Origin of the sequence: Treponema sp. OMZ 840, from assembly GCF_050937815.1 — a bacterium.
Lineage (GTDB): Bacteria > Spirochaetota > Spirochaetia > Treponematales > Treponemataceae > Treponema_C.
In genome coordinates this window covers 1-115,343 of sequence record NZ_JACDIJ010000007.1, presented here as the reverse complement: position 1 = coordinate 115,343, position 115,343 = coordinate 1, and the positions used below count along the sequence as shown (strand labels likewise).

Annotated in this window: 104 protein-coding genes, 3 tRNA genes and 2 pseudogenes (1 of these 109 running past the window's edge); 46 read left to right on the top strand and 63 right to left on the bottom strand. The window is 44.4% G+C overall.

What is annotated here, in order from left to right; translation table 11 throughout:
• On the bottom strand, positions 1 to 498 hold part of the coding region annotated (groL, locus tag H0R92_RS10045) for a chaperonin GroEL (protein WP_432964049.1) (this coding region is incomplete at its 3' end). The annotated region extends 924 nt beyond the left edge of the window; 498 of 1,422 annotated nt are visible.
• 99 nt (positions 499 to 597) lie between these two features.
• On the opposite strand from groL, the gene rnhA reads away from it, so the two are divergent.
• The 3 genes from rnhA to H0R92_RS10030 all read left to right on the top strand — a co-directional run bounded on the left by rnhA (position 598) and on the right by H0R92_RS10030 (position 3,062).
• Positions 598 to 2,235, top strand: coding sequence for a ribonuclease HI (gene rnhA, locus H0R92_RS10040; RefSeq protein ID WP_432964047.1), 1,638 nt, complete (start codon positions 598 to 600; stop codon positions 2,233 to 2,235).
• A 100-nt stretch (positions 2,236 to 2,335) separates the two neighbouring features.
• Positions 2,336 to 2,647: a type II toxin-antitoxin system RelB/DinJ family antitoxin gene (locus tag H0R92_RS10035; RefSeq protein WP_432964044.1), complete on the top strand. Its 312-nt coding sequence runs from the start codon at positions 2,336 to 2,338 to the stop codon at positions 2,645 to 2,647.
• 1 nt (position 2,648) lies between these two features.
• Positions 2,649 to 3,062, top strand: coding sequence for a putative toxin-antitoxin system toxin component, PIN family (locus tag H0R92_RS10030; RefSeq protein WP_432964041.1), 414 nt, complete (start codon positions 2,649 to 2,651; stop codon positions 3,060 to 3,062).
• A gap of 4 nt (positions 3,063 to 3,066) precedes the next feature.
• On the opposite strand, the gene H0R92_RS10025 is transcribed toward H0R92_RS10030, so the two are convergent.
• The 7 genes from H0R92_RS10025 to rsxC all read right to left on the bottom strand — a co-directional run bounded on the left by H0R92_RS10025 (position 3,067) and on the right by rsxC (position 10,231).
• Positions 3,067 to 4,608 (bottom strand): DUF5312 family protein, encoded by a 1,542-nt coding sequence (locus H0R92_RS10025; protein WP_432964039.1) that lies wholly within the window; start codon positions 4,606 to 4,608, stop codon positions 3,067 to 3,069.
• 155 nt (positions 4,609 to 4,763) lie between these two features.
• The gene (locus H0R92_RS10020; protein WP_432964036.1) at positions 4,764 to 5,579 is read right to left on the bottom strand and encodes an RnfABCDGE type electron transport complex subunit B; all 816 of its coding nucleotides are present in this window, start codon (positions 5,577 to 5,579) and stop codon (positions 4,764 to 4,766) included.
• 10 nt (positions 5,580 to 5,589) lie between these two features.
• Positions 5,590 to 6,174 (bottom strand): electron transport complex protein RnfA, encoded by a 585-nt coding sequence (locus tag H0R92_RS10015; RefSeq protein ID WP_432964033.1) that lies wholly within the window; start codon positions 6,172 to 6,174, stop codon positions 5,590 to 5,592.
• On the bottom strand, positions 6,174 to 6,812 hold the full coding sequence (rsxE, locus tag H0R92_RS10010; RefSeq protein ID WP_432964030.1) for an electron transport complex subunit RsxE: 639 nt from the start codon (positions 6,810 to 6,812) through the stop codon (positions 6,174 to 6,176). The genes H0R92_RS10015 and rsxE overlap by 1 nt, the downstream gene beginning before the upstream one ends.
• Before the next feature lie 10 nt (positions 6,813 to 6,822).
• The gene (locus H0R92_RS10005; RefSeq protein WP_432964027.1) at positions 6,823 to 7,896 is read right to left on the bottom strand and encodes an FMN-binding protein; all 1,074 of its coding nucleotides are present in this window, start codon (positions 7,894 to 7,896) and stop codon (positions 6,823 to 6,825) included.
• Complete coding sequence (locus H0R92_RS10000) at positions 7,893 to 8,879, bottom strand: RnfABCDGE type electron transport complex subunit D (RefSeq protein ID WP_432964024.1); 987 nt, start codon at positions 8,877 to 8,879, stop codon at positions 7,893 to 7,895. Before H0R92_RS10000 ends, H0R92_RS10005 begins: the two co-directional genes overlap by 4 nt.
• Positions 8,879 to 10,231, bottom strand: a complete 1,353-nt coding sequence (gene rsxC, locus H0R92_RS09995) for an electron transport complex subunit RsxC (RefSeq protein ID WP_432964021.1) — start codon at positions 10,229 to 10,231, stop codon at positions 8,879 to 8,881. The genes H0R92_RS10000 and rsxC overlap by 1 nt, the downstream gene beginning before the upstream one ends.
• Before the next feature lie 109 nt (positions 10,232 to 10,340).
• On the opposite strand from rsxC, the gene H0R92_RS09990 reads away from it, so the two are divergent.
• Both H0R92_RS09990 and H0R92_RS09985 read left to right on the top strand, forming a co-directional pair.
• A complete protein-coding gene (locus tag H0R92_RS09990; RefSeq protein WP_432964018.1) occupies positions 10,341 to 11,405 on the top strand; it encodes a hypothetical protein in 1,065 nt (354 codons plus the stop codon).
• A complete protein-coding gene (locus H0R92_RS09985) occupies positions 11,398 to 14,523 on the top strand; it encodes a FlgD immunoglobulin-like domain containing protein (RefSeq protein WP_432964016.1) in 3,126 nt (1,041 codons plus the stop codon). The genes H0R92_RS09990 and H0R92_RS09985 overlap by 8 nt, the downstream gene beginning before the upstream one ends.
• 82 nt (positions 14,524 to 14,605) lie before the next feature.
• Here the strand turns inward: H0R92_RS09985 and H0R92_RS09980 are convergent, their stop codons facing one another.
• Positions 14,606 to 15,331, bottom strand: coding sequence for a glycogen-binding domain-containing protein (locus tag H0R92_RS09980; RefSeq protein WP_432964013.1), 726 nt, complete (start codon positions 15,329 to 15,331; stop codon positions 14,606 to 14,608).
• A gap of 187 nt (positions 15,332 to 15,518) precedes the next feature.
• On the opposite strand from H0R92_RS09980, the gene flcA reads away from it, so the two are divergent.
• Positions 15,519 to 18,719, top strand: coding sequence for a periplasmic flagellar collar protein FlcA (gene flcA / locus H0R92_RS09975; protein ID WP_432964010.1), 3,201 nt, complete (start codon positions 15,519 to 15,521; stop codon positions 18,717 to 18,719).
• 7 nt (positions 18,720 to 18,726) lie between these two features.
• A complete protein-coding gene (locus H0R92_RS09970; protein WP_432964007.1) occupies positions 18,727 to 19,356 on the top strand; it encodes a diacylglycerol/polyprenol kinase family protein in 630 nt (209 codons plus the stop codon).
• On the opposite strand, the gene H0R92_RS09965 is transcribed toward H0R92_RS09970, so the two are convergent.
• Positions 19,341 to 20,168 (bottom strand): hypothetical protein, encoded by an 828-nt coding sequence (locus tag H0R92_RS09965; RefSeq protein WP_432964004.1) that lies wholly within the window; start codon positions 20,166 to 20,168, stop codon positions 19,341 to 19,343. The two genes, H0R92_RS09970 and H0R92_RS09965, sit on opposite strands and share 16 nt — an antisense overlap.
• A 91-nt stretch (positions 20,169 to 20,259) precedes the next feature.
• Here H0R92_RS09965 and H0R92_RS09960 point away from each other — a divergent pair, with 91 nt between their 5' ends.
• Positions 20,260 to 20,964 carry a DUF2259 domain-containing protein gene (locus tag H0R92_RS09960; protein ID WP_432964001.1) on the top strand — a complete coding sequence of 235 codons (705 nt, stop codon included), beginning with the start codon at positions 20,260 to 20,262 and terminating at the stop codon, positions 20,962 to 20,964.
• Here H0R92_RS09960 and H0R92_RS09955 read toward each other — a convergent pair.
• Positions 20,956 to 21,423: a hypothetical protein gene (locus tag H0R92_RS09955; protein WP_432963998.1), complete on the bottom strand. Its 468-nt coding sequence runs from the start codon at positions 21,421 to 21,423 to the stop codon at positions 20,956 to 20,958. The genes H0R92_RS09960 and H0R92_RS09955 overlap by 9 nt on opposite strands.
• Positions 21,424 to 21,606: 183 nt before the next feature.
• On the opposite strand from H0R92_RS09955, the gene H0R92_RS09950 reads away from it, so the two are divergent.
• Positions 21,607 to 22,710 carry a hypothetical protein gene (locus H0R92_RS09950; RefSeq protein WP_432963995.1) on the top strand — a complete coding sequence of 368 codons (1,104 nt, stop codon included), beginning with the start codon at positions 21,607 to 21,609 and terminating at the stop codon, positions 22,708 to 22,710.
• A gap of 66 nt (positions 22,711 to 22,776) precedes the next feature.
• Here the strand turns inward: H0R92_RS09950 and H0R92_RS09945 are convergent, their stop codons facing one another.
• From H0R92_RS09945 to H0R92_RS09900, 10 genes are all read right to left on the bottom strand, one after another.
• Positions 22,777 to 23,955, bottom strand: coding sequence for an MFS transporter (locus tag H0R92_RS09945; RefSeq protein WP_432963992.1), 1,179 nt, complete (start codon positions 23,953 to 23,955; stop codon positions 22,777 to 22,779).
• A gap of 63 nt (positions 23,956 to 24,018) precedes the next feature.
• The gene (locus H0R92_RS09940; RefSeq protein ID WP_432963989.1) at positions 24,019 to 24,537 is read right to left on the bottom strand and encodes a ClbS/DfsB family four-helix bundle protein; all 519 of its coding nucleotides are present in this window, start codon (positions 24,535 to 24,537) and stop codon (positions 24,019 to 24,021) included.
• A 100-nt stretch (positions 24,538 to 24,637) separates the two neighbouring features.
• A complete protein-coding gene (locus H0R92_RS09935) occupies positions 24,638 to 25,546 on the bottom strand; it encodes a helix-turn-helix transcriptional regulator (RefSeq protein ID WP_432963986.1) in 909 nt (302 codons plus the stop codon).
• 17 nt (positions 25,547 to 25,563) lie between these two features.
• Positions 25,564 to 27,573, bottom strand: a complete 2,010-nt coding sequence (locus H0R92_RS09930; RefSeq protein WP_432963983.1) for a hypothetical protein — start codon at positions 27,571 to 27,573, stop codon at positions 25,564 to 25,566.
• Between the two features lie 70 nt (positions 27,574 to 27,643).
• Positions 27,644 to 28,510 (bottom strand): SPL family radical SAM protein, encoded by an 867-nt coding sequence (locus tag H0R92_RS09925; protein WP_432963981.1) that lies wholly within the window; start codon positions 28,508 to 28,510, stop codon positions 27,644 to 27,646.
• A gap of 130 nt (positions 28,511 to 28,640) precedes the next feature.
• Positions 28,641 to 29,723 (bottom strand): hypothetical protein, encoded by a 1,083-nt coding sequence (locus H0R92_RS09920; RefSeq protein WP_432963978.1) that lies wholly within the window; start codon positions 29,721 to 29,723, stop codon positions 28,641 to 28,643.
• A 31-nt stretch (positions 29,724 to 29,754) separates the two neighbouring features.
• The gene (locus H0R92_RS09915; protein ID WP_432963975.1) at positions 29,755 to 30,159 is read right to left on the bottom strand and encodes a hypothetical protein; all 405 of its coding nucleotides are present in this window, start codon (positions 30,157 to 30,159) and stop codon (positions 29,755 to 29,757) included.
• Between the two features lie 100 nt (positions 30,160 to 30,259).
• A complete protein-coding gene (locus tag H0R92_RS09910) occupies positions 30,260 to 30,475 on the bottom strand; it encodes a hypothetical protein (RefSeq protein ID WP_432963972.1) in 216 nt (71 codons plus the stop codon).
• A gap of 96 nt (positions 30,476 to 30,571) precedes the next feature.
• Positions 30,572 to 31,039 (bottom strand): hypothetical protein, encoded by a 468-nt coding sequence (locus H0R92_RS09905; RefSeq protein WP_432963969.1) that lies wholly within the window; start codon positions 31,037 to 31,039, stop codon positions 30,572 to 30,574.
• A gap of 102 nt (positions 31,040 to 31,141) precedes the next feature.
• On the bottom strand, positions 31,142 to 32,488 hold the full coding sequence (locus H0R92_RS09900; RefSeq protein ID WP_432963966.1) for an ATP-binding protein: 1,347 nt from the start codon (positions 32,486 to 32,488) through the stop codon (positions 31,142 to 31,144).
• Between the two features lie 299 nt (positions 32,489 to 32,787).
• Between H0R92_RS09900 and H0R92_RS09895 the strand changes: the two genes are divergently transcribed.
• On the top strand, positions 32,788 to 33,078 hold the full coding sequence (locus H0R92_RS09895; protein ID WP_432963963.1) for an acylphosphatase: 291 nt from the start codon (positions 32,788 to 32,790) through the stop codon (positions 33,076 to 33,078).
• A gap of 50 nt (positions 33,079 to 33,128) precedes the next feature.
• Here H0R92_RS09895 and H0R92_RS09890 read toward each other — a convergent pair whose 3' ends face one another.
• The 10 genes from H0R92_RS09890 to H0R92_RS09845 all read right to left on the bottom strand — a co-directional run bounded on the left by H0R92_RS09890 (position 33,129) and on the right by H0R92_RS09845 (position 41,612).
• Positions 33,129 to 33,920 (bottom strand): class I SAM-dependent methyltransferase, encoded by a 792-nt coding sequence (locus H0R92_RS09890; RefSeq protein WP_428770895.1) that lies wholly within the window; start codon positions 33,918 to 33,920, stop codon positions 33,129 to 33,131.
• Between the two features lie 292 nt (positions 33,921 to 34,212).
• Positions 34,213 to 35,109, bottom strand: a complete 897-nt coding sequence (locus H0R92_RS09885; RefSeq protein ID WP_432963960.1) for an AraC family transcriptional regulator — start codon at positions 35,107 to 35,109, stop codon at positions 34,213 to 34,215.
• 47 nt (positions 35,110 to 35,156) lie between these two features.
• Complete coding sequence (locus H0R92_RS09880) at positions 35,157 to 35,516, bottom strand: HepT-like ribonuclease domain-containing protein (protein WP_432963957.1); 360 nt, start codon at positions 35,514 to 35,516, stop codon at positions 35,157 to 35,159.
• Positions 35,509 to 35,979, bottom strand: coding sequence for a nucleotidyltransferase domain-containing protein (locus tag H0R92_RS09875; RefSeq protein ID WP_432963954.1), 471 nt, complete (start codon positions 35,977 to 35,979; stop codon positions 35,509 to 35,511). Before H0R92_RS09875 ends, H0R92_RS09880 begins: the two co-directional genes overlap by 8 nt.
• Positions 35,980 to 36,126: 147 nt before the next feature.
• Positions 36,127 to 36,744 (bottom strand): class I SAM-dependent methyltransferase, encoded by a 618-nt coding sequence (locus H0R92_RS09870; protein WP_432963951.1) that lies wholly within the window; start codon positions 36,742 to 36,744, stop codon positions 36,127 to 36,129.
• Between the two features lie 26 nt (positions 36,745 to 36,770).
• Positions 36,771 to 37,220 carry a GNAT family N-acetyltransferase gene (locus tag H0R92_RS09865; RefSeq protein WP_432963948.1) on the bottom strand — a complete coding sequence of 150 codons (450 nt, stop codon included), beginning with the start codon at positions 37,218 to 37,220 and terminating at the stop codon, positions 36,771 to 36,773.
• A 22-nt stretch (positions 37,221 to 37,242) separates the two neighbouring features.
• A complete protein-coding gene (locus H0R92_RS09860; RefSeq protein WP_432963945.1) occupies positions 37,243 to 39,090 on the bottom strand; it encodes a glycoside hydrolase family 2 protein in 1,848 nt (615 codons plus the stop codon).
• A gap of 24 nt (positions 39,091 to 39,114) precedes the next feature.
• Positions 39,115 to 40,431, bottom strand: a complete 1,317-nt coding sequence (locus H0R92_RS09855) for an MFS transporter (protein ID WP_432964052.1) — start codon at positions 40,429 to 40,431, stop codon at positions 39,115 to 39,117.
• Between the two features lie 336 nt (positions 40,432 to 40,767).
• Complete coding sequence (locus H0R92_RS09850; protein ID WP_432963942.1) at positions 40,768 to 41,115, bottom strand: DDE-type integrase/transposase/recombinase; 348 nt, start codon at positions 41,113 to 41,115, stop codon at positions 40,768 to 40,770.
• Between the two features lie 212 nt (positions 41,116 to 41,327).
• Positions 41,328 to 41,612: a transposase gene (locus H0R92_RS09845; protein WP_432963939.1), complete on the bottom strand. Its 285-nt coding sequence runs from the start codon at positions 41,610 to 41,612 to the stop codon at positions 41,328 to 41,330.
• 98 nt (positions 41,613 to 41,710) lie between these two features.
• Here H0R92_RS09845 and H0R92_RS09840 point away from each other — a divergent pair.
• Positions 41,711 to 41,971, top strand: a pseudogene (locus H0R92_RS09840) (PD-(D/E)XK nuclease family transposase); the annotation flags it as partial.
• Here H0R92_RS09840 and H0R92_RS09835 read toward each other — a convergent pair.
• Positions 41,861 to 42,220, bottom strand: a complete 360-nt coding sequence (locus H0R92_RS09835; protein ID WP_432964055.1) for a hypothetical protein — start codon at positions 42,218 to 42,220, stop codon at positions 41,861 to 41,863. The pseudogene H0R92_RS09840 and the gene H0R92_RS09835 sit on opposite strands and share 111 nt — an antisense overlap.
• A 31-nt stretch (positions 42,221 to 42,251) precedes the next feature.
• On the opposite strand from H0R92_RS09835, the pseudogene H0R92_RS09830 reads away from it, so the two are divergent.
• Positions 42,252 to 42,647 (top strand): annotated as a pseudogene (locus H0R92_RS09830) (hypothetical protein); the annotation flags it as partial.
• A gap of 296 nt (positions 42,648 to 42,943) precedes the next feature.
• Positions 42,944 to 43,801: an Rpn family recombination-promoting nuclease/putative transposase gene (locus tag H0R92_RS09825; RefSeq protein WP_432963936.1), complete on the top strand. Its 858-nt coding sequence runs from the start codon at positions 42,944 to 42,946 to the stop codon at positions 43,799 to 43,801.
• A 239-nt stretch (positions 43,802 to 44,040) separates the two neighbouring features.
• Here H0R92_RS09825 and H0R92_RS09820 read toward each other — a convergent pair whose 3' ends face one another.
• From H0R92_RS09820 to H0R92_RS09800, 5 genes are all read right to left on the bottom strand, one after another.
• Complete coding sequence (locus tag H0R92_RS09820) at positions 44,041 to 44,745, bottom strand: Bax inhibitor-1/YccA family protein (protein ID WP_432963933.1); 705 nt, start codon at positions 44,743 to 44,745, stop codon at positions 44,041 to 44,043.
• Positions 44,746 to 44,917: 172 nt separating this feature from the next.
• A complete protein-coding gene (locus H0R92_RS09815) occupies positions 44,918 to 45,523 on the bottom strand; it encodes a DUF4340 domain-containing protein (protein WP_428771049.1) in 606 nt (201 codons plus the stop codon).
• Positions 45,520 to 47,631, bottom strand: coding sequence for a Gldg family protein (locus H0R92_RS09810; RefSeq protein ID WP_432963930.1), 2,112 nt, complete (start codon positions 47,629 to 47,631; stop codon positions 45,520 to 45,522). The genes H0R92_RS09815 and H0R92_RS09810 overlap by 4 nt, the downstream gene beginning before the upstream one ends.
• On the bottom strand, positions 47,631 to 48,341 hold the full coding sequence (locus tag H0R92_RS09805; protein ID WP_432963927.1) for an ABC-2 transporter permease: 711 nt from the start codon (positions 48,339 to 48,341) through the stop codon (positions 47,631 to 47,633). The genes H0R92_RS09810 and H0R92_RS09805 overlap by 1 nt, the downstream gene beginning before the upstream one ends.
• Positions 48,338 to 49,297, bottom strand: a complete 960-nt coding sequence (locus tag H0R92_RS09800) for an ABC transporter ATP-binding protein (RefSeq protein WP_428771052.1) — start codon at positions 49,295 to 49,297, stop codon at positions 48,338 to 48,340. The genes H0R92_RS09805 and H0R92_RS09800 overlap by 4 nt, the downstream gene beginning before the upstream one ends.
• Before the next feature lie 241 nt (positions 49,298 to 49,538).
• On the opposite strand from H0R92_RS09800, the gene lon reads away from it, so the two are divergent.
• The 9 genes from lon (at position 49,539) to H0R92_RS09755 (ending at position 60,728) form a co-directional block, all read left to right on the top strand.
• Entirely contained in the window at positions 49,539 to 52,097 is a 2,559-nt protein-coding gene (gene lon, locus H0R92_RS09795; protein ID WP_432963923.1) for an endopeptidase La, read from the top strand.
• Positions 52,098 to 52,237: 140 nt separating this feature from the next.
• Positions 52,238 to 53,611, top strand: a complete 1,374-nt coding sequence (locus H0R92_RS09790; protein ID WP_432963920.1) for a citrate/2-methylcitrate synthase — start codon at positions 52,238 to 52,240, stop codon at positions 53,609 to 53,611.
• A gap of 82 nt (positions 53,612 to 53,693) precedes the next feature.
• The gene (locus H0R92_RS09785) at positions 53,694 to 54,059 is read left to right on the top strand and encodes a bactofilin family protein (protein ID WP_432963917.1); all 366 of its coding nucleotides are present in this window, start codon (positions 53,694 to 53,696) and stop codon (positions 54,057 to 54,059) included.
• A gap of 8 nt (positions 54,060 to 54,067) precedes the next feature.
• On the top strand, positions 54,068 to 54,784 hold the full coding sequence (locus H0R92_RS09780; protein WP_432963914.1) for a tetratricopeptide repeat protein: 717 nt from the start codon (positions 54,068 to 54,070) through the stop codon (positions 54,782 to 54,784).
• The gene (mtaB, locus tag H0R92_RS09775) at positions 54,781 to 56,325 is read left to right on the top strand and encodes a tRNA (N(6)-L-threonylcarbamoyladenosine(37)-C(2))-methylthiotransferase MtaB (RefSeq protein WP_432963911.1); all 1,545 of its coding nucleotides are present in this window, start codon (positions 54,781 to 54,783) and stop codon (positions 56,323 to 56,325) included. Before H0R92_RS09780 ends, mtaB begins: the two co-directional genes overlap by 4 nt.
• Positions 56,326 to 56,422: 97 nt before the next feature.
• Positions 56,423 to 57,223 (top strand): hypothetical protein, encoded by an 801-nt coding sequence (locus H0R92_RS09770; protein WP_432963908.1) that lies wholly within the window; start codon positions 56,423 to 56,425, stop codon positions 57,221 to 57,223.
• A 16-nt stretch (positions 57,224 to 57,239) separates the two neighbouring features.
• A complete protein-coding gene (locus tag H0R92_RS09765) occupies positions 57,240 to 58,415 on the top strand; it encodes a hypothetical protein (RefSeq protein WP_432963905.1) in 1,176 nt (391 codons plus the stop codon).
• Between the two features lie 76 nt (positions 58,416 to 58,491).
• Positions 58,492 to 58,564 (top strand) — tRNA-Lys (locus H0R92_RS09760).
• 139 nt (positions 58,565 to 58,703) lie between these two features.
• Positions 58,704 to 60,728, top strand: a complete 2,025-nt coding sequence (locus H0R92_RS09755) for a formylglycine-generating enzyme family protein (RefSeq protein WP_432963902.1) — start codon at positions 58,704 to 58,706, stop codon at positions 60,726 to 60,728.
• Between the two features lie 83 nt (positions 60,729 to 60,811).
• Here H0R92_RS09755 and H0R92_RS09750 read toward each other — a convergent pair whose 3' ends face one another.
• From H0R92_RS09750 to H0R92_RS09725, 6 genes are all read right to left on the bottom strand, one after another.
• Positions 60,812 to 61,852: a DUF2804 domain-containing protein gene (locus tag H0R92_RS09750; RefSeq protein WP_432963899.1), complete on the bottom strand. Its 1,041-nt coding sequence runs from the start codon at positions 61,850 to 61,852 to the stop codon at positions 60,812 to 60,814.
• A gap of 27 nt (positions 61,853 to 61,879) precedes the next feature.
• Positions 61,880 to 62,332, bottom strand: a complete 453-nt coding sequence (locus H0R92_RS09745) for a peroxiredoxin (protein WP_432963896.1) — start codon at positions 62,330 to 62,332, stop codon at positions 61,880 to 61,882.
• Positions 62,333 to 62,341: 9 nt separating this feature from the next.
• Entirely contained in the window at positions 62,342 to 63,232 is an 891-nt protein-coding gene (locus H0R92_RS09740) for a mechanosensitive ion channel family protein (protein ID WP_432963893.1), read from the bottom strand.
• A gap of 95 nt (positions 63,233 to 63,327) precedes the next feature.
• Positions 63,328 to 63,744 (bottom strand): DUF2871 domain-containing protein, encoded by a 417-nt coding sequence (locus H0R92_RS09735; RefSeq protein ID WP_432963890.1) that lies wholly within the window; start codon positions 63,742 to 63,744, stop codon positions 63,328 to 63,330.
• Positions 63,745 to 63,792: 48 nt separating this feature from the next.
• The gene (locus tag H0R92_RS09730; protein WP_432963887.1) at positions 63,793 to 64,482 is read right to left on the bottom strand and encodes a hypothetical protein; all 690 of its coding nucleotides are present in this window, start codon (positions 64,480 to 64,482) and stop codon (positions 63,793 to 63,795) included.
• 83 nt (positions 64,483 to 64,565) lie between these two features.
• Complete coding sequence (locus tag H0R92_RS09725; RefSeq protein WP_432963884.1) at positions 64,566 to 65,132, bottom strand: TetR/AcrR family transcriptional regulator; 567 nt, start codon at positions 65,130 to 65,132, stop codon at positions 64,566 to 64,568.
• 153 nt (positions 65,133 to 65,285) lie between these two features.
• Between H0R92_RS09725 and rpmB the strand changes: the two genes are divergently transcribed.
• A complete protein-coding gene (gene rpmB / locus H0R92_RS09720) occupies positions 65,286 to 65,477 on the top strand; it encodes a 50S ribosomal protein L28 (RefSeq protein ID WP_432963881.1) in 192 nt (63 codons plus the stop codon).
• Positions 65,478 to 65,576: 99 nt separating this feature from the next.
• On the opposite strand, the gene H0R92_RS09715 is transcribed toward rpmB, so the two are convergent.
• Complete coding sequence (locus H0R92_RS09715; protein ID WP_432963878.1) at positions 65,577 to 66,047, bottom strand: Fur family transcriptional regulator; 471 nt, start codon at positions 66,045 to 66,047, stop codon at positions 65,577 to 65,579.
• A 225-nt stretch (positions 66,048 to 66,272) separates the two neighbouring features.
• Here H0R92_RS09715 and H0R92_RS09710 point away from each other — a divergent pair, with 225 nt between their 5' ends.
• The gene (locus H0R92_RS09710) at positions 66,273 to 67,529 is read left to right on the top strand and encodes an OmpA family protein (protein WP_432963875.1); all 1,257 of its coding nucleotides are present in this window, start codon (positions 66,273 to 66,275) and stop codon (positions 67,527 to 67,529) included.
• Here H0R92_RS09710 and H0R92_RS09705 read toward each other — a convergent pair.
• The 10 genes from H0R92_RS09705 to H0R92_RS09660 form a co-directional block, all read right to left on the bottom strand.
• Positions 67,513 to 68,352, bottom strand: a complete 840-nt coding sequence (locus tag H0R92_RS09705) for an MBL fold metallo-hydrolase (RefSeq protein ID WP_432963872.1) — start codon at positions 68,350 to 68,352, stop codon at positions 67,513 to 67,515. The genes H0R92_RS09710 and H0R92_RS09705 overlap by 17 nt on opposite strands.
• A 27-nt stretch (positions 68,353 to 68,379) precedes the next feature.
• Positions 68,380 to 68,886 (bottom strand): deoxycytidylate deaminase, encoded by a 507-nt coding sequence (locus H0R92_RS09700; protein ID WP_432963869.1) that lies wholly within the window; start codon positions 68,884 to 68,886, stop codon positions 68,380 to 68,382.
• Positions 68,887 to 68,925: 39 nt separating this feature from the next.
• The gene (uvrB, locus tag H0R92_RS09695; RefSeq protein ID WP_432963866.1) at positions 68,926 to 70,914 is read right to left on the bottom strand and encodes an excinuclease ABC subunit UvrB; all 1,989 of its coding nucleotides are present in this window, start codon (positions 70,912 to 70,914) and stop codon (positions 68,926 to 68,928) included.
• Positions 70,914 to 72,188: a S1C family serine protease gene (locus tag H0R92_RS09690; protein ID WP_432963863.1), complete on the bottom strand. Its 1,275-nt coding sequence runs from the start codon at positions 72,186 to 72,188 to the stop codon at positions 70,914 to 70,916. The genes uvrB and H0R92_RS09690 overlap by 1 nt, the downstream gene beginning before the upstream one ends.
• A gap of 101 nt (positions 72,189 to 72,289) precedes the next feature.
• Positions 72,290 to 72,757 carry an arginine repressor gene (locus H0R92_RS09685; protein ID WP_432963860.1) on the bottom strand — a complete coding sequence of 156 codons (468 nt, stop codon included), beginning with the start codon at positions 72,755 to 72,757 and terminating at the stop codon, positions 72,290 to 72,292.
• Positions 72,758 to 72,823: 66 nt separating this feature from the next.
• On the bottom strand, positions 72,824 to 73,621 hold the full coding sequence (locus H0R92_RS09680; RefSeq protein ID WP_432963857.1) for an MBL fold metallo-hydrolase: 798 nt from the start codon (positions 73,619 to 73,621) through the stop codon (positions 72,824 to 72,826).
• Between the two features lies 1 nt (position 73,622).
• Positions 73,623 to 75,143 (bottom strand): tripartite tricarboxylate transporter permease, encoded by a 1,521-nt coding sequence (locus H0R92_RS09675; RefSeq protein ID WP_432963854.1) that lies wholly within the window; start codon positions 75,141 to 75,143, stop codon positions 73,623 to 73,625.
• 19 nt (positions 75,144 to 75,162) lie between these two features.
• Positions 75,163 to 75,888: a tripartite tricarboxylate transporter TctB family protein gene (locus H0R92_RS09670; protein WP_432963851.1), complete on the bottom strand. Its 726-nt coding sequence runs from the start codon at positions 75,886 to 75,888 to the stop codon at positions 75,163 to 75,165.
• 22 nt (positions 75,889 to 75,910) lie between these two features.
• Positions 75,911 to 76,894, bottom strand: coding sequence for a tripartite tricarboxylate transporter substrate binding protein (locus tag H0R92_RS09665; RefSeq protein ID WP_432963848.1), 984 nt, complete (start codon positions 76,892 to 76,894; stop codon positions 75,911 to 75,913).
• Positions 76,895 to 76,957: 63 nt separating this feature from the next.
• Positions 76,958 to 77,764, bottom strand: coding sequence for a hypothetical protein (locus tag H0R92_RS09660; protein WP_432963845.1), 807 nt, complete (start codon positions 77,762 to 77,764; stop codon positions 76,958 to 76,960).
• Positions 77,765 to 78,048: 284 nt separating this feature from the next.
• Here H0R92_RS09660 and H0R92_RS09655 point away from each other — a divergent pair, with 284 nt between their 5' ends.
• Positions 78,049 to 78,816: an IclR family transcriptional regulator gene (locus H0R92_RS09655; RefSeq protein ID WP_432963842.1), complete on the top strand. Its 768-nt coding sequence runs from the start codon at positions 78,049 to 78,051 to the stop codon at positions 78,814 to 78,816.
• A gap of 10 nt (positions 78,817 to 78,826) precedes the next feature.
• On the top strand, positions 78,827 to 79,852 hold the full coding sequence (locus H0R92_RS09650; protein ID WP_432963839.1) for a PfkB family carbohydrate kinase: 1,026 nt from the start codon (positions 78,827 to 78,829) through the stop codon (positions 79,850 to 79,852).
• 46 nt (positions 79,853 to 79,898) lie between these two features.
• On the opposite strand, the gene H0R92_RS09645 is transcribed toward H0R92_RS09650, so the two are convergent.
• The 3 genes from H0R92_RS09645 to H0R92_RS09635 all read right to left on the bottom strand — a co-directional run bounded on the left by H0R92_RS09645 (position 79,899) and on the right by H0R92_RS09635 (position 84,618).
• Positions 79,899 to 82,433 carry an endonuclease MutS2 gene (locus H0R92_RS09645; protein WP_432963836.1) on the bottom strand — a complete coding sequence of 845 codons (2,535 nt, stop codon included), beginning with the start codon at positions 82,431 to 82,433 and terminating at the stop codon, positions 79,899 to 79,901.
• 194 nt (positions 82,434 to 82,627) lie between these two features.
• The gene (gene rsgA / locus H0R92_RS09640) at positions 82,628 to 83,590 is read right to left on the bottom strand and encodes a ribosome small subunit-dependent GTPase A (RefSeq protein ID WP_432963833.1); all 963 of its coding nucleotides are present in this window, start codon (positions 83,588 to 83,590) and stop codon (positions 82,628 to 82,630) included.
• Positions 83,591 to 83,622: 32 nt separating this feature from the next.
• Positions 83,623 to 84,618 carry a hypothetical protein gene (locus tag H0R92_RS09635; protein ID WP_432963830.1) on the bottom strand — a complete coding sequence of 332 codons (996 nt, stop codon included), beginning with the start codon at positions 84,616 to 84,618 and terminating at the stop codon, positions 83,623 to 83,625.
• Between the two features lie 58 nt (positions 84,619 to 84,676).
• On the opposite strand from H0R92_RS09635, the gene H0R92_RS09630 reads away from it, so the two are divergent.
• Positions 84,677 to 84,747, top strand: a tRNA-Gln gene (locus H0R92_RS09630).
• A gap of 62 nt (positions 84,748 to 84,809) precedes the next feature.
• A tRNA-Glu gene (locus H0R92_RS09625) sits at positions 84,810 to 84,881 on the top strand.
• 40 nt (positions 84,882 to 84,921) lie between these two features.
• On the opposite strand, the gene H0R92_RS09620 is transcribed toward H0R92_RS09625, so the two are convergent.
• Positions 84,922 to 87,297, bottom strand: a complete 2,376-nt coding sequence (locus H0R92_RS09620; protein ID WP_432963827.1) for a heavy metal translocating P-type ATPase — start codon at positions 87,295 to 87,297, stop codon at positions 84,922 to 84,924.
• A gap of 221 nt (positions 87,298 to 87,518) precedes the next feature.
• Between H0R92_RS09620 and H0R92_RS09615 the strand changes: the two genes are divergently transcribed.
• The 3 genes from H0R92_RS09615 to H0R92_RS09605 are packed head-to-tail and all read left to right on the top strand — an operon-like array spanning position 87,519 to position 92,010.
• Positions 87,519 to 89,216, top strand: a complete 1,698-nt coding sequence (locus tag H0R92_RS09615; protein WP_432963824.1) for a DUF5312 family protein — start codon at positions 87,519 to 87,521, stop codon at positions 89,214 to 89,216.
• Entirely contained in the window at positions 89,213 to 90,103 is an 891-nt protein-coding gene (locus tag H0R92_RS09610; protein ID WP_432963821.1) for a polyphenol oxidase family protein, read from the top strand. The genes H0R92_RS09615 and H0R92_RS09610 overlap by 4 nt, the downstream gene beginning before the upstream one ends.
• Positions 90,100 to 92,010, top strand: a complete 1,911-nt coding sequence (locus H0R92_RS09605; protein WP_432963818.1) for a hypothetical protein — start codon at positions 90,100 to 90,102, stop codon at positions 92,008 to 92,010. The genes H0R92_RS09610 and H0R92_RS09605 overlap by 4 nt, the downstream gene beginning before the upstream one ends.
• 1 nt (position 92,011) lies before the next feature.
• Here H0R92_RS09605 and H0R92_RS09600 read toward each other — a convergent pair whose 3' ends face one another.
• Together H0R92_RS09600 and H0R92_RS09595 are read right to left on the bottom strand one after the other, a co-directional pair.
• The gene (locus H0R92_RS09600; protein WP_432963815.1) at positions 92,012 to 92,572 is read right to left on the bottom strand and encodes an MBL fold metallo-hydrolase; all 561 of its coding nucleotides are present in this window, start codon (positions 92,570 to 92,572) and stop codon (positions 92,012 to 92,014) included.
• Positions 92,569 to 93,222 (bottom strand): pentapeptide repeat-containing protein, encoded by a 654-nt coding sequence (locus tag H0R92_RS09595; RefSeq protein WP_432963813.1) that lies wholly within the window; start codon positions 93,220 to 93,222, stop codon positions 92,569 to 92,571. The genes H0R92_RS09600 and H0R92_RS09595 overlap by 4 nt, the downstream gene beginning before the upstream one ends.
• A gap of 51 nt (positions 93,223 to 93,273) precedes the next feature.
• Here H0R92_RS09595 and H0R92_RS09590 point away from each other — a divergent pair, with 51 nt between their 5' ends.
• From H0R92_RS09590 to H0R92_RS09580, 3 genes are read left to right on the top strand one after another with little or no spacing between them, the layout of a single operon-like run.
• Entirely contained in the window at positions 93,274 to 93,579 is a 306-nt protein-coding gene (locus tag H0R92_RS09590) for a hypothetical protein (RefSeq protein WP_432963811.1), read from the top strand.
• Positions 93,580 to 93,581: 2 nt separating this feature from the next.
• A complete protein-coding gene (murI, locus tag H0R92_RS09585) occupies positions 93,582 to 94,451 on the top strand; it encodes a glutamate racemase (protein ID WP_432963808.1) in 870 nt (289 codons plus the stop codon).
• Positions 94,448 to 96,112 carry an NAD(P)H-dependent oxidoreductase gene (locus tag H0R92_RS09580; protein WP_432963805.1) on the top strand — a complete coding sequence of 555 codons (1,665 nt, stop codon included), beginning with the start codon at positions 94,448 to 94,450 and terminating at the stop codon, positions 96,110 to 96,112. Before murI ends, H0R92_RS09580 begins: the two co-directional genes overlap by 4 nt.
• Positions 96,113 to 96,118: 6 nt before the next feature.
• Here H0R92_RS09580 and H0R92_RS09575 read toward each other — a convergent pair whose 3' ends face one another.
• Positions 96,119 to 96,649, bottom strand: a complete 531-nt coding sequence (locus H0R92_RS09575; RefSeq protein ID WP_432963802.1) for a methylated-DNA--[protein]-cysteine S-methyltransferase — start codon at positions 96,647 to 96,649, stop codon at positions 96,119 to 96,121.
• Positions 96,650 to 96,656: 7 nt separating this feature from the next.
• Complete coding sequence (locus H0R92_RS09570; RefSeq protein WP_432963799.1) at positions 96,657 to 97,865, bottom strand: NADP-dependent isocitrate dehydrogenase; 1,209 nt, start codon at positions 97,863 to 97,865, stop codon at positions 96,657 to 96,659.
• A gap of 102 nt (positions 97,866 to 97,967) precedes the next feature.
• Between H0R92_RS09570 and H0R92_RS09565 the strand changes: the two genes are divergently transcribed.
• The 11 genes from H0R92_RS09565 to H0R92_RS09515 all read left to right on the top strand — a co-directional run bounded on the left by H0R92_RS09565 (position 97,968) and on the right by H0R92_RS09515 (position 109,977).
• Positions 97,968 to 98,762 carry a threonine/serine exporter family protein gene (locus tag H0R92_RS09565; RefSeq protein ID WP_432963796.1) on the top strand — a complete coding sequence of 265 codons (795 nt, stop codon included), beginning with the start codon at positions 97,968 to 97,970 and terminating at the stop codon, positions 98,760 to 98,762.
• Complete coding sequence (locus H0R92_RS09560; RefSeq protein WP_432963793.1) at positions 98,759 to 99,223, top strand: threonine/serine exporter family protein; 465 nt, start codon at positions 98,759 to 98,761, stop codon at positions 99,221 to 99,223. Before H0R92_RS09565 ends, H0R92_RS09560 begins: the two co-directional genes overlap by 4 nt.
• A 142-nt stretch (positions 99,224 to 99,365) precedes the next feature.
• Positions 99,366 to 101,837, top strand: coding sequence for a bifunctional aspartate kinase/homoserine dehydrogenase I (gene thrA, locus H0R92_RS09555; protein ID WP_432963790.1), 2,472 nt, complete (start codon positions 99,366 to 99,368; stop codon positions 101,835 to 101,837).
• 32 nt (positions 101,838 to 101,869) lie between these two features.
• Complete coding sequence (aroF, locus tag H0R92_RS09550) at positions 101,870 to 103,927, top strand: 3-deoxy-7-phosphoheptulonate synthase (RefSeq protein ID WP_432963787.1); 2,058 nt, start codon at positions 101,870 to 101,872, stop codon at positions 103,925 to 103,927.
• A 41-nt stretch (positions 103,928 to 103,968) separates the two neighbouring features.
• Positions 103,969 to 104,472 carry an acetolactate synthase small subunit gene (gene ilvN, locus H0R92_RS09545; protein ID WP_432963784.1) on the top strand — a complete coding sequence of 168 codons (504 nt, stop codon included), beginning with the start codon at positions 103,969 to 103,971 and terminating at the stop codon, positions 104,470 to 104,472.
• Positions 104,469 to 106,088, top strand: a complete 1,620-nt coding sequence (cimA, locus tag H0R92_RS09540) for a citramalate synthase (protein WP_428768404.1) — start codon at positions 104,469 to 104,471, stop codon at positions 106,086 to 106,088. Before ilvN ends, cimA begins: the two co-directional genes overlap by 4 nt.
• Before the next feature lie 26 nt (positions 106,089 to 106,114).
• Entirely contained in the window at positions 106,115 to 107,206 is a 1,092-nt protein-coding gene (gene leuB / locus H0R92_RS09535) for a 3-isopropylmalate dehydrogenase (RefSeq protein ID WP_432963780.1), read from the top strand.
• 56 nt (positions 107,207 to 107,262) lie between these two features.
• Positions 107,263 to 107,835, top strand: a complete 573-nt coding sequence (locus H0R92_RS09530; RefSeq protein ID WP_432963777.1) for an L-2-amino-thiazoline-4-carboxylic acid hydrolase — start codon at positions 107,263 to 107,265, stop codon at positions 107,833 to 107,835.
• Positions 107,836 to 107,913: 78 nt separating this feature from the next.
• Complete coding sequence (locus H0R92_RS09525; RefSeq protein WP_432963774.1) at positions 107,914 to 109,026, top strand: ABC transporter ATP-binding protein; 1,113 nt, start codon at positions 107,914 to 107,916, stop codon at positions 109,024 to 109,026.
• Positions 109,027 to 109,177: 151 nt separating this feature from the next.
• Positions 109,178 to 109,372: a hypothetical protein gene (locus tag H0R92_RS09520; RefSeq protein ID WP_432963771.1), complete on the top strand. Its 195-nt coding sequence runs from the start codon at positions 109,178 to 109,180 to the stop codon at positions 109,370 to 109,372.
• A 224-nt stretch (positions 109,373 to 109,596) separates the two neighbouring features.
• Positions 109,597 to 109,977, top strand: a complete 381-nt coding sequence (locus H0R92_RS09515; protein ID WP_432963769.1) for a hypothetical protein — start codon at positions 109,597 to 109,599, stop codon at positions 109,975 to 109,977.
• A 12-nt stretch (positions 109,978 to 109,989) separates the two neighbouring features.
• Here H0R92_RS09515 and H0R92_RS09510 read toward each other — a convergent pair whose 3' ends face one another.
• Entirely contained in the window at positions 109,990 to 111,957 is a 1,968-nt protein-coding gene (locus H0R92_RS09510; RefSeq protein WP_432963766.1) for a ribonuclease catalytic domain-containing protein, read from the bottom strand.
• Positions 111,958 to 112,169: 212 nt separating this feature from the next.
• Between H0R92_RS09510 and H0R92_RS09505 the strand changes: the two genes are divergently transcribed.
• The coding region (locus tag H0R92_RS09505; RefSeq protein WP_432963763.1) for a sensor domain-containing phosphodiesterase at positions 112,170 to 115,343 on the top strand (3,174 nt) is incomplete at its 3' end.

Genomic DNA, 115,343 nt, shown 5'->3' with positions numbered 1-115,343 from the left:
TTGAATGGCATCGGCAAGGATTTTTCCGATTTCGGGGTCGTTGTTTGCCGAAACGGTTGCAACGTGTTCAACTTCTTCCGAGCCTTTAATTTCTTTTGAAGCTTTTTTGATTTCTTCAACGGCCAATACAACGGCTTTATCTATACCGCGTTTGATTTCGATGGGGGTAATGCCTGCGGCAACCGCTTTAAGGCCTTCGCGTACCATGGAGTAGGCGAGAACCGTTGCAGTGGTGGTTCCGTCTCCGGCAACGTCGTTGGTTTTTGAAGCGACTTCTTTTACCAGCTGGGCACCCATGTTTTCATAAGAATCTTCAAGTTCAATTTCTTTTGCTACCGAAACGCCGTCCTTTGTAATTGTCGGTGCGCCGAATTTTTTATCCAGCATAACCAAACGGCCTTTAGGACCGAGCGTTACTTTGACGGCACGCGAAATTTGCTCTACACCGGAAAGCATTTTTTTCCGAGCGTCATCATTAAACAGCAGTTGTTTAGCCATTTTGTCATCTCCTTATCTATTTGGCATAGGATTGAATTTGTGTTATACTGTAAAAGATACTGATTTTTTGCCGAAACGGCAAGGGAGTTTACGGATTTTATGAAAAAAATTAACTGGGGAATCATCGGTGCGGGAAATATTGCGTCTTCTTTTGTAAAGGCGCTTGCCGAAAATCCCGATGCGGTTTTATATGCCGTCGCTTCGCGCGATAAAGAACGTGCGGACTCTTTTGCCCGCTTGTACGGATTTTCTACAGCTTACGGCGGAAAATCTTTCGGCGGGATTTCCGCTTATGAAAAAATCTGTGCCGATAAAAAGGTCGATGCCGTCTATATCGCAACGCCTCATACCAATCATGCCGAATTATCGCTTATTGCTTTAAAAGCGGGAAAAGCCGTGTTATGCGAAAAGCCCGCCGCCGTAAATGCCGCTCAATTGCAAAGCGTACTCGAATATTCCGCCTCTCACAAAGTGTTTTATATGGAAGCTATGTGGATGAAATTCAATCCCGCCGTCCGCCGTGCCCTTGAAGCGATACGCGGCGGGGTGGTGGGGCGCTTGCTCGACATTCAAGCCGATTTTCGTATAAACGTTCCCTACGATATAAATCACCGCCTGTATAACCCCCTGATGGCAGGCGGCGCTCTTTTGGATACGGGCATCTATCCTGTAAGCTTTGCCATGCTTGCCGCGTCCTGCGCCGCCTCGACCGCACAAAAAGCTTCCGCAGCCGCCGTAAAAAAGCAAGATGATTTTTATGAAGGTTCCGTTTTGCCGCCGTCGCATATTCTTTCTTCCGTGCGCAAAGCGCTTTCCGGCGTAGATGTATGGAACGCCGTATTGGCCGAATGGAATTTGCCTTCGGGGCAGCTTACAGCCCGCCTTTGTTCCGGCAACGATATTGAAGGGCGAGGTTTTTGCAACGACGCCCTTTTATGCGGTACAAAGGGAAAAATTATTTTACGGGATTTTTGGCGCGCCCAAGCGGTTGAATATTATGACGAAAAAAACAATCTTATAAAAAAAGAACCTTATCCTTTTAAGGTAAACGGCTATGAATACGAAATAGAAGAAACGCACCGCTGTATTAAAAAGGGCTTATACGAAAGTCCGCTTCACACCCATGCACATACAATGACCGTGATAAAGATCCTGGACAGTTTGCGTTCGCAATGGAACTTGATATATCCGTGCGAAAGCGCCGCTCCCGAAGGCTCAAAAAAAGACTGTGCCGAAAACGGCAGTTTATTCGAATCGCCGGGAAAAAATGCACAAGAAAATATAAAAAAAGGCGGTATCGGCCTTTACAGCGACGGCGCCTGTTCGGGAAACCCCGGCCCGGGCGGCTGGGCTGCGGTTATTCTCTATGACGGAAAAATCATCACTTCTCAAGGCGGCGAAAAACAAACTACAAATAACCGCATGGAATTAAGCGGAGCTATCGGTGCCTTGGAAAAACTCTTTACCCTCCCCAAAGCAAAAACCGAAAAAATCGTTTTTTATATAGACAGTCAATATGTAAAAAACGGCATTACAAGCTGGATTCATACATGGAAACAAAACGGATGGAAAACTTCGGATAAAAAACCCGTAAAAAATAAAGATTTATGGGAAAAACTCGATTTGTATACTCAACAGTTTAAAATCGAGTGGCGCTGGGTAAAGGGACACGCCGGCGATACCTATAACGAACTGTGCGACCGCCTTGCGGTTGAAGAACGCGATAAAAGGGCTTAAAATAAAAACCGGCCGGAATCTTTCCGGGAGCTGTTTTATTGTACTTGCAAAAACGGGTTTTTTGCATTACAGTGTAAGTATAAGTTATTAGGAGGGATATATGGCCGGTACCTTAGTTCAAATTCGCGTTGATGAAAAACTTAAAGAAGATGCCGCCGCAGTTTACGAGCGGCTCGGACTGGATTTATCAACGGCTGTTCGTATTTTCTTTAAGCGTAGTGTTGCTGAAAACGGAATCCCCTTCAGTATGAAATTGGGAAAGACGGGACGGAATTCAATACGGCGGTATATTTCAAAGGAACTTGCAGCTGCAATGCAGTCAATGGCTCAAAGTGCTGCCGTAAACGGAATTTCAGACATGAGCCTTGAAGATATCACTGCGGAAATAGACGCCGCTCGTAAAGGTCAATAAAGTGGCTATTTATGCCGTCATTGATACCAATGTTCTTGTTTCCGCATTCTTAAAAGCCGATTCCATTCCCCGTATCCTTATTGATTATATGTATGCGGGTAAAATTATTCCGGTTTATAATGATGAAATTATCTCGGAATATACGGCTGTTTTACATCGTCCTAAATTTTGTTTTCCGGCAAAAGCCGTTACTATTGCGGTTAATAAAATAAAAGAAATCGGTTTGCATATAGATGCCGCAGTTGTTACGGAATCAATTCCCGACCCGAAAGACATTGTCTTTTATGCCGTTACAATGAATGCCGGAAAAGATGCTGCTGTTTATTTGGTTACCGGAAATATAAAGCACTTTCCTGCAAAACCTTTTGTTGTTACACCCCGCCAAATGGTGGATATATTGGAAGCTGCCGATTAAAAGCTTAACCCTCATTGCTTAAAAAGCATTTCATGAGGTTTACAAAAAGATAGATTTTTTTATAAATGTCCACACCCATTTCTTTAATCGGCTGCTCGGCAAAGTGAGTCAATTCCGTCCAGTTAATAATCAGTTCGGGTTCTTTGCGCTCGATATCTTCAAGAAGATTTTTTGTATTTTTGCCGATAACAATTAAATCGCGGGTGGCAATGGAGAGCATATTATATGCTTTTTCATTTATATCCTTTGTCAAGGATTTTAAAATATTTTTTGCTTCGGGATCGCGTTCCGCGCGCACAAGGTAGGTTTTTACCTTTGTTCCCAATTCTTGTTCGTCGCTTAAACTGTTGTCAAAATCCATTATTTGATTCGAAACGGCGAGCAATTGGTGATAAGCATCCGACATCGGAGAAGACAGGGCTGCCGATACCCATTGCCCCCGTACCAACACCAAATCTGCAAATTCGCGTATATAACGTTTTACATAGTCGAGCAAAAAGGATTTTAGATAATCCATAGGCGCACAATACATATAACCGCTTAAATTCCGTTTTTCAAACGCTTTGTTTCCCTCTTCCGAATAATTTTTAAGCTTGATTACGGAATTCGATCCGAAAATACTGTGAACTATTTCATCTATCTTTGAATTTTTACGATCCGCTTGTATTTTTTGCAAGGTTGTATCGACCGTTTTACGCATTTTATCGAGTTGATCGTCTATAATATGCTCATGATGTTCCGTTATAACGGTTTGATAACCCGGATCTTTTGAAATAAGCTGAATCGTCATTTCAAAAACGGCTTTATCACGATATTTACGGAGCAAATTCAACAATTTGTTCCATGTATTTATAGGTATAGGTTCTACATTCCGGTATTCTTTTAAAATAGCGAACACATCCGACCAGTCTTCTTCCAAGGGAAGTGCCCATGCAACAGTCGTAAAATCCTTTAAATCTTCAAGGATGTATTCGGCTCTAATCATTTCAAAATGCGGAACATACGAAAAATTTTGTTCTTGCATTCCCGAATCGAATTTTTTCAGTAAAAAATAATAGTCGAAGGTACAAAAAGCGATAAGCAGTGAAAGCTTTGTATAGATCATGTCTATTTTGGTTATTTTTTCGACGTCGAATCCGTTTAAATATGCGGCAAGTTCGCTTTTTACCTGTGCGGCCAATTCTTTAACCGGCATATTTTTTGCGCGTTCGAATATCGATTCTTCTTCCAAGCTTTCCGCAAGGTCTTTTTGGATATCGGACAAGTGATAATCGATTACCATGTGTTTAAAAGCATTCGGATTCACGGTATTTTTAAAAACCAGTTGTGCCGGCCCGATTACTTTATATACGTCAAAAAAGAATTTTGCCAACTGCGGCAAAGCTTCTCCCGAACTGTATTTATAAAATTTAACCTTTGTTTTACCGAGTTCTTTGTTTATATTTTTGAGAAAGCGAGCTTTTTGCGCTTCCGCATCGGAAGGAGTAAACAAATTGAGGAGCCTTTCCAACAGGCCCAATCCTTTTTGACGTGCTTTTTTTGCCATATATTAAATATGGATTAAAAGCCAAGCTCTGTCAAGTATGCATTACTGTAATCGGAAACCCGCTAACGGGCAGTCTTAAAAGCCGGCCGGTTTTAAGACTGCCTTTCGGAATCGGAGCACCTCTAAAAATCCGGTTTGATTTTTAGAGGTTTCCGTCAATTTTTAATTACGTCTTGGACCAGTTTTAATACCTTGGTCGGGCAGCCGCTGACGCACTGACCGCAAGAGGTACATTTTTCATAGTCTACAAGGGGGATGCCGTTTGTAACGACAATCGCCTTTTCGGGGCATAGTTTTTCGCACTTGCCGCATTTGATACAGGCGGCTTTACACTGCTTCATAAGGATTGCCTTGTTTGTGTTGCGGTTTGAACAAAGGGCAACGGCTCCCTTACGCTGTACGGGGACGGTCGATAAAATCGACTGAGGACAGGCTTTTACGCACATACCGCAGCCCGTGCATTTTTCGTAATCCACATGGGGAAGACCGTCTTCTTCGATATGAATGGCGTCGAATACGCACACCGCCGTACAATCGCCCAAACCGTAACAGCCGTATGAACACATTTTAGTGCCGTTAATGCCCACCGTTTTTGCGGCGGCACAGCTTTTTACGCCCGTGTATTCACCGCGGTTTGCGGCACAGCTCTTTGCTCCCTGACAAGCGCGTACTGCAACCGTTTTTTCGGCTGCGGCCGAAACGCCCATAATGTCGCCGACCGCCTTTGCCGTATCGGCACCGCCTGCGGCGCATCCGTTTACGGGAGCTTCTCCGCGGGCAACCGCTTCTGCAAAACCGTCACAGCCCGGATATCCGCAGGCGCCGCAGTTTGCACCGGGCAAGGCTTCGCGCACTTGCGCAACCTTTTCGTCTACGGGAACGTGAAATATTTTTTTAAAAAAACCCAATAAAAAGCCCAACAAAAGGGCGGTGCCGAATGAAACGGCTAAGGTATACAGTATAATTGTCATGTCGTCCGCCTTACTTTATAAGCCCTGCGAAACCGCCGAAAGCTAAGGACAAAAGTCCCGCCGTAACGAATAATACCGGAGTACCCTTCATAAAAGCGGGAACATCCGATGTTCTCATGCGTTCGCGCACACCGGCCATCAATACGAGGGCGATTAAAAAGCCCGCTGCCGAACCTGCGGCGTATACGAGGGACTGCAAAAAACCGTAGCCCTTTGCAATGGTGTTTAAAGTTACCGCAAGGATGGCACAGTTTGTCGTGATGAGGGCCAAATATACACCCATTGAACTGTACAGGGCGGGCGCCGATTTTTTTAAGTAAAATTCAACCAATTGAACGAGGGAGGCTATAACCAAAATAAAAATCAGGGTTTGCAAAAAGCCCAAGCCCAGCGGGTTCAAAAGATAGGTGTACAGGGGGTAGGTAACCGCCGTCGCCAAAACCATAACGAAGGATGTTGCCGCTCCCATACCGACTGCTTTTCCCGTATCGGAAGTCATACCGATAAAGGGACAAAGCGCCAAAAATTGAATAAATACGACATTGTCTATAAGCATTGATTTAAGGAAGATTTTTCCCAATTCCAAGTCGGCCATTATGCAGCTCCTTTTACGGCTTTTGCCGATTTTGCGGCTTTTATGCGTTCGGCGAGGGTACGGAATGCCCGCGTTACCGCGATAAACAGGGCGAATACGAAAAATCCGCCGGGCGCGGCTTTAAAAAAGCCGATTGTGTACTCTTTTGGGATAACCGGCATACCGAAAAAAGTTCCGGCACCGAAAAATTCGCGCACAATCGAAATGCCGACGAGTACCCATAAATAACCGAAGCCCATGCCGAGTGCGTCCAAAAAGGACTGCCCTACACCGCGTTTCGACGCAAAGGATTCCACGCGCCCCATAATAATACAGTTTACGACGATAAGCGGAATAAATACGCCCATCGATTCCGAAAGCGCGGGAAAATATGCCTGCATAATCAAATCGACAATCGTAACGAATGTTGCGATAACGATGATAAAAATCGGAATGCGGATTGAATCGGGAATCAATTTCCGAAATAAGCTGATAATGATTTCGCTCATAACCAATACAAAGGTCATGGCGGCTCCCATTCCCAAACCGTTGAATACGTTGACCGTAACGGCAAGGGAAGAACACAAGCCGATCATTAAAACCAGCAGGGGGTTCTCCTTTACAATACCGTTTGTCAATATTTTTAAGTGTGTGTTCATACGTTCTCCCTTAATTTCCGCCCTGTGCGCTTAAAGCCGCAGAGGCTTGCGCGGCGCCCGTTTTAACCATCTCGGTGATTGCAGCGGAGGTTATTGTAGCACCGCTTAAGGCGTCTATACCTTCGTTGACCGCAAAGGCGTCGTCCGCACTTTTACCGGTAAATTGTTCATAAAAATCTTTTTCCAAGGCGCGCTGTCCGATATTCGGCGTGTCGTTCAATTCGGTAATGCGGCATCCGATAATCGTGCGCTCGGTATTTACCGCGGTAAGAACGCTTGCCTGGGCCTGATTAAAGCTCTGTCCGCTTACCGATGCCATGGCTCCGATGATTTTTCCGCCGGATGAAACCGTCCATACCTTGTTTACGGTCATGCTTCCCGCCTGTGTTCCTGCGACTTCGGGCACTTCCGTATATACGGGTTTTTCCGCTCCTTCTTCAACGGGGAACAGTTCTGCAAGGGCGGTATCGAAGTCGAATACCGAGGGGGCCGCTTCCACAACGGGAGCACCGCCGGTTCCGGCTTGTCCTCCGTGATTTTTTGCCAAATAATCGCCTGCAGCCCAAACGGCATAGTTTATAATGTTTGCAACTCCCTTGGTGGTAATTGTTGCGCCGCTTAAACCGTCAAAATCGGTTCCGGCTTCAAGATTTTTTGAAGCGGGCAAGCCTTTAAATTGGTCGGTAAAAGCGGGTTCGGCCGCACGTTGGCCGAAGCCGGGCGTGTCCGTAAGGGTTAAAAACTGAATACCGGTTATCGTGCGGTTTAAATCCAAACCGATAAGCATAACCGCCTTGTCGTAGGTGGCACCTGCGGCTTCAATAACGGCACCGATAACCTTGCCGCCTTTTTGAGCCGTATGCAGCGCATTTACGGTTACGGCGCTTGCAGCATCTTTTTCAAAGTTCTGAGCGGGGACAAAGCTGTCGGCTTGTTCAAATACTATTTTCATTCCCGCGCCGGCCTTTGCCTGTTTTGCCGCTTCTATTGCCGGAGCGGTAAGATTATATACAAGAGCCAGAGAAACGCAGGCGACCGAGGCGTAGGCGGCCAGTACAAAGCCCAATTTTATAATTTGCTTCATTGTGCGCCTCCTTTATCGGCTTTATTTTTTTTACCGGCGAAAAGCTTGGGATGGCCGTATTTGCGCTCGGTCAGCTTATTTAAAAAGGGCGTTAAAGCGTTTGTAATAAGAATGCTGAACATAACGCCTTCGGGGTAGCCGCCGAACTGCCGGATTAAAAAGGTTATCAAACCGCAAAGCGCTCCGAATACCAAGCGTCCGTAAGATGTTACGGGAGCGGTCGTATAATCGGTTGCCATAAAAACCGCACCGAATAAGAGGCCGCCGGTTAAAACCGACGCGATAATATCCGTGCCCGCCAAAAATGAAGGCACTGCGGTAAACACAATCATTGCAAGAGGGGCTCTCCAATCGATAACCTTTGTTACCAGTAAAAAAACAGCGGCAAGCAAAATAAGGGCAGCCGAAGTTTCTCCGATACAGCCGGCACTGTTTCCCGTAAAATACTGCACATAATCGGCGGCGGAAAACGATGCACTTCCTTCTTTTATTTGCGAAAGAATCGTCGCCGAACTTACCGCATCCGTTGCAGGTTCTATCCAATGCGAACCCATAGCCGCCGGAAAGCTCGTAAACAAAAAGGCGCGTCCGACCAAAGCGGGATTGAATACATTGGAACCGATACCGCCGAAAAATTCTTTTGCAACGACAATCGCAAAAAAAGCGCCTAAAACGGTCATCCATACGGGAATGGCCGGCGGAAGGGTTAAGGCCAAAAGCAGTCCCGTTACGGCGGCCGATCCGTCTTTTATGCGGATGGGGCGTCTGAAAGCCAGTTGCGTTAAAACTTCAAACACAAGGCAGGACACAAGCGAAACGGCTATCGTCAACAAAGACGGAAGGCCGAAAAGAATAACGCCGTATACAGCCAAAGGCAATAAGGCGATTATAACAGCAAGCATAATGCTTGTCGTATCGCGGGCCGAACTTAAATGCGGGTTCGGCGAAATATAAATTTCATTTTTATCTAAAGCTGCCGCCATTACTTACCTCCCTGCGTGCTTTTTGCCGCTTGCTTTTCTTTTTCCGCCCGCAAAAGCTGTTTTCCGACCCGGAAACGCTGAACCAATTTTATGCGTGCAGGGCAAATCCACGCGCAAGTACCGCATTCGATACAGTCCGGAAGTCCGTAGCGCTTTGCTTCTTCCAAGTTGCCGGCTTGTAGAGCCTTTGACATCATAACGGGAACAAGGCGGCACGAGCATACTTGTACGCAGCGTCCGCAGTTAATGCAGGGTGTTTCTTCCGACAAGCAGGTTTCTTTTTCGGTAAGGAACAAGATACCGTTTGTATTTTTTTGAATGGGGAAGTCCGCACTTTGCATTGAAAAGCCCATCATAGGGCCGCCGAGTATAATTTTTTTCAATCCGGGCTTAAGATCGAATTGTTCGGGAATAAGATCTCCGACTAAAGTTCCTATGGGAACGATAATGTTTGCCGGCTTTGTGCATATACTGCCCGAAATTGTCAATCCTCTGTCTATAAGCGGTTTGCCTTCCCTAAAAGCTTCGGATATCGATTTTACCGTTCCTACATTATGGATAATGCAGCCGATATCGCAGGGAAGTCCTCCCGTAGGAATTTCACGGCCGACCGCCGCTTTTACAATGTTTTTTTCGCTTCCCTGCGGATACTTTGTTTTGCACAAAGATATACCGATTTTTTCGCTGTAACCCGCTTTCTCTATTGCTGTTTCAAGTATAGGCACAATGGAAGCTTTATTGCTTTCCAATACGATAATACCGGTTTGCGCTTGCGTAATGTGCATAATGATTGCCGTGCCGTCAATAACCTTGTCGGTATCTTCAATCATGGTGCGTAAGTCAATCGTAAGGTAGGGTTCGCATTCGGCCGCATTGATTAAAATGCAGTCAATTTTTTTTCCGGCGGGAGGATTGAGTTTTACATGTGTCGGAAAAGCTGCACCTCCCATACCGACGATACCGGCTTCCCGTATTCGTTCAAGAGCTTGTTCTTTTGAACAGGAAAAAGGGTCAAGGGGCGGCATAAAATCGGTTGTACCCGAATCGTCGCATGCGATAACAATACAGGGGCAATCGAAGTTGCCGGGAACCAAACGGTTTTCGATTTTTTTTACGACGCCGGAAACCGAAGCATGAACAGGAACCGACATATGAGCGTCGGATTCGGCAATTTTTTGTCCGCGTGCGACTGTGTCGCCGACGGATACGAGCGGGAGGTTAGGAGCGCCTCCCTGCGTCAGGGGTATACTGACGGTTTTTGTAGAAGGAAATGCCCGTTCTATAGGCAGATTTTCGGTCATTCCCTTGTGTTCGGGCGGATGTATTCCGCCTTTAAAGGTGTGCGTATTCATAAAGGCTATTGTATTATCTAATAAGTTTTCGGTCAATCATCGGCGGCACAGGGATTGGAAAAAAAAGGCATATATACTATATTATATTTAATATCAGGAGGCGTTTGCTATGATGTTCAAAAAAAATAAGGTGTTCACGCTCGGTGCAATGTTATTGATTTTACCGTTTGCAGCCGTTTTTGCGTATAATCCGCCGCCGGGCGGGGAATTGTTATACTCGTTTACTTCACCGTTTATGCTTTCCGCAGAGCTTTCAACGGCAGGCGGACCTTTGTTTCATGTTCACCCCGGACATACGGCCCTTAATCCGGCTTTGTCTGCCGGAGAACAGAGGGTTGTAGTAGACGCCGCATATACGGCTCTTATTGCTCCCGGTAGAAATAAAAACTACGGACAAGCTTTTAACCTCGGTGCTTTGGTTCCCAGCCGGTACGGTGTTTTTACCGGTGTCGCTCAGGGCGTTTTTGTTCCCTTTAACGATATGCTTTTAAAAAACTCTTTTACCCTGCGCGCATCTTATTCCAAAGATATAGCGGATTGGCTTTATATCGGAGCCGGATTGTATGGAGGCTTCGGGTCGGATTGGTCTTTGGGCGCCGATATAGGATTTCTCTATTTGCCTGAAAAGATAAAAGCTTTACCCTTTATCGGAAAACCCCGAATTGCCTTTGCTCTTACAGGTATGGGTAAAAACTATAAACCCGCTACCGTCGGTATAAACGGTTTATCCGAACACACGACTTCCTTTCCTTCGTTTTTTACGCCTCATATCGGTTTTGCAGGTAATTTGTTTGAAATAAAGAATTTCTCAGGCGGTTTTTCGATGGATGTATCCTTGCCCGCTTTCCAAAACTTTGTTTTTGATACGGGACTTCAGTTTTTGTTTGCCGAAACGGTACGGCTTTCTACCGGTTGGCAGTTCAATTTGCGTGAAACGATAGCCAAAACGGCTTCGTGGTATCCTTCCGTTTCGCTCAGCGTAAAATTCGGCTTTAGTGCAAAAGAAGCTTCTCTTTTAGGTAAAAAAGGCTGGCAGCAAAGCGAAATGATTGTTTCGGGCGCATACCGTCCGATGAAAAAAAATATCCATGCAGTTTCCGGCGGTGCGGCCCTGTACTTGGGATTAAAAGATACCGCCGCGCCTGAAATTATTTTATGGGGGAACAATGAATAAAATCAATAAAGCCGCCCGTTTTATCGGCGTTCTTATAGGTGCTTTTTGTACGTTCAATGCTGTCTTTGCCGCACAAACTTCCGCTTCGGAAAAGGGTACGGTATATATTTCTCCGAATAACGACGGCATACAGGACGAATTGATTATACCGCTTACGATAAACGAAAAACGGTATGTAAGCGAATGGAATTTTATTATAACCGACGAAAACGGTGCCGTCGTTAGAAAAATCGGAAACAAAGAACCGCGTCCGGAAAAACTTACGTTTAAAACCTTTTTTACTCAATTGTTTAAACCCAAACAGGGCGTGCTTATTCCCGATTCTCTTATTTGGAACGGTATTTTGGATTCCGGAGAAACCGCTGCGGACGGTACTTATTTTTATTACGTAACCGCGTCGGACGATAACGGAAATATAAGCAAAACCTCTTTGTATACCGTTATAGTCGATAATACCGAACCTCAAATCGAATTGACGCAGCCTTCCGAAGCGATGAAAACTTTCGGAGCGGGTAATAAGCCCGAAATTGCGATAAAACAAAGCGGTTCCGCCGAAGATCTATGGCAAGCCGAAATTATCGACAATACGGGAAAGCTTGTGCGTACTTTTTTGTGGAAAAATTCGGCTCCCGAAACCTGCATATGGGACGGTAAAAACAACGAGGGTGTCGCTGTGGGCGAGGGTGTCTATACGTATCGGATTTTTTCAACCGACCGCGCCGGAAACGTTTCGGATCCGGCACAGGTAACGAACATTATCTACGATGCCGTACCTCGTTCCGTAAATATGACTGTTGCCGGAAGTCCTTTTTCTCCGAACGGCGACGGGGTAAAAGACAGCGTTATGCTTTCTCTTTCAATGCCCAATTCGTCGGGCTTAGTAAATTGGTCGGTGCAAGTGTTTAATAAAAACGGTGCAGCTTTGCGTACTTTTTCGGGGAAAACCGTTCCGCCCGCTTCAATTGAATTTGACGGCAAAAGCAGCGGCGGCGACATTTTACTCGACGGAGATTACCAACTTTTGTTTTCCGCGCTTTTTAATAACGGACAGGAAACGCACATCGGCCGCAATATAACCGTGGACAATACGCCGCCTGCCGCTTCGGTACGCGCCGAAGGGCTTATATTCAGCCCTGACGGCGACGGCCGGCTCGATACTTTAAAATTTTCGCAAGAAGGTTCAAAAGAAAAAACATGGACAGCCGTTGTTGCGGATGAAGCCGGTAAAACCGTAAAAACCTGGACCTTCGGCGAAACGCCGCCTTCTTCGGTTGTGTGGGACGGTACCGCTTCCGACGGCAGCATAAAAGACGGTTTTTATACGTATACGCTGTTTGCAACCGACCTTGCGGGCAATACCGGACGCGCAAAAACGCCCGCTTTTGAATTGAATACGGGTACTACCGAAGTTATATTAGCCGTAAGCGCCGAAGCGTTCAGTCCGAACGGCGATAAGGTGCAGGATAACCTCACCTTTACGCCGCGTATTAAAACGGCCGCCGGAATCGCTTCGTATGAATTGAAAATTCTCGATGCGTCGGGAAATGCCGTCAAAACATTCAGCGAAAAACGAAACTTACCCGGTTCCATAAGCTGGAACGGCCTTGCCGACGACGGAAAAGCCTGTGCCGACGGCATGTATACCGCTTCGCTTCGGACGCTGTCCAAAAACGGAAGCGAAGCCGTGTTTACCACCCAAGCCTTTGCATTGGATACGGTTTATCCTGAAGTACAGCTGAGCGCCCCGTATACCCGCTTCAGTCCGAACGGCGACGGCCGAAAAGATACGCTCGACTTTACGGTAATTACGAGCAGCGAAAAATTATGGACAGCCCTTATAACCGATAAAAATAAGGCGGCCGTCCGCTCTTTCAGCTGGGAAGGCAATGCGCTTCCGTTCAGCTGGGACGGAAAAGACGAAGGCGGCAATACGGTTGCGGACGGTATGTATACTTTAACGCTTTCAAGTACGGATAAAGCCGGCAATAAGGGAAGCGCTTCCGTACAAGATATACAAGTGGATAACCGCGCGGTTAAATTATTTGTAACTGCCGAGCGCGACGGCTTTAGTCCGAACGGTGACGGTTTTGCCGATATGCAACAATTCAGTATTCGTACAACCCTTGCCGAAGGAATTGAATCATGGGCTTTTGCGATTAACAACGCGGCTTCCGGTGAAGAATTGTACCGCTGGGACGAAAAAGATCAGCAGAATTTGCCTTCGCTTATAAAATGGGACGGTAAAACCGTAAACGGCCGCATAGCCGAAGGAAATATGACAGGTACCCTTTCGGTACGGTATGTAAAGGGCGATACCGTCAGCGTTACAACCGCACCCTTTTTATGTTCGGTAACGCCGCCGCAGTTAAGCGTACGCACCGCACCCGAATATTTCAGCCCCGACAACGACGGTACCGACGACGATTTGTTTATCGCTTTAAAAGGAACAAGCATTGTACCCTTTACCGGTTGGAGTTTTGAAATTAAAGATCCGAACAACGGAAAAACCTTTTGGAGGACGTCGGGAAAATCGTCGATAACCGAACGCATTATTTGGGACGGACGAAGCAACGGCGGCGAATTGGTGCAATCGGCGGTGGATTATCCGTATACCTTTACGGTAACCGACAGCTTGGGCATGAGTTCTACTGCGGAGGGCATTATCTCGGTAGACGTTCTTGTAATACGTATCGGCGATGTGTTAAAAATGCAGGTTCCTTCAATCATCTTCCGCAGCGACAATGCCGATTTTGCGGGCAAAGATAAGGATCCCAAGCGCGGGCTCGATCAAAAAATTATAGATAACAATTACCGCGTATTAAAGCGTATTGCCCAAATCCTCGACAAATTCCGCGATTACAATGTAACGATTGAAGGTCATGCGAATAATATCAGCGGTACCGAAAAAGAAGAAACTTCAACCGAAAACGGAAACATTCCGCTTGTGCCGCTTTCGGAAGCGCGGGCACAAACCGTTAAAGAAATCCTTGTTTCGTACGGAATAGCTTCTTCGCGCTTAACGACAGTAGGACGCGGCGGCCGTATGCCTGTTGCCGCACATTCGGATAAAGACAACTGGTGGAAAAACCGCCGGGTTGAGTTTATTTTGAATAAGTGAGTTAAAAGCCGAATTAAAAGGGCGTCTAAAAACTTCGGTTTTGGACGCTCTTTTTTTGCGTTTTTATCGCAGGCGGAAACTTTTACTGTACGCGGAGAACCGAAGCGATGCGGCCGTCGGCGGTATATACTTTGCGGGGATTGGTTTCATCGGGGAAGGCGCTCATACCCTTATAAAAAGCGTAATAGTACTCGCCCTTCGGTAAAGGAAGTTCAAGCTGGTAAAAACCCGGACTTATTTCCTGTAATTCATAAATAAAAGAATCCCAGTTTGTAAAGGTGCCGCCCACGCGGATTTTTTGTCCGCTTTCACCTTCGTAAACAAAACGCACCTTTGTCGGCGAAAATGCTGCACTGCGCTTTTGTATCGGTTTATCTATTACAACTTTCGATACGTTTACATTGACGGTTTCGGCGAATTCACCGTTCGGGTTTAAAGGATCGGTTGTCCATAATCCGTCTATAACCAAACGGTATTTTATAATACGTATATCATGCGGAATTTTTAATACGTAAAAAAGAATATTTCCCTTATGTTCGGTTTGCGAGTTTGGTTTTACCAAACGTTTAAACGAATGGATATAGCGGTAATTTTCAAAATCGAAGGCGATCCCCGTGTGACGGGCGGAACCTTCGGCAGTAAATAAAATATAATCGTCTATAACAAGGGGAGCTTGCGGCATTTTTATATGGGCTATAATAGTATCTTGTACGGATTGATTTCCGCCGAATATATCGTTTTCAACGGCATATGCAGAGGATAAAAAAACAAAACAAAGATACAAGATAAATATATAAATGCGTTTCATGTAACTTTTATGAATATCGGCAGTTGATTCATAAAGGTTTATTATTTTACGATTAAATAAAGTAAAAATAAAGCCCGTAAAAGAAAAAGCCGATGATTATAAAAGTAAGATACGGGTGGGAAAATCGTTGATGTATCCGTCCGACTACTTGTTATTATTAAGTGTTGTGGGGTAAAATTAAAGAGCTATGCCCGGAATAGATCAACTGAAGCAATTTGACAGTGATATAACCCCTATAGGAAACGAGCCTGATATACGAAGAAAAAACGGCAGTACTATGCCCGAAGTGGCCATACCCGGTAATATTTCGGCCGCCGACGATTCTTATGATTTTGAATTCGGTTTGCCCGGGCAGGATGAACCGTCTGTAAATGCGACGGCTCCCGAAGTTGACGGCCAAACGGAAGAATCTTTTGAAGACTCCGCCGAAAGCAAAACACTGCCCGATGAACCGCTTATTCCTTCTATGGAAGACCTCGATCCCGATATTGCCGCGTTTTTAGCCGGTACGGCTTCGAGTCCTGCTCCTTTGGGAAAAACAAGCGATATCGCCGATATCGCCGATATCGCCGATATCGACGATATCGGCGAACAAAAACCGGACGAACCTCTTTTTCCTTCCGACGGTTCGCCGGCCTCTTTTGACGAAAGCGAACCCCTTACGGAAAAACGGGAGGACGTATCCTCCGATTTTTCGGATTCTCCTTTTAACGGTTTTGAAACCGGCGGCTTTGAAACGGAAACCGAAGCCCCGCAAACGGACGGTTCTTTAGACGGCCTTTTGGAAGCAATGCAGCAAAAAGATACCGTCGTTCGGGAAACGATGCAAAAAACCGATGCCGAAAAAGAAGATGCCGAGCATCCGGCCGACAGTTTTGCCGCTTTGACGCAAGACTTTGATTTGGATGCGCTTGATGATTTTGATAAAAAACCGGATGTATCGCCGGAAAGTAACGAAACCGATTCGGATTTTTCATCCGGTTTTTCGGACAGTCATGATGATTTTTCACATTCGGAAGAAGAGTTTAATCTAAATGCCGACTTATCCGACGAATTAAACGAAGGGTTTTCTCATGATCCCGATATGCCCGATATTGATCTTTCCGAAGCCGTAAAAGATTTTGATTTGGGTGCGGATTTTGATTTTTCTGAAGAAACGGAGGAAACGGAAGAATCGGACGACAGTATTCCTGCCGAGGAAACCGATCTTCCGGAACCCGTTCCCGAAGATGAAGGATTGTCTTTTAGTGCCGACGATACGAATTTTGATAATTTTGAAATACCCGGTTTTTCCGATACGGTAACGGCTCCGTCCGCAGGAAAAATCTATACCATAGTAAAAAAGAAAAGCGGTGAAGGTGAAGAAGATTTTGACAGAACGTATTTGAGTGATACCGAATATAAAACGTTTCGAAAAAATTTATATTCATATCCTTTAAATGTGCGTATTGCCGTTGAGCAGCTGGTTGTAAAAAACGAATTTACAGATGCGGCTGTCATGGAAGTTTTATTTAAAGTTATAAAAAAAGTATCTGCACGCCATTTGGCTTCTCATTTGGGAAAAATGCTTGATGTTTCCATCAGCGTACCTTTAAATTACGAAAGACGGACGGCGGAACAATATGAACTGTATAAAACGTCTTTGGAATACCAATTAAAAAACCGTATTATTCCCGGTGCCATAATTGCGCTTATTTTAGGCGGAATCTTCTATATATTCTCTTATTTCGGTTATACGTTTGTTTACCGGCCGTTAAAGGCGGAATCTTTATATAAAAGCGGTTACAATCTCATTGAGCAGGGCTTGTATTCTCAGTCGGAGTCCAATTTTAACGAAGCTTTGACTTATAAGGTCAAAAAGAAATGGTTTTTTAAATATGCGCGCGCTTATCGGGAAAAGCGTCAATATCAGCGTGCCGCGGTTATGTACGAACAGCTTATTAAACGTTTTAAATTCGACAAACAGGGCGGGCTTGAGTACGCTCATATGGAATTTGAAGATTTGGCGAATTACGAACGCGCTGCACAGATAGTCCGCCGCTTTATATTGGATTACCATATAAACGATAAAGACGCGATGATTCTTTTAGGCGATATTTATCTTGAATGGGCGGGGTCCCTTACATCCGAAGCTGAAAAAGCGGATAAATTCGAACAAGCCCGCCTTCAATATTCAACTTTGATGAGTCTTTACGGCAGCGACGACCTCTATTTATCCCGTATGCTCCGTTATTTTATCCGCACGGATAATTTGCGTCAAGTTTTGCCGCTTAAAGGATATTTTACGTCAACAAAAAAGATTTTACTGCAAAGCGAAGATTTGATAGAATTGGGCGGATATCTTTTGGAAAAACAATACGGTTATTTGCCTCCGTCCGACGAATATTTGCGCGGCTATATAGATAATGTAAAAAAAATACTTGAACAGGGAATAAAAGCCGACCCGTCGATTCCCGAAGGCCATTATAATTTAAGCAGATATTTTGTCCGCACCGGGAATTCGGAGCAGGCAAAGCTTGCTTTATCCAATGCTTTGTCTATGTTCGATGCAGCGCCGAAACAAAGTCATGCACGGACTTTAAAACACATCGATACCTTCCGGCTTTTAGGCGAACAATATGTTGCATCGCAAGAGTATTTGCTTGCGGAAAAACAATATGCCGAAGGTATAAGACTTTTTGAGCAAAAAAGAGAATATACGGGATTAACGAGCAACAAAGACGTCGGAAAACTCTACAGCGATATGGGCGACATCGATTACTTTATTTCCGGTGATATTCAAAATGCGTTCCGCAATTATAAATTGGCTATAGAAAACAATTACGATACGCCGTCTATACGATACCGTATCGGTTTTGTCCAATATACCGACGGTAATTATTCCGAAGCTTTGGGGTCGTTTATAAAAACAGCCTCCGAAGAAGCTTCAAACCGTAATTTACTTTTAGCTTTGGGCAATGTGCTTTCCATACGCAGGGATGAATCGGCGGCACGAGGGTATTATGAACGGCTTATACATATTTTGGATGCCGACCGCCGGCGTTTCGGAGTCGTTTTTCCGCAAGTACGTGAAGACCAGTATGCGCTTGTCGATTTATATTTAAAAGCTTCAAATAATTTAGGAGTAACCCTCGCGCGCCTTGCCGAACAAACGGGCAACAGTGCTTTACAAGCTCAAGCGATTGTGCAGTTTTCGGAATCCGTGCGTGCTTGGGATGCTTTAACGAGAAATCAAAAAACCATGGTTAGACTGGAAGGCAGCAATTTAGCCGCGCAAAATATAAAATATTTAACATATCCGCAGCGCATCTTTGAACCTTCAATTTATGCTTCCATTCCTTCGGTTTTATACGGCGAGGTCGGTCTAAAGCAGTATTCTTTGGAGTAATAAAAGTATGTCCAAATTTCACGATGGCCGGGAATCCGGTGTGCTTGTGCGAAGATACACGAACGATAAAATAAAGGAACTATTCAGAAAATCTATCCATCTTTGTTCCGCCCTTGTTCCGCCGCTGTTGGCCCGCGCGCGTATTCCCGTTTTATGCGCTTTGTGTGCGGTTTTGTTTTTTTATTGCGTTGCCGAGTTTTTACGGATGCGGGGATTTTCCGTTTTTCTCGTATCAAAAATAACCGAAGCGGCCGCGCGTAAACGCGATGAAAATCGATTCGTTTTAGGTCCCGTTTGTTTGGCACTCGGCATATTGATAACCGAAATTCTTTTTGATGCGAAAGCCGCCGCTGTCGGTATTTATGCGCTTGCCTTCGGCGACGGATTGGCAAGTCTTGCCGGAAAGATGTTCGGCATAACGGTTATTCCGCATACGGCGGGAAAAACCGTTATAGGAAGTCTTACGTGTTTTACCGCAATTTTTTTATCGTCGTGGGCGGTAAGCGGAAGTACTTTTGCAGCCCTTATTATTGCCGTGTGCGGTATGGCCATAGAATTGATTCCGCTTAAAGATTTTGACAATTTAATTATACCGATTGTATCGGCATTTATCGCACAGTTTTATTTCCACATATAATACTTATGCATATTTTTTAAAAAATGTACGGTTCCGGCAAAAAGCAGGGGGATTCCGACCGCAAGTATGACAAAGGTATTACAATGTAAAAGCGCTATATACCCGCCGCAGATAAGAAGAAAATCGACAGAGGCTCTTTTGTAATCAAGAGATTCTTTACTTTTGGGAGAAAAAAAGAGAATTAAAAAAGTGCACAGTATAAAAACGATGCGTATAATGCCGAATAAGTTTTTAAATCCGTAATTTATATGCATATAATTTTCAAAAACAGTTGTATTTAAAGGTATTGTTGTCGAAAAAATAAGTGCAATGATGATGATGATACCCAAATATTTATCGGAATCTCTGTTTTCTCCTCCGGCGGCAAGAACGCCTTGGGTAATAATTGAAAGCAATATTTCCATTTGCCCGAAAAAAGCCGCTTGTCCCAAAAATCTCAAAAAACCGGAGTATCCGGCCGTTATACCGAACAGAGGAATACACAATTTAAAAGATTCGGTTAATACTCCTATGAGAGCCGAACAAAAAAACAGCACTTCAAGACTTTGTGTTTTTTCAAAGTTAAAATAAACCGAAAAACTTACTGCCGGTACAAAAAAAGAAAAAATCAATAACGAAAAAAATGCCGCCGTATAATTCGGTGTAATAAGCAGTCGAAAAAACGATTGCCCCTGAGGAAGCGTAAATAATAAAGATATATGTTGAGGTTTTTTTATTATCAGCCATATTAAAACTGCGGTAAAAACGGCTGCACAAAGGCTGCTGGCAATTGAAAAAAATAAAAGCAGTTTATTTCGCGTATTCAGTGTCATAGGCTTAGCATATCGGGATAACAAATTTATGTAAAGCCGTTTATTTAAAAAACCGATATATAATATATATATTCTTGTTTGAGGGGATACTATGGCAAAACGGATAATAACAGCAGCTATACTTTTATGTTTGTGTGCGGTGCTTGTAGCCGGAGATGCTGCGGCTTTTGTCGATTTAGGCTTTTCAAAAGACGGCCGTACCTATATGTTTGCCCAACACGGAAGCATCGATAAAACGTGGCGGGGTTTTGCCGAAATCTACACTGTAGATATTGCGAAAAACGACTATATAGATGCAGGTTGTTTTAAAATATCCGCTTCGGCGCAAACAGAGTCTGTAAACGGAGCGGTGCTTTACGAACGGTTGTTTGAAAAAAATGCCGCTTATATAAAAACACAGTCGCCTGTTCCGGCGGATTTAACACATACGCTTTATATAAAAGAGCAGACAAAAACATCCGCCGAAGAAATCGTATTTACCGATTTTGAAGGTTCGACAAAGGAAAATCCGGTATCCTTCCATATAAAACTCATTCCGTGGTACGGCGGGAAAACGGCCTCGTCCAAATCGTCGTTTTTTATCAGTGTTGAACGCCGCGACAAAACGGGCAAAATTTTATCGAAACAAGTTGCCGGTACTCCCGATATAAAGCGTACCGGAGTTACCGATTATACGATAGAAAAAATCGTTCGTTCGCCCGACAATAAAAGTCTTATCTTTGTGGTAGAAAAGAAAACCGCGACCGCCGCCGGTATGTCCGTGCGCTATATGGTAGAAGCGCTGATTTTAAAGTGATGCACAGTGCCGCTCGGTCCCGATTTTTCTAAATAATTGAAACACTGCCGCGTTGTCTTCGGTTAAAGTTCTTATGTAGATTTTATCGTCGCAAAAATCGATTTCGTTCCATATGGCTTCCGTATACATATATTCTGCAGCGAGGCGGTATTCGGCCAAGCGCTTTTTTTCAGCTTCCGCGCTTTTGCACATAATGCATTCTTGCGGAACGGGAGCTTGCAAAAAAAAATAGCGGCCGGCAAGCAGTCCCGTACCGCTTTCCTGCGACTTGGCATTTGAAAGCGCATATCCTTCAAAACGGGGCTTGGTTAAAAAACGCGAACGGCGCGGGCTTAGATCATTGTTTTGTACGGCACAAGTATAACTATACAAAAAATCGGTTTTATCGAGCGGTAAACCGCTTTCCGTTGCATAACAGAGGTTTTTGTATAAGGTTAAGATTTTTACGGTGTATTTCATACTGCAACCTTAGCATCGATTTATACGGTAAACATGAGAAATATGGGCAAGATGTTTTCTGTTTGTTTCATTTGACTTCGATTATAGCGTAAAAAGCATTTTTTTTCAAATTTTTATCTTTTTTTACAAAAAAAGTGTGAAAAAAATACAATCCGCCCCTCTAATATAGCAGGAGGAACGCATATGAAAAATGTAAAGTATGTAAAGCTTTGTGCCTGTATAGTGCTTACTGCCTTGTCGCTTATATCCGCAGCGGCATCATGTAAACTTGAAAGCGGCGGATTTACTTTGTTGACGGGAGATTACAGCGCTCCCGTTTTGACGGATTTTACACTGACCGGAGAAAATGATGCGCTTATGAGATTTTCCAAACCCGTCGTTTTTTCCGCAGTTCAATGTACGCGTATCGGGCAAACGAATACGACCTTTTCGGTAAACACGGAAAGCGGCGAAGGCGGGACTTCTTATATTTTACATTTTATTGAGGCGGTTCCCGTAGGTTACGACTATCTTTTGGAAGGCAGGGTACAGGATGCCGGAGGAAGCTCTTTATGTTTTAGTTTGGATTTTTACGGCTATAACAGCCGCGTTCCCGCGACAATTTTTTCCGAAGTCGGCCCGGTTCACGCTGCGGCTCAGGATCCCAAAAAAGCAAAAGCGGAATTTGCGGAGCTGTACATTTTGGAAGACGGAAATATCGGCGGAATGATTATACAAAGCGCATATGACGGTGTTTTAACCGATTTTGTTTTACCTGCGGCCGAAGTTAAGGCGGGGTCTTATGTAAGTGTCCATATGCGATTGTTCGGAGAAAAGGCGGTAAGCGAAACGGGCGATAATTTTGCGCTTTCCACAACCGCTTATTCCTGTAACGTTTCCCGCGACATATGGGACAAAAAAGCGGACAGTGCAAAAACACGTTTGGGAGCGGACGATGTGCTTTTACTGCGGACACGCAGCGGAGGCGCGCTTGCAGACGCCCTTTTATACAGCCGTTCCGGTAAAACCGTCTGGACAAAACCCCTTATGAGCGAATATGCCGCCGATGCCTTTGAAAGCGGTATTTGGATAGAAGGAACGGAGCCGGAAAATGCGGTATGTTCCGACGGTATTACCGCAGTACGGACTTTAAGCCGCTTGAACGTAGCTGAACTTGCAGCTGCCTTTACATCAGGCGAAAAAGCGCCCTTTGCCGTAAGCGCTTCGGATTGGAAGGTTTTAAGCGGTAAAAACGGCGAAAAAGCCAGCCCCGGAAAGCCTAATGTTTTTGCGGGTAAAGTGCCGTAAGGTAAGCAATCTGCGGTACAATGCACGGGATTCACATAATTTGAACTTAAAATAAGCGGCACTATTTCAAACGCTTGTTTTAAATTTTCCGTTTGTCCGCTCAAAAAAAACGCTTAAAGCCAATACCGCTAAAAGAACGGGAACGCATAAAAAACTTTTTTCAAGACCGGCGGCATCTCCGATAATTCCCATAATAAACGGAACAAGGCCGAATCCTGCAATCCCTGCACATGCCGATAAAATAAAGGCTGCTGTGGAATCCAAATAGGACATCTTTGTTATACTGTAAGATTGTATGGACGGCCAAAAACAGGCAATGCTTATACCGGCTAAAAATAAAAGCGGGAAAAAGAATTTTTCACTGTGTATAAAGGGAATAATCGAAGCGATAATAACGCCGAATACCGCCGATAAGAAAATTGCTTTTCGCAGTTTATGCTGAGGTACAAATATACCGCTTGCAACGCGCATACCGAGCATACCGGCGGCAAAACAAGCGGTGCCGATTCCTCCCATCCGCGGCAGGGCGGCAAAATGGATCTGAATATAACTTGCGCTCCAAAAGGTAAAGGCGCCTTCGGCTCCTCCGGCCAAAAGCATCATAAAACAAAACACCCAAAAACGTTTTGAGCGCAGACAGTCAACATAGCGGCGAATAACCTTATCGGGGCTTAGTGTTCGGGTATGCACTTCGTATTTTCGAAGAGTCGCCAAAAAAATGGCGGCGGCAAGCGAAAAAAGCGATAAAAAACCCATAATAAGCCGCCACGATATGCTGCGTGTCAACAATTCACCCGAAATAAGGACGGTAGACAAGACGCCGACCGACCAAAACGCATTTGTTATGTTCAAGTATCTGCCCGAATCGTTCGGATGAGCGTCCTGTATAAGCGGGTTTGCCAATCCTTCCAAAATACCCGCCGAAGCGCCGAGAATAAGACTTGCGCCGAGGACGGCTATATAAGAAGGCGCAAAAGCATAGGCCGCATAACTGAAACTTAATGCAAACAAACCGCCGGAAAGCGAGCGCACCTTTCCGATTTTTGCGGCGATAAAACCGCCGAAAAACATGGATATAAAAAGTAAAAAGCTCCTTATTCCTTCAATGCCGCCGCTTGCCGATAGACTAAAGTTCAATTCTTTTGCCATGGATAAAAGGCATACGGGCGTTACGGTTGCACTGGTTGAATACACAAGACCGACCGTAATCACGGCATAGTCAAGAGGAGTAAATTGCAGTTTCATAATTTACTCAGCATAACGGAAGCATAAGAAAAAAACAAGAGAAGGTTTGTGTTTTGTGCTGTCCTACACAGCGTTTTTCCGATATGAGTTCAATGCTTTTTTTATTCCCTTAATTGCCCAATCATAGTGGCTCGATGTTGCGGATACACAGTAACTTCCGAGGGTGGTCGTTCCCGTCCATGTGAAAATTCCTTTTGAAAAAAGTTCTTCGTTCGAAAATGTTTCGATACGTTTTATAACTTCTTTGTGCGTCTTTTTCAGCATTTTTTCCGCGTCGGCATAGGGCGTGCTTTGGTGTTTTTTCCAAAACTCAATGTTCATTTCAGGATAGGTTTTCCAATTATAAGGGGCGGGCAAAAAGGCTGCCGCTTTCCCTTGTGTGTTTGACTGTATCCAATTCAACAAAAGGCAGTGCCATTCATAAAGATGAATCAGTACATCGCGTACATTTTTATCGCGTTCGTTCGGCTCAATGTCCGCTTTACGTTCGGCTTCGCTCATGCCGGCAAGCAGGTTCCGCAGTTTTTCAAACTGAGCGTTTGCGGCTTCAATTAAATCGTTTTTTGTTGCAGGTCTGGACATAGTTTACTCCTTTTTTTCGGCATTCGCGTCGGAATACCTTTTGTCGGTATCATTATAACACGGAAACCTGTCAGGGAGTGTCAGGTTTGAGAGGAAAAAATTAACCCTCTCTATGCTTTTTCATAATCTTTTCCGCAAGGCGGGCGATTTCTTTTTTTAAGCTTTCCGGTTTAAGGATTTCCACTTCAGTGCCGAGCGACAGGATAAAACCGTAAAGCCACGAATCAAGGGGGAGAGCCGCCTTTAGGGTATATGATCCGTCGGCATTTTTTGTGATAAGTTCCGGCGGGAATTCATCGTAAAGCCTGTAGGCGGTTTTAGCGGTACATTGTAATGTGATGGCGGTAAGGGACGGAACTGCGGTATCCGCTTTATTGTCGCTGATTTTGTCGAGTAATTCCGCACGGTTAAATGTCGTTAAAGTGTGCGTAGCGGAAAGTATCCGGGTTAATCTGAAAAGCCTGTAATCCTTTTTTTCGGTGCAATAACACTCGGCATACCACGCCCTCGATTTATACAAAAGACGCAAGGGGTAGACGGTGCGCTCGGTTTTTTCCCCGTATGAGCTTAGATATTCCAGTTTGACAGCTTTGCATTCCGAAATTGCCTGCTTTAATGTTTCAAACAGGCGGCGGTCGTTTTCGGTTCCCCATCGTGAATAATCAACCTTAACCCAATCGGCTTTTTTTTGAAAAAGCGCCGACAACCGGTTTAAAACGGATTCGGTTTGTATTTCATCAATCGGCGAAAGACATTGCAGGGCAAGCAGAATTTTTTCCTGTTCTTCTTTTGTCAGTAACGATTTGTTGACGGTGTAATTTTCATCGATAAAAATACCGCCGAGCGTTCCCTGCATTGTGTACACGGGGATTCCGGCTCTGCTTAAAATGTCTATGTCGCGGTAGACGGTTCGTACCGATACACCGAACTTTTTTCCAAGTTCCTGTGCGGTTATCCGCTTCCGGTTGAGGAGAATAAATACGATTTCAAAAAGCCGTTCTGAACGCATAGTTAAAGTCCCTCTATTTATGCTGCATCCCAAAACAGATAGTATTTCTCTCTGTCTACACTTAATCGTAAACTTAAAATACATATCTCATCGCCGAATACTTTTGCAAAATCTATTTTTTCAACCAAGTGTTTTTGTATTTGGAAAAGCAAATCCAGGTTTGTAAAATACTTTCCGTTTTCCGCTTTTATTGTAAATTCCGGCTCTTCCTCATCTTCCTCATAATTTGAAACACATATTTTCACCTCAGGTTTTTTAATCACAATCCTTGATAAATATGTATCCGCTTCTTCTTTGCTTATATTTTCTGCATTCTCTTTATAAAATTTTTCTTTTAGCTCTTTTTGTGTATACATATGTTTACCGTCTATTGTTATATCCATTCCGGAAAGAAGATTTACAGACATTTCTTTATCTTCATTATCATAGATAACATAATTTTCAATTTCTTTCATTTCTAAAAGATTGTTCGCGCATTTTATAAAGCTTTCTTTTGTTTCGACAGTATCTTCAATAATTCCAAGATAGAAGTAATCTCCTGCTTCAAATGAATACAGCAGCTTTTTATTTTGTCTGATTAAAGGCGCATAAAGTATAGCTCTGTCCACGGGATTCACAGCTTCAAATTCTAAAAAATAAAGAGCATCCAATGTAACATCACAATCTGATGCATTTTTTATCAAATCGGGCATATCGTATCTTGATAAAAGTTCACTCAAAATATCATAAATATCCCTGTCTTCATCGGAACAAACCACCGATAAATAGTAATTTTGAAAAAGTGCATAGTCCAATACTCGGTTTCCTATAATGTTCATCATCATAGTATCTATATTTTCTACTCCGATAATATGATAAAAGATTTTTGCATTCTCTCTTACTTTTCTTTCAATTGAAATATCTTCAGCATAGCGGTCTAGTAAATCCTCACTAAGGGCTGTAATTTCATAACTGAAATTCGAATTTGGTTCAAAAATATCATTTTGTTTTCCAAGCAAGGGCTCTTGCTTTTCTTTTTTTAGCAAGAGGGCTGTTTGCTGAAAAACATCTTTTTTTATCAAAAAATACAGATAGTATTCTTTAGCTGCAAGAACATCGGAAAGATGGCTTATAAATTCCATATGGTCATGATACTCTTTTTTAGGGCGGATTTTTATACCGGTTTTTTCTTCCGCCCACTTAATAATACCTGCATAGGAAGAGCTCAAGGGCGAACTCTCATTGTTTCTAATCAAAAGCTCTAATAAAAATTCCTTAAAGGAGAGGTTTTCATACACAAAGTTATTTTCATCTTCTTTCGATATACTTAAAGAAAAATATTTATTGACACAGGATATAAATGCCTCTTTTGTTGTCGAAGTGCAAAAATCCTCCGCTATCTTTTCTGCAAAGGTCAAATAGCCGAGTTTTTTCATCTTTAATAAAATATTCATTTTGGTATACATAAATAATATAGAAAACGAAGCTTTTAGTTCTTTCATTTCTATTTCGGTTAGGCTTATGCTTTTTGTATTTTTTATAATACGCTCTTTATTTTCCGAATTTGTAACGGACACCTTGTTTTGTCTTAATTCAAGTTTGTCTTTTGTTTTACAAATAAAGTAATTATCTTCTTTTTTGCTATGATAAAAAATTAACTGATACGGTACTCTATAAAGGATTTCATCCTTTTTTTTTGTTTCACCCTTATATATCCAGCCTGCATAATTTTCTCCGAAAACAATACCTGCCGTATCAAAACTCGATATGGAAACGCCCGACAAAATTCCGCCTGTTTCAAGAGCTTCAAGCATTTTAGGAATGATAAATCTGACAATCTCTTTTTCTTCATATACGCCCATTTCGTGGAGCCTTTTTGTCATAATTATTATTTTTTCAAAAAGCTCTTCCGGAAAGTCATCAGGATTCGCAAGTGTTACATCATTATAATTTTCTTCAGAGTACTCTCCGTCTTGCTCATAATTCAAATAATAAGCTAACGGAATTACCTTTCTTTTTGTTTTATTAAACATATTTAAAAAAAACAAAACACTACCTCTTCTTTCTTTGCGGTTTTTTATGTTTTCTCACGATTCTTACCGATAGTATAACTTTTTATCAAAAAAGTTCCAATTGTTTTTGCTGTGTATTTTCAAGGTTATTTAAGTATTTGAATATTTTGCCGACGTTATGCTCAATGCCGTGGGCTTTGCATGTGCGGCGGAAAACGGACATCAATTCGGTGTTGTGCGGGCTCATAACCGAATAGCTGTCGCCATAGATTTTAATATATGTTTTTTTTAAGCCGGGAAAATGCGCGTCCAGTTTTTTGTAAAAATATTCGCGGTTTCCGGCACGCAAAGTTACTCCCATACCGAAGCAGATAATGCCGCGTACCTTCGCTTCTATGCAGCGGTTTAAAATGCCTTCGATGTTTTCTTTTGTGTCGGTTATAAAAGGTAAAATCGGGGTCAGCCATACCACAGTCGGAATGCCTGCCTCATGTAAGGTTTTCAGTGCGGTAAAGCGCTCTCTTGTCGGGGCGACATTCGGTTCGATGATTTTACACAAGGCATCATCGCAGGCGGTAAGTGTCATTTGAACAACGCATTTTGCTTTTTGATTGACGGCCTGCAAAAGGTTAAGGTCACGCAAAACTGACGGCGATTTGGTAATCAGGGTAAAACCGAAGCCGTAGCGCTGTACAATTTCAAGAGCCTTTCGCGTCATGCCGAGCCTTTGTTCAAGCGGTATATAGGGGTCGCTCATTGAGCCCGTACCGATCATGCATTTGGCTCGCTTTCGGCGAAGCGTATCTTCCAATAATTCAAGTGCGTTTTCTTTTACTTCGACATCTTCAAAAGCGTGCTTCATTCCGTAACATTCGCTTCTTGAATCGCAGTAAATACATCCGTGGGTACAACCGCGGTATATGTTCATACCGTTTTTTGCCGACAAAATTCCTTTTGCTTTTACAAAGTGCATATCTTCAGTATAGCACAAAAACCTGTCAGGGTGTGTCAGGTTTGAAAAAATAAATATCAAAGGAAGACTGTCCGGCAGGAGGTCCGGCTGATAGTTGCTTAAACCGTATATTGAAAATATTGTTAGGCGGTTATTGTTTTTCACAATTCATCTTATAGAATTCATATGATTTGATATATGACTCGATCATCCAATCATATCCGTTCACGGTTCTATGTTTTAATAGCCTTTTATAAAAATCGTCAAATCGTTTGCTTTCGAAATATAATAGTGCAAGCTCGAAATTGGCAGAAACCGCATTCGGATTAAATCCGCAGATAAATTCCAAAGCGTCAATTTCTTTTTCAAGAAGATATTCTCTATATGTTTCTTCGGAATAATTTATTTTTAGATAATCAATAACAATATACAAACATAATTTATTACTAATAGTATGTAACATTTCCGAACTTTGCGATAAAAAATCTTCACATAACATTTTTTTTCTGCTTAGAAAAACAGTTGTCTTATTAAACATAGTTTCATTAGTGCTTAGTTGATTTATTTTGACTTTTTTTTCAATTAATTCATCAGGTTCAAAAATCAGTTTAATATAGTCTCCCGGTTTTAGGTTTTTTAGAATCGCCGAAAGAAATTTTTTAGATAAGCTGTCGAACACAAACGAAAAAATACATGAAATTATCGCAGTTCCAAAATAGAAAAAACTGAATTTATCGATTTCTTTTCTAATCTCAAATTGAAATAAAATAAAAAAGGCGATTCCTATAATAATGAATATATTTTTTAGACCGGAAAATAATTTTTGCCCCTTAGTTATTATAAAATATTTTAGTGGAGAAGAAAACTCTGCTCTTCCCAATACTTCCTTTACAAATTCGCTTTGTTCCTTTTGTATGAATGTAGTATTATCTTCTAAAATTTCGGGAAGAGAACCGATTGTTTTAATGATTTGTTCCTTTAGAATGTTATAATCTATATTTTTATTCGGCAGAACTTTTTGTGTTACCCAATAATATATTATTTCAAATTTATAATTATCAAATTCTTTGTCATTTGTATCTGTCAAATTTTCACTTGCATTTTTATCAGAAGAATCATTGTCATTTTTATTTTGCATTATATATACATTAGAATCTTTTTTGTTTTTTTTATAAAAATACAAAGAAATAAAAAGAGCGGTTATTATTATAATTGTAAAATAGATGAAATTCATTTTATTCCAATATCGGCATATCACTATTATATTATCTAATATTTTCGATTTTCAATTTTTTTATTCTCAGCTCTTCACCGAATTCCATATAATCGAATTCATCAAAATAATCTTTGTGAACAGGATACACATCTTTTAATTCTCCTGCCGCATATGATGAACAAATTAATATATTCCCGTCTATTATTTCTAAAATAAAATCAATATAATTCAAAGATGTATAATAGCCGTTTTTTCCGGAAAAAATTATATCATTATGACAATGCCACTCGCTGTTTACAAATGCAATTAACGAATCTTTTTCATTCTCCGCATTTTGAAAACGGATTGTAACATCCTGATCCAAGCTGATTTCAAAAAATATATTGCCTTCTCTTTTTATAGTTACATTATAATTCTTAGAATAGTCTTCAAGAAAGTCAAAATCATATTTCATATAGCTACCGTCTCATTAATCAATTTTATCTCTCTTGGCTGAACTGCAGTTTTTCCGCGAAGATAGTCTATAAGAACACATGTATCGCAAAGATAAATCATTAAAAACGTTCCCAAGCCTTAGTTCTTATTCCTTCAACGGAAATATCTCTGTCTTTCCATAATCCAAAGGCGGCATTAAAGTCAGAGGCTTCTCTTTTATGAGTTTTTACAGGTGTGTGTAAAGTCTTCACTATTTTATCAAGCAATCTTATTCTTTCGGCGTAAGAAAGCATATCAACTTGTTCTGAAAGTTGTTTAAAGGCTTGTTCAGACATGTCATACCCCCATTTCTTACAGTATACAACATTTTATAAAAAAAATCATTTTTTTTACCCGAATACTGTCCTTATCTTTCACTATCCCCCGCCGAATTACAAATCTTTGCAGTATTCATATATACTGTTTAAACTGCCGTCGATTTTTTGTTTTATCAATTCAAACGGATAAACCGTTCTGCCTTTTTTGTGCATAAGCGGAATATTGTCTTTGAATTTCCAGCGGTAATGTTTGGCATGGCGCAAAACCGTACCGGTAAAAGAGCCTGCACGAAGGATGAGTTCCGTATCGCTCAATAAGCTTTCGGCAGGGTAGAGGCTCTTTTTCTTTTCAAGATATAAATCAACCGCTTTTAAACCGTCGATTGAACCGATCCCCGTTTCGTAAGTTCTCCCCAGTTCGCCAAGCATTTCACCGGCCGTGTAGTCAATCAGTGCTCTTCCCCGTAATGTTCCTTTGCGCCGTTGTTTATCGTATCGGCGTCCCATAAAAAGCATCAGCACTGCCGTTACCGAAATTATGAGCGAAGTTATAATCACCATATCGAATAAAAACGATAGCATATTTTTATCTCCTTTCAAACCGGTTCAAGCTGTGCCTCGGCCGTCTTTTTTAATTTGAGAAAAATCTCCTCATCTTTTAAATCATCAACAGGATAAAACATTTTAATTCTCCTCTTTTTCGGATAAAAATCTTTTTAGCATAAAGATCAAAAAATACGGAATCGTATAAAAGCTTCCGTTAAAACCGATATTTTTGGCGCAGAGTTTTATACCGTAACGTATATCGGCATATTTTTTCTGTCGTATTAAATTGTTTAGAGACGCCGTTGCCCCGTCCCGTGCTTTAACTTCTACGGGAATAAGGGACGTTTTATCGCGGACAAAAAAATCCATCTCAATAGTCGATTTTTCATTTTTATAAAAAAACAAATTATAGCCTGCACACACAAGCATTTGCGCTGCGATGTTTTCGAATACCGCTCCCTTATAGATATTGAAATTTTTATTTTTCCGCAAATCTTCTTGAGCCTCATCATCCAAAGATGCGATTAACAGTCCGGTATCGTGATAATACATTTTATATTTTGCATAATCGCAATTACCTTTGAGCGGCAGCTCGGGCAGGTTCAAACAATAACAGATATTCACAATACCGGCATCCTTGAGCCAATCGGCAATTCCGATGTAGTCGCGGCTGCGTGCATGGGGGGCAACCTTTGATATGTGAAACTTTTTATTTTCCTGTCCTAAAAAAACGGGAATGCTGCGATATACGTTCAAAATCTTAGCCTTATCCAAACCCGCTGCATATTTTGTAATATCTTCTTCATAACCGCGTAAAAGCATTCTTTGAAGTTTTAGGCAGCCCGAATAATTTTTTTGTTTTATAAAAGTTTTTACAACTGCAGGCATACCGCCCGTTACAAGATAGTCTTTAAAACATTCCGATAACACGTTGAACTGCACGTCGGGGATCGCTCGGACATTTTTCAAATATCCGTATATATCTTCAATTTGATTTTTCCTATATCCCTTTGCCCACAGGAATTCTTCAAAATCCATAGCATACATTTGGTATTCTTCTTTATAGCCGACACTGTTCGATTCTATTGCCTGATAACTGAGCCCCATCAGCGAACCCGAGCAAATCACGTCATAACGCCCGTCTTCTTTGAACGATTTAAGGCTTGTCGCACAGTTTGGCAGGGCCTGCAGTTCATCAAAAAAAATCAGCGTTTTTCCCGGTTCAAAAATGAAGCCCGGATTGATAAAGGATATATTTTTTATGATAGTATCAACGGCAAAGCCCTGATCAAAAATACTGCGGAATTCGGTTTGCAGAGCGAAATTGATTTCAACAAAGTGCTTATAATTTTTATGTGCAAATATTCGGATGGATGCGGTTTTGCCGACCTGCCGGGCACCCTTTACAATCAGCGGTAATTTTTTTGTCCTGTTTTTCCATTCTTTGAGAAATCTGTCGATTTTTCTCTTTAAGATTCTTTTCATCTTTTCCCTTCCGCTTTATTATATCACCGAATTCCTGCTCTTTCAAGCTTATTTTTCACAAAATTCCGGCATTTAAACGCTTGTTTTTCACAAAATTCCTCTATTTTTTATCCTTTTTTTCACAAAATTCCGAATAGCATAGTTTTATTTCGGGCGGCTGAACCGGGCTTTTCGTGGTTCCGCTATCGCTCCATTCCTTCGGAACGGCAGCGTTTCAAAAGTCGCGTATTTTTTCGCTGCCGCCCCTTCAATCCCTGCCGCATTATGGAACAATCGGCGTAAAACCGATATACTGGAGCATGGAAAAAACTATGAGCGGAAAAAAAGCTTTACGTATACGGATCCGAGGGCGAGTGCAGGGAGTGGGATTCAGATATTGGACGCTGCTTCTTGCCCGGAGGCTGAATATAAAAGGTGAGGTGCGCAATCTGAGCGATTATTCGGTTCAAGTGTGCGCCGAAGCTGATGAGCGCATTTTGGAACACTTTGTTACGCAGCTGCGCGAAGGTCCGCCTCATGCCCGCGTCGATGAACTTATTGCCCGCCCTATAGCCGTTTCAGGATATACGGATTTTACAATAGAAGGGTAGGGGCAAAACGTAAAACTTTATGAATTCCGTAAAATCCGTTTGCGGCCGTTTTACTTTTTGCCGACCAAAAGAGTTGACCCCGACAGCAACAGCACCTTTGCTTCGGCAGGCGTCATAAAAAGTCCTTGCGCCGTATCGATAAGTTCGGCTTTTTCATAGCCCTGCTTTTTTAAGGTTTCGATAAAAGCTTGCATATCGCCGTAGCGGGCGCTTGACATTAAATCGTGGATCGCAAAGGTGCCGCCCTTTTTTAAAACGCGTAGCGTTTCCAAAAGCAGCTGCTGCCTGTCGCTTACGGGAATATTATGATACACATAGTTGCTTGTAACCGCATCGAAGGTTTCATCTTTATAGTCGAGTTTTACCGCATTCCCTTGTACAAAATCGGTATTGGAAACCCCTTCGGCTGCGGCGTTTTTTTCGCACAGCGGTTTATTAAACGAAGCGTATTCTTTACCCCAGCGGTCAAGGCCCGTCATAAAGGCGTCAGGATTTTTTTTCGCGCATGCGATGGTTAAAGCGCCGCTTCCGCAGCCGACATCCAAGCCCCTGCCGCCTTTCGGAAGGCTGACGTATTCCGCAATACCCTGTATAATCCGGCGCGAAAGCTGTCGTTTACCGTTATATGAAAAAGCGCAGTATGCGTTGACTGCCCATGCGGTAAAGAGGGCACAGGCTGTAAATGCCGCCGCGGATACAATGCCGGCTATGATGCGCCCTATACCGGCCGTTGCGATACCGCATATACCGAAGATAACAAGGCATGCAAGGGTAAGGCCGCTCAATACGAAAAGAACATATAACATTCCCTTTGGAACCCAATTTTTATAATCCGCCGTCATTGTAACCTCCTATAAAAAGTCAAAAAAGAGCGTTAAGTTTTGATAGGAGTATCATAATATAGAAAGATGTGTTATGCAAGAGTTCTATATAACTAACTTATGTGTCCGATTCGTAATATAAACACTCGTCTGTGTTGTGCAAAACGTGCCGTTTTAGCGCTTCCTTATGCTTTCGGCGCTCTGTCTGAATTCCGTATTTCGCGGCACCTATAATGCAGCACAGCGCGCAGATAAAAATAAGCGCTTTATATGATGTTTTCATATTTTATCCGGGCGCAGTGTAACACGGTTTTTATTCTTTTACAATCGGTACCCACAGTTCCATGTTGTAGGACGGCGAATACATATCGCCTTCGGCATAGACTTCAAAGTCGGGGCTGCCGGCATGACGGTATCCGTGTTCGGGAAAAAAAGTTTCCATAACATACTTCCAGCCTGCGTGTATACAATCGGGAACCGGCCCGTTCAGCGTAACAACCGCGTATTCGGCTTCCGGTACTTCCAAAAATGAAAGGCCGAGTTCTTCCGCCCGTTCCCTGTGTTCCGCGTCGGGCAGTACATCGTAGGCCGCCGTATAGGTAAAACTTTTGCAATCGCTTACTTCGGTACATATGCCGAAACTTTGACCGTTTCCCAGTTTTGCCAATACCTCGTGCGGCGCTTTGGAAAAAAGCTTGTTCCATAATGCGGGGAAATCCTCGGGCGCGCTTGCCGTTCCGCCGACACCCGCAACCGTAAAAGCTTTCTTTTTTTCGATTTTAACCTTCATCGTTTGACCTCCTGTAAGGGTTAAAGACAGGCGCAACGGTGAAAACGATTGAAATTCTTTTCCGTGTTTGACTTCGCTCGGAGATGCATAGTGAAATTTTTTAAACGCGGCGGCAAAGGAGTCGGGAGATTCGTACCCGTACAAAAGCGCAACATCGATAACCTTTTTATCCGTGTTTCTCAAGTCGGCGGCCGCATGGCTCAGTTGTCGAAGACGTATATATTCGCTCAAAGTGTAGCCGGTCAATATCGAAAAGAGACGCGAAAAAAGGGCAAACGAATAACGTGAAAGCCGTTCGATTTCTTTTTCGTCGATTGTTCCGTCAAGTTCGCTTTCGATGTAGTCCATTGTTTTGTTAAAAGAATTCATCATATTCATTTGTTCCTGCCGTTTACAGAATAACGTAAAAAGCCGTTCCATACCCGATATTTTTTGTACGGATTTTTAAGGGTACATCTACATTGGAATTAGTGTATTGCGGGATGGATTTGATCGGCAATCTCTTTCAGCTCAAGCAGCATTTTAGGGATGTCATTCTTGACAGTATCATATATCACCTTTAAATCAACATTACCGTATTCATGAACTATTTTGTTCCTCATGCCCTTCACGGCTCTCCATTGAATACAACTATAACGGTTCTTAAATTCGTCCGTGAGTTTATCCGAGTTTTCCGCTACCTGAATCAGCCTGAACATAACGGAATCAATCAGAACCTCATTGTCTTTTAGCTCTTCCTGCGTAAAGCTTTTTGTGTGCTCAACAATAAAAGCTAAATCGGTGATAATTTTCCCAATGTAATATCTATTATCTTTTTTATTATCCATATATTTTTATTCCGTCTTTCAGTATTTCATTTACCAAATCCATGTTATCTTTAAGCTGTTCCCGATTTAATACATCAACCTTTTTTTGCAAACTTTCTCGTAAAGATTCCACCAAGTCGTAAAATTTAATGCCTGAAATAGATGTAGAAATCAGAAGATCTACATCGCTGTTTTCAGCAGCCTTCCCTTTGGCATAGGAACCGAACAGATAACAATACTCAATATCAAAATTTTCAAATATAGAAGTACAAACTTCTTTTATTCGAGAAACAGTTAAGATTCCGTGAGTTTCATCTACAAAGCCGTATTTTTCCAATTTTTGCATCATAAATTCATACTTCATAGATGTAGACTTTACTTTATCCGTTTCATAATTCTGGTAGGTGCGCAGAGGAATGCCGAGATACTTGGCACATTCAAGTTGGGTCAGCCTTTTTTCTTTGCGCAGTTCTTTCAATGTCATTATTATCACCCCGATAACACTTATACCATTGAAAATCAAAATACGCAAGATAAATACGCAATTTTTGCATATAATTATAAGATTTCCTACGCAATCAGAGCCGTTTTTTCGTTTCCGGCAGCTCTTCGTGCATTGTCGTGCATTGCTTTAGCCGATGCCGTGATTTTTCCTGTTTTCGATGACGGCGAGTGCGCAAGGCAGCCTGCCTTCAATTAAATCGTATGTTGCGGTATAGCCCGCTTCGGCAAAAAAAGCCTTATAGCTTTTGTACGAAAATTGGCGTTTAAAAACCGGGCCGGGTTTTGCGGCCGCCCGTGCAATGCGGTTTGTCCTGCCTTCCGTTTTGCCGCTCATATAGGTGGGTATAATAATTTTTCCGCCGTTTTTACATACCCGCTCCAACTCTTTTAAAGCCGCATAGGGGTCATCCAATAAGTGAATGACGTTTGCGGCAATCACCGTATCGAAGCGATTATCCGGATAATCAAGCTTCATAATATCGGACACGGAAAATGCCGCATTTTTATAAGCCTTGCATTTTTTTTGCGCCCGTTTAAGCATGTTTTGCGAAAGGTCGCCGGCCGTAAGACTTTTACACTTAGGCGCTATACAAAGGCTGAGCATACCCGTTCCGCATGCGCATTCAAGTACTTCATCTTCGGCATCAATCATAGACGCGATTTTTTCGCACAGTTTTTTATGCACTTTTCCGTTGTACAGATACGCAAATAAATCGTATATAAAAGCAACCTTATCCCAAATCACGAAAGCTCCTTTTTTTTAAATCCGCATTAATCCGTAAGTTTTTTTTCCAAATATATCATATCGATAAGGCGCACCCCGGCTTCGATAATCGGCTGTTTATAGTTATCGGTAAAAAAATTCTTTACGGTATATGCTTTTTTAAAGCCGCATTTTTCGTAAAAGGGAAGGGTCAGGGGGCTGTCGCCGGTTCCCACGCGCAAAATTGAAAAAGAAGCGGCGTAGGTTTTGCCGATAAAGTCTATAAACTTTTTTCCGTATCCCTTGTTTCTGCTTAAAGCGTCAACGGCAAGGTTTTTTATTTCCAAAACGCCGTTTCCTTCGTCGGTTACAACGCATACCGCTTTTACGCCGTCATCGTTCAAAACGTATAAGGTTCCGTGTTCCAAATAACGGTCAATCATATCTTCCTGCTCGTCGGCAATCAGCAAAAGCGGAAGAAAGCGTTTTTTGTTTTCGGTTATTTTTTCAAAATGCACGATTGCCTCCTTTTAGAGCGTGTCATGTTGTGCGCTTTTCAAAGATTTCAGCCAAGGTATGCGCAATTTCCCTGCCGAGTGTAAGCTCAAGCTTTGTTTCCCTTCGGTCATAGGTAAATATACCGTTTATTTCATCTTCCGCATCGCTTACCTGCGTATAGATTGAAGCGCTCAAGCCCTGAGCGATTGCGGGAAACACATCTTGTTCGTACAGCTTTTTGATACCCTCGTTTAATGCTTTTTTATCAGAAAACATTTTATAGCCGAATAACATATCCGAACTCATATGTCCCGCAATCGGCAAACTGAAGCCGCCGAATTCGGTAAGAGCCAACACGCGCCGGAACTTGTCGCGCTTCGGACGGAACGATTTATAGTAAATGTGATAACTGTGAAAATCGCCCGCACCCTGATCGAAATAACCGCTTGCATGGTCGATTAAGCGCGTTGCGTCCTTGTTGCGTACAAGAACAGCGGTGTCGGCGGCATCGAACTGCCCCCAGCCCTCGTTAAAGGGAACCCATACGGCAAGGGAAGTTATGCCGTACAATAAATCGATTGTACGCTCCGCATCGCGCATAAAATTTTTACGGCCCGCTTCGCTTGTTCTTCCGTGAAGAGCATAGCGGCTTTTCCCGTCCCTAAAATTAAAGCCGAGCCAGGGAGCGTATTTTACGACAAAGTCTTTATAAGGGCCGCCGCCGCTTACAAAGTCCTGCCACACAAGCATACCGATTTTATCGCAATGGTAATACCAGCGAAGCGGCTCAATCTTTATATGCTTTCTGAGCATATTAAAGCCCATGTTTTTAAGCGTCTTAATTTCCCATATCACAGCCTCATCGGAGGGGGCGGTGTACATGCCGTCGCTCCAATAGCCCTGATCCAAAAGGCCGTGATGAAAAATCGGCTTTCCGTTTAAGCTTAAAACGGGCCCCGCTTTACTATCGAGAATACCGAATTCCCTCATGCCGAAATAGGAGCGCACGGTATCTTTTCCCGCTTTGATTTCGACATCGTATAAAAAAGGACTTTCCGGGCTCCAGCTTTTAAAGTCGTCAGGCATTTTTACAAGGGCGCGGTTGTTTTGAAAAAGGCCTTTTGCAACCGCTTTGTCCCCGTCAAAGATTGTAACCGAAGCATTGCCGGTCGAAGAAGTATTGGAGCCAAGAGGGGGATTGGCGTCAAGAGGGGCGGAACCTCCTCCGCCAATAAAAAGTTCCAGCTCAACCGCAGCCTCTTTAAAGCGGGGGGTGATTTTTATATTCTCAATGTAAGAGGCCGGAACTTTTTCGCACCATACCGTTTGCCACATACCGCTTTGCCCCGTGTACCAAATCTCCCCGCGGTTGAGGGTTTGCTTTCCGTAAGCTTCATCGCCCGTATCCGTATCGTCGGTAACGCAAAGCTTAATTTCGGTTTTACCCGAAGATATATAATCGGTAATATCGAAATAAAAGGGCCAATAGCCTCCCGAATGAGTTCCCGCTTTGTGCCCGTTTACATATACCGTACAATGCTGATCGACCGCCCCGAAATGCAGTAAAAGCCTTTCGTCCGCCTTACATTTTTCAAAGGAAAACGCTCTTCGGTACCACAGCGTTTGTCCGGGAAGGAGCTGTTTTCCGACGCCCGACAAAAGACTTTCGGGCGAAAAGGGAACGGTGATTGTTCCGTCCCATGTTTCGGGAATCTTTTCAGTTTCCGTTATTACGGAGCTTTCAGTTATTGCATAGTCCCACAGGCCGTTTAAGCACTGCCAATTTGCCCGTACAAGCTGAGGGCGCGGATATTCGTTTAAGGGACAGTCGCGATTCAGGTTTTCGCCCCAGGGCGTTAAAAGCTGCTTTATGGGTTTATTTTTTCGCACAGTTTTTCTATCCTTATGAACGCCTTATGAACGGCTGCGATTTTTGCGCTTATTGTAAAGCTTCGCCGCAAAATACAGGGGAATAAGGGCGCTTAGGGCCAAAACCGCGCCCCACATATAGATTGACTCTACAGGAATGTTTTCGGTTATGCCGAATTCGTTTACAACCGAACCGGCCCCTTTTTTTACGATGATGTTTCCGATTATTGTTCCGACAATCATCGGCGTCAGCACAAAAAAGAGAATGCGCATTCCTTCAAACTGACCGCGCGAGGTTTCGGGGTACAGCTCTTTTACCCACATCGTCATCGATTGGGTTACAAGGATTTGACCCGCACCGGCTAAAAAAACCGACAAAAAAAGCGGACTGTTTTGCACGGCGAATACGGTTCGGGTATCGACCGAAACGGGACTTATAAAAAAAGATAAAATACACAGCCCGATACTGTTAAGAATAATTGCGCAGGCTGCAAGGCGCGGTGTGCGGCTTTTATTTATAATGCCGATTGCGGGAATAACGAGTAAGGATGCTGCAAGCAAACTCACGCCCTGAATGATTCCCATGCGCGAAGCGTCAAAGCCCATGCGGTAAATCATCCAGTTTCCCATATGAACAAAGTACACGTTAAACGAAATAAAAAAGACGGCGCTTGTTATACAGGCAAGCATGAGCTCTTTATGCGAAAAAAAGCCTTCGGCCTTAAAAACCGATGCAAACTGTTGTATAAAAGAGCCTTCTTTATGCGGCTTTAAATCGGGTGAGTCTTTTAACAAAAACAAAGAAAGAACGCCCGTACCGATGACGAACAAGCCCATCGCCCAAAAAAGACGCTGGTAATTGTTTTCGGCTCCGATTAAAAGACCGCCGAGCACCGTGCCGACTATCGTTCCGATAACGGGCTGAATTGCAAGCACCGCCCCGACCTGTCCGCGGTTTTTATCCGTCGTCATGTCGTTGCTCCACGCGTTATAGCCCGAATCGTTTGCCATGGAACCGAAAAAGCTCATAAAATCGTCGGCGAGGATAACGAGGACGGCCGCCCACACGGAAACCTTTGCACCCGTTCCGACATGCCCGCGTCCTGCAAATTCGGTCAATCCGAAAAGGATGGTTGTAAAGCCCCAGATGATGTAGCCTATCGAAACAAAGCGGCGCCGTTTTCCTATTCTGTCAGATACGGTACCGAAGATAAAGGTTGAAAAGGTTGTTACCAGAGCGCTTGTAATAACCATGAGTGTTACGATAGAAGAATCTTTTGCGATTTTTGCATACACAAAGGTGTTGAACCACTGATTTTCGATGTTCCAGCACAGCTGCCCTGCAAGTCCGAGTGTCCACATTAAAAACCAAAAGCGTTTTGTGCCGATACCGCTTATGCCGTTTTCGGCTTTTTTTTCAACATCCACAGCCCTTTCCTCCGATACACACTCTAACAAAGGCCGCTCTTTAAATCAAGGTTTAAAATTCCGTGCGGCGGAATAGAGATTGTCCGAAAAAGTCCGCCTTCGGCCCCATCCCCGCTGCACACAACCTGCCGTTTACACATAATCCTTGGAAAAGTCAATACTAGTACAGTCCCTAAAGCCCCTAAATTTATAATTAAGCAGCTTTTATTGAAGCAGCTTTTTGCCTATATACGGAAGGAGGATATCCTCCTTCATTAAAAGTATTTATTCTTAACCTGTTGTAGTAGACCATGATGTAACGCCATACAATTCTTTTTTCATATTATCATCCATCGCAACCGAAATGATTTCTCCTGCAAAGCAATCCAGTACCGGTGCTATATAAAGAGTTCCATCTTTGCAGGCAATTTGTGTAATGTCGGTAAGCCATTTTTCATTAGGTTTTGAAGCGCTAAAGTCTTGCTTAACCAAATCTTCACACTTTTGAGCCTTTTTATCGGCTTTTGTAAGATCGTCAGAGCTTTTTCTGCTCTTATGAAGCAGATTTCCTCTTCTCATTATCCTTAATACTGTTGAACGCGAACATGTAATTCCTTTTTGTTCCAATGCTATTTTCATTCTTGTTACTCCGTAGTTATTATTATCCTCATGTTCTTCAAGGATAGTATGCATTTCGGTCAGAAGAAGCTGCCATTTTTTCACTGTATGGCGATTTCGTTTCCACTTGTAATAGCCTGATTCGCTGACACACAGAGCTTTACACAGGCTTGCCGTTGACAGTTGTAGTGTCTGACAGCTATTACAAATATAGTTAAAAATCAGTTTCTTTGTTACTTGTTCTGACCTTTGACGAAAAAACGTAGAGCATCCTGTAATATTCGTACCGTCTCTTTAAGTTCCCTATTCTCTTTTTCCAGTGTCCGCTGCCTTTCGGTTTCTGTCATACCGCTTTTTCCGACTGTGTCTGTGCAGTTGTCTTTATAACGATTTTGACTCTTCCTCCAGCCGCTGAGCGTATGATAGCTGATACCCAAATCCTGCGAGGCTTTGCGTGTGCCGATTTCATCGGACAACTGCAATGCCTGTGCCTTAAATTCCGTACTGTACTTATTCATGTCTTTCCCACTATACCACAGAGGGGCTTCTTATACTGTACTTTTATGATAACTGTTCAGAAGTCTTAAACCCCAAAACCGACTGGGTATTCAAGTTGATGTTTTCAAAGGGTGAGGAAGGAAACAAAGCACTGATCAGTTTTCTTAACGCCTTTTTGAAAGAAACCTACGGTACTATACGCAAAGCGGATATTCTCAACACCGAGCTTATTCGTGAAAGTCCCAAAGGTGAAACCTATCACCTGGACTTACTCGCCAAAACCGACAACGGTCTTATTGTAAACATCGAAATGCAGCAGTTTTGGAAATCTTCCGTCCTGCGCAGAAATCAGCTCTACCTTGCGCGTGCCATTGCTAAAAATCGTACGTCCTGTACGATTTTTAGCTTCAAGTTTCGCAAGCGAAACTTGGGGATATATAGCCTTTGTCGCCCTCCATGGCGGTATGCAAAAAAAGAAACGAGGTATACGTTTAGATATTAGATGAAGCAGGTGCCGAAGCGTGGACAGCGCGCGCAAAAAAATCTGCACAAGCGAAGCGCGGTATCGGTCAGCGAAGCTTCCAGACAGCCTTTTGCGCGTGTGTCCGAGCGCATCGGCAAAATGCATCTTTATGAACGATATCTCCTCTCTTCCTTTTGTTGCGTTAAACGAACTTATCGGCTATACTATGAGTAAGGATATCGCGGATTACACGGCAAAGGATTTTTGGATACGGTTTTTGAGCAACTACGCGGAAGACAAACAAAGCGGTATGCTTAAAAAACTGTGTACATTGGAGGAGGGCTTGGAAATGGCGGAAGCGACATTATGCAGAGTAACCGAAGAAGAGCGGCGTATAGCGTGGGAATTATCCACACAGCACTATTACGATATCCTTGCCGATGAACGTGCCGAAGGCAGAGAAGAAGATATTTCCGAAGGTGCCCGGCAAACAAAACTTGAAACTGCACGGTTAATGCGGCTTGAGAATCTTGATATGAGCTTGATTTCAAAAGTTACAGGACTTTCCGAAGCCGAAATTGCGGACTTGTAAAAGACAGGATGTTTTATGTGCGGTATTTTGCCGGTCCAAAACGTCGGGGATATAAAACTTTACCGAACGTCCTGTTCGGGATACAAAATAAATTCATAGTTTTTTTCCGGAAAAAGTCTATTTTTTTGTCAACTGACGTCTATAATGTTTAAAGAGAGCGGCTGAAATATCGCCGCTCTCTTTAACTCGAGTTTACAGCAGGACAGTGTCCTGCTGTAAACATCGTGGATAATCAGCTTTAGGTTCGCAATTCTGAAGAATTGCTCACCGGTGAAACAGTATAGGAAAGGTGAAGTATGACAAAGGCTAAATCCGCTGACGTGTTCAAAATCACTCTGCGCAACGATTATGCGTTTAAAAAGGTATTCGGCACGGAAGAAAACAAGGCTGTCTTACGGGATTTTTTAGACTGTGTGCTTGATATTCCGGCTCAAGACATTGAAGACTTGGAACTCTTGGATAAGGAGTTCCATATTGATTCCGTAAATGATAAAACGGGGATCTTGGATGTAAAACTGCGTCTTAAAAACGGTACCATAATTGACATTGAGATTCAAAACAGGTGGAATGATGAGTTTGTCCAGCGTACCGTTTTTTATTGGGCAAAGATGTATACAGAGAATTTACAAAAAGGTGACATGTATACAAAACTGCCCAAGTGTATTACAATAAACATAGTCGGTGAAGGTTTTAAGTTAAATGAACTACTTCACAGTGAATATCGGGTTCTGGAAAAACGGCTTTACACTGAGCTTTCCGATGAACTTGAGATTCACTTTTTGAACTTAGCTGCAGCAAAGAAACAGCCGGTACAGGTCGAGTCCGATGAGAAAACCGGACGGCTGGTAAATTGGCTAAAGTTTATAGAAACCGACGATAAGGAGGTGCGCGCAATGCTTGCCGATAATTCTCCTGTTATGGAACAGGCAAATGAAACGGTGGATGTGATGCTCCAAGACCCGAAAGAGCGGTGGCTGTATGAAAACCGTATGAAGTATGAACACGATAAGGCCTCTTGGGAACATTTCGGTTATACTAAAGGTGCCCGGCAAAAAGCTTTGGAAACGGCAGCGGTAATGAAGTCGATGAATTATCCCTTGGGTGATATTCACAAAATCACCGGACTTTCCGAAGAAGAAATTGCGGACTTGTAAAAGACAGGATGTTTTATGTGCGGCGTTATGTCCGTCAAAACATCGCATAAAAACAGCTTTAAATTCGCAATTCTGAAGAATTGCTCATACTTGAAAACAATAGCAACCATACAGCTAATAGCTGTATAAGCCGGATTCCAAAGGCCGGCGAGGCCTTTGGCTGTGCGGGAAAGTGAGAGGGGGCAAGGGGAGAGAGGAAACCCTGCCCAGAACGGGGTGTCCTCTCTCCCCCTTAATACTCATCTTTTCTTTCCGAACAATCTCAAAAGCGACAAAAAGATGTTTACAAAGTCGAGGTAGAGTTGTAAGGCTCCGATAATGGCGACTTTTTGGAAGTTTTCGCTGCCGTCGGCGTATACCGAAATCGTCATAAGTTTTTGCGTGTCGTATGCGGTAAGGCCGGTAAACACAACCACCGTAACAATCGAAATAAGCCAATCAAGCTGACTCGACCTGAATATGATATTGATGATTGAAGCGACGATAATTCCTATTAAGGCCATCATTAAATAGCGGCCGGCCGAACGCAAATCGCTCTTTGTTTTCATTCCGTATAAACTCATACCACCGAACATCAATGCCGAGGCTAAAAATACCTTTGTGATTGAAGCGCTCGTATACAACAAAAAGATTGATGCAAGGGTTAAGCCGTTTATAAGCGAATAGACTATAAAGGCGCCCGCTGCGGCGTTCCGGCTCATTTTACGTATCCGTGCCGACAGGGTAATAACCAGGGCGAATTCGGCGATAATTAAACCGAAAAATACAATCGGATTGCCGAATATCAATTTGAGCATTGTTTGACTGTTTGCCGTTATAAAGGCCGCCGCTCCGCTTATTGCCAAAGCGAGCATCATCCACCCGTACACACCGCTTATAAAGCGGCGCCGTACGTCCTCGTTTGCTTGTTGCAAGCTGATTTTTTGTACATTATAATCCATCATTTACCTCCTTAAGGTTTTAATGTTACATACCTGCGTTTTTTTGGGCGGCTGAATCGGGCTTTACGGGGTTCCGCCTTTCGGCTCCATTCCTCGCTGCACTCGGAAGCGGGCGCGGCTGCTTTGCCGCCGCGCCCGCCCCCTCCAATCCCTGCCGCATAAAAACCGTTTCCGCCTATTGTTTTTCGGCGGTTTCAAGTTCCGTTACCGGTGCCTCCCGTTCGGCTTCGCCCTGTTCGGCGTGCGCCTCGGCGGGGGGCTGTTCGGCCGCTTTCAGGTTTTCGGCCTTTTTTGAAAAGGTGCCCTGCAAATCTCCTGCGGCAAGCAGTACCGTTTGCGACTTATCGAGAACCGCATAGGTTTGCATGGCCGTTCCCGCCGTCTTGCCGACAAGGATTGTTCTAAGTTCCTTACCGTCTTTAAGTGCGCGCACTTCAATCGCGTGTGCCGTATCCAAACCGAAGCGTTCTGCGTCCTCGATTGAACCGACCTTACCCAAAACGCGCACCTTTTGTACGGCATCGCTTATTTCCCGGGCGGCGTATGTGTCGGCGGCAGTTCCCGCTTCGTTTTCCGACTCGATAAGCCATGCATCGCCTTCTTTTTTCAAAGCGTAAAAGCCGCCGTCGGCAAGCTTTACTTCTATTCTGTCGGCTTCAAGTTTTAGAGCTTCGTCACTCACGGCGTTTTTCCTTTCGCCGATTAACTGCAAAGCGTATACCAGCGCCAAAACCGCGGCGGCCGAAAGAAGCAGTATTTTACGAAGTTTCAGCATATTCATTGTACAGCCTCCTGTGCGTTTTCATCCTGCGCATAGCGTTTTTGTATGGCTTTTGTGCGCCGCTTTTTCATGTGCCGTCCGATAAGTCCTGCAACGGCGACAAGCAAGGGCAGAATATATTGGTTAAAAAGTTTTGCAACGGCGGCCGATACGGGTTCAACCTTATCCAACACGTTCCGCGAAAGCCCCTTGCTTCTCATATAGCAAAAATCTTCGCTGCCGTTTAAAAAGTCGAAAACGTTGCGTACAAAAACGGCTACGGGCTGTCCCCCCTCTTCGTCGATTAAGGCGCCGCTTGTAATCTTTGAAGAACCTGCAACAAAAACCGCCGACCTTTGTATGCCGGACGATACATGCGCTTCGGAAACGAGGGCGTTTTGAGCGCCGGCGGAAGTTTTAGCTGTGCCCGCAGCATCCGCCGTCCCGGCCTTTTCGTCATTACCTTTTGCCGGAGCGTTTGCAAAAGCGCTTTTAAAAGAGCCTTCCAAAAGAACGGCAAGATTGTATTCGCCCATGTTTTCTTTTGCAGGCGGGAAAATATACGAGGGATCCAGCGCGGTAATTTCTTTTTGCAGCCAGCTTTCTTTGCTTGTTTTTGCAAGTACGTGAGCTTCAGCACCGGAAGCCGAAGCCGCATCGTTCAGCGTTAGGGCGCCGCTTTGCAAAAAGAGAACGTACGACAGGTTCGATGTTACCGGATGGTTGTTTTTCAAACCGCTTTGATGTATAACGGGCGCAAAATAAAATTCGGTTTTTCCCTTTCCGGGTGCGCTTTGGCTGTAGCACTGTTTGTCCATCACATAACCTTCGGCCGGCTCAACGCCGTAAGCCTTTAAAAGCTTTTCCAGCCCCGTTGCGTTTTTTTCGTATGAGGGCGGCATACCGTAGTACATCGCCATTTGGTCCTGCTTTTCTATAAAGGGGTCTAAAAAGACCGCAAGCTTTCCGCCCTTCATAACAAACTGGTCTATCTTATACAATTCTTCTTCGCCGAATTCCTCGGTAGGCCCGTTGATAATCAGGGTCGATATGTTTGAGGGAATCTCTTCTTCGGCGGTGCGTATTTCTTTAAAACCGTACATATCGGAGGCATAGGCGGCAAGGTTTGCGGCTCCCGATTGTGCATCCTGCAAGCTCAATTCTCCGTGGCCGCTTACATAGCCGATTTCGGTCGAACGCGACACCAAAGAGGCGAGGTTTTCCGTAATGTTTTTTTCCAAATCGTCCAAGCCCGCAATTCCGTAAGAACCGAACAGGCTTTGCGACATCTGCAAAGGAATAAGGCGGAAAGTGTCATTGTACGAAAGCACCAAACCGATAATGCCCTTGCCCGTTGAACCGTCCTTATTGTTTGTCCAGCGGATAAGGGGAATGCCGTAGGTTTCGCTTAAGCTTTCAACATCGGCTTGCGCGGGCTTTACGTAATTATAGCGTATGCGGTTCATATTGGCTTTGTTTACCGCCTCAGCCGCCTTGGACACCGAAGGTTCAATCGAAGAAAAGCCTTGAATATTAAAGGCTGCCAAATCTTCGCTTAAGTAAAGGTTTAAGTCCGCCTGTCCTTTTAAGCCTGCAAGGGCGCTTACCGCATTTATCATCGAAGTCATTTTTGTCGTCAGCTTGTATTCCAAACCTTCCGAGCTTGTAATGCCGTCGAGGATTTCTATGCGGTCGGCATAGGTAAGCACCAAGCCCATCCATACGTTTTTAAAGCCGACTTCGCTTTCTTTTAATTCCTGTATTTGAATTTGATTGAGCCGGTACGAGCGCGCCATAGACTGACTTTCGGGATTGTTCATATCGAAGGTTTCCCACGAAAATTGTTTGTTTGCAGCTCCTGCATATTCGCTTAATAAATCGCGCACATATTGGGCGGTGTTATTGTACGGAGAAGGCAGGTTTGACGAAAAAAATACCTTAACCGAAAGCGGCTGTTCGAGCGTGCGCACCAGCTGTTTACTCGACTGCGACAGGGAATAGGACTTGCTCTTTGTGGTATCGATGCGGAAAAAAGAGCGCATACCCGCAAGGTTCAACAATACTAAAACGATAATAAAAAGTAAAAAATCGCTTTGAGGCCCTTTAAGCCACCGTATAAATGCTTTCATTATGCAGCCCTCCGCGAATCGACGGTTTTAACCGTCAAAGTTAAAAATAAGGCGGTAAGTGTAACAAAGTAAATAAGGTCGCGGCTGTCGATAATGCCCCGGCTTATCGAGGTAAAATGAGCGCCCGCGGAAATATACTGTAAAACGCTTACCAGAGATGCCGGTAAAAAGAGCAAAAATTGGTCAATCATCGCCAAAAGCACACAAAGGGCAAAGGCTATAAAAAAAGCGACTATTTGATTTGCACTCGATGCCGAAGCGAACAAGCCCGCGGCGCAAAAGGCGGCCGCTAAAAAAAGGGCGCCGATATAACCGCAGACGAGGGGGCCTGCTTCAAGGCTTCCGAAAGAGGCTGCCGTAATTGCGTAGGCGAGGGTGGGAACCGTCATAATAGCCGTAAAAATAAGGGCTGCCGCAAATTTACCGATTACAACGTCAACGGCGTCGACCGGAAGGGTCATCAGGGTTTCCAAACTGCCGCTTTTGCGTTCTTCGGCAAAAAGCCGCATAGTTACCGCCGGAATAAAAAAAGCGTAGAGAACGGGCAGTATCGAAAAAAACTGCCTCAGTTCCGCGCGGTTTGCCAAAAAGAATACGTTAAAAAATAAAAAGCCCGAAATGAGCAAAAACAAACCGATAACGATGTAGGCAACCGCTCCGGTAAAGTAGGCTCCCAACTCGCGTTTTATAATAGCCGATTTTACGTTCATGCTTCGCCTCCTGTCGTCAATGTGCGGAATACGTCTTCAAGGCTGTTCCGTTGAAGCGAAAGTTCATACAAGGCCCAGCCTTTTTCCGAGGCGGTTTTTGCAATATCGGGGCGGATTTCTTTATCCGCATCGACGGATACGCGCACCCCGTAGATACCGCTTTTTCCGCTTAAAAGGGTTTCGCCGAGGGGCACTTCAAAGGCCGCTGCCGTTCCCTTGCCGCTCAGTTTTTCGACCTCTTGTATCAGCTCTTTTTGCGAGCCGGCGGCGGCGACAACGCTCACCGAAGCGCTGCGCATATAGCGGCTTGCAAGTTCCGAGGTGGGGCTGTCGGCTGCAATCTTCCCGTGTGAAATAATGATAACGCGGCCGCAAAGCATTTCAACTTCGCCCAAAATATGGGTCGATATGATAACCGTACGCGTTTTTCCCAACTCTTTAATAAGACTGCGCACTTCGCCGATTTGATTCGGATCCAAGCCGCTTGTAGGCTCGTCGAGTATGAGGATTTCAGGGTCGTTCATAAGCGCGTGGGCAAGACCGACTCTTTGGCGGTACCCGCGCGAAAGTTCCGCGATGTTTTTATGCATTACATCGCTTAAGCCGCAGGTACGGCATAAAAAGGGCACCCGCTCTGCGGCGTTTACGCCCTGCATGGCGGCAACGTAATTCAAATAGTCTTCGACAATCATATCGCCGTACAGGGGGGCCGATTCGGGCATATAGCCTATTTTACGTTTTGAGCCCCGTTCGTCTTCCCGTATGTCCCGGCCGTCGATTGTGATGGTCCCCGCATCGGGACTTAAAAAGCCGGTAATCATCCGCATGGTGGTTGTTTTACCCGCTCCGTTCGGCCCCAACAAGCCGACAATTTCTCCGGTACGAATGGAAAAACTTATATCGTCGACTGCGCGGAAAGAACCGAATGAACGGGAAACATGCGCCAGTTCAATCATAATGTTATCCTCTTAATCAGTAAATCAATCTATTCTATAAAGGTAACAATTCCCGCCGATTTCGTAAAGTACCGCTGCGGACTTTTTTGTCTATTGCTTAAACGGTGGGTTCGGGCTTTTTTTAACGGCGGAAAAAACTTGCCTTTTCCCGAAAAAATGTAGATATTTTAATGTAGATATTTTATAGTATGTACGGACGGAATGCGCTGCTGCGGCTTTGTATTCCTTAGGAGTTTTTTATATGGCAGAACAAACCATTGTACCGGCGGATCAAACCCTTTCAAATAAATTACGTTTAATACCGCTTTCGGGGCGCCCGATTTTTCCCGGTATATTTACACCTCTTATGATTAATTCGGCAGAAGATACAAAGGTGATAGAAAGCGCCTATACCGAAGACGGCCTTATCGGTATTGTTATGCTTAAAAGCGAAGCGGAAACTCCTGTTGTGTCCGATTTACATCAAGTAGGAACTGCGGCACGGATTATAAAAAAAATCAATTTACCGGACGGCGGCGTTAATATTTTTATTTCGACAATTAAACGCTTCCGTATACGCAAAGCGCTCAGTCAAAAAAATCCGATGGCCGTTGTTGTCGAATATCTTGAAGACGAAGAAGATGCAACCTTTGAAGTAAAGGCTTTAACCCGTGCCTTAATAAGCGAAATGAAAGAAATTTCGGAAAACAATCCTCTTTTTTCCGAAGAAATGCGCTTGAATATGGTAAACATTGACCATCCCGGAAAAATAGCCGACTTTATAGCTTCCATTTTGAATATCGACAAAGACGAACAGCAAAAAGTATTGGAAATGCAAAATGTACGCCAACGTATGGAAAGCGTTCTTGTATTTATAAAAAAAGAACAAGAGCTGTTGCGTATTCAAAAAAAGATTCAAACGGAGTTAAACGATCGTATTGAAAAAAATCAGCGCGAGTATTTTTTAAAAGAAGAGTTAAAATCCATTAAAGAAGAATTGGGCATGACAAGCGATGCCAAAAGTTCGGATTTTCAAAAGTTTGAAGAAAAAATTGCAAAATTCCGGTTTGAAGGCGAAATTGCCGAAACCGTGACCGGCGAGCTTGAAAAGTTTTCTCTTATGGATCCGAATTCAAGCGAATATATCGTTACCCGGAATTATTTGGACACGATTGTCAATTTGCCGTGGGAAGAACCGGTGCCCGAAAATTACGGCATGAGCCAAGCGCGTAAAACACTGGATGAAGATCATTATGGGCTTGAAGATGTTAAAAAGCGCATAGTAGAATATCTTGCCGTAAGAAAGCTGAAAAACGACAGCAAGGGTTCCATTTTACTTTTAGTCGGTCCGCCGGGAGTAGGAAAAACCAGCGTGTGCCGTTCCATTGCCCGCGCAATGAATAAACCTTTTTTCAGATTTTCGGTAGGCGGTATGCGCGACGAGGCGGAAATTAAAGGGCACCGCCGAACCTATATAGGCGCTATGCCCGGAAAAATCATTCAAGGGTTAAAAATCGTAAAAACCAAAGCGCCCGTTTTTGTGATTGACGAAGTGGATAAAATGGGTTCAAGCTATCAAGGCGATCCGTCAAGTGCGCTTTTGGAAGTACTTGATCCGGAGCAAAACGTTGCATTCCGCGATCACTATTTGGATATACCCTTTGATGTATCTAATATTTTATTTATGCTTACCGCAAATTCTCTTGACGGAATTCCCGAACCATTGCGCGACCGCGCGGAAATCATTCATCTTTCGGGCTATATCGATCAGGAAAAAATCGAAATAGCCAAACATTTTTTAGTGCCGAAAAGTTTGCAAAAAAACGGTTTAGCTAAAAATCAAGTACATTATTCTAAAGGCGATTTGCTTTTTATCGCCAATTCCTATGCACGGGAAGCCGGTGTGCGTAATTTTGAAAAAAATCTTGATAAAATTCACCGTAAATATGCCGCCGAATTGCTTGCAGAGCCTGAAATATCTTCTCTTATGGATAGGGTGTATGCTTTAAAAGATGCTTCACAAAAAGAACTTGAAAAGCGTATTGAGGATCAAAAAGCGGCTGAAGAAAAAACAAGGGAAGCGACAAAAGACGTTCCCGATACGGGCCGTAAAGAAAAAAAACCGAAGGAATTAAAGCGTATTATAAGCGAAGAAGAAAAAGAATCTCAAAAAAAATTAAACCGACTTTTATCGCGTCCGCTTACTCCCGGTAAAGTGCTTATCGAACATTATTTGGGTAAGCCCGTGTTTACCGATGAAGATAACCGTAAAAAGGCCGACCGTCCCGGCACGGCAATAGGTCTTGCTTGGACGAGTATGGGCGGAGATACGCTTTTGTTGGAAGCTTTGACGATTCCCGGAAAAGAAGGCTTTAATTTAACCGGCCAAATGGGAGATGTTATGAAAGAGTCGGCTTCGATAGCAATGAGCTGGGTACGCTCATACGCTATAGAACATAAAATAAAAGATGCCGACTTTTTCGAAAACCACAAGATTCATTTGCATATCCCTGAAGGCGCAACGCCCAAAGACGGACCTTCTGCCGGTATAACGATGACGGTGGTCTTATTATCGCTTTTAAAGAATAAAACCATACGTAAAAATCTTGCGATGACCGGCGAACTTTCATTAACCGGCCAAGTGCTTCCCATAGGCGGTTTAAAAGAAAAAACGGTTGCCGCTCGACGAAACGGAATAAAACATGTTATTATACCTAAGCAAAATATGCGCGATTTGGATGATATTCCCGAGCATGTAAAAAAAGGAATAAGCTTTTATCCGGTAACGCATATGGAAGAAGTTCTCGCTTTAGCGTTTTAATAACATGCCGGTTTATTTAGTGCAACGTAATCGGTCCTTTTAAATTTTAATCGGTATCGAAATATCGGTGCCGAAAATCCGATTATTCTAAATCCGAATCGTTGCTTTGCGCCGTTTTATACAAATTTAAGGAGGACTTTATGAATTCCGATATAAATGTCCAAACGATTATGGCCCGATACAGTGAATTTGTATGCGCATCCGATAAAATCGACAGTGAATTATATACAAAGTATGAAGTAAAGCGCGGCTTGCGCGATATAAGCGGCAAGGGTGTTTTGGCGGGATTAACCGAAATTTCGGCTATTATCGGTTTTGTCGTTGAAAATGAAGATCTCATCCCTTGCGAAGGCAAGCTTTTTTACCGCGGCTATAATATAAATGATCTTGTAAACGGTTTTATCGATGAAAACCGATTCGGTTTTGAAGAAATTTGTTATCTGTTGGTTTTCGGGCACTTGCCTTCGGCCGAACAATGCAATCAATTCCGCCTGGTACTGAGTTCATGTATGGAGCTTCCCGAAGACTTTGTACGCGGTACCATTTTAAAAACCCCCAGCTGCGATATGATGAACTCGCTTGCAACAAGCATTTTAACCTTGTACACATACGACGAAGCGGCGGATGATATATCGATTCCCAATGTTATCCGCCAATGCTTGCAGCTTATTGCCCGTTTTCCCGGTCTTATGGTATATGCCTATCAAGCTTATGCCTATTACTATAAAAAACAAAGCCTTGTCATCCATCCTCCTTTGCCGGAACTTTCATGCGCCGAAAATATTTTGCACATGCTTCGTCCCGACAGTTTTTATACTCCGCTTGAAGCATCCGTTTTGGATTTGGCTATGGTTCTGCATGCGGAACACGGCGGAGGAAATAATAGTACTTTTACAAATCACGTTGTAACATCGTCGGGAACGGACACATATTCTGCGGTAGCCGCTTCTTTAGCTTCTTTAAAGGGGCCTAAACACGGCGGAGCAAGTATAAAGGTCAGCCAAATGTTTGCCGACTTAAAGCGTAATGTAAAAAATTGGGACGATGAAGATGAGCTTTGCCGATATATAGAACGCTTGGTCGATAAAGAAGCTTTTGATAAAGCCGGACTTGTTTACGGTATAGGTCATGCGGTTTATTCGCTTTCCGATCCGCGTGCGGTTATACTAAAAGAATGGGTTGAAAAACTGGCAAAAGAAAAAGGAAAAGAAGATGAGTTTAAACTCTATGACGCCGTTGAACGGCTTGCTCCGGAAATTATCGCTGAAAAACGCAAAATGTATAAGGGCGTAAGTGCAAATATCGATTTTTATTCGGGGTTTATGTACAGTATGCTTAATTTGCCCGAAGAACTTTTTACCCCGCTGTTCGCCGCATCCCGGCTTGCCGGATGGTCAGCCCATCGTATGGAAGAATTGGTAAACGGAGGAAAAATTATTCGTCCCGCATATAAATCCGTTATGCCGTATAAAAAGTATCTTCCGCTATCCGAACGTATATATTCGGATACTTGATTTGCAGCGCATTAAGCTGCCGATTTATCGGTGTCGGTACTTTGTGTTGACTGTAACGCACCGTTCAGTGTATTATTAAACAATGTTTGAAGTAAAAGATACCGATTTTTTCGATTTGGAAGAAGATGATTTTGATACGGTGCTGGCCTCCGATATCACTTTTTCCGGTACTATTCGTTTTGCACGGCCTTTTATGATAAAGGGAACGATGGACGGTTCCATCAATGCAACGAGCGATTTGGTTATAGATGCGGCGGCTGTCGTTAAAGCCGATATTATTGCACAGCGGGTGTTGGTTCGGGGTAAGGTTACCGGTAATATCGAAGCAAAGGGCTTGGTTTTTGTTTCCGCCGGCGGTGCGGTTTTCGGCGATATTACATCGGAAAAAGTGGTACTCGAACCGGGCAGTGTATTTTCCGGCCGTTGTACTATGCTTCAAGGTTCGTGAGGTGTATTATGAATAAAAAAATTACGGCACTTTGTATTTTTTTATACGCTTTTTCGATTTTTTGTTTTACTCAGGAAAATACGGTTCCTTCAGGAAATACTCAGCAAGCGCAAAGTCCCGCTCCCGTGCAGGAAGCCGCGCCGCCGGTTCAAAGCGCTCCGAAGCAAAAACCTGATGCCCTTAAGTTGTATTCCGCCGGCCGCTATGCCGAGGCTATAGCGGTTTGCGAGCAGGAAATAAGTGAAAAACCGACCAACATTGAATCTTATGTTGTGTTATGCTGGAGTTTAGTGCGAAACCGCCAATATTCCGAAGCTGAATATTGGGCTTTACAGGGACGTAAAATATCGCGCTATGATCAGCGTTTGGTTGAAGTGTTGGGAGAAGCAAAATATTTTTTGGGTCAAAACCGCGAAGCGCTTGCTCTTTTTCAAGAATACGTATCGCTTGTCGGCGAAAAAGGCAGCCGGCTCGGTGAAGCATATTATTTTATGGGAGAAATCTATATACGCCTTGCACGCTATAATCATGCGGATATCGCTTTTTCACAAGCGGTGCGTACCGAACCCTTGTACGATTATTGGTGGACACGGTTGGGCTATGCGCGTGAAATGGCCGGCAACTTTTCCCTGTCGCTTATTGCCTACGAAAAAGCTTTGGAGCTTAATGCGGGGCAAGCGGATGCTTTGCGCGGCAGGGATAGGGTTCGTTCCCGCTTACAGTGACTTTATTTTCTTCTTTTCAAAAACCGATAGTACGGTTTGAAACTCTCGGTTGTAAATTAAATCAAATAGAATCGGAATCGGCCGCGCATTCTTTTGCGGATGCCGGTTTTGACTGCCGTATGGACGGTATAAATTCTTCTTTTCCCGGCGACACGGTAACTTTTTTATGTATTGTAAATACGTGTACGGTTACCGCAAAAGCCGAACAAAAATGCCGCCGCATTATACGGCTGCTTTTGGAAAAATACCCTTGTGCGGCTGTTTTGATTACGGGCTGCTATGCGCAGCTTGACGGCGATTTTTTAGCGGCTATGGATAACCGCATTGCCGTTTTGGGAGGAAGGCATAAAGACGCTCTTATCCGCCTTCCGGCATTTTTACGTTCTTTTATGTCGGGCGCTGCTTTGTGTTCCACAGAAGCGGCCGCTTCCGTGCCGGCTTGCAAAGATGTTTCCATGCCTGTTTTTGAGGCCTCTTGCGAGTCGGCTTTTGCATTGGCCGCACAGCTGCGCGATTTATATAAGGGCAGCTTCGATACGGACAAAAAATGTACCCCCGTACAGCCGCATACAGGGCGGGAAACCTTTGCTCTTTCTACCGACACTTTTTTGCAGCATTCGCGGCCTTCTCTTAAAATTCAAGACGGCTGCGATAACCGCTGCTCTTATTGCCGCATTTGCCTCGCGCGCGGCCCCTCCCTGTCATTGCAGGCGGATAGGGTGCTTGAGCGCGTTTTACAACTCGAAAAAATCGGTCACAGAGAAGTAATCCTTACGGGTGTCAATATCGGTCAATACCGCTTTTCAAGCGAATCCGAACCGTTTTCCGGCGGACTTACTTTTTTACTTGCCTATCTTTTGGAACATACGGATACTATTTCGTTTCGTCTTTCAAGTCTTCATCCGCAAATTATAAACGATGAATTATGCGCCGTTTTATCCCATGAGCGTATTCGGCCGCATTTTCATCTTTCGGTACAGTCGGGAAGCGATGCGGTTTTAAAAGCGATGCGCCGACCCTATAATGCCGAATGCATAACGCGGGCGGTCGAACACCTTCGCCGCATAAAAAACCGGCCCTTTATCGCTTGCGATATTATTGCCGGTTTTCCCGGCGAAACCCGCGAAGATTTTGAAAAAACATTGGAATTGTGCCGTTTTTGTAATTTTTCATGGATTCACGCTTTTCCGTTTTCGCCGCGGCCGGGCACCGACGCTTGTAAAATAAAACCGCCCGTGCCGCCTGCCGAAGCCCGCGCCAGAGTGCAGGAACTCGGCCTTTTAGCTGAAAAACAAAAAAAAGCGTATATAGAAAGCTGTATCGGTAAGCATTTTAAGGCTGTAGTCGAAAAATTCCGTACGGGAGATTTACGCGCGGTTACGGAAAATTTTTTGCATGTGCGTATAAAACAAGCTGCCGCTTTTTCCTTAAAACCGCATTTTCCCCCTTCCGGCGGTACCGAAGTTTTGCTTTGTATCGATTCCGTAAACGAAGCCGGACTCAAAGGAGAAACGTGCGAAGCTTTTGCAGTTCTTTTATAAAATAAATATTGTTGTTTATTTTTAAATGTTGTGTTATTATTAATGATAAGAAATCTTACAAATTTGATAATCGGGTTAAATTGTAACAGGAGAAAACATGAAAAAGAAAAAAGTTTTTTATGCGGTTTTGCACGTTTTACTTTGTGCGGTTTTGATTTTATGTGTTTCGTGTGAAATGTTTACCACGTCTTTGGCAAAAGGTGCTCGGCGCAATCAAAAGGAATTCTTAAAAAAAGCTTCAGCAAGCGAATTGATTGCTTTTTCGCAGAGTTCCTATTCTTCTAATGCGGAAACGATGGCCGCCGTTTTGGATTTATTGAGCGGTAAAAGCGCCGATGAACTTAAAGGACTTTCTTTAACGGAAAAAGAACAAGCGCTTAATTTGACTTTCGAAGCCACCTTTCCCTTCAGCACGATTAAAAAAATCGGCGAAACGGCTGCGCAAGCGGGCAACAATAGCGTAAGCGGTGCGGATGTGAAAAATATGGTGGACGAAGTAATAAACAGCTTAAACAGCTTCGATACCGCCGCTTCCGCCGCCCTTTTATCCGATCCGGAGGCAATGCGAAAAGCGGATCCTTCTCAGTTGGCGAATGCCGCCGTTGCGGTTTTGCTGCAAACCACCGCAAGCGTATATCAAAATTTAACGAATAATGTTACGCCGGAAAATCTAAAAGCCAAAACCCCGCAAACTATTGCAAATGATATTCTCGGACCGGGACCTGATGCCGACGGTAAAAAAGCGGCTTTAAAAGCCTCGCTGGAAGCGCTGAAACTTTTATCCGGCGGTCAAGCGTACGACTCCGAAGGTACCGTTGTAGGCAGAACCATACAACCGGAAGATGTAAACCTTTTAGGTGTTGTTTCTCTTGCCGATGTATTAAGCCAATTCAAATAACAAAACGGAGCATAATATGAAAAAGTTTGCTAAATTTTCTATATACCTGTATGTATGCTTGTGTGCGGTTGTTTCCGCATTTGCCTATACGCCCCACCGTATTGAAGCGGTAGATACCCGTTCGGAAGCGTTCGGCGGCCCCTATTTTACGGACAGTTCTTCCGTATATGCTCTGTTTACCAATCCTTCCGCCCTTGCTTTTGCCGAAAACAAAACCTTGTGGCCTCCGCTTGCGGCAGTCGGTATGGGCGGCCCCCTGGATAAAATGTTCAAACTGGGGATGGACATTTTAACGAAAAAAGTTGACACAAACGATCCTGCCGCATTGTCGGTTCCCCTGCTCGATATGATAGGAGATTCCGGGTTTAATTTGAATATGAGGATCGGAGGCCCCCTGACTTTCGGCGCAATCCGCAATAATTTCGGCTGGGGCTTTGTAAATACCTTATATGCCCACGGAAATGTGTATTCGTTAATGAAGTCCGACATACGGGCGGGCGGTGATTTGGGTTTTGTCGCCGGTTACGGCTTCCCCCTTGATTTGGGTGTAGCCGGGGTTTTATCGGTAGGTGTTTCCGGCCGAAGCATGGTACAATTACAAGCGAATTACGTAAAAGGCGTTGCGGAATTGTTTGCCGGTACCGGCAATCCGCTGAGTTCCGTACCCGTGTATCTTTCATTCGGTTTCGGTTTCGATATGGGCGTGCAATACAAAATTTTTGATATGCTGAGTATCGCTCTTGTATGGCAGGACGCCTATGCCCCCTTATGGATTAAAAAATTTGAAACGGTTGAACAATTTGCGGCTTTTAGAGGCAGTCCTTTTAAATATGCTCAAGCGGAATCGAAGTTGGGGGCGGGCGTCGAACTTGATTTTCCGGTCGCCGAAGCGACAAAAAATATTGTATCGAAGTTAACCGTATATGCGGACTACAATAACCTGTGGCCGATTTTGCAAAAAAAGACTTTCTACCGCAATCCCATACTGGAGCTTTCGTTCGGAGCGGAAGCGGTACTCTTTAAAGTTCTTGCCGTCCGTGCAGGCGTAAACGATATGTATCCGGCCGCCGGCTTAGGCTTAAATCTCGGTAAATTTAAAATAGATGCTTCGGTATTCGGCAAAGAACTCGGCTTTGAGCCGGGCTATAATCCGCAGTTGAATGCAGGATTTTCAATGTCGATAAAATATTAAAAAATCTTGTAAAAGGGCATTGACACTTTTACCGAGATAAGGTATGCTGGTCGAGCATTCAATTATGAAATGCGATGGGCCGCTAGCTCAGTAGGTAGAGCAACGCCCTTTTAAGGCGTGGGTCACGTGTTCGAATCACGTGCGGCTCATAAAAAACCCTGCAAAATGCAGGGTTTTTTTATATACATCCCCCAAAAAAATATCCGGTATGCAAAAAATTATATATTGCATGGAATTTATTTTCAAATCATAGTATATTTTATATAGTGTTCACATACGGAGGTTAAAATGAAAAAACAGCATAAAACAAGAGGTTTGTTTTTACTGTGCGCAAGCATTTTGCTGATTTTATGCGCTTGTGAAAACGAATCTCATAAAAACAATAAGCTGCCTCAGAAGGTGAAACGAATTAAAATCACCGTGCAGGCCGATACCGGTGTACGCCTAAAAGAAGGCGATACCTTTTTTTATGCCGAAAAGGGTAAAAAATGGTCCGAGATAAGACTTACAGCCGAAGCCAAAATAGAAGGCTATACGGATAGCCGCGAATTTTCCAAATGGACACTTACGGATAAGGACGGGCGTTCTTTAAATGACGTTCACGTATTTGACAGCGATACAATTGTTTTTGTAAACTCAAAGCCGAAGGCTTCCGTACAGGAGCCGGAAACTCCCCCTCAAACGGGACAGCCGCCCGTTCAACAGGATCCGCCTTCTCCGCCTCCTTCTTCTCCGCCTCCTTCCTCTCCGCCTTCAGGCGAATCTCCCGGACCCGAAAACCCTCCTTCCCCGCCGCCCGCACCTCAGCCGGCTACCGTTTTAATACGTGTTGAAGCGGCCGATGCAAACGTTATATTTAAGGACGGCGATAAAACCTTTAAAATTGAAAAGGGTAAAACGTGGCAAGATATTAAAGAAACCGCCGAATCTTTTGTAATCGGTTATAAGACCGATTATGCGCATTCCAAATGGACAATCAAAGGCAGGTCCACACAGATTGACACAGATTTCCCGTTCCGTAAAGATTTGACGGTTGTCGTACATTCCAAATCGGAAAAGATAAACGTTACAGTACAAGCCGGCGACGAACATGTAAAAATAAAGGCCGAAAGTCATATCGTGTGTAAAGCCGGTACGAAATGGAAGGATATACAAAATAAAGTAAAAGAAAAAATAGAAAATTACGATACGGGCTTTGTTTTTTCTTATTGGGAAAGAGAAAAAAACAAAAGCTTTGTTATAATTTCGCCTGAAGAAAATTTTACTATTGATGAAAATACCCGTATCCGTGTGTTTTCAAAACCCGTTCCCGCTTTTATTGCGGTTACCCTTAACCCGGGCGATAATTATATTGAAGGCCGCGACCCCGATTACGATATGCCGTCTTTTCAAGGCACTGCACGTACGCAAAAAGACTGGAATGGCGTTTTTGTTGCCGGGCGAAAGGTAAAATTGAGTCCGTATAAAATCGGCACTTATGAGGTAAGCTATAAAATATGGCGCGACGTATATGAGTGGGCTATAGAAAACGGGTATACTTTTGCCGCAAACGGTATCGGTTTAAAAGGTTCTTCCGGATCGGGAAGCGAAAACGAACCGGTTACCTTTGTCAGCTGGAATAATTGTATCGTTTGGTGTAATGCATATACCGAAATGACGTACGCAAATACCGCCCAATGTGTATACCGCAAAACCGAAGGCGGTGAAATTTTGAAAAATGCCAAAAACGAAGAAGAATGCGACACTTCCTATTTCGACCGCACAAAAAAAGGGTTCCGTTTGCCGACTGAGGCGGAATGGGAATTTGCCGCGCGGTTTCGAAGCTCTTTTTCCGAAAATGCCGACCGATACGGCAGTGTTTGGTTTACAAAACTTAATTCGGCAAGCGGCGCGGAGCTTCCGATAGGCTTTAAAGGACTTTCTCTCGGTGCCGGAAGAACTTGGGAACAGCTGCGCACGGAAACCGATCGCGTTGCCGTCTATGATGTATGGTATAACGGCGGAACCCGCGATATTGAAAAAAATCCTCCGGTAAGAAGTACTGCCGTTGTCGGAAGTAAGGCGGCAAATCAAGCTGGTGTTTTCGATATGAGCGGCAATGTGTGGGAGTGGTGCCAAGACAAATATGCCGAAGACGTCGGTACGGGAGAAGTTGAAAATCCTTTCGGCCCCTTAGTCGGTATAAAACGGATATGGCGCGGCGGTTCTTATACAAATAAAACGGCAAGCGCATGTTCGGTCGGCCGAAGAGAAGCCGACGAGCCGACCTATGCCGAAGATGTTTTAGGTTTTAGACTTGTCCGCACGGAATAAAACCGCTGAAAGAAAATAAAACCTGTTAAAAATTTAAAGCGGAAATGTACTTTAAAAAGGAATTTCCGCTTTTTATTTTATGGTTACCATTTATTGTAGACGTCTTCGGCAAAGGCGGGAAAATGTTCTATACGTATCGTTTTTCCGTCGTCGAGTACCGCAGTACCCGTAAAAAAGCCGAATACTTGATGCTGTATGCTTTGAATAATACCCAAATTCGTAGCGGCGAACCGGTCCACCGCAGGTATAAACCGCATTTCAAAGCGCTTATCGGATGAAGAAAATGTCCACGGTTTAAGATAGTCGTTTTCGGGGATATGGAAAAAAACATTTTCCAGTTTATGGATTTTTCCGTCGTAAAAAATAACGTTTTCGCTTGCGGGCGTTCTGTCGGTAAAACCGTAGCCGAGATTAAAGCCGAAGCTTTTACCCTTAACCGAGCCGCTGCCGCTTGCCCAATACCAGCGGTTTTTTCTTGTCCAATTGCCTCGCCCCCAGTCGAGAACCGCCCATACCTCATCTTTACCGAGCCGAATATCGTCGTTTCCCAGTTTGAGCGAACCGCTTACACTCATACAATTGACTTTTTCGTTAAGATAAAAACAAGTGCGTTTTTCTTTCCATGAAGTTGCAATATTCATACTTTCAAGGCCGGGAGCTTGGTAAAGTTCAAGGTCTGCTTCTATACCTGTGTTTCCGCCGGGTAAGGATAGGTTCGGTACGCAAATGTGCAGGCGGCGCGTATTTCCCGTTTTGGAAAAAGAAAGGGACAGGCCTTTACCCGAAAACGAAACTTTATTGTCTTCGGTGGAACAGGCGCTTAAACCGGTTTTTCCGAAAGTAAAAAATTTCATTTCGTCTTTTTGTGCGAATGATTTTAATTTAAAATCGATAAACGAAACCGAAAATAAGGCGCCGAAACCCAAATCGGCTACGGTTGCATTAAGCGACCACAGTTCTTTTGTGTGCGTTATGCTGTAATAATCCCATTCTTTAATTTTAAGCGCCGAAGCTTTTACCTTTGAACGCTCGTATTTCCAAACGGGGCGGCGCGCCCATCCTTCTTCGATAATGTGTCCGTTATTATCCAAAAGATTTATGTCTTTTATCACTTCATGATTCACGGGCGCCTCCGCATTATTTACAATTATTTACAATTCGGCAAGCATTTGAGCGGGATTTTCGGGCGCGTCAACCTTTTCGAATGCTTTTGCGATTATTCCGTTTTCGTCAATCAAATAGGTGGTACGCACAATGCCCATGCTTTTTTTACCGTACATAATTTTTTCCTGCCATACGTCATATGCTTTGATAGCCTTTAATTCCGTATCGGCAAGCAGGGGAAAGGGCAGTTGAAAATCCGTTTCGAATTTTTTATGAGAGGCTGCGCTGTCTTTGCTTACACCGAGTATAATTGCATTTTTTTCGGTAAACTGCGGGTACAATTCGGCAAAACCGCATGCCTGTTTTGTACAGCCGGGCGTATTGTCTTTCGGGTAAAAATATAAAATAATTTTTTTCCCCGCATAATCTTTCAATGAATGTATCTTCCCGTTTTGATCTTCCAATTCAAAATCGGGAGCCTTAGTTCCTTCTTTAAGCATATTGCCTCCTTATGTATTCTTTTTGGCTTTTTTTGCCGCAGGTTTTATCCCGTAAAAATCCTCCGGGTAATCCTTTATATGTATATCCGTTTGCGGGAAAGGAATCTCTATACCTTCTTTGTTCAACCGTTCGGCGACATCTATAAAAATCGAATTGCGTAAATTACCGAAATCTTCAATTGTAGTCCATGTAAGCAGGGTAAAATTGATTCCTGCGGCGGCAAATGCCGTCCACAAAATAGAAGGCGCAGGGTCTTCAACGCAAAATTGATTTTTTTTCGCCGTGTCTAAAAGAATCTTTTCCAGCTTCCGTAAATCGGTGCCGTAGGGAACCGATAATTCGGTTTTTACCCGCCGGAAGGGAAAATGGGAATAGTTTATGAGATTTGCTTTAATAATCGTTTCGTTCGGTACGCGTACATATTGGCTGTCGAATGTTTTTAAAACAACCGAAAGCAAATTGATTGCCTGTACGGTACCGATTGTACCGGCAATTTCGATAATATCTCCTATTTTAAAAGCACGTTCGGTTATGACAAAGAGTCCTGAAATTACATTTGAAATCGACGTTTGCGCGGCAAAACCGATGGCAATACCTGCAATTCCCGCTGCCCCCAATATAGCGCTTATATTGATGCCTAAGCGGTGAAAAATCGTTAAAACAATAATTGTAAATGCACTGTAGTGAATCACTTTATTGATAATATGCTGGGTTTGCAAAGAGCATTTATGCATAACGAATTTTTTTACAAAAATGCTGAGTACTTTAAAGAAAATATAAATGAGCGCCAAGGTGAGTAAAAATTGTGCCAATTTCCATAATTTTTCGGCGCTTAAATCGGCATTCCACCCCGTTATCGATGTAAGAAAGTTTTCAGCTGAAGTTGTTATCTTATTCATAGTATGGAGTGTAACACAGCTTTAAAAAAAAGAAAATAGGGATTAAGTACCGGCAGCAAAAAAGGACTGCCGGTACGCCGGTACGTTTTTCTTTTTTATTTTTCGCTGTACGCTTTTTTTAAAGAAAGTAAAAATAAAATTAAGCCGGTACCCGTTAAAATGTGTCCTATTCCGGCGATTCCCGATACGGAAGCATCAAGGGCTTTTGAAAGCGTTATATCCAATACTTGGGGAATGCCGCGTACAATCATCATAATTGCCGTAAGGGGAACTCCGATATTATAGATTTTTAAAAATACACGGAAACTTTTGAATCCGCTCAAATCTTTGTGAGCGCTGAAAAGGGCGGCAAATAAAAAAATGACCGTACCCAAAAGAAAGAGGTGCGGGTGAACCTTCCCTAAAGCGGTTGTGCCTGAAAATCCGTTCCATTTGGTAAATTCGCGGTAAAAAACGCCGCCCGCCAAAGCTGCTATTGCGTATATAAAAGCCGTATTAAGATATTTTTTCATTTTTTCTCCTTAAATAATTCGGATATGGTTTTCAATTTACGGGCGGTTTTATGCATTAATTGATTTTGCATAGCCGACATCGTTATTTTTCACTGCTTGAAAACCGATAACAACCGTCCATACATAGGCACAGGTTTTGGGAATCATTAAAATACCTACCAGCGGTATTGCGTCCGAAAACAAAACAACGGGAATATAAAAACCGAAACTCAACACTATTGTAAGCCATAACCGGCGGAATGTGCCGTCTTTTTTTTCTTTTGCGCTTTTATAAAATAAAACAATAATGATAATGCCCATCACGGTAAAAGGTATATTGCGGTATATTGCCCATGAAAGCGGCGCGTCCGGACTTGTCCATGCGTTTTGCGGCATAAAGCAAAGGCCGATACGCAATACGGCAAGTATATACATAAATGCCGTAAGGTTCTTTTTTTCAAAAACACCGTAGCGTTCCTGCCATACATGATAGAGTAAAACATAAAAAATCGTCATCGTTATTGAAGTTATCCATTTCCCGATACCGAGGGATACCGCATGATTTTCAAGCCCCGTCGTTAAAAGGGCAATGGAGCGCGGTATGAGGTGAAAAGCATCTCCAAACCCTAAGCCGACGGCCATAAGACCGTAAAGTAAAAATTGCTTTTGTCCCTTGCTTTTTTTGATCATTATAATGCCGAGCGTAATAACCGTCGGTAAATACGTAAAATCAAAAACCGTTTCCATAATTGCCTGCATAAGTACTCCTTATTGACTGTTTTCAAAATGAACTTTGTTCATTTTGGTTTTATAAAAACCGCTTCAAAGCGGATTTTCACCGTTTAGGAATATATAATTTTTTTTATAATTTCAATTAACACTGAAGATGAATTTTTTTGTAAAATAAGCAAAGATATAAAGTTGGTTAATATAAAATCCGTAAAATTTTCTTCGGTAAAAGCCGGCGAAAAGACATTTTTTTTGATTTTCATATCGGCTTTTAAGATTATCAACATTTCCTCTTTTATGAGTGAAAAATAGTTTTTCATTTTTTCGCGTGCTTTTTCCCGTGTTTTTCCGACAAAGCGTATCGAATGAGCGGTAAAAAAATTGGGATAGGTAAGAGCTCCTTTTTTTATTTTTTCGAAAATCAATTCGATATATTCGGTAAAAGCGATACCCGGTTTGCAGTCATGCCGTACGCTGAAAATATTTTGCCACACACTTTCGACCGTTTCCATAATCAATTCTTCTTTGGATGAAAAATAATTATATACGGAACCCAGTGCAATGTTACATTGTTTGGCCACGCTTCGCATATTAAGCGCCGGCAAACCTTTTTCCGAAACGAGTTTTCTGCACGAGTCCAAAATATCTTCTTTTGAAATAACCGGCGTATTAATATGCATCTCCTATAATGAACAATGTTCATTATACTGTGTTTACGTTTTTTGTCAAGAGAGCGGTGAATATTTTTTATAATATTGACTTTATTTTTTTCTTTCGCTATAATATATTTTCACAGCTTATAATTTGAAGTGTTTTGAAAATAGGTGGTTTTTATGTCAAGAAGATGTGATATTTGCGGTAAGGGTCCTATGAGCGGCAACAAAGTGAGTAAAGCATACAACCATGTACGCCGTACATGGAAGCCCAATATTGTGGAAGTTAAAACCGAAATCGACGGTACAACCATGACGTTGAAGTTATGCACACGCTGTTTAAGGAGCGGATATATTACAAAAAAAGTGTAATGTATTCGTTTGTACAAAAGGGCTTTCTAAAAACCGGAGTTTTTAGAAAGCCCTTTTTTATAAAATCGAATTTGTAAAAATCAAAACCGTAAAACCGAATTAAGATTCGGAACAATGTGCGCAAATTCCCCATATATTCATTTCCGTTTTTTGCGGAGTGAATTTGTCGGGAAGAGCGTTTAATGCTTCTTGCTTTATCCGTTCTGCTTTATCTGAAAATATATCAAAAACGTTTCCGCATTCAGTGCATTTAAAATGCCAATGTTCGCCGGTTTCGGCATCGTAGCGCAATTCGTCGTTTTCGATTGCAATGCTTTGTACCAAATGTTTTTGTTCGAGTAATTTAAGCGTATTATATACGGTTGTTTTGGACAGGGTCGGTATGGACGGCGATAATGCAAGATAAAGGGCGTCAGCCGTCGGATGTACGGGATTATCTTTTAAATATTGATAGACGGCAAGTCTTTGAATCGAAGGTCGGATTCCGTGTGTATGTAAAAACTCGGCAGTGTTTGCGATCTGTACGGTTTTATCCGTTTTATGCGTGCTTGCATACCCTGGAGTGTTCATAATATCCTCTTTTATAAATTGTATTTATTTCAAATATGATATTAACGGAAGAATACAATCTTGTCAACCTGTGAACCGAAAGCTTACTGCTGCCGTAATGGTACGATTTTCGGCTGACGAAGCATAAATACAAAGCAGCTTTTTTCGGCGCGCATTTATACCGATATGTATAACATGAAACTTCGACCGAATATACTGTATTATCTATGCTGTTTTTTCGTTTTTATGTGCGCCGCTTCTCTGTGTGCTCAAACAAAGCTTGAATACCGCAAAGCCGGTTCCTATTGGATGGTCGAACGCTCCGATTTACGCCGCTACGACAACGGAAAGTATACGGGATTGACAAGCCGCGAAGTACGCTCCTTTGTCTATCCTTCCGATTCGGGTATTGAAGATATAGATACCGAAGAGCTCGGTATCACGGGAGCTTTTACGCTTTTTGAAGGCGGTTTTTATGTGGGCGAAAAAACGATGTCGAATCTTAAAGAAACGGCCCTCTCTTTGGATACCTCCGTTCCCGCCCGTTTTGCCCTTTCTTCCGACGGCCGTCTGACTCCGATAGAAGACAGGGGCTTTCCGACATTCAGAAGTTTCCCCGCCTTTCCGTCCGAGGCGGTACAGCCGGGCGATACATGGACCTCCGATGCCGTCCGTGCCGTTGACCCTTTGAATAAAGGAATCTATACGCGCATGCCTATAAAGGTTTTATACACGTTTCAAGGCGAAGAGCTTTACAAGGGCAGGGAAACCTACCGTATTCAAGCTTCTTGGGCTACCCGCTACGGTATGTCATATATCGATAGTAACGGAGATGCGGATTTAATCTTTGCCGCCGGTTCTCACACTGCCGATATGTACGTACTTAAAGAAACCGGTCAAGTCTTTGTTATTGCGGACAGGGTTGAAGAAGAGTTCCGCTATAAAGACGGAAACCGCGTACAATTTAAAGGAAGCATTTTGCTTTTTACGGATTTTCCGAGTGCGGTGGAAAAAAAAGATGTGCTGCCACTTTTGGAAAACCTTGCCGGAAACGCTTCGACGGCTTCCGCCTCCGATTCCGTGGAGTCCGCCGGTACGCTTTCCGCCGATATTCAGCTTGACGGCAGCAGCTCCGATACGGTATTTGAACAAACGCCTGCGGGCTTGCGGCTTTCGCTGCGGAATATAGGTTTTTTGCCCGACAGTACGGATTTTAGAGCCGAAGAAAAGGAACGGCTCGACCGCATTGCCGAAGTTTTAAAGCAAGTACCCGACGCAAAACTTTTAATAGAAGGACACGCCGCTTCAACCGGCCGTGCGGAAGGCGAAAAAAAACTTTCGGCCGAGCGTGCTCAGCGCATTGCCGACGAATTGGCAAAGCGCGGCATTAAGAGGGAAAGCTGTATTACGAAGGGGCACGGTTCACAGCGGCCGATTGCGTCTAACGAAACCGAAGAGGGCAAAAGACAAAACCGCCGTGTTGAAATTACGATTTTAGAATAAGGCCGTCATAAGCGGGTTCTATATTCAAACTGCCGCCCGTATGAGAGGCTAAAAAGGCTTTGATTTGGCTGTGAGAAAAATCGTGGCATATATGGGTAAAAAAGCTGCGCTTTGCCCCTATTTTTTGCACGTAGGCTATGCTTTCGTCAAAGCTTAAATGCGTACTGTGCGGCCGCTCGCGCAGTGCATCGATAACAAGGATGTCCGCACCGCGCACAAGCTCTATCGATTGTTCGCTTATAAAACTACAGTCGGTCAAATAGGCAAGCGAACACGTTTTATCGGCAGAATCCTTTTCCGAAATTTTCCAGCCGTATACTTCCAAATGTCCGTGCAAAAGCGGTACGGGGATAATTTCAAATTCCCCGATACAAAGCGGGTTCTCGGTGCCGAAAATCGAGGCGTCAATCAATTCAAGATGGGGCTTTCCGCCTCCTTCTTTTACGGGTGAAAAAATATAGTCGAACCGTACTTGTATATCGTTCAGGGTTGGGGCATTCGAATAAATGTGCAGGGGCTTTTCGGTTGTTTCGCCGAGGCGGTTTTTGTGGGAAAAAATGCGCAAATCGTCGATACCGTGCAAGTGGTCGGCATGGCTGTGGGTATACAATACCGCGTCAACCTTGTTCAGTTGTGCGCGCAAAGCTTGGCTTCGGAAGTCCGGCCCCGTATCGATTACGATAGAGGTTCCGTTTTTTCCTTTAACAAAAATGCTTGAGCGCGTGCGCTTATCTTCGGCAGCTTCGGATGTACATACGGGGCAGGTGCAGCCGATCACGGGGATACCGTGGCTTGTTCCCGTTCCCGCAAAAAAAATCTTCATAACTTTCAGCGAATCCCTATTGCAGCCTTACTGGTTGTCGTATTTTTCGACGCTTTCATCAACATATTCAAGGACGATGCCGGCGGTTTTAAACATAGCTTCGCTCTCCGCACCGGCGTGATATTTTTTTTCGCATACGATACGTTTTATGCCGCAGTTTATAAGCATCATGGCACAGGTGCGGCAGGGGGTCATTTTGCAGTACACGGTTGCCCCGTCGATTGCAACGCCGCGGCGGGCGGCTTGGCAAATTGCGTTTTGCTCGGCATGGACGGTGCGTACACAGTGCATCGTAACCGAACCGTCGTCGTGGAGCATCTTTTTTAAGTCGTGGCCTACATCATCGCAGTGAGGCAGTCCCGAAGGAGAGCCTACATAGCCTGTTGCTAAAATCTGACAATCCTTTGCGATAACGCAGCCCGATTTTCCGCGGTCGCAGGTTGCACGTTTGGCAATAGCGCGGCATACTTCCATAAAATATTCGTCCCAGCCGGGGCGTTCATTTTTTTTGTGTTCCGTTGTTTGTTCAGCCATGGTTGCAACAAACCTCCTTACTCCAATAACTTGACGCCGTCAAGCAAACTGACGCCTTATTTCTTCCATTTCATCGCGTATCGCCGCGGCTTCTTCAAATTCCAAGCGCTCGGCGTGTTCGAGCATTTGTTTTTCCATAGCTTTTAAAAGCTTTTTGCGCTGGCCGGGAATAAACATATTTGTCGCGGCTTTGATAACGGACAGTTCCGTACCGATAATTTCTTTTTTTTCTTCGCTGCGGCGCACCAAAATGTCGCCTACAGCCTTTGCAACAGTGGTCGGCGTTATACCGTGTTCCTTATTGTATGCTTCCTGAATCGAGCGCCGGCGTTTTGTTTCATCGATTGCCTCTTTCATCGCATCGCTGAGGCGGTCGGCATACATGACAACCGTACCGCTGCTGTTGCGCGCCGCCCGTCCGATAATTTGCACCAAACTTGTAGCCGAGCGTAAAAAGCCGATTTTATCCGCATCCAAAATCGCAATAAACGAAACTTCCGGTAAGTCGATTCCTTCCCTTAATAAATTGATGCCGACCAAAACGTCGAATTCTCCCGCGCGCAAACCCTTTAATATTTCCACCCTTTCAATCGTTTCGACTTCAGAGTGAATGTATTTTACCTTTAGGTGCAGTTCGTCTAAATATTCGGTTAAGTCTTCGGCCATTTTTTTTGTAAGGGTCAAAATGAGCGAGCGCTCGTTTTGTGCAATGCGCCGTTTTACTTCTTTGTAAATATCCTGCATTTGCCCCTCGCTCGGCCGTACTTCGACAATCGGGTCCAAAAGACCGGTGGGGCGTATAATTTGCTCTACAACGCGGCTGCTTCTTTTTATTTCTTCTTCGCGCGGGGTTGCCGACACAAAGAGGGTTTGATTCAGTTTTTTTTCGAATTCGGCGAATTTAAGGGGGCGGTTATCCAACGCGCTCGGAAGCCGAAAGCCGAAATTGATAAGGTTTGTTTTGCGGCTGCGATCTCCTTCGTACATTGCGCCGAGCTGCGAGAGGGTAACGTGGGATTCGTCTATCATACATAAAAAATCGTCGGGGAAATAATGCAGCAAGGTTGCAGGAGGCTGACCGCGTGCGCGCCCGGTAATGGGTCCCGAATAATTTTCGATTCCGGGGCAATAGCCCATTTCGGCAAGCATTTCAAGGTCGTAAATTGTGCGCGTTTTTAAACGCTCGGCTTCAAGATTTTTCCCCTGAGAAAGTAAAAACTCAACCTGTTCTTCCAATTCCGCCTTTATGCGGTCTTGGGCGGCTACAAGCATTTCAGGCGGTACGATAAAGTGTTTGGCGGGGTACAGCATAAGCTCGTCCATATCTTCGCGGATTTCGCCGCTTATCGGGTCGAAGCGTTTTATTTTTACCACTTCTTCCCAGTCAAGTTCTATGCGGTAGGCTTCGTGCATATAGGCAGGGAAAATTTCCAGCACGTCGCCCCGTATGCGGAAATTGCCGCGCTCGAATACGGCGTCGTTCCGTTCGTACTGCAATGATACGAGTTTTTGCGCAAACTTATCGGGGGCTAAAGCTTCACCCTTTTCGATATGAATGCTCATATCGCGGTAGATTTCCGGCATTCCCAAACCGTAAATACATGAAACGGTTGCCACGACGATAACGTCGCGCCTTTCGACAAGGGAATACGTTGCGCTTAAGCGCAGGCGGTCTATTTCATCGTTTATCGAAGCGTCTTTTTCTATGTATAAATCGCGGGCCGGCACGTAGGCTTCCGGCTGGTAGTAATCGTAATAGGATACAAAGTATTCGACCGCATTGTTCGGAAAAAAGCTTTTAAACTCGCGGTACAGCTGGGCCGAAAGGGTTTTGTTATGGCTTATAATCAGGGTGGGGCGCTGTATGCGCTCGATGATTTTTGCCATCGTAAAGGTTTTACCCGAACCGGTAACCCCTTTGAGGGTTTGAAAACGCTCCCCGTTTAAAAAGCCCTGTGCAAGCGCTTCTATTGCCTGCGGCTGGTCGCCTGAGGGGTCAAAGGGGGATTCAACCTTAAAGGGGCGCACTATTCGGCCTCGCTCAGTTTAACCGTTATGCGCTCGCTTTTTTTTCCGCGCTGAACGGTCAGCGTTACCGTATCGCCGGGTTTTTTGCTTTCCAAAAGCGAATAATAATCGGCATAACCGCGCACCGCAGTACCGTCTATGGCGGTGATAACATCTCCTCCCAGATAAATGATAACGCGGTTTCTGCTTGAACCGTAGCGCACCGCTTCCGTGCCTGCACGAAGGCCTGCGCGTTCGGCCGTACCGCCGCGCGTCAATTCGGATATTAAAAGGCCCGAAGAAACCGAAAGGTTTGCGTAAGAAGCGATAGAGGGGGTAAGCTGTACGAGGCGGACACCCGGATCGAGAACGCCGCGGCGCACCTTCCCGTATTGAATCAAATCCGATACAACGCGCTTTGCCGTATTGACGGGAACCGCAAAACCTACGCCGGCGGAACTGCCCGATGTGGAATAAATCATCGTGTTTATGCCGATCATCTTTCCCTGCGTGTCCAAAAGCGGCCCGCCGGAATTACCCGGATTTATTGCCGTATCCGTTTGAATCATATCGCGTATAATGTTTCCCGATGAGGACTGGATGGGGCGTCCCAAGCCGGAAACGATACCGCTGGTCATTGTCCGCTCCAAACCGAAGGGGTTTCCGATGGCGATAACCTTTTGGCCTACTTTAAGCGAATCCGAATTACCGAAATCGATTGTCTTTAATTCGGTTCCGCGCGGCGGATCGAATTTTAAAACGGCAATATCGCTTGCACTGTCTTGGCCTACCACCCGTCCTTCGTATTGGGTGCCGTCGGAAAGCGATATGTAAATTTTATATGCGTTTTCTATAACGTGTACGTTTGTAACGACATAGCCGCGCTTGTCGATGATGGAGCCCGAACCGGAGCCGCCGTCTTGAGGAACGGGTTCCAAAAACCAGTTGACCGCGACAACCTGTGTGTTTATGTTTACAACCGCTTCGTTGCAATTTTCGTAGACAAAAATATTTTGCACTTCATCGCGGGTATATTGATTTTGCCGGTCGGCGGCACCGAGCGCGATGTTTTGTTCGGAGCTTTGAAGTACAAAGGAATTTTCGTCCTGTGAATATGAGGGGACTTGAACCCCCGTTTCCGTTTTTTCAGCGGCTTGAGGAGGGAGTTCTGCGGTATCGGCCGGTTTTGCCGTAAATTTATATACCGTTGAAAATATGAGGGCCGACAGTACCAAAGAAAAAACCGCCGTCAGTAAAGAAGCAAAAAAAATCTGCCGTTTTGTATACAATTTCATGGTTTAAATATAGTAAAAAAACGCAGGAATTTCCAGCACTTAAAAACTAAAAAATTAAAACCAAAAAAAGATTTTTAGGGCGGCATCCGCTGCTGCATTGTTCATTCGGAAAGTTCGGGAATCTTTTCTTTTAAGCTGTGCAAAAAATCTTTACCGCTTATGCCTTCGCTTAAGCATACGAAGATACAGTTGTCGCCTGCAATAGTGCCGAGCACGCCGTCTATATTAAAGCAATCCAAAGCTTCGGCAACCGTATTTGAATGTCCCGAATGGGTTTTTATAACTGCCATGTTTCCCGAACACTGAATCGATGTATAGCCGCGCAAAAAATCCCGCGCGTACAAGTGTTCGGGGCTTTGCGTTTCCGCTTCGCTCAGGGTGTACATATAGCCGCCGATTCCGTCGGCCACCTTGCCGACCTTTAAAAGCTTAAGGTCTCTGGAAAGGGTTGCCTGCGTAACCGTATAACCTTCTTTTTGCAAATGCACGAGCAATTCTTCCTGCGATTCGATACGGCGGTTTTTTATAAGAGTGCGTATATCTTCCAAGCGGGTTAAACGGTTTTTCACATTTTTTCTCCGAATTCGTATTGTCGGCAAGACGCACCTTTATATTGTATAAATATGCGGTTTTTGTCAAGGACGATTTTTTTCGGAAAAAAAGCTTTTATCCGGCAAGCGCCCCTTATATTGTGTAAAAAGTAAAGGAAGACTTGTATTCGGAAAAACGGCCGCCGCTTCCGTGAGCATATTTTGCTGAACTACAGGGGACAGCGGAAGATGACAAAGTATAAGTTGTTTTGCATTTGCTTTTAGGGCCGTTTGAGCCGCTTGTCGGGCGCTGCTGTGACCGGCAGCCGCTAAGCCGGTTTCATCCGATGCAAGACCTCCTGCTTCATGAATTAATAAATCGGCATTATACATTTGTGCCGGAATTGTGTCTAAAAAACCTGTGTCGGCCGTATAAGCGAGCCGAAAATCGGTATCGGTGCAGACAAGGCCGCAGGTAGGCACATTGTGATTTACACAAAAAAGGTGTACGAACATTTCGGATAATTGTATGGATTTATTGTCGCATATATCCCACCGGATGGGAAACATTCCTTTTTTTTGCAATAATCCGAATACATTGCATAGGGCTTGTGCGCATTCCAGTGTTTTTGTATTGCCTATAATGCGCAAGGGCTGTGAACGTTTTAAAAGCCAAAGATTATGAAGCAAAGACGGCAGTGCATACAGATGGTCTACATGGGAATGTGTTAATACTACTGCGCTGAGATTTATAGGATCATAGCCTGCTTTTCGGATTGATTGTGACGGTGCTCCGCTTACATCGACCAATATGAGATTATTATCCGCGTCTATAAGTAAAGAAGTGTTTCCTGAAATATCGCTTTGCAAGCTTCCGTTACTGCCGAGAAAAAAGACGGTCATATTAAATTTCGCTTTTTCGTTTGCGGATAATTATCGGAAAAACAACTGAAAAAACGGCAATTCCGATAAAGAGCAAACAAATCGGTTTGGTAAAAAATGTAAAATAATTTCCGCCGGCAAGTTTTACCGCACGGCGAAAATTTTCTTCAAACATACTGCCTAAAATCAACCCTAATACAATCGGTGCTATGGGAAAATCATTCCGTTTTAAAACATAGCCTATTAGACCCATCACAAGGGCTATCCCCATATTGTAAATACCGGCAGCTGTGGCTTGTCCGGCGATTGCATATGCCCCGATGAATGATAAAACCAATACTAAGGGCAGCAATAATTGTGAGGGAACTCCCAACACTTTCGGATACAGCCGGATTCCGATAAGTTGAAAAGCGGCCATAAAAATATTCGAAATAAAGAGCGTGGCAAAAATGGCATAAACCAGAGTCATGTTTTGTTGAAACAGTTGAAATCCGGGCGTTATACCTTTTATCATTAAAGCACCTATAAGAACCGCCGTTGCGGCGTCGCCCGGAATTCCCAATGCAAGGGCGGGAATAAGCGCCCCTCCGGTAACGGCATTATTTGCAACTTCAGGGGCAAATACACCTTCCAAACTGCCTGTTCCCAAAGGTTCAAGTTTGCCCTTGGATGCATCGCAGATGTCTTTTGCCGTATTTCTGGCTAAAAAAACGGCAACGGAAGCACCCGTGCCGGGTATCGCTCCGACAATGGTTCCGATACCGGTGGAAGAGAGGATTATTTTCCACATTTGAGCTAATTTTTTTAAGGGCGGAAAGACATTTTTTATTGAAACTTTTTGTACCCGTGTTTTTGTTTGATTGAGCTTATGCATTTCAAAAAATACTTGAGAAATTCCATAGAGGCCTATTAAAGTGGAAGTTAAATCCAAACCCTTTGCTAAGGGAGTGGTTGCCAAATGTGTAGAAAAAGGGATACGTAAGTGTCCGCTAAAGGGGTCCGTACCTAAAAAAGCCAGCGTCATGCCGAAAGCCCCCATTAATAACCCCTTTACAACATTATTTGCGGAAACCGAGGCGATAATCACTAAACCTACGAGAGCAAGGGTTGTTTTTTCTGCAGGACCGAAAGCAAGGGTTAATTTTGCGATTATCGGAGCAAATAACACAAGACAGAGCAAACTTCCCATTCCTCCGATAAAGGATGCTACAACCGCGCCGCCCAGGGCTTGATCCGCTTTTCCTTTTTTTGTCATAAGGATTCCGTCTTCAACGGTAGCGATTGCATTCGGGTTTCCCGGAATACCGAGTAATATGGCCGGAATTGAAGCACCGCTGACTGCGCCGCAATATACTGCGAGTAAAAGACCTATTCCTGTTGTGTTAGGTAAATGAAAACTGATCGGCATAATTAATGCAATCCCCATAGTTGCGGTTAAGCCGGGTAATGCTCCGAGTATAATACCTAAAATCGAACCGAAAGCCATCCAAAGCATGGTGGATAAATTTGTAACTTGAAGCAATCCTTGTATCAATGTATCCATAACAGTATTATCCTCCGTGTTACCAAAAAATCAAACCCTTGACTAATTCGACAAGGAAAAGTTGTTTAAATACAATGTAAATGATTTGAGTTGTTGACGCTGCAATGGCAACGGCAAGCCATGTATTATATGCGGTGCGGTTATTTGTATGGGCGGGCCACCGCTTTTTACATATTAAAACAAAGGCGATAATCCACATAGTTATAACCAGTAAACCGAGTCCCGCCGTAAAGGTGGCGGAACCGAGCCATAGCGGAATAAGGCCATTCCGGCTTGCGGACAGTAAGCTGCGGGTAATCATTCTGCCGATCGTATATAAAACCAATACATTACCGACCGAAAGTATACTGCCGAATACGGCGGCTTTCCAGTCTTTGATATCGACTTTTCCTTGTTGATTTGCAAAGGATAAACAAAACAGCAAGAGTACGGTACAGGGAATAAAACCCAAAATGCGCGTAAAGAGAATATATCCTATCGCAAATATAAGTGTAAGGACAAACAGCTGTTTTTCCGGTTTAGACATTTTATCCGTATCTTTTTTATCGGTTTTATCCGTTATAGCCAGATATATTGAAGTAAAAAACATAAAGATTGAAAAAAATAACGGCAAAACCGTTCCGCCGGGATCGCCGCCGACTTCGTCTCCGATCATCTTTGAATTACCGGAACTGATTACATATATAAAATACAATCCCGATAACAAAACAAAGGCTATCGGAACCGGCTTTTTATTTTTAAACATACTGTTTGTCCTTAATAATAATTTATTTCATTTTGTATAAACCGGCTTCTTTTAATATCGGTTCATAATCGGCAATAATACCCGCATCATATGCGGCAAAATCGTCAAGCTTATGGAAGGCTTGAATAAAACCGTTTGCCTTCATAAATTTTTGGAAACCGTCGGAGTAAAATGCTTTTTCAACGGCTTCGGCAAGCCATTTTTTTACATTGTCGGGCGTTCCTTTTTTTACCATCAATGAGCGGAACGAACCGCCGGGAATGGAAACTCCCGGATAACCGGCTTCCGAAATGGTCGGTACTTGGGCTAATTCGGGAATGGTACTGTGTTTTTCACCCAAAATCGCTAAAGGACGCAGGGAATCTTTGTTAGCCTTTACTTCCGATTGGCTGAAAATACCTACATCGCAGTGGCCGCCCAAAACCGAAGCGATAAGATCAGCGCCTCCGTTAAAGGGGGTTACATTAAATATTTTGTTTAATGCAAGGTTTATGCCGACGCTGGCTACTCCGGTCGCTCCGCCCATTCCGGCATTTCCGAAAGAAATTTTACCCGGATTTGCCTTTGCCGCAGCTTCAAGCTCTTTTAAAGTTTTCCACGGTTTATCGGTTCTGACTGCAATAATAAAAGGATCCCAGTTGAGGGCCGCAATGTGGTCTAAAGCTTTATAGCCTTCGGTTAATCCCTGCATTGTTGCAGCCGTCGTATGGGTTCCCGCGCCCAATAACGTGTAGCCGTCGGCAGTTCCGTTAATAACTTCATTTGTTCCGGTTGCACTGCCTGCACCGGGAATGTTTGTAACAATAAAATTTTGACCCGTTGTTTTTTTCAATTCTTCAATTAAGGCACGGAAAATTCTATCGGTACTTCCTCCGGCGGAATGCGGAACGACAATGGTGATTGTTTTTTCCGGATCGGGGAAGGATGTTTCACTTGAACCTCCTGCAAAGACGGGACTGATAATGATAAATACCGCACAGAGTATTATCAATCCGATTTTTTTCATAATAAACCTCCAAAAAATAATATGTTTTTAGATAAATTCATACGCATTTATCTGTAAAAACCTTTATACACGAAACCTTATATAAGTTCTGTCGTCAAAACTTACGTTTCCGTTTTCGATTCCTTTTGTAGAAATATATTCCCGGCAACAGCACGGGTCTTCCCGTAAAATTCTTGCCAATTCCGCTTCGGATTCTTGTAAAGAAGGCAAAAGTACCGGATATCCGTCGGTAGCGAGAATAACTTCAGACGGCTGTTTGTGTAAAACAATGCGTTTGATAAGCTTTTGAGGAATCTCTTCCCCGTTAATAACGGAATATCCGTAGGGATTATGTTCTTTATTGGCGAAGGCTGTCGTTTTAAGAATCCACGGTAAAATCGCTTCTCTTCCTGCATCCTCTGCTTTACTGCAATCGGATTCGTTTGTTTCCGATAAATATCGGAGCATACAGCGCAGTTCGCCGAACAATGTATCGCTTTTTCTTGAATTTGTATATTTTTTTCCGTTTACCATTACCTGACAATCGCCGATCAGCCATATTTCCCGCTTACTCACGGAATAGATAGCAGCGACTGCCTGCAAGCCGTATTTTTGTTTTTCGTAAGGAAAATCGACATTTTTATAAAAGTCTTTGAATATCGAATTGCATTTTTTTATAATTTTTGAGCATTCGGCGTCGGCAGGGCTTTGTTCGATAGCTTTTTGTACCAATTCCGCCGCCAAACGTCCGGTTTTTTTTCCTTCATATATAAAGTCAGACTTTGATGTAACCCCGTCTATAACCGCTATAAAGCGGTCGGTAACAACTAATACATCTTCACAGTATCCGTCTGTGGTTTTGCCTTTTATCAACGATTCTAAAATATTCATAAAAACCGCAGCCCTTTTTTTGATGATAGTCACCCATTATACTGTTTTTTAAGTATAATAAAAAGAGGTTTTTGTTTAAAAATATCGCAATTTATCACATTTGAACTGTAGAAAATTCTAATATGCCGGCCACTAGACTAAAACCGTGTCGGGAGAAAATATATTGCAAAAAATTTGACATAACGGTGCTTTTGTGATACAATAGTCGTATATACAAATATTGTTTGTATATACGACTATTATGTAAAATATACGGTTTTGCAGAATCGTTGGATGGGAAGCACATGGAAAAAACGGTACCGATGCATAACCCGACATTACGCGTTGTTGCAGTTTTAAATTTGATTTCCGCCTGTAAAAGCGGCTGCACTTTGGCCGAATGTTCCCGTGCCCTACGGATTCCCTCCGGCACCTTATATCCTATTTTACAAACCTTGTATAAAAAAGCATATTTAAATTATGATGAATATTCGTACCGCTATACCGCAGGTTCGCGTTTGTTTCTTGCCGGCATCAATTATGTTTCAGATTCTTCGCCCTATGAAAGCGTTCAAAAGATTTTGGAAAAAATTGTATACGAATGCGGAGAAACGGCCCATTGGGGCCTTTTGGAGGGGGTAAATGTATTGTATTTTGCCAAAGCCGATTCTCCCGAAACCGTGCGGATGTATTCGGCGGTAGGAAAAACCTTGCCCGCCTATGCAACCGCCTTGGGCAAAGCGCTTTTATCCCGCTGTTCTTTAAAAGAACTCAAGGCATTGTATCCGAAAGGTTTGCAAGCGCTGACCGATTCGACACTGAGCAATATTGAAACATTGTATGAACAGCTGCAAAGCGTAAAAAAAGACGGCTTTGCTTATGAGTGGGAAGAATCAAACAAACACATATGCTGTATAGGTATTCCCGTTTTGGCTGACGATACCGTTGTTTCCGCTCTTTCCGTCGCCGTTCCGGTGTTTCGGTATAATGATGAAAAAGAAAACCGTATTAAAGGTTGTTTGGTACGTGCCGCCGAAGAAGCGGCGAAAATAATACCGTATCTTAATTTATAAGGAGATGATTATGAATAAAACAGTGGTAAGCTTCGGTGAAATTATGATGCGTTTGAATCCGAAGGGGTTTGAGCGTTTTGTGCAGGCGGATGAAATGGAAATAAGTTACGGCGGCGGAGAAGCGAATGTCGCCGTGTCTTTGGCAAATTACGGATGTAATGCGCGATACGTTACCAAGCTGCCCGCAAACGATTTGGGACAAAGCGCCCTTAACTCTCTCAGACATTTCGGCGTGGACACTTCATTCATTGTGCGCGGCGGACAAAGACTCGGCTTGTATTTTGTCGAAAAGGGTGCAAGCCAAAGGGCTTCAAAGGTTATATATGACAGAAAGGATTCGGCTATAGCCCTTGCTTCGGCTTCGGATTTCGATTGGGACCGTATTTTTGAAGGCGCTTCCTGGTTCCATTTTACAGGGATTACGCCCGCTTTGGGCGGCGACATGCCTGATGTTTGTCTTGCGGCATGTAAAAAAGCCAAAGAAAAGGGCTTGAGCGTAAGCTGCGACCTTAATTACCGTAAAAAATTGTGGACACGCGACGAGGCACAAAAAGTTATGTCTTCTTTAATGCCTTATATCGATTTATGTATTGCAAATGAAGAAGACGCCTCCGATGTATTCGGCATTAAAGCCGAAAACACCGATATAGACGGCGGAAAACTCGATAAAAAAGCCTATGTGAGCGTTGCAAAGCAAATATGTGAGCGCTTCGGCTGTAAAAAAACGGCCATTACTTTACGCGGCAGCCTTTCTGCAAGCGTGAACGAGTGGGGCGGTATGCTTTATGACGGAGGCGAAGCTTTTTTCTCTAAAAACTACATGATTCAAATTGTAGACCGCGTAGGAGGCGGAGATTCGTTCGGCTCAGCTCTTATTTATGCGCTGCTTGAAAACTATGCGGGGCAGGAAGCGATTGAATTTGCCGTGGCCGCTTCGGCGCTCAAGCATACGATAGAGCATGACTTTAACCTTGTATCCGTTGATGAAGTAAAAGCTCTTGCCGGCGGAAACGCATCGGGCAGGGTACAGCGGTAATTGTTTCATTAACGGAGCCCGGCTTGTTTTGCAAATCGGCCGGGTTTTACCCCAGCTTTACATAGGTTTTGCCCGTCCCGCCGTCTTGGGGAGGGGCAAAACCGTAACTTTGGATATTCGGGTATGCGGCCAAGACCTTGTGTACCCCTTCCTGTAAAATGCCGTCGCCCTTGCCGTGAATTACGGAAAACTCGTGCAAGCCGCGTATCGTGCACATATCTATGTGCTTTTCAAGGGCTTTGATTGCATCTTCGAGCCGCATACCTAAAAGCCGCAGTTCAAAACTTGCGCCTGCGGCTGAAGCACCGCAAACCGGCAGTGTGCCGGATGCGGCCTCTTTTTCGAGAGGGGCCAGTTCAACCGAAAAAGCGGGCGCTTCAAAAGAAGCGGACGCTTGCGAAGTTAAGCGGGATGAGCGGTTTTGCGGGGAGTGTACGGGGCGCAAGTCCTCTTCTTTACAGCTTATTTTCATGGAACCTGCCTGCACAAGCCATTCGCCCTTTTTTCCTCTGCCGATTATGACGCCGCGCACCTTTGAATGCGGCATGTACACTTCCGTACCGACTTTAAAAACGCTTCCCGTCTTTTTATAAGACGAGCGTGTTTTTGCCGCAGTCTTGGCGGCTTGCATATCGGTATGCGTATAATCGGGGAGAACATCCGGATTGTCAATGCTTTGTTCCGCCTCATTGCGGCTTTTTTCCAAATCGGCGCTTTCGGTTTTTATCCCCCGTTCCAGTTCGGCGATAAAGCCCTTAACTTTCAGCGTTTTTTCGCGCGTAATTTCACCCTCGCGCAGTTCGCGCACAAGGTTTTCGAGTAGACGGCGGCTTTCCGATAAAAAGTCTTTATTTTGTTTTAATGCACCTTCGCGCAATTCTATTTCTTTTTGCTTTAACTCGGAAGCGCGCTCCCGCATTTTTTCGCTTTTTTCCCGTAATGCGCTTTCTTTTAAGCGGCAGTCCGCCTCGGCTTTTTCAAGGGCGGCGTATTTTTCGGTAAGACCGCGTATAAGAGCCGATATATCCGTTTGACGGTGTTCAACATAGAGCCGTGCTCCTTCAATCACCTTTTCGCTTAACCCGCTTTTTTTCGCTATGCTCAGGGCGCGGCTTTCGCCGGGAACCCCCATAAGCACACGGTAGGCGGGCTGTAAGGTTTCTTCGTTGAATTCAACCGAAGCGTTTATACATTTTGTATGCGTGTAGCCGTAATTTTTTAGAGAGCCGTGATGGGTGGTTACCAACACAAAGGCGTTTTTTGCAATAAGCTCGTCCAATACCGCCATTGCGATTGCCGCCCCTTCTTGCGGGTCGGTGCCGCTTCCCAATTCGTCCAATACAATCAAGCTGTCTTTGTCGGCCTTATCGAGCATTTCACCGACGTTTTTCATATGAGCGCTGAAGGTCGATAGGGATTGGTCGATGTTTTGTTCGTCGCCTATATCGGCAAAAAAAGATTTAAAAAAGGGCAGGCGGGTTCCGGTTTCGGCGGGAAGGGGAATGCCGCTTTGATTTAAAAGGGCAAACAGGGCGAGCGTTTTTACGGCTACCGTTTTCCCGCCCGTATTCGGCCCGGTTATAATAAGGACACGGTGATTTTCGCGGAATTCGATGTCTATAGGAACGGCCTTATCGTATAAAAGCGGGTGGCGCGCTTGGATAATGCGTAAAGGATGCGTTTCGTCCGCATCTTCGGCAAAGACGCAACGGTTTTCCGTACCCCACAGTGCGGCGGCGCGGCTTGTGTCAAGTTCGACCATAAGCTCAAGCGCTTTTTCAAAGTTTTCGCTAAAGGGCAAAAGCTTTGCGGTCAAAGCCGACAAAATACGCCGAATTTCCTGCTCCAAGCGGAATTCTTCCTGAATCAATTCGTTGTTTTTTTGAACGACGTCGTTCGGTTCTATATAGAGGGTGTGTCCGGTTTGCGATACTTCGTGGACGATGCCGCGGATTTTTCCCCGATAGTCCGCTTTAAGCGCCAATACCTGCCTTCCTGCGCGCAGTACGGGAAGATTCGACTGTAAGGCATTTTGAAGTTTTGGGTCGCTTGTATAGCTTTTGATAAGATTTTCTATACTGCGCCGTATCGATTGAATTGCAGAGCGTATTTCCTGTAGTTCTTTAAGATTTTTTAAGTTTCCCGATGAATCGATAATACCGAATATTTCGGACGCAGCTTCGTTCAAATCGGGTAACAAAGAAGCGGTTTCGCTTAATGCTTCAATGCCCGAAGGCAGTTCCGTTTCGGTTTGGGCGGTAAAAAAGTTTTTTGCCTGTATAACTGAGCGGCAAAATAAACCGAGCGCATATATGCTTTCAATCGGCAATACCGCGTTAAGGGTTTTAAGCGTGCCGAATACTTCCCGTACCGGCGGGCGCGGCGTAAGTACAGTGTCCGTACCCGCATTGATTAATTTTGTCCACGCCGCAGCCCGCGCTTTTACCCTGTCCGCTTCACGTTTATCGGTTAAGGGAAGGCGTTCGGCAAAACTTTTTTTACCTTCTTCGCTTATGCAAAAAGAAGAAATAGTTTCTCGTATACGCGTATAATCAAGCTGTATCAGTGTTTTAACGTTCATAGTTTTTTCTTCAATTTTCCGGTTGTCGTTTCTACGGTCTCCGTTTAGAGGGAAGGTTTCCCCCCGAGCGGGGGAAAAGCCTCCCTTCCCTTTGAGGAAAGGGCTTCCTTCACTTGAAGGAAGGTCGTTCCTCCGTACGGGGGAACTGTAGTCCTTTGCACACGGCAATATCAAGTTGCCGCGGTGTCCGAATATCAGTCCGCCCAGCTTCCCGTTGCCAATTCTTCCTGAATGCGAAGCCAGCTTTCGTAGCGTTCTTCGCTTACAATGCCCGCATGAACCGCTTCAAGGATTTTACAGCCCGCTTCACTTTTATGCGTGCAGGACATACCGAAGGTACAGCTTCCCACAAGGGACTTCATTTCCCGAAAGTAGAGGGCAAGATTTTCGGGTTCTATACCGTGCAGCACAAAGCGGCGTACTCCCGGCGTATCTATAAGCGAGGTATACACATTTTGCCTGCCGCCGGTTAACGAGCTTTTTATGCACAGCTTTAAAAGCACCCCCTTAACGGTGGTATGCGTACCGCGTCCGTATTTTTCGGACAGTTCCCCCGTTTTAAGTGCATACGAAGAATCGAAGGCGTTTATTAAACTCGATTTTCCCACGCCTGACTGCCCGATTAAAACGCAGCGTTTTTCTTCTATCAGTTCCGCCAGCTCCGTCAAGCCCTCGCCCGAATGCGCCGACACTTTGAGAATGCGGTAACCGAGTTCTTCCCAGTCCGAAAGCCGCGCTTCCACATCGGCGTCGGCGGCAGACGGTAAATCCCGTTTATTGCAGACAATGACGGCTTCTATGCCCGCTTCTTCGGCTTGGGCAAGGGCGCGGTCTATAAAACGGGGGCGGAAGGGCGGCTCGTCGGGCGTGGTAACGCAGAGCAAAAGGTCGACGTTTGCCGCCAAAAGCTGGGGAGAACGCCCCTTTACGTTCCACCTCGTAAAACGGTTTTTGCGCGGCAGCAGGGCGCTTATACGGCCGCTTGTTTCGCTTAATTCGTCGGCTTCTATTTCAACCATATCGCCGGGGCACAGGGGATTGTAAAAACCGCCTTCGGTTTTGAGCTTTTTGCCCTTGATTGAACAGCGGCGAAGAACATCGTCATCGCAGTTCACATCGAAGGAATTATTCGATCCGCTTATAATAATTCCGCGCATATATGCAGTGTGTACGATAATGAGCCGTCTTGTCAAGAATACAGGGGAAAATAAATACGGGCGAAAAACAGAAAAAGGGGAGCAGGGCGCTGATGCACAGGGTTTGTCAGTTTTTTTTGGGCGCGCTTTTTTGTATGCGGATTTTCGCTTATGCACTTGTTTATCGCTTCCCATACGGGGTTGTCTTTATGCGGAATGCAATCCTGTACCCAATACCACCAAAACCCGCCGCCGACGAAATTTTCCGTGTAATCGGGCATTGTGTAATAGCGTTTGACGGTTTGTATTTTTGTTTTTTCGGTTGCATCGGCTGCGGTATTTCCGCATTCTCCGATTCCCAATTTGGAGTTCGGAAAGAGGAGTTGCAGTTGTGTAAAAATCCGTTGCCAGTCGGGTAAAAAACCGCCGTTATCGTCTTCGTAATAGCTTACAAACAGGTAATCGACGCCTTCTTTTAATCTTCGGGGAATATATGCGCTAAGCCAATCGGTCATTTCGATTTTTTGTACTGCAGGCGGCGTATAATACGAGGTTAAAACAGTTTTACCTCCATGTGCGCTGATAACATCATATGCGGCTGTGATTTTATCGGCTATAAACTGCGGATTTTTCCCAAGCCAGTTTTCACCGTTAACTTCATTGCCTATTTCCCACATATCGGTATAGGGGGCAAGATATGCGTAGGCCTTTTCAAAGCGCTTGCGGTATGCATGCACGCTTTTGTATGATTTCATTTCATAAGAATCGACCGGGCATGCCATAATATATGCATATTCGTGTATACGTTTAAATAGAAAGCGGTATTCTTCCATATCCGTATTTTTCGACATAACGATGCGGACGGTCGGTTTTACCGGCATGTCTTTTATGCCGTCGATAATATGCGAAAGTTTTACATGTTCATACCAGCTGTCGTCGACGGTAATTCCGTATATATAATCCTGTGCATATATATACGCTGCAAAACAAAACAAAAAAATGCATACAAGTTTTTTCGTCTTTTTTTGTATTTTCAGTGCTGCTTTCATGTTTTTCCTTTCTATTGACAGAATCCGTTTTTTTCGGTATAGTCAGTTCACCGTATATTCCCCGATTGTGTAATGGTAGCACGGCAGATTCTGGTTCTGCTTGTGGGGGTTCGAGTCCTCCTTGGGGAATAAAAAGGGGTGTCTAAAAGCTTCGGTTTTCGGACAACCCTTTTTTTTAGCACGGCGCGATTGGTCCCTTCGTCTATCGGTTAGGACAAAAGATTCTCAATCTTTAAAGACGGGTTCGATTCCCGTAGGGACTGTCTTTATAAGCGCCGCCCCCTCTTAATGTTTTCCCTCTTTTTACAGTTTTTTTCTCCGCAATCTCAGCGCATTCGTTACGACAAAAACCGAACTGAGCGACATGGCAAAACTTCCGACCATGGGTGATAACAAAAGGCCGTAGGCGGGGTACAAAAGGCCTGCCGCAAGGGGAAGGCCTATACTGTTGTAAAAAAACGCCCAAAAGAGGTTTTGCTTTATGTTTCGTATGGTCATACGGCTGAGCTTAACCGCCTTTGCCGCGTCGCGTAAATCGCCTTTTACGAGTACTATGTCGCCCGACTCAACCGCAATGTCGCTTCCGTTTCCGATTGCGGCTCCCACGTCTGCTTGGACAAGGGCAGGCGCATCGTTTATGCCGTCGCCGGCCATCATAACCACGGATCCTTTTTCCTGTAAGCCGCGTATTACTTCGGCCTTATCCTGCGGCAAAACTTCGGCAATTACTTCGTCGGCGTGAATGAGTTTTCCCATATAGTCGGCGGCCGCCTTATTGTCGCCCGTTAAAAGAATGACGCGCAAATTTTGCTCTTTCATAAGAGCGACGGCCTCAATGCTGTGCGGCTTTATAGTATCGGTAATTGTAATCAGGGCATACGGCTCTTTGTTTGCGGCAAGGTAAACGAGGGCGGCTCCCGATTTAGAAGCTTCATCGGCTTGTTTTTCAAAAAGGGCACAGTTTATGCCGTTTTCTTCCATAAATAAGCGGCTGCCTGCCAAAACATGCAGGTCTTTGTTTTGCGGCGGACAAATCGAAGCGTTTATTTTTACTTGAGCCGCAATACCTTTGCCGCTGATATTTTCAAAAGACAAAACTTCAAAGGGCGCATCATTATCACTTGCATTATTGTCGGCGTTTGCGGCACAATCAGCGGCGGTTGCGCCGGATATGCCGTTTTCGGCGGCCGCCGCCTCCGTTACGGCTTTTGCAAGCGGATGCGCCGAAGCGTTTTCCACTGCGGCGGCGAGGGCAAGAACAAGGGCGCGGTTTTTTCCTTCGGCGCAAAATACGTCACGCACGCTCGGTTTGCCCTCGGTAACGGTTCCCGTTTTGTCGAGCACAACCGTATCCACATGCTTTGCCGTTTCAAGGGCTTCACCCGAACGTATCAGAATGCCGTTTGCGGCTCCAAGCCCCGTTCCCGTCATAACCGCAGCCGGTGTTGCAAGACCGAGGGCACAGGGACAAGCGATAACGAGGACTGAAGTGCATACGCGCAAAATAAACGAAGCGTCGGCTCCGGCTATGGCCCAGCCGATTGCGGCGGCAATACTGATGCCGATAACAACCGGCACAAAGATACCGGAAACCTTGTCGGCGGTTTTTGAAATCGGCGCTTTTTTGCCTTGGGCTTCTTCGACAAACATAATGATTTTTGAAAGTACCGTATCTTCGCCGGTTTTTGTAACTTCCATATATAAAAGACCGTTGCCGTTCATTGTACCGCCGGTAAGCGAAGATCCTTCGGTTTTTTCGACGGGCAAGCTTTCGCCTGTAAGCATGGATTCGTCGACGCCGCTGTTTCCCTTAAGAACTTTTCCGTCAAGAGGAATGCGCTGGCCGGCCCGCACAAGCAATATGTCGCCGATTTTTATATCTTCAACGGCGGTTTCTTCGGTTTTTTCCGTACTTTGTGCGAAATTCAAAACGCGTACGGCCGTATCGGGGACAAGGGCGGTCAATGCTTTGATAGCGCTTTTTGTTTTTTCCTTGCTTCTTTGTTCCAAATATTTTCCCGTCATAACAAAGACGAGAACAACCGCCGACGCTTCAAAATATAAATCATGTGTAAAGTGCGGGTAAAGCGGAATTAAAAAAGTAAGGACGGTACTGTATATAAAGGCGGCCGTACTTCCGAGTGCGACAAGGGTGTCCATATTCGGATTTCCGTGAAACAGCGATTTAAAGCCGCGTATATAAAATCCTCGTCCGATAAACAAAATCGGTACGGCGAACAATAAATTGAGCAGGGCAAAATTTGACGGATAACGTTCGGGGTTAAAAAGATTCGGAAGCGGTAAATTGAGCATATGTCCCATAGCGGCGTACATAAGAAGTACGGCAAAAATCCAAGCGGCAATCAGGGCGCTTTTTTGCGAAGCCGAAGCATTTTCGGTTTTGTCCGCGGCGGCTTTCGGTTTCGATTGTACGGCTTTTTTTTGTTCGGTACAAGCTTGCGGTATACAGCCGAAACCGGCTTTTTGTACCTTCGATATAATCAATCCGTCGTCCACTTTTTCGCCGTCGAATACGATACGCATTTTGTTTGTGGCCAAATTTACATCGCTTTCGATTACGCCGTCGATTTTACGGGTTACCCGTTCGACAGCCGCGGAACACGCCGCACAGGACATGCCTTGAATGATGAATTCTTTTTGCACTTTTTTTGTATTCATACAAGCCTCCGCTTTTATTATATAGTTATATTGTGTAAAATTTGTTTTGCATACTTAACTTTAAATATAGTTATTAAGAGCTTTCCCGTCAACCGCAGATTTTTTGTCTGCATTATAAAAAATCAGTGTTCATCCATATGATTTTTGAGATTATAGAGAAAAAGCACGAGTTTATCATATATAATATTGACTGAAACGGACACTATGGAATAAAATGTCTTATGGATACTAACCGCAATTCTTTTGACCGGCTTGTGGCAGGTTTGGATTCGGATGAAAGAGCGTCTTTGTTGCAAAAACTTGAATTGAACATACAAGACGATAAAGAAACATTGATACTCAAAGAAAATGAAGAGCCTCTTACCGATATCAGTTTGGAAAAAGAATTAAAGAGTGAGTCGCCCCTGATTCGATTTTGGATTTTTCTAAAGGGGTTATTTTCCAATACAGGCCTTGAAGGTGCCTATAACGATTACCGCATAGGACTTACGGTAAAGAAAATTATAAACGATCAGCCTAATTTAATAGATCCTCGTCATATGAACCTTGAAAACCTGTTTTATGAACGTCTTGTGAAATTGCAGGAAGCGGCCGAGTTCTTTAATGAGGGCATAAACATATATGAAAAAGATGAAGGCGGTTTTTATGTTTTTTTAACTATGCTTGTTATGCCCGATTTTGCCGAACGTATGGAGCAGGAGGTAAGCCCCTATGCGCTTTCCGTTTCTGCAGAAGTAACGCCGGAATTGCGTACTTCATTAATACGAAAAATGGAACAGATTTTAGCCGATATAGGATCCGCTGAAAAGTCAAAGTTGCATGATTGCTTTTCATGTCTTGAATGGCTTAAACGCTTTGTATATCTTCCTTTTTCTTCGTTTACATCACGATTTAAAATCGTTCCTGAAAAAGGGGCTTGCTGTTCGATTAAATCGGTTCAAACGGAGATAACACAATTTGCAAGAATTTTATGCAATGCAAAAAAAATGCTTCCCGAAGTTTTACAAGCTCTTTATTTGTTTTCGGCTGAAGAAAAAATGGCTCAAGGACAAAATATCAGCATTGAAGACGGTTTGCCGAATTTTTTGCAAAAAAGTATGCAGCATATTACGTTTATAAAATATTTTATTACTTCAATTCCGATGTGTGCACTCGGAGCGATTTCTCTTAACTCCGCATTGTGGGTTCCGGAATACAAGGAAACATCGGAAACATGGCTTATGCGCTGTAAAAATCAGTGGAGAAAAATATTCGACGAACAATGGATGCATTGGGTACACGAACGTAAAATAATGAAAACAAAAGAAAATGTAGCGCTCTTATTTAATATAACCGATTATCCGTTTATACCGAATCGTCCGTGGCAAACGGGTAGGGTTGCTTTAAAATTAAAAAAAGATTACTCTTTGGGCCTTTTATATACGTTTTTTTCAAGAATCTATCCGGATTTCAAACCTTTTTTAGAAAATGTTCTTGTAAACGGTAAATTTATTTTACCGGAAAACAAACGCGAATTTACCGATACGTATAATGAAATGAATCATCTTGCGGAACAGCTTATTGCTTTTAATGAAAAACTGACGGATGCCGGCATCTACGGTCAAGCTTTTGCCGCGATTACCGACGCACAAACTCTGCAAACGCAGGAAAAAATAAAAAATTTTATGCGCTCCGTTGAATCCGAAATCAATCTTTTTATGACGGTGTTCAGCGGCTGCTGCCGTTCATTTAAACAGCTTTTTGACGGTATGTTTGTAGATGTAAGAAATATAAAATATGACGGCTTATCAAACTTAGCTTCTTTGACGGACGATAAAAATGTCCCCATTCGTTCAAAGTTGGTTGAAATTTCAGATAAAATAGATGCCGCTTTTCAACTTTTAAAAGAAGTAGAAAGCATGGAAACCGAAGCTCCATGAAAGACAGGGTTTTTGCGGCTTTAACGCCGTTAAGTGCCGGTTCTATGCGCTTTCGGTTTGACGAATATAATAAAAACCGCAGTTCTTTTTTTTCTTTCCCTTGTTTTGGGCATAAAAAACATACAGCGGTGGAGCTTATTCATTCGCACGAAGTTTTTTGTGCCGGAGCGGATGATGTAGTGTACGGCCGTTTCGGTGAAAAACAGGGCGACGGTATTATCACTTGTTCCGCTTCGGTTTTACCGGTTATAACGGTTGCCGACTGTATGCCGATTTTTATTTATGAACCTAAAAGTTCCTGTATCGGCGTTTTGCATTCGGGCTGGAAGGGAACGGGCATTGTGCTGAAAGCCTTTGAAAAAGCTCAAAAAGAATACGGCGCCGATATCGGCAATTTCCGCGTTATTTTGGGACCGCATATACGCAGCTGCTGTTATACGGTAGATGAGCGGCGCGCCCGCTTTTTTGAAACGGAATTTTCGCCCGATTGCGTTGTTCCCCTGTCCGAACATAACTATGCCGAAAACGAACGGCCTTTTCCTTGCGCTGCAGCTTCAGACAGTACGTCGGGGACCCCTTTGTACCGCCTGTCTTTGGAAAAGGCGAATCTTGCCCTGCTTAAAAAAGCGGGTATAAAAGACGAGCATATTCTTTGTATCGGCGAATGTACCTGCTGTACAAAAAACGCTTGCGGAGTTTATAAGTACGGTTCGTTCAGGCGGGAAACCGCAGCCTTACCCGAATCGATGAGTTTGGAAAAAAAACAGCGGCACTTTACTCCCATGGCGGCTTTTATCGGTTTTAAGGATGATTGTTTTACTCCCGAAAATCTGTCCGAAAAAGGCGCCTGTATTTTTTATTTTGATTGTGGTAAAATCGGCGTATGAATATAAAAGCTTATTTAAAACCGGATATCAAACTGTATATTTTTTTATGCAGCGTATTTTTAATTTTTTCCGCCTGCAGCCGGCGTCATACTTCTTCTTTGACTTTGCACAGTGAAGCTTCTTCGGCTTTTTCGAAACCCGCTGCACTTACGGCTTTAACCGAAGCCGCCCGCAGCGCCGTAATTGAAAACCCCACCAAAGCGCCCTTTATGCTTTTTTCGTTTCCCGACAATCCGCTTTCCGAAAAAAACGGTCTGCAATCCCTTATCGAATCGGGAGACTGCGCCCTTGAGCTGGAAGTCGAAACTTCGCCGCCTCAAGGCAGCCGAAGCGGCGCTGCCGATGAGGCCGAACAAAACGGCGTAAAAGACGGGAAGTTTTTTTTCGGCTTTGTATATGAACAAAATTTGTCTTCGAATTCGAGCCGTTCTTTTGCCGCTTATGCACAAGGTTTTGAACAATTGAAAGGTGTAAGAGCCCTTGTGCCTTCCGGCACACGCTTTACACTGTCTTTGGGATTCGAAAGCGCCGAAAACGTACAAGTTTCCGACATACGCGGCTTTATGGTGTATTCGGAAATACCGCTGAAAGTAAAAGGCGCAAGGATAACGCGGGCGCGCTACGGCTGGAGCCGTGCAGACGGCCTTCCGTGGTTCGGCTTTTCCGCCGAAGGAGGCACAATAGATGCGTCGCTTTTAAAAAATATTGCCTTTGGTGAAAATGCACGGGAGGCTGCGGGTCAAAACATCCGGAAAACTGCGGTTCCCGGAGAATTTGTTTTTGCTTCCCTTCCCCCCCTTGACGTAAACGAAGGAAGGGAACTGCACCTTGTGTTCCGTACCGAATCTTCGGCTTCAGAAAACACCGATATGCAAAATGACAGCACGGTTGAGTTTTTATGCGGTTCCCAAAAGCTTAGCGTACGCCGTCATTTTTCCGTGGGGTCGGCAATTGTCGATATGCGCGCATTTAAAAGCGGCTTTGGTACGGTGGAACTTTTTACAAATACGGACACGATTGACGGCGTCGTACTCGAAAAAAAAGAATATTCGGCATTTTCCCCCATTACCGCCGATCCGGGCCTTATCATCGATTGGCCGCATAAAAATTGGCGCAATTCCCGATTCGAACTTTTTTCGTGGCAGCAGTTTCCTTCCGTGCTTATTTTCGATTTTGCCGATTATGCCGTGCAAAACGCTTTTTTAAAGCGACTTGCTTTTTACGTTGAAAAAAAAGGCTATACGGGAAAATTGTTAAGCGACGAAAAAATGAGCGGTATACATGCTTTTAACGCCCACGATTACCGCGCCGAAAGTTTGGCCGCTTTTTTCAACCAAGCCGAAAAAGAACGTTTTCCGCTTAATCAAAGCGAATTGCTTTTGCGCGATATTTTATTTGCAAACAAAGTGATTGTCCGCCGGCCGGAGGGGATTACGGCGGGGACGGGGGCTCTTATTTCCGTGAGCCGCGAATCTCCGCGCTATTTACGCTACCTTTTTCTTACTCACGAAGGTTTGCACGGCATCTATTTTACCGAAAAAAAGTTCAGAACCTTTGCCGACGGCGTTTTTTATGAGCTTGAAAAAGAAGAACCGCAGGCTGCAGCGTTTTTGCGCCGTTATTTTGAAGTAACGCCTTCTTTAAATTACAATACGGCCGACTCCTATTTGCTCAAAAACGAATTTATGGCCTATGTTTTGCAGCAAAGTCCTTCAAGTACGGGCGCTTATTTTACCGACGTACTTTCCAAGCGGCGTTTTATAAGTACGGCCGAACCGGAGTTGTGCGACTATATCCGTAAAACCGATGCAAGAGCCTTTGTGCAGGCTGCCGAAACAATGAGTGCTTTTTTGTATAAAAACTGGGGGCTTGCAGGCGGCAACCTTTTTTTTATGAGTATTAATTGAATTATGAAAAATCCAAGTTAAACTTTTTTTCAGCTCCGACGGTGGATAGAGGACCGTGTCCGGGCATAATGACGGTATTTTCCTGCTGTGACAGTATTTTTGAAGTAATATTGGCTATAAGCGTTTTTTTTGCATAAGTGCTGTTTGTGTTTCCCGCTTGTCCTGCAAGCAGAACATCTCCGGTAAATAAACATTGCCCGATTTTATATACCATAGAATCGGCGGTATGGCCGGGAAGCGACATATAGCTTATATTCAATCCGGCAGCATTTATAATTCCGTCTCCTTTTAAAACCGTAGTTTCCGCTTTTGCCACTTCATAATCCGCCGCATAGATTTTCGGCGAATATATTTTTTGTAGGGTCGTTAAACCCATTGTATGGCTTTTGTGGTTATGCGTTATAAAAGCGGCTGCCAATGTGTATTTATGTTGTTCTATTTGTTCTATCATTTTTATCGTAATTTTACCCGGATCTATAATAATAGCTTCTTTTACTGCAGGATTTAAAATTAAATATGCGTTTGAAAAGCCTTCAATATTTAAATGGAAGTATACTTTCATATAAACATCTCTCCCGGATTCTCCAAACTGAATAAAGCTTCACGGGTATTCGATAATTTAAAAGATATGTCCGTTTGTTTGCTTTCATAAAAGCAGGCTTTTTTTATGTTACAGTTTCGGAAAGAGGTTTGCGCGAGATTCGAACGTATAAACCGCGAATTATATAAATCGGAATCGTCAAAAGAAGATTGTACGGCTGTGATTCCGTTAAAATTATTATGCACAAGCTCGGAATTGGTAAATATGGCATGTGAAAAAGCGGCGCCTGCAAAAGAAGAAAACTGTATGTTCGAGTTTTTCATATTACAATCCGAAAATACGGAAAAATCGAACACGGACATATGTATTTTCCATTGCTCACAGTGCATATTCATAAAGGCACAGTTTTGAAAATTACATCCGTAAAATCGTTTTGCCCCGAAATTAGAGTCTTTAAAATGCAGCCCCGATACCGACAATCCTACAATTACATCGTGCCGTAAAATATAATCGTTCACAAAACGCTCTACCTCGTTTTGATTTTCACAATGTTCGTAGCAATAACATGAAAAAAGGTTTTTTTCATAATGGGTATCGAGATTGTCTTCCGCCGCACAAAAAAGAACCGGTTTATTGCACTGTTCGTATTTACATATATCGAAGCTGAACATAGCTTATCTTATGTTATTGCATTCATTATGTCAAATGAGTATGATAGAGATATGTGTTGGAAATGCGGAAAAACGCTTGATTTTCCTTCTCCCGTAAGCCGTTCGGCGGTTTGTCCCGAATGCGGCTCCGATGTTCGCTGCTGCCGCAACTGTGATTTTTATGAAAAAGGCGCTCACTACGATTGCCGCGAAACAATCGACGAACCAGTACGCGACAAAGAACGCTCCTGTTTTTGCGGATGGTTTTCACTTAATCCGAATGTTGCGCCGCACCCTGCGTGTGCCGGCAGCGCATATTCTGTGCAGGCAAAGGCCGAACATGCAAAAAACGCTTTTAACGCCTTATTCGGAGATTAAGTGTGGCTGAAATTTCTATAGAAAAAAAATCCGTTGAAAATGCGGACTTTGTTTTTTTGGATTCGGGTACGGGCGGACTTCCCTATATGCTGCATTTAAAAGAAAAGCGTCCCGATGCTTTTTGTGTATATGTAGCCGATACGCGCAATTTTCCCTACGGCCAAAAAAGTGCGGCCGAAATAACCGCATCCGCACAGGCAGCCGTAAAGTTAGTTTTGCGGTATTTTAATCCGGCAGCCCTTGTTATCGGCTGCAATACCATATCGGTTACGGCTCTTGAACAGCTTCGAGCCTCTTTTCCGTCCCTTCACTTTGTAGGAACCGTTCCCGCAATTAAACAGGCAGCCGCCGTAACAAAAAATAAGCGTATCGGTTTGTTGGCAACGCAGCGGACGGTTGACGAACCTTATACTGCCGACCTTGCGCGGCAGTTTGCCCCCGATTGTACGCTTATAAAGCGGGCGGATCCGGCATTAATTTATTTTATAGAGCATGATTTTTTTACCGCCTCCGAAACCGACAAAAAAGCGGCCGTAAAACCCGCCGTTGATTTTTTTTCCGCGCAGGGGGCGGATACAATCATACTAGGCTGTACCCATTTTTTACATCTGTCCGATGTGATTGAAAAAGCGGCGGGAAAAGACGTGCGCGTAGTCGATTCAAAAGAGGGAGTGGTCAATCAGGCTTTACGGCTTGTGCCCGAACCCTCTGCCGCCTGCGATTCACTTTGCAAAACGGAGCACCGGTATGAGGACTGCACCTTTTTTGTTACCGGTCCGGACGATATAGATGAAAGTCCCTATAAAATATTAGCCGAAAAACTCAATATACCCTACGGGGGAATTCTTAGGGAAACCGAAAAAGCCTTATGAATATTCTTGTTATAAACGGCAGTCCGAAGGGAAGCAAAAGCAATACCTATCGTCTGACAGATGCTTTTATCGAAGGTATATCGCAAGCGCTCAAAAACAAGGGAGAAGAACTTCCTGCGGTTGAAACCCTTGAAACCGCCCGGCTGGATATTAAACCCTGTTTGGGCTGTTTTGCGTGTTGGAATAAAACACCGGGGACATGCTGCATCCGTGACGATATGGGTGAAGTTATCCGAAAACTTTTATGGGCGGATATAACCGTTTGGAGTTTTCCGCTGTATTATTTCGGACTTCCGGGCACTCTTAAAACTCTGATTGACCGTCAGCTGCCGATGAGCCTGCCCTTTATGAGCTGCGGAACGCAAAGCGGCGGCCATCCTTCCCGCTATGATATACAGGGCAAAAAGCACGTCGTTATATCGACCTGCGGTTTTTATACCGCACGGGGTAATTACGACAGTGTACTCTCCATGTTTGACAGATTTTACGGCGGGCAAAACTACACGGCGATACTGTGCGGTCAGGGCGAACTCTTCCGTGTTAAAGAACTGGCTGAACATACCGATAGATACCTTTCGTGCGTTACGCAGGCCGGCCGCGACTACATTACAAGCGGAATCACTCCTGCAACACGGGATAAACTGAATGAAGATTTACTGCCGCGTGACGTATTTGAATCTATGGCGGACGCAAGCTGGGGAGTCAACGAGGCCGGAGAAAAAGAGGAAGAAAGCCGCTCTTTTACCCGGCAAATGGCGGCTTTATACAATAAGATCTCTTATCCCGGCCACGATATTATTTTGGACATGAATTATACCGACATCGCTAAAACGTACAGAATCGTTCTCGGAAAAGACGGCAGCACCCTTACCGACGATTTTTCCGCTCCTTTTACCGTCAGAATCGATACTCCGTATTCGGTTTGGTCGGCTATTGCACGGGGCGAGCTCGACGGAGCCGACGCATTGATGAAGCACTTGTATCGGGTTGAAGGCGATTTTGATTTTATGATTCACTGGGACGATTATTTCGGTGCGGTTAAAAAACGGAGGGATGTAAATTCCGAAGTAAATTCCGAAAAACGTTCCGAGTCCGAAAGCGTTTGCAGCCGCAAAACGAATATGAGTATGCTTCTTATTCCGTGGATTGTTTTTTGGGTTGCCGCTGCGGTAAACGGTGTATGGGGTGCATTTATAAGTATTACAGCCTGTTCGGCAGTGCCGCTTTTGTTTTTTAAAAACAAAACCGTAATTTATGAGCGCCTTTCATTTTCGGCTGTTGCGCTCTGCAGTATCGCTTTACTTGCGGGTATTCCGCCGCTTTTTGTTTTACCGCTTTCTTATTTACTGTTCGGCCTTATGTGGACACTGTCCTGTTTTACCTCCGTTCCCCTGACTGCACATTACTCGATGTATAACTTCGGCGGAAAAGCGGCCCTGCATAATCCGATTTTTATAAAAACAAACCGCATCATTACCGCGGCTTGGGGAATTCTGTATCTTCTTACTCCGATTTGGACATATCTTATTATGCGCACGGATATCGCTTCATATGCCGGTGCGGTTAATTCCGTGCTCCCCGCGCTTATGGGAATTTTTACCGTCCGCTTTCAAAAATGGTATCCCAAACATATTGCGGGCGGAAAAAAAGGCCGCAAGTAAAACCGCTCAAAGCGTGCGGGAACGCTCAAACCTTTTTTTATGGTTTTGCTCCAAATCCAATAAAGCTTTTTTTAAATCAAGACCGGAAGCGTAACCGGTAAGGCTTCCGTCCGCACCGATAACACGATGGCAGGGAATAACGATTGCAATAGGATTTTTATTGTTTGCCCCTCCAACCGCGCGGCAGGAGGCGGGATTGCCGATTTTTACGGCTATATCCTTATACGTGCATACTTCACCGTAGGGAATCGTACATAAGGCTTTCCACACGCGCATTTGAAAAGCCGTGCCTTCCGCATAAAAGGGAAAATCAAAAACCGCGCGTTTCCCTTCAAAATATTCGGTTAACTGTTCGTATGCTTTGTCGGATAGGGCGGAAGGCTTACCCCGATTTTGTGTTTCGGCCTCGTATGCCGGATGAGCGCGCGCTATGTTTTGAATAACACGGATATAAGCTTCATCATAGGCTATGCGGATATAACCGAAGGGAGAAGGGTAGAGGGCAAAATCGAAGCGGGGGCGGACGGTCGGCGTCATAGAGTCTTTATAAAGCCGCCGTCAAATTATCGCGCACCGCATCTATAAACTCCCACGAGTTTAAAATCTTTTTTGCCGCAGGAAAAGCTATACGCGCAAGGTCGCCTGTCATAAGGCCGTCTTCTATTGTTTTAAGGCAGGCTTGTTCGAGTTTTCGGGCAAAGTCCGCGAGTTCTTTTGTACCGTCAAGTTCGGCTCTTTTTGTCAAGGCTCCCGTCCACGCAAAAATGAGGGCGCAGGGATTTGTGGACGTTTTTTCGCCTTTTTGATAGCGGTAATAGTGCTTTTGTACGGTTCCGTGTGCGGCTTCGTATTCGTACACACCCGAAGGGGATACCAATACGCTGGTCATCATCGCAAGGCTTCCGCAGGCGGAAGCGACCATATCGCTCATAACATCGCCGTCGTAGTTTTTGCATGCCCACAAAAAGCCGCCCTTCGACTGCATAATGCGCGCAACCGCATCGTCAATCAGGGTGTAAAAATATTCTATGCCCTTATCGGCAAAACGCTGTTTGAATTCGGTATCGAATACGTTTTGAAAGATTTCTTTAAAACGCCCGTCATAGGTTTTACTTATCGTATCTTTTGCGGCAAACCATACATCGATTTTTTCGTCAAGCGCGTACAAAAAACAGGTGCGCGCAAAGGCGGTGACGGAAGCGTCGGTATTGTGAATGCCCTGCAAAATCCCCGGCCCCTGTAATTCGGCGATTGTTTTGCGCGTTTCTTTACCTGCCGCATCGGTAAACACCAATTCCGCCTTTCCCGGCCCCGAAGCGTACATTTCGCAGTTTTTATAAATATCGCCGTATGCGTGCCGTCCCAAAATAAGCGGTTTTTCCCAACAGCTCACCGTTCCTTTTATGTTTTTTAAAAGAATCGGTTTGCGGAATACCGTTCCGTCCAATTCGGCACGGATAACCGCGTTGGGGCTGGGGGTTAACTGCTTTAAATTGTATTCTTCCATGCGCGCTTTATTTGAGGTAATCGTCGCACATTTTACCCCGACGCCGAGCCGCTTTATCGCAGCCGCCGCTTCATGTGTAACTTTATCGTTTGTATCGTCCCTGTGTTTTAAGCCCAAATCGTAGTATTCGGTCTTTAAGTCCACAAAGGGTTCCAGCAATTTTTCTTTCAGTACCGCCCAGAGTACACGGGTCATTTCATCGCCGTCAAGTTCGGCAAGGGCATTTTTCATCGTTATTTTATTCATTTTATTGTCCTTATAATCGTTAAAGTGAAATTATACTTTTGTTTATTCGATATGTCAAATCGAATATGATTTAAAAATTAAAATATGATATACTCGTCAACTATGAACAAAAATCATGCCGAATCGATAACGGATATCGCTTTAAAGGCGGGCAGTATTGTGCTCGAAAACGGCGGCGAAACATACCGTACCGAAGATACAATTATGCGTATAGCCTCTTCTTTAGGCGCCGTTTCTCCCTCGTCCTTTGTAACGCCGACGGTCGTAATGCTTTCTTTTACCGATACCGAAGGAAATCACCATAGCGCTATGCGCCGTATAAAGCAGCGGGGCGTTAATTTGCGCAAAGTCGCTTTAATCAACGCTCTTTCGCGCCGTCTTGAAAAACGTAAAAAAGCCGATAAAGCAGCCGATTTTTTGCAAACCGCTTATACCCTTGAGCGCATACATCGTTCGCCGAAATATCCGGTGTCCGCAGTTCTTTTTTGTGCGGCATTAAGCTCCTTGTGTTTTGCCTTTATGTTCGGCGGTACTTTTAAGGACGCCCTTGCGGCTTCAGTAATCGGTTTAATACTGCGCCTTATTGTAATCAAAGTAGAAAAGATTTCGTTAAACGTTTTTTTTCTGTCCTTTCTTTACGGCGGTATTATTTCCATTTTTACCGAACTGATTTTTTTATGCGGTTATACGGGCTCTCCGATTATCATAACTTCGGCCGTATTGATGCAGGTTGTTCCCGGTCTTGCCATTGTAAACGCAATACGCGATATTATTGCAGGCGATTTGGTTTCCGGGGCGGCACGCGCTTTGGAAGCTTTTATGATTGCCGCAGGCCTTTCTCTCGGTTCCGTTTTGGGACTGTTTGCATTTTCCGGTATTACGGGAGTTTTATTGTGAACATCGGTATGTATCTTTTGGCCCTGTTGTGGGGATTCGGCGCTTCTTTTTGTTATGCGCTTATATTCAACGCCGACTTTAAAGATTTGTTCTGGGCGGCTTTAACCGGCAGTATCGGCTGGACGCTCTATATTTTTTTGTCGGGTGTAACGGAAACCGCCACGCTGGCTTATTTTAGCGGAGCTTTTTGTGTCGGTATTTTAGCCGAACTTTTTGCCGTTTGTGCCCGCACACCCGCAACGGTTTTTTTAATTCCCGGCTTAATTCCCCTTGTACCCGGAGGCGGCTTGTTTCAAACAATGCGGGCGGTTGTTCAAGGCGATATGTCAGCGGCAGCCCATACCGGTTTTACCGCTCTTTCCGCTGCCGGTGCAATTGTATTCGGCATGGCGCTCGCTTCATCCTTTGCCCATATCGTATTTATGATTTTCAAATACATAAAATTGCGAAAACACCGATAACGGCATAAAAGCGGTTTCCCTCTTTTTATTTTTCTTTCCGATTGAAGCAAATCCGCTTTTGTGCTACTATTATCCATTCCATACACAGCTTATCCCGCGCGTCAAAGAGGGCGCAGGACAGGCCGAAACAAACGGAGAATCTATGCTGACACTTAAATTCGGCGGTACTTCGATGGGAAGCGCCAAACGTATACTCAATTCCGCGGATATTATTATAGACCGTGCAGGCAAAGACCGCGTAAGCGTTGTGGTTTCCGCGGTTGCCGGCGTATCCAATATGCTTGCCGACAGTATCAACGACTGTTGTTCCGGAGCGGACGCAAAAACCTATGTTGCTTCGGTAAAAAAAATACATGCGGCCGTATGCAGCGACATCGGAAAATCCTGCGAAAACTTCGATGCCGCCGCTGTATTAAAGTCCCTACAGTGCCTTTTTGACGATTACGAAAAAATGCTGAACGCCGTTTCGGCCTTCGGCGAATGCCCGCTTTCGGTACACTGCCGCATTATGGGATTGGGCGAACTGCTCAGCTCGCCGATTATGGAAGCCGTTTTAAAAGCAAAAAAACAAAAGGTAACCTTACTCGATTCGCGCAAACTGATTTTTACAACCGGCTTACAGCAGGAAGGAGATCCCGACTATAAAAAAACGATGGAAGCCTTTGCTCCCTATTTGGACGGAGAAGAAGCCGCCCATGCACGCATTTTGCTGTTTCCCGGTTTTGTCTGTACCTGGGAAGACGGTCAAACGGGTCTTTTGGGAAGAAACGGCTCGGACTTTTCGGCGGCCATCGTTGCGGTCGGCTTGAGGGCTTCGAGGGTTGAGTTTTGGACCGATGTTGACGGCATTTTTACCGCCGACCCGCGCATTGTAAGCGATGCGATTTTGGTTGACGATATGAGCTACGAAGAAGCGATGGAGCTTTCTTTTTTCGGCTCAAAGGTTTTATACCCTAAAACCCTTGCCCCCCTTTCCGCCCGCGGTATAGAAGCGTGGAGCTTAAACAGCCACAATCCCTCATCACGCGGAACAAGAATCGGCGTGGGCCCCTTTCCGTCAAGCGGCGCGGTGCGCGGCATTACCTGCCTAAAAAATACGGCAATGATAAGCGTTTCGGGTTCCGGCTTAAAAGACAAACACGGTATCGCCGCCCGTATTTTTGCCGCCGTTGCGCGCTCCGGTATTTCAATGCTTTTAATTACCCAGTCAAGCTCCGAATATACCATCAGCTTTTGCGTCAAACAAATCTATGCGTCCAAAGTGGTCAATGCTTTGAACGGCGAGTTTGAATACGAAATCCGCACGGGCGATGTAAACACGGTTGAAATTACCGACAACTGCGCCATCGTTTCTATTGTCGGCGACGGTATGAAAGAAAAGCGCGGCGTTGCCGGTACCTTTTTTAACGCCCTTGCATCCCACGATATAAATATTTTGGCGATTGCCCAGGGCTCTTCCGAGCGTTCGATCAGTACGGTTATAAACGGAAGCGACGGAGATACGGCAGTCCGCGTTGCCCACCGCTTTTTCTTTAACACGGCGCAAACGGTTGAAGTGTTTTTGTTCGGCACGGGAACCATCGGCGGCTGTTTGCTCGAACAAATCAAAGCGCGCCAAAAAAGCCTTGCCGAGCAGCATATAGATATACGCGTTATGGGCATTGCATCGGCCGACGGCATGATGCTGGACGAAAAGGGTATAGACCTGCATTCATGGAAGCGCGTGTTTGCAAAAAATGCACAGCCGACTTCGGTTGACGAAATGTTGAGCTTTGCCTCCCGCATAAAGCCGCTTAATCCCGTTTTTGTCGATTGTACGGCATCAAGTGACCTTCCGCTTCGGTATACCGATATTTTTAAAGCGGGCATGCATATCGCAACACCGAATAAGCGCGCCAATTCGATGGATATGGCCTTTTATAAAAACTTGCGCAGCGTTGCAAACCTTATGCACCGCCGCTTTTTATACGAAACCAACGTGGGGGCCGGCCTTCCCGTTATGGATACCCTGCAAAACCTCATTAAAAGCGGCGATAAACTCGTGCGCTTTTCCGGCATTATGTCGGGTTCTCTTTCCTATATTTTCGGGCGGCTGGACGAAGGAGTGCCCTTCAGCAAGGCCGTACTCGAAGCAAAAAAGAAAGGCTTTACCGAACCCGACCCCCGCGACGATTTGGCCGGAGCCGATGCCGCGCGCAAAGTGCTTATTATCGCCCGTGAAGCGGGAATCGCCTGTGAATTGAGCGATATTAAAACCGACCGCATTTTTCCCGCCGATTTTGACGAAAGCGGTACCGTAGAAGAGTTTTTGCAAAAATTGCCGGAGTTGGACGCTTTTTTTGCGGAAAAACGTGCAGCGCTTAAAAAAGAGGGCAAGGTACTGCGTATGGGCGGTTCAATCGAAAACGGTGAGTGCAGGGTGGGATTGGTCGAAGCCGACAGTACAAACCCCCTCTATAACATACGCGACGGGGAAAACGCCTTTGTATTTTTAACCGAACGCTATACCCCCATTCCCTTAACCGTCCACGGTTACGGAGCGGGGGCGGAAGTTACCGCTGCGGGCGTGTTCGGCGATATTTTGCGTACGGTGTCGTGGAATCCCGAAGTGTAAAAGCTTTAACTACGGAAAAATGAGGTTCAGCCATGGTTATCGTTCTTAAAAAAGAAATTGACGAGCGCCGAAAAGACGAGGTGCGTTCTTTTCTTGAAGCAAAGGGCTTCCGCGTAAACGAAATACGGGGCGAAGAAGATACGATTTTCGGAGCGGTCGGAAAGCTTTCGATAGATCCGCGCGAAGTAGAGATTTTAAGCGGCGTTGAGCGCGTTATCCCCATTTCCAAGCCCTATAAGATGGCAAGCCGCGAATTCAAAAAAGACAATACCCTTGTCGAAGTTACAAATAACCGCGGTCAAACCATACGCATCGGCGGCAGCCGTTTTATCAGTATCGCCGGCCCCTGCGCCGTCGAACATAAAGAACAGATGTTCGACGTTGCGCGCCGTGTCGCCGCAGCCGGGGCTGTTATGCTCAGAGGAGGGGCTTTTAAACCGCGCACCAGTCCCTATGCCTTTCAAGGCTTGGGAGCCGAAGGAATAAAAATCCTCAAAGAAGCGGGAAATGCGTTCGGTCTTCCGATAGTTACGGAAATAGTGTCGGCCGACCATATTCCCGATATGATTGATTATGTGGATGTGTATCAAATCGGCGCGCGCAATATGCAAAACTTCGAACTGCTTAAAAAGGTCGGCGCTTTGGGAAAACCCGTTATCCTTAAACGCGGTTTGTCGGCGACGATAGAAGAATGGCTTATGGCGGCCGAATACCTGCTTTCATCGGGAACCGACGACGTTATCCTGTGCGAGCGCGGTATCCGCACCTATGAAAAGGCAACCCGCAATACCTTGGATTTATCGGCAATCCCCGTTTTAAAATCGCTTACCCATTTACCGGTTATAGTAGACCCCAGCCATGCAGTCGGTATCCGCGACAAGGTGCCGCCCATGGCCCTTGCCGCCGCCGCAGCCGGAGCCGACGGTATTATCGTTGAAGTTCACTGTACGCCCGACACCGCCCTTTCAGACGGTGCTCAGTCTTTGTATCCGGAACAGTTCGAAAAACTTATGCGCGATATAGATGTGCTTGCGCCCCTTACGGGAAAAGAAACCGTGCGCATACGGCCGGCCGCCGCTAAAACGGAGGCACTCGCAAAAGAACAAGGGGCGGAGATTTCCATCGGTAAAACGGCACAAGCCGTAAAACCTCTGTGCGCCTTTGCAGGTTCGCGCGGCGCTTACGCCGAACAGGCCGCCCGCCTGTATTTTGACGGGGCGCTCGAAACCCTGCCTTGTTCCAATTTTAGGGACGTGTTCCGTACCGTAAGCGAAGGCCGCGCGTCTTGTGCAATTATTCCGATAGAAAACAGCCTTGCCGGTTCCGTCTACGAAAATTACGATAACCTTATCCGCTTTTCCGATATTTCGATTGCCGGAAGCATAAAAATGCGTATAGAACATGCGCTTATTGCATGCGAAGGCGCTTCGCTCGATACGGTAAAAACCGTCTACTCTCATCCGCAAGCCCTCGCTCAATGTTCCGACTTTTTAGCCTTACATCCCGAATGGGAACAGGTTGAATGCCCGTCCACCTCTTATGCCGCCTCTTCGGTTGCCAAAAAAAACGATATACATTGCGCCGCAATCGCTTCACAGCATGCAGCCCTGTGTTTTAAAGGCGGCGTAAAGCCGGAAGTGCTTAAAACGGGCATCGAAAACAATCCGCGCAATTATACGCGCTTTTTAATTATCGCTTTAAATGAACGGCCCGAACAACCGTCCGCACAGCCGCTTGCCGGTTGTACATTCGTTCGCCGCCTCGCCGAACAAAATAGGGGCGCTTTAACGGCAAGTTTCGCCTTTGTTGCAAAAAACGAAAGCGGCGCACTCAGGCGCTGTTTAAGCGTGTTTGAAGAGCTTCACGTAAACCTTACACGCTTGGAATCGCGCCCCGTGCAGGGACAACCCTGGCGCTATATGTTTTATACCGATGCGGAACTGCCGGACAGCTTCTCCGCATCGGGCGGGGCTGACGTTTCGGCTTCGGCGGAAGACGCGGCGTACCTTCTTGTTGGACAAGCGGTAGAGGGCTTAAAAGCCGCCTGCGACGAAGTACATCTTTTAGGTATATATACGGAAGTAAACTGAACTTCCTTTTTATGCGGCACCCTTAATCTAAGGAGAAAATTATGGATTCCAATTTTGAAAAACGTTTTGTATTATCGGTTTTGGTTGAAAATCATGCAGGCGTTTTAAGCCGTGTTGCCGGCTTATTCAGCAGGCGCGGTTATAACATCGACAGCCTTACCGTCGGAGAAACGCACACACCCGGCCAATCGCGTATGACCATTGTTGTCCGCGGCAACGAATATATTTTGGAGCAAATCGAAAAACAGCTTGCCAAACTTTTGGAAGTTATTGCAATCCGCCACTGTACTCCTTCTCAAACCGTTATGCGGGAAATGGCCTTAATTAAAGTCGCCGCCCCTGCGGATAAACGCGCAGGCGTTATAGAAACCGCAAACATTTTCAGGGCGCATATTGTAGACGTCGCCGTCGATTCGGTAGTTATAGAAGCTACGGGAAGCGAAGAAAAAATAGAAAGCTTAATTACCCTGCTCGATTCCTTCGGTATTATGGAGTTGGTGCGTACCGGCCTTACGGCGATGAGCAGGGGGGAGAACGTATTATGAGCAATTATGTGGAAATCCTCGATTCGACACTGCGCGACGGCGCACAGGGCGAAGGTATCAGCTTTTCCGTACAGGATAAACTGCATATTGTGTCGGCCCTCGATGAATTGGGAGTTGCCTATATCGAAGCGGGAAACCCCGGTTCAAACCCTAAAGATTTGGAGTTTTTTGCGCAGGTAAAAAAAATCAAACTGAACAATTCTCAAGTATGCGCGTTCGGGGCAACTCGGCGCAAAGACATAAGCTGTGCCGAAGATATGAATCTGCAAAGCCTCTTGTCGGCAGGAACCGAAACCGTCGTCATCTTCGGGAAAACATGGGATTTTCAGGTAACCGATATATTAAAAGCATCACTTGAAGAAAATCTTTCTATGATAGAAGAAACCTGCGCATATTTACGCGAAGCCGGCCGTACCGTTATCTACGATGCCGAGCATTTTTTTGACGGCTATACGGCAAATCCTTCTTATGCCATAAAAACCCTTCATGCGGCGGTTAAAGGCGGCGCTTCGGTATTGGTACTCTGCGATACCAAGGGCGCTTCCATGCTTGCCGGGCTTGAGCAGGGAGTAAAAAGCGTATACGAAGAATTCAAAAACACAAAAACCGCCGAAGGGGTGCCGGTTAAAATCGGTATTCACACCCATAACGATTGCGGCCTTGCCGCCGCCAATTCTCTTTTAGCCGTGGCCTCGGGCGCCTGCCATGTACAGGGAACCCTGCTCGGCTTCGGAGAGCGCACGGGCAATGCCGACCTTGCTTCGATTATCGCAAACCTTGAACTTAAAATGGACAAAAAATGCCTTCCCGAAGGCAATTTGAAAAACCTGACTCCTCTGTGCCGCAAGGTTGCCGAAATAGCCAATATATCGCTGCCTTCATCGGCTCCCTACATAGGCTCAAGCGCCTTTGCCCATAAGGCCGGTATGCATATAGACGCGGTTACAAAAAATCCCTTTGCGTATGAGCATACAAACCCCGAAAATGTCGGAAACGAGCGCGTGTTTTTAATGAGCGAAGTTGCCGGCCGCGCAATGATACTGGAAAAAATACGCAAGTTTGAACCGTCTATACAAAAAGACAGCCCCATTGTTACCGAAATTACGCGGCGCGTTAAAGAGCTTGAACATGAGGGCTACCAGTTTGAAGGTGCCGACGGCAGTTTTGAACTTTTGGTGCGCAAAATCATCGGAAAATACAAGCCCTTTTTTAAGCTGCACTATTATAAAACACTCGGCGAATTACCCAAAATAGACGATACGATGTGCGCTTACGCCCAGCTTAAAATTGAAGTTGAAAACCAGCTTGAAATAACGGCGGGCGAGGGCGACGGTCCCGTTCATGCCCTCGATACGGCCCTGCGTAAAGCTTTGGAGCGCTTTTATCCTGAAGTTATGTCCATACGCTTGATTGACTATAAGGTGCGTGTGTTGGATTCGAAAAGCGCAACCGCTGCAAAGGTGCGCGTTTTAATCGAAAGCTCCGACAGTACCGATTCGTGGATAACCGTCGGCGTTTCGTCGGACATTATGGAAGCTTCCTGGCTTGCCCTGGTCGATTCGTTTGAATATAAGTTTATCCGCGATATGGAAAAACGCTTTAAACCCTTTTTATAAATTTACATTCTGTGAGGTTTTGAAAAATGAATAAAAAAATTACGCTTATTCCCGGCGACGGAATCGGACCCGATATAATAGAGCAGGCGGTTTCGGTATTGGACGCGCTTGCTCAAAAATACAATCACCGCTTTGAATACACAAGCGTTTTGGCCGGCGGGGCGGCTATAGACGCACAGGGCGTACCCCTTCCCCAAGCTTCGCTTGACGCCTGTCTTGCATCGGATGCGGTGCTGTTGGGCGCGGTCGGCGGGCCCAAATGGGATAACATTCCCGGTATACGGCCGGAACAAGCCTTACTCGGCTTACGAAGCGGTATGAAAGTTTTTGCCAATTTGCGCCCCGCCCTTATCTTTAATCAGTTAAAAAACGCCTGCCCCTTAAAAGATGAAATTACCGAAGGCGGTTTGGATATCCTTATCGTGCGCGAATTAACCGGCGGTATTTATTTCGGCGAGCGCGGCCGAAGCGGAAACGAAGCATGGGATACGGAAAAATACAGCGTTGCGGAAATAGAGCGCATTGTACGGCTCGGCTTTAAAGCCGCCGAAAAACGGCAAAAAAGATTATGCCTGGTGGATAAAGCGAATATTTTGGAATCGAGCCGCTTGTGGCGTGAAGTTGCCGAGCGCATAAAAACCGATTATCCTTCGGTAGAGCTTTCGTACTTATATGTGGACAATGCGGCTATGCAGCTTGTGCGTAACCCCCGCCAATTCGACGTTATCGTTACAAGCAATATGTTCGGCGATATTCTATCCGACGAAGCAAGCCAGATAACCGGCTCCATCGGCATGCTTGCCTCGGCTTCCCTCGGCGACGGTACGGGACCGGGCTTATACGAGCCTATCCACGGTTCCGCCCCCGATATAGCCGGAAAAGACCTTGCAAACCCCCTGGCGACGATTTTATCCTGCGCCCTTATGATGCGCTACAGCTTTAACGCCGAAACCGAAGCTTGCGCGATAGAACAGGCAGTAGAGCGTGTTCTCGATGAGGGCTGGCGCACCGCCGATATAGCCGGAAGCGATGCCGCCTCTTTAAAAGCTGCCGGAAAACTCGTCGGTACAAAGGCTATGGGAAAGCGTGTTGTTGAAGCGTTGAAAAATATCCGATAAAATAGCCTTGCATCGAAAGTCGGTATGTTCCTCTTGCTTTTTTATGGGAGGTTGTTATGAAACTGAGTGTGTTTTATAAGGATAAAATGGATGCACAACGGCTTGCTCTTATCGATAAAACCTACGCATCCGTTTTTAAAGCTATGATTGCGCAAACGCAAACCGGGCAGTGGACCAAAGCTCAGCGGCGGCGGCAATTCGTAAATATCGTTCCCATTTTGGCTTTGTATAAAACGTTTTTGCAGCTCGGTTTTTCTTCGGATAAAGCCCAAGACTTTGCGCGCCAATGGATAACCCGGCGCGCAAAAAAGATGAACGCTGTGCTGCGCTTTTTTTCATTATTTCCGAACTTTTCAAAAACATTCAGAACATTTTTTAGAAAGGCAATGTCGGGAACCGAGATTTGGATAAGCGATTTTCTTACGGATACCGACAGCGAATTAAAAGTGAATATAACAAAATGCTTGTGGAAAGACACCTGTGATTTTTTCGGCTGCTCCGAAGTGTGCGGCGTGTTTTGCTCCGCGGATTGGACGGTATTCGGTAATATGAAAAAGCTGCAATTGTTCAGAACCGAAACCCTGGGAACCGCCGGTTCCAAATGCGATTTTATATTCAAATTCAACTGATAAGAGAAAACAATTTGACAGCCTATTTTTTATCGTATATAATCGAATACATAAAATAATTTCTAGGAGGCTTTGAGCATGGCAAAAGTTGAACTCAAAGGTATCGGAAAAGTGTACGACGGTAATGTGCGCGCGGTAGACAATGCGAATATCGTCGTAGAAGACAAAGAATTCGTTGTTTTCGTAGGCCCTTCGGGCTGCGGAAAATCCACAACGCTTCGTATGATTGCGGGCTTGGAAGACATTACCGAAGGTGAATTGTACATCGACGGTGAATTGATGAACGATGTTCCGCCTAAAGACAGAAACATTGCGATGGTTTTTCAAAACTACGCACTGTATCCCCACATGTCGGTATACGACAATATGGCATTCGGTCTTAAAATCCGCAAAACGGATAAGGCTGAAATCGACCGCCGCGTCCATGAAGCGGCCCGTATTTTGGATATAGAAAAATTGCTTGACCGCAAGCCCAAAGCTCTTTCGGGCGGTCAGCGCCAGCGTGTCGCCGTAGGCCGCGCTATTGTGCGCAATCCCAAGGTATTCCTTTTCGACGAACCCTTGTCGAACTTGGATGCAAAGCTGCGCGTTCAAATGCGCGCCGAAATTTCGGATTTGCACCACCGCTTAAATGCAACGATGATTTACGTTACCCACGACCAAATCGAAGCTATGACGATGTCCGATAAAATCGTTGTTATGAAAGACGGTAAAGTACATCAAATCGGTTCTCCGTTGTACTTGTACAACCATCCCATCAATAAATTCGTTGCGGGCTTTATCGGTTCTCCGCCTATGAACTTTTTAACCGTAAAAATCGGCGAAAAGGGCGGCAAAATCGTTGCCGATGAAGGAACCTTTGAATTGACGGTTACCGACAGTCAAGCTAAAATTCTTAAAAATTATGTCGGTAAAGAAGTGTACTTCGGTATCCGCCCGGAGGATATGACATACAGTGCCGCTCCCGCACCGCAAAACAATATGCAGCTTAAGGTGTCGGTCATTGAACCGCTCGGAGCCGAAACGCACTTGTTCCTTAATACAAAAACCCAATCCATGGTTGTCCGCACCGCTCCCGACGTTACGTTCCAAATCGGCGATACGGCAAACTTTGTTCCGGATATGGCAAAGGCAAAGTTCTTCGATAAGGAAAGCGAACTGAGCATTTGCGATGATGTAAAAGCACAGTAAGTTTTTATCAATTCTTAGATAGGCTGCTCGAAAGCCTCATTCGCTTTTCAGGCAGCCCCCACACCCTTTTAAGAGTCGTTTTATAGTATTTTTATACGATTTTATGCGATTTCTTAAAAGGGTTTTTTATATTTTAAGAAGGGAAAAATATATGAAAATGATATGGGATTATTTTGAACCGCATATTATACCGATGGTATTGGTTTTTATGCTGTTTATAATAGTTAAAGACGAAAATGCATATAAGCGAATCAAAGAAAAAAAGATTGCCGCAGCGATTTATATTGCCATAATCGCTTATTGTATTTCGTTGATTGCAGGCCTTGTAAAGGTATTTAGAGGGTAAATCCGAACTTTAATTTGCTCTTTTGTAGGTTTTTCATTACCGTATAAAACCGATGAAACTATTGCCATAAAGTCTCCTTTCCGCCTTAGTAGCCGTTCGTGCAGATATAATCCGCGTTTTGTTACCGCTCTGTTATACAATATGTAATACTTTTTATCAATCATTTTTTTGCCGCTTTTACGGATTATGTGATATACTGACTTCAAAATATTCGGAGAAGATATATGAAAAACTTAATGAATATCCATGATGCCAACATAACGGGCATATTGATTGAAGGTGAAAAAAATATTCGGCTGATTTTGGAAGGTTCGGCGAAAAAGACATTAATTTTTACTAATGCAATTCGTATGAAAATCGATAATTTCCAAATGGGAAATATTTTATTGGACATTAGCATCCTTAATGACTTGAGCACACATACGGAATTGTGTAACTCATTATGTTTTCTATATGACATTGAAGCACACGAATTGCAAAATGAATGGGCAAAAGCCGTAATAAAAAAAATCGAGTCAAAATCCCTTATTATAGTCGAGCTGATTGAATCGTGCGGCGCTCACGGTGCGATTTTATGCGAAGCTTATGCCGAAAAAAGCGGCTGAAAAATACGCCGCTTACGCTTCTTTAACCGGTATATAGGTTTCCGTCAATTCGGGAATGTTGATATCGCCAGCCTTTACCGTCAGGGTATCGTTTAAGCCTTTGCCGGCCGGCAGGGTGATAAGGGCTTCGCGTGCCAAAGAGGGAATGAGGATAACCGCCTGATTTCCCTTTATTTCGGCGATGACGGCTTCTCCCTGCCAATCGGGATTTTGCAAAAGGTATACCAGTGTCCAATGCAAATTGCTTTTACGCTCGGCTTTTACGGCGGCTCCCGCTGCGGCATCTCCTGCGCTTATGCGTTCGAGCATGGTATCCTTATCCAAAAGGGGGCGGCCGTCCAAAAAAGCGTGCAGCTGCTGATGGGCGATAAGGTCGCTGTAACGGCGAAGGGGGCTTGTAACCTGACTGTACATACCGAGTCCCAAACCGGCATGCGGTGCCGGGCTTATGCTTACCGATCGGCTTTTCATACAGCGGCGCAGGCGGTATTGGCCTGCAAGCCCTTCGGGGATATCGCGCGGAATTTCGGGTTTTTCCTGACAGACGTAGGGAAAAGGAATGCGGTTTTTAAAAGCAAAGCGGGCGGCCGCTTCTCCTGCCAAAAGCATAAACTCGCGTACAAGGGAAGCCGATTCACAGTGTACGGCCGCTTTTATTTGGACAACAGGCTTTGAATCGGATTCGTCTTGTTCCTGCGCCTTTTCCTGCGGAATAGCCGCGTCTTGAGCGCCGCCTTCCGTAGGCGAAACCGCAAGCGAAATATGGATTTCGGGTAAATCGATAAAAACCGCCCCGGCTTGTTTTCTGCGTTCGATGTTTTTTTGTGCGATTGCAAAAAGCGGCGCCAATTCGGGAGATGATTTTTGTGCGTCCGCCTCTTCGTAGGTAAGCCGCTCGACTTTAACCCGTGTTTTTAAAACATCGGCTTGTTCAACCGCGCCGGTATCGTTAAGTTTTATGCGGAACGAAAGGGCGCGCGAAAATGCGGAAGGGTCTTTTTCTTCTGCTAAACCGAGGGCATAGTCGGCTAAAGATTCTTCTGCAAGCATGCGGGAAGCGCCTTCGGGTGTATAAAGGGTGGCCCCGCGGTTTCGAGCGGCGCGGTCTATAGGCGAATCGCTCATAACGGCTGCGGCCGGGTCGGCAATATGCACCCATACATAGGTACCGTCAAAGGCGATTGCGTCGTCGGGGTCGCAACTCCAGCTGTTATCGATAGCATAGGCTGTGTGTTCGACACTTATGCGGCCCGTTTCATCTTCGGGAAAGGGCGGCAAGCGTTCATGCGCCGACTGCATCGAAAGACCGCGGCGCGAGGGGTGGGGGTTACGGTATATTGTCCATAATCCGCAGTCCAAAAGCAGTTTATGGGCCTTTTCTTCGCTTACCGAAAAGCCCGCCTCCTGCATAACCTTCGATTTATCCGTTTTTCCGAGGGCGAGTGCTTCAACTTCGCCCATAAAAATGCCGTCTTGCGGTAAAAGAAGTTTTTTGCGGCGCAGCCGTTCTATAAATGCCGCGCGTTCTTCTTTTTCGCGCTGTTTTTCCGATTGCTTTTCAATTTCCCGTTGCGCTTCTTCGGCACTGCGCAGGGCAAAGCGCGGCTGTTCGGGCGCTTGAAGGGGAAGGGCGGCAAATTTGGGATGTTTTGTAAGCGCCGCATATATAAGGGCGGCTCGCTTTACGTCAAAATCTCCGAGCGCCAATTCGGCAAGGGCCGAAAGCGTATAAGAGGGTTCTGCTTCATCCTGTAACAATTCCCATACTTCATCGAATTTCACATTCAATTCGGTGTTTTCGCCCGCATCTGCAGACTCCAATTCATTCAGGGAAGAAAGCGGTCCTTGATGGAGAAAGCATATGTCTTTTTCGCGTACTTTTTGACTGCCGAGCGCATATACAATAGTATATTTTTCGCCGCATTCTTTTACGATGGCGGCTTGATTTTTATATAAGACAAGGTTTCCGATTTTAAACATATGGAGATTTTAATGTATATTATCCTTATGGACAAGACATTTACCTGTTTTGTTTTGTAATTAAAGATAAAATCAATTTTATTTTTTTAATATTATCGTATATAATAATAGACGAAAGAATTGATTTATTATAGAGTGAATAAACCTAATGACGGCATATTGGACTGGGTTCTTCCCTATTGGAATTCGGAACAAAAAAAAGGATGTGCTTTATGGAATTCAGAGAATTACTCTCTTCCTCTTTTTATATATTGTTTACGATATATATTATCATAGGACTATATGCTTCTTTTTTACACTTACATTCATATTTAAAAATGTTGTTTTTTATTATTTGTATGGTATTGTCCATATGGTGTTTCAGTTTTGCGCTTTTAGTTACCGCATCTTCCGCAAAGCAAGCTTTATTTTGGTATAGGCTTTCGATACTTTGCTTCGGCGCCATACACTTACTTTATTTATATTATACATTGGAACTGAATAGAAAAATATGTATCGGTAAATCCTGTATGTATATAGTATTTGCTTTACCGGCTCTTTGTTTAATCTTTTTTTGCAGTTTGCATTCTTCTTCCGTGAACGCCGTTTACGACGTTCGGCTTATACGGAATTTTTATATACCTGTTATAAGAATGGGATGGATAAAAATCTGTTTCAGTTTATGCTATATATTTTACTTTGTATTTATTTTAGGTTCGCTTTTTGTATCTTTTAGAAAAGCGCGTAAAGTAGAAGAACGATTCGAAAATACCGTGCTTTTGTATGTTTTTGCAATTATTTTCGTATTGAATCTCGGAATGGATCTCTTTTTAGCGTTTCGGCAACGGGTTAATCTTTACGGTATCGGTCTTGTATCCGGCGCCCTGCCTTTGTTCGGCATTTTATATACGCTTAGAAAATATCATTCCATAGATTTAAATGGCTATGCTCCGGATAACACCCATGTTTATATGGGAAGATATTTTGAACGAAAACATATTTTCAGAACGATTTCCTATTTATATATGGTTTTCGGCTTGCTGCAAATAGGTATGTCATATATTGTTGTACAAATTCATTTTGAAGAAGGAATCTTTGCCGGCAGTTATGCTTTTTTCAGCGGATTTTCCGCTCTTATTTTGCAAAAAATGAAAATCTCCAAAAAAACGGCCGACATAGGATCTATGCTGCTGTTTGCAGTGTCTATTCCGGTAATTTTGTTCACCTATCATACAAGTGCCGCCGTCACCGTTTGGACCTTCCCCATTATTTTACTGTTTGTCAGTATTTTATTTAAGCAAATTTTATTTTTACGCATTATTTCAATTACGACAATTCTTTGTTATGCAATCTTTGTCGGCATATCATCGAATCTTACAGTCGTTATTACAAAAGAAGACCACATATACCGTATTATTTTGCTTTTAATAGCGGCATATATCGCCGCATATATACAAAAATTGTACATTTTGCGTTTTGCCGAAATCCAAAAACGAAATGATATTCAGCGCATTATTTCCGAGATTTCCCATGTTCTATTAAGAAGCAGTTTATCCAATATTGACGGACATATATTTTCGGCATTGAAAATACTCGGCACTTTTTTTACCGTCGATAGAGTTTTTTTGTACCGTTTTTCGACAAAAGACAGAAAGCCGATGTTTATAAACGCATGGGATAATCCGGATATAAATATCAGAAACAATGATGTAAATAAATTTTTCCCCGATGCGGCACCCTTTTGTGTTGCACAGCTTAAAGCGAAAAAAAGGATTATATTTTCGGATATATATTCTCAAGTTTTTTTAAGCGGCCGGGAAAAAGATTTTTTTATAAAAAGAGGAATTTTATCTACGCTTTGTTTTCCTCTTATCGATAATGAAACGGCAGTGGGCTTTTTAGGGCTTCATACTTTCCAACAAAAAAGAAGATGGTCTGAAGATGAAACCCAAATATTCAGAATCTTTGCCAACCTGTTTTCCACTGCCGTTTTAAAAATTGAAAATGAAAAACACATAGAACACATGGCATATCATGATGCGTTAACCGGCTTACCCAACCGTATCTATTTTAATCGTTTTGTTAATCGGGAAATAAAGGGCGGCAACGATAATTTTGCCGTTATCTTTATCGATTTGGATTCTTTTAAAAACATTAACGATTCCAAGGGACATGAATACGGAGATAAGGTATTGCTGCAAACGAGTCAACGTTTAAAAAAAGCATTGCCGTCTTCCGCCGTTGTGTGCCGTTTCGGCGGGGATGAGTTTTTAATTTTTGTTCCCTCGGTAAAAAAAGCTGAAGAAATTGAAACCGTCGTAAAACAAATGATGAAAAATCTGAGCGCCCCTATGCAAATACATGACGATGTTTTATACGTCACTTTCAGTGCGGGCATTTCCATCTTTCCGAAAGACGGGAAAACGGTAAATACTTTAATAAAATACGCCGACAGTGCAATGTATGTGTCAAAATCGAAGGGTAAAAATTGTTATACCTTTTGTACTTCGGCATTGCGGAAAAGTATTGCTCAAAAGACGTCTTTACATCAACAATTGTATACTGCGATTGAAAAAAATGAATTGATTTTATATTATCAGCCGCAAGTGGATTTGCGTACGGGGACCATATTCGGTATGGAAGCCCTGTTACATTGGGAAAATAAAGATTTCGGTATAGTTCCTCCCTCAGTTTTTGTTCCGATAAGCGAACAAACCGGATTGATTGAGTCGATAGGAAATTGGGTTTTGCAAAAAGCGTGCGAACAATTATCGGTATGGCAAAAAAACGGTATTAAAGGTATATCGATGGCGGTAAATATTTCTCCGCGGCAATTTGAAAATCCGAAATTGGGTACCATTGTTAAAGGTTTATTGGAACAATATAACTTGGATCCTTTTTCTTTGGAACTGGAAATTACGGAAGGAATTTATTTAGCCCAAAACGTCGGTGTCGAAAGAATTATGACTAATTTAAAAAAACTGGGAGTCAGAATATCTATAGACGATTTTGCTACCGAGTATTCCTGTTTAACCCGGCTAAAGCATACGCCCATCGATAAAATAAAACTGAGCGACGTTTTTGTTACCGGTATAGGTAAAGATGAAATGGATGAAGCCATTATAAAAAGTATGGTTATACTTGCAAATAATTTGCAGGTAAATATCCTTGCCGAAGGTGTTGAACGAAAAGAACAAGCCGATTTTTTACGACAAAACGGATGTAATCTTGCGCAAGGTTTTTATTATTACCGCCCCTTGCCGCCGGAGGATGCGGAAGCCGTTTTGAAATCGAATTATACCCCCCCCCCCCCCCCCCACCCCCCCCCCCCCCCCCCCCCCCCCCCCCACCCCCCCCCCCCCCCCCCCCCCCACCCCCCCCCCCCCCCCCCCCCACCCCCCCCCCCC

Coding starts and splice junctions, on each gene's coding strand:
- H0R92_RS09615 (WP_432963824.1), top strand. CDS start 87,519: ATGGATACTAACCGCAATTCTTTTGACCGGCTTGTGGCAGGTTTGGAT.
- H0R92_RS09935 (WP_432963986.1), bottom strand. CDS start 25,546: ATGCGTTCAGAACGGCTTTTTGAAATCGTATTTATTCTCCTCAACCGG.
- H0R92_RS09785 (WP_432963917.1), top strand. CDS start 53,694: ATGTTTGAAGTAAAAGATACCGATTTTTTCGATTTGGAAGAAGATGAT.
- H0R92_RS10035 (WP_432964044.1), top strand. CDS start 2,336: ATGGCCGGTACCTTAGTTCAAATTCGCGTTGATGAAAAACTTAAAGAA.
- H0R92_RS09725 (WP_432963884.1), bottom strand. CDS start 65,132: ATGCATATTAATACGCCGGTTATTTCAAAAGAAGATATTTTGGACTCG.
- H0R92_RS09575 (WP_432963802.1), bottom strand. CDS start 96,649: ATGACGCCGACCGTCCGCCCCCGCTTCGATTTTGCCCTCTACCCTTCT.
- H0R92_RS09890 (WP_428770895.1), bottom strand. CDS start 33,920: ATGACGGCGGATTATAAAAATTGGGTTCCAAAGGGAATGTTATATGTT.
- H0R92_RS09950 (WP_432963995.1), top strand. CDS start 21,607: ATGAAAAATGTAAAGTATGTAAAGCTTTGTGCCTGTATAGTGCTTACT.
- H0R92_RS09670 (WP_432963851.1), bottom strand. CDS start 75,888: ATGTTTAAAAATAAAAAGCCGGTTCCGATAGCCTTTGTTTTGTTATCG.
- thrA (WP_432963790.1), top strand. CDS start 99,366: ATGCTGACACTTAAATTCGGCGGTACTTCGATGGGAAGCGCCAAACGT.
- rsxC (WP_432964021.1), bottom strand. CDS start 10,231: ATGAATACGCACACCTTTAAAGGCGGAATACATCCGCCCGAACACAAG.
- H0R92_RS09510 (WP_432963766.1), bottom strand. CDS start 111,957: ATGTTTAAAATCGGAAACCTTGTCTTATATAAAAATCAAGCCGCCATC.
- flcA (WP_432964010.1), top strand. CDS start 15,519: ATGCCCGGAATAGATCAACTGAAGCAATTTGACAGTGATATAACCCCT.
- H0R92_RS09740 (WP_432963893.1), bottom strand. CDS start 63,232: ATGAATAAGATAACAACTTCAGCTGAAAACTTTCTTACATCGATAACG.
- H0R92_RS09905 (WP_432963969.1), bottom strand. CDS start 31,039: ATGCTATCGTTTTTATTCGATATGGTGATTATAACTTCGCTCATAATT.
- H0R92_RS09660 (WP_432963845.1), bottom strand. CDS start 77,764: ATGAATATTTTAGAATCGTTGATAAAAGGCAAAACCACAGACGGATAC.
- H0R92_RS09765 (WP_432963905.1), top strand. CDS start 57,240: ATGAAAAAGTTTGCTAAATTTTCTATATACCTGTATGTATGCTTGTGT.
- rsgA (WP_432963833.1), bottom strand. CDS start 83,590: ATGCGCGGAATTATTATAAGCGGATCGAATAATTCCTTCGATGTGAAC.
- H0R92_RS09850 (WP_432963942.1), bottom strand. CDS start 41,115: ATGAAAATAGCATTGGAACAAAAAGGAATTACATGTTCGCGTTCAACA.
- H0R92_RS09705 (WP_432963872.1), bottom strand. CDS start 68,352: ATGAAGATTTTTTTTGCGGGAACGGGAACAAGCCACGGTATCCCCGTG.
- H0R92_RS09590 (WP_432963811.1), top strand. CDS start 93,274: ATGTGTTGGAAATGCGGAAAAACGCTTGATTTTCCTTCTCCCGTAAGC.
- H0R92_RS09605 (WP_432963818.1), top strand. CDS start 90,100: ATGAATATAAAAGCTTATTTAAAACCGGATATCAAACTGTATATTTTT.
- H0R92_RS09745 (WP_432963896.1), bottom strand. CDS start 62,332: ATGCTTAAAGAAGGAACTAAGGCTCCCGATTTTGAATTGGAAGATCAA.
- H0R92_RS09690 (WP_432963863.1), bottom strand. CDS start 72,188: ATGAAATTGTATACAAAACGGCAGATTTTTTTTGCTTCTTTACTGACG.
- H0R92_RS09790 (WP_432963920.1), top strand. CDS start 52,238: ATGAATTCCGATATAAATGTCCAAACGATTATGGCCCGATACAGTGAA.
- H0R92_RS09920 (WP_432963978.1), bottom strand. CDS start 29,723: ATGAATTTCATCTATTTTACAATTATAATAATAACCGCTCTTTTTATT.
- H0R92_RS09915 (WP_432963975.1), bottom strand. CDS start 30,159: ATGAAATATGATTTTGACTTTCTTGAAGACTATTCTAAGAATTATAAT.
- H0R92_RS09855 (WP_432964052.1), bottom strand. CDS start 40,431: ATGTGGACACTCGGACTTGCAGGGCAGCTGTGCTGGAACATCGAAAAT.
- H0R92_RS09970 (WP_432964007.1), top strand. CDS start 18,727: ATGTCCAAATTTCACGATGGCCGGGAATCCGGTGTGCTTGTGCGAAGA.
- H0R92_RS09565 (WP_432963796.1), top strand. CDS start 97,968: ATGAACAAAAATCATGCCGAATCGATAACGGATATCGCTTTAAAGGCG.
- H0R92_RS09955 (WP_432963998.1), bottom strand. CDS start 21,423: ATGAAATACACCGTAAAAATCTTAACCTTATACAAAAACCTCTGTTAT.
- H0R92_RS09810 (WP_432963930.1), bottom strand. CDS start 47,631: ATGAAAGCATTTATACGGTGGCTTAAAGGGCCTCAAAGCGATTTTTTA.
- H0R92_RS09880 (WP_432963957.1), bottom strand. CDS start 35,516: ATGGATAATAAAAAAGATAATAGATATTACATTGGGAAAATTATCACC.
- H0R92_RS09665 (WP_432963848.1), bottom strand. CDS start 76,894: ATGAAAAAAATCGGATTGATAATACTCTGTGCGGTATTTATCATTATC.
- H0R92_RS09770 (WP_432963908.1), top strand. CDS start 56,423: ATGAAAAAGAAAAAAGTTTTTTATGCGGTTTTGCACGTTTTACTTTGT.
- H0R92_RS09610 (WP_432963821.1), top strand. CDS start 89,213: ATGAAAGACAGGGTTTTTGCGGCTTTAACGCCGTTAAGTGCCGGTTCT.
- H0R92_RS09945 (WP_432963992.1), bottom strand. CDS start 23,955: ATGAAACTGCAATTTACTCCTCTTGACTATGCCGTGATTACGGTCGGT.
- leuB (WP_432963780.1), top strand. CDS start 106,115: ATGAATAAAAAAATTACGCTTATTCCCGGCGACGGAATCGGACCCGAT.
- H0R92_RS09755 (WP_432963902.1), top strand. CDS start 58,704: ATGAAAAAACAGCATAAAACAAGAGGTTTGTTTTTACTGTGCGCAAGC.
- H0R92_RS09620 (WP_432963827.1), bottom strand. CDS start 87,297: ATGAATACAAAAAAAGTGCAAAAAGAATTCATCATTCAAGGCATGTCC.
- aroF (WP_432963787.1), top strand. CDS start 101,870: ATGGTTATCGTTCTTAAAAAAGAAATTGACGAGCGCCGAAAAGACGAG.
- rsxE (WP_432964030.1), bottom strand. CDS start 6,812: ATGAACACACACTTAAAAATATTGACAAACGGTATTGTAAAGGAGAAC.
- H0R92_RS09960 (WP_432964001.1), top strand. CDS start 20,260: ATGGCAAAACGGATAATAACAGCAGCTATACTTTTATGTTTGTGTGCG.
- ilvN (WP_432963784.1), top strand. CDS start 103,969: ATGGATTCCAATTTTGAAAAACGTTTTGTATTATCGGTTTTGGTTGAA.
- H0R92_RS09715 (WP_432963878.1), bottom strand. CDS start 66,047: ATGAACACTCCAGGGTATGCAAGCACGCATAAAACGGATAAAACCGTA.
- H0R92_RS09595 (WP_432963813.1), bottom strand. CDS start 93,222: ATGTTCAGCTTCGATATATGTAAATACGAACAGTGCAATAAACCGGTT.
- H0R92_RS09895 (WP_432963963.1), top strand. CDS start 32,788: ATGGAAAAAACTATGAGCGGAAAAAAAGCTTTACGTATACGGATCCGA.
- H0R92_RS09875 (WP_432963954.1), bottom strand. CDS start 35,979: ATGACATTGAAAGAACTGCGCAAAGAAAAAAGGCTGACCCAACTTGAA.
- H0R92_RS10020 (WP_432964036.1), bottom strand. CDS start 5,579: ATGACAATTATACTGTATACCTTAGCCGTTTCATTCGGCACCGCCCTT.
- H0R92_RS09655 (WP_432963842.1), top strand. CDS start 78,049: ATGGAAAAAACGGTACCGATGCATAACCCGACATTACGCGTTGTTGCA.
- H0R92_RS09885 (WP_432963960.1), bottom strand. CDS start 35,109: ATGGAACGGCTTTTTACGTTATTCTGTAAACGGCAGGAACAAATGAAT.
- H0R92_RS09530 (WP_432963777.1), top strand. CDS start 107,263: ATGAAACTGAGTGTGTTTTATAAGGATAAAATGGATGCACAACGGCTT.
- H0R92_RS10005 (WP_432964027.1), bottom strand. CDS start 7,896: ATGAAGCAAATTATAAAATTGGGCTTTGTACTGGCCGCCTACGCCTCG.
- H0R92_RS10025 (WP_432964039.1), bottom strand. CDS start 4,608: ATGGCAAAAAAAGCACGTCAAAAAGGATTGGGCCTGTTGGAAAGGCTC.
- H0R92_RS09910 (WP_432963972.1), bottom strand. CDS start 30,475: ATGTCTGAACAAGCCTTTAAACAACTTTCAGAACAAGTTGATATGCTT.
- H0R92_RS09820 (WP_432963933.1), bottom strand. CDS start 44,745: ATGATGGATTATAATGTACAAAAAATCAGCTTGCAACAAGCAAACGAG.
- H0R92_RS10015 (WP_432964033.1), bottom strand. CDS start 6,174: ATGGCCGACTTGGAATTGGGAAAAATCTTCCTTAAATCAATGCTTATA.
- H0R92_RS09925 (WP_432963981.1), bottom strand. CDS start 28,510: ATGCACTTTGTAAAAGCAAAAGGAATTTTGTCGGCAAAAAACGGTATG.
- H0R92_RS09675 (WP_432963854.1), bottom strand. CDS start 75,143: ATGGATACATTGATACAAGGATTGCTTCAAGTTACAAATTTATCCACC.
- H0R92_RS09780 (WP_432963914.1), top strand. CDS start 54,068: ATGAATAAAAAAATTACGGCACTTTGTATTTTTTTATACGCTTTTTCG.
- H0R92_RS09965 (WP_432964004.1), bottom strand. CDS start 20,168: ATGACACTGAATACGCGAAATAAACTGCTTTTATTTTTTTCAATTGCC.
- rpmB (WP_432963881.1), top strand. CDS start 65,286: ATGTCAAGAAGATGTGATATTTGCGGTAAGGGTCCTATGAGCGGCAAC.
- H0R92_RS09735 (WP_432963890.1), bottom strand. CDS start 63,744: ATGAAAAAATATCTTAATACGGCTTTTATATACGCAATAGCAGCTTTG.
- H0R92_RS09940 (WP_432963989.1), bottom strand. CDS start 24,537: ATGTCCAGACCTGCAACAAAAAACGATTTAATTGAAGCCGCAAACGCT.
- H0R92_RS09835 (WP_432964055.1), bottom strand. CDS start 42,220: ATGCATTTTGCCGATGCGCTCGGACACACGCGCAAAAGGCTGTCTGGA.
- H0R92_RS09800 (WP_428771052.1), bottom strand. CDS start 49,297: ATGATTGAACTGGCGCATGTTTCCCGTTCATTCGGTTCTTTCCGCGCA.
- H0R92_RS09680 (WP_432963857.1), bottom strand. CDS start 73,621: ATGACCGTCTTTTTTCTCGGCAGTAACGGAAGCTTGCAAAGCGATATT.
- lon (WP_432963923.1), top strand. CDS start 49,539: ATGGCAGAACAAACCATTGTACCGGCGGATCAAACCCTTTCAAATAAA.
- H0R92_RS09980 (WP_432964013.1), bottom strand. CDS start 15,331: ATGAAACGCATTTATATATTTATCTTGTATCTTTGTTTTGTTTTTTTA.
- H0R92_RS09825 (WP_432963936.1), top strand. CDS start 42,944: ATGACAAAGGCTAAATCCGCTGACGTGTTCAAAATCACTCTGCGCAAC.
- H0R92_RS09700 (WP_432963869.1), bottom strand. CDS start 68,886: ATGGCTGAACAAACAACGGAACACAAAAAAAATGAACGCCCCGGCTGG.
- H0R92_RS09580 (WP_432963805.1), top strand. CDS start 94,448: ATGAATATTCTTGTTATAAACGGCAGTCCGAAGGGAAGCAAAAGCAAT.
- H0R92_RS10000 (WP_432964024.1), bottom strand. CDS start 8,879: ATGGCGGCAGCTTTAGATAAAAATGAAATTTATATTTCGCCGAACCCG.
- H0R92_RS09515 (WP_432963769.1), top strand. CDS start 109,597: ATGAAAAACTTAATGAATATCCATGATGCCAACATAACGGGCATATTG.
- H0R92_RS09635 (WP_432963830.1), bottom strand. CDS start 84,618: ATGAAAGCAGCACTGAAAATACAAAAAAAGACGAAAAAACTTGTATGC.
- H0R92_RS09600 (WP_432963815.1), bottom strand. CDS start 92,572: ATGAAAGTATACTTCCATTTAAATATTGAAGGCTTTTCAAACGCATAT.
- cimA (WP_428768404.1), top strand. CDS start 104,469: ATGAGCAATTATGTGGAAATCCTCGATTCGACACTGCGCGACGGCGCA.
- H0R92_RS09645 (WP_432963836.1), bottom strand. CDS start 82,433: ATGAACGTTAAAACACTGATACAGCTTGATTATACGCGTATACGAGAA.
- H0R92_RS09805 (WP_432963927.1), bottom strand. CDS start 48,341: ATGAACGTAAAATCGGCTATTATAAAACGCGAGTTGGGAGCCTACTTT.
- H0R92_RS09730 (WP_432963887.1), bottom strand. CDS start 64,482: ATGCAGGCAATTATGGAAACGGTTTTTGATTTTACGTATTTACCGACG.
- H0R92_RS09900 (WP_432963966.1), bottom strand. CDS start 32,488: ATGAAAAGAATCTTAAAGAGAAAAATCGACAGATTTCTCAAAGAATGG.
- H0R92_RS09990 (WP_432964018.1), top strand. CDS start 10,341: ATGATGTTCAAAAAAAATAAGGTGTTCACGCTCGGTGCAATGTTATTG.
- H0R92_RS09520 (WP_432963771.1), top strand. CDS start 109,178: ATGAAAATGATATGGGATTATTTTGAACCGCATATTATACCGATGGTA.
- rnhA (WP_432964047.1), top strand. CDS start 598: ATGAAAAAAATTAACTGGGGAATCATCGGTGCGGGAAATATTGCGTCT.
- H0R92_RS09525 (WP_432963774.1), top strand. CDS start 107,914: ATGGCAAAAGTTGAACTCAAAGGTATCGGAAAAGTGTACGACGGTAAT.
- H0R92_RS09985 (WP_432964016.1), top strand. CDS start 11,398: ATGAATAAAATCAATAAAGCCGCCCGTTTTATCGGCGTTCTTATAGGT.
- H0R92_RS09650 (WP_432963839.1), top strand. CDS start 78,827: ATGAATAAAACAGTGGTAAGCTTCGGTGAAATTATGATGCGTTTGAAT.
- H0R92_RS09845 (WP_432963939.1), bottom strand. CDS start 41,612: ATGAATAAGTACAGTACGGAATTTAAGGCACAGGCATTGCAGTTGTCC.
- H0R92_RS09710 (WP_432963875.1), top strand. CDS start 66,273: ATGTGCGCCGCTTCTCTGTGTGCTCAAACAAAGCTTGAATACCGCAAA.
- H0R92_RS09815 (WP_428771049.1), bottom strand. CDS start 45,523: ATGAATATGCTGAAACTTCGTAAAATACTGCTTCTTTCGGCCGCCGCG.
- H0R92_RS09570 (WP_432963799.1), bottom strand. CDS start 97,865: ATGAATAAAATAACGATGAAAAATGCCCTTGCCGAACTTGACGGCGAT.